Annotated in this window: 114 protein-coding genes, 2 tRNA genes and 2 pseudogenes (2 of these 118 cut by a window edge); 66 read left to right on the top strand and 52 right to left on the bottom strand. The window is 64.0% G+C overall.

Features of this window, described 5'->3' with window-relative positions; translation table 11 throughout:
- Together EN874_RS05070 and EN874_RS05065 are read right to left on the bottom strand one after the other, a co-directional pair.
- A pseudogene (locus EN874_RS05070) lies at positions 1-288 on the bottom strand (GlxA family transcriptional regulator); it reaches 681 nt to the left of the window's first position.
- Entirely contained in the window at positions 285-713 is a 429-nt protein-coding gene (locus tag EN874_RS05065; protein WP_348631713.1) for an NUDIX domain-containing protein, read from the bottom strand. The pseudogene EN874_RS05070 and the gene EN874_RS05065 overlap by 4 nt, the downstream one beginning before the upstream one ends.
- Positions 714-804: 91 nt before the next feature.
- Here EN874_RS05065 and EN874_RS05060 point away from each other — a divergent pair, with 91 nt between their 5' ends.
- Positions 805-1302 carry a GAF domain-containing protein gene (locus tag EN874_RS05060; RefSeq protein ID WP_127424278.1) on the top strand — a complete coding sequence of 166 codons (498 nt, stop codon included), beginning with the start codon at positions 805-807 and terminating at the stop codon, positions 1300-1302.
- Here the strand turns inward: EN874_RS05060 and EN874_RS05055 are convergent.
- The 5 genes from EN874_RS05055 to EN874_RS05035 all read right to left on the bottom strand — a co-directional run bounded on the left by EN874_RS05055 (position 1299) and on the right by EN874_RS05035 (position 6485).
- The gene (locus tag EN874_RS05055) at positions 1299-2273 is read right to left on the bottom strand and encodes a YeiH family protein (RefSeq protein WP_168247388.1); all 975 of its coding nucleotides are present in this window, start codon (positions 2271-2273) and stop codon (positions 1299-1301) included. The two genes, EN874_RS05060 and EN874_RS05055, sit on opposite strands and share 4 nt — an antisense overlap.
- Positions 2274-2870: 597 nt before the next feature.
- Positions 2871-4118, bottom strand: coding sequence for an NAD(P)/FAD-dependent oxidoreductase (locus tag EN874_RS05045; protein ID WP_127424277.1), 1248 nt, complete (start codon positions 4116-4118; stop codon positions 2871-2873).
- Between the two features lie 265 nt (positions 4119-4383).
- On the bottom strand, positions 4384-4617 hold the full coding sequence (locus EN874_RS05040) for a hypothetical protein (protein WP_126084340.1): 234 nt from the start codon (positions 4615-4617) through the stop codon (positions 4384-4386).
- Between the two features lie 1250 nt (positions 4618-5867).
- Entirely contained in the window at positions 5868-6026 is a 159-nt protein-coding gene (locus EN874_RS33595; RefSeq protein WP_168247357.1) for a hypothetical protein, read from the bottom strand.
- Between the two features lie 72 nt (positions 6027-6098).
- A complete protein-coding gene (locus EN874_RS05035; RefSeq protein ID WP_348631712.1) occupies positions 6099-6485 on the bottom strand; it encodes a hypothetical protein in 387 nt (128 codons plus the stop codon).
- Positions 6486-6569: 84 nt separating this feature from the next.
- Between EN874_RS05035 and EN874_RS05030 the strand changes: the two genes are divergently transcribed.
- Positions 6570-6875 (top strand): hypothetical protein, encoded by a 306-nt coding sequence (locus EN874_RS05030; RefSeq protein WP_127424276.1) that lies wholly within the window; start codon positions 6570-6572, stop codon positions 6873-6875.
- Between the two features lie 323 nt (positions 6876-7198).
- Here EN874_RS05030 and EN874_RS05025 read toward each other — a convergent pair.
- Positions 7199-7272, bottom strand: a tRNA-Gln gene (locus EN874_RS05025).
- 143 nt (positions 7273-7415) lie between these two features.
- Positions 7416-8348, bottom strand: coding sequence for a YbhN family protein (locus EN874_RS05020; protein ID WP_127424275.1), 933 nt, complete (start codon positions 8346-8348; stop codon positions 7416-7418).
- Between the two features lie 249 nt (positions 8349-8597).
- Between EN874_RS05020 and EN874_RS05015 the strand changes: the two genes are divergently transcribed.
- Both EN874_RS05015 and EN874_RS05010 read left to right on the top strand, forming a co-directional pair.
- On the top strand, positions 8598-9929 hold the full coding sequence (locus EN874_RS05015; protein ID WP_127424274.1) for a Ppx/GppA phosphatase family protein: 1332 nt from the start codon (positions 8598-8600) through the stop codon (positions 9927-9929).
- Positions 9930-9984: 55 nt separating this feature from the next.
- Positions 9985-10680: an RlmE family RNA methyltransferase gene (locus EN874_RS05010; protein WP_126084287.1), complete on the top strand. Its 696-nt coding sequence runs from the start codon at positions 9985-9987 to the stop codon at positions 10678-10680.
- Positions 10681-10748: 68 nt separating this feature from the next.
- Here the strand turns inward: EN874_RS05010 and EN874_RS05005 are convergent, their stop codons facing one another.
- Together EN874_RS05005 and EN874_RS33590 are read right to left on the bottom strand one after the other, a co-directional pair.
- Positions 10749-12170: an MFS transporter gene (locus EN874_RS05005; protein ID WP_127424273.1), complete on the bottom strand. Its 1422-nt coding sequence runs from the start codon at positions 12168-12170 to the stop codon at positions 10749-10751.
- 103 nt (positions 12171-12273) lie between these two features.
- Positions 12274-12426: a hypothetical protein gene (locus EN874_RS33590; protein ID WP_168247356.1), complete on the bottom strand. Its 153-nt coding sequence runs from the start codon at positions 12424-12426 to the stop codon at positions 12274-12276.
- 39 nt (positions 12427-12465) lie between these two features.
- Between EN874_RS33590 and guaB the strand changes: the two genes are divergently transcribed.
- Genes guaB through EN874_RS04990 form a run of 3 tightly spaced genes read left to right on the top strand, consistent with a single transcriptional unit; the run spans position 12466 to position 14994 of the window.
- The gene (guaB, locus tag EN874_RS05000; RefSeq protein ID WP_127424272.1) at positions 12466-13968 is read left to right on the top strand and encodes an IMP dehydrogenase; all 1503 of its coding nucleotides are present in this window, start codon (positions 12466-12468) and stop codon (positions 13966-13968) included.
- A 52-nt stretch (positions 13969-14020) separates the two neighbouring features.
- Complete coding sequence (locus EN874_RS04995; RefSeq protein ID WP_168247355.1) at positions 14021-14557, top strand: hypothetical protein; 537 nt, start codon at positions 14021-14023, stop codon at positions 14555-14557.
- A 17-nt stretch (positions 14558-14574) separates the two neighbouring features.
- Complete coding sequence (locus EN874_RS04990) at positions 14575-14994, top strand: MAPEG family protein (protein WP_127424271.1); 420 nt, start codon at positions 14575-14577, stop codon at positions 14992-14994.
- 44 nt (positions 14995-15038) lie between these two features.
- Here the strand turns inward: EN874_RS04990 and rnd are convergent, their stop codons facing one another.
- From rnd to EN874_RS04975, 3 genes are all read right to left on the bottom strand, one after another.
- On the bottom strand, positions 15039-16190 hold the full coding sequence (gene rnd, locus EN874_RS04985) for a ribonuclease D (protein WP_127424270.1): 1152 nt from the start codon (positions 16188-16190) through the stop codon (positions 15039-15041).
- A gap of 178 nt (positions 16191-16368) precedes the next feature.
- On the bottom strand, positions 16369-17607 hold the full coding sequence (locus EN874_RS04980; protein ID WP_126084281.1) for an MFS transporter: 1239 nt from the start codon (positions 17605-17607) through the stop codon (positions 16369-16371).
- A 126-nt stretch (positions 17608-17733) separates the two neighbouring features.
- Complete coding sequence (locus EN874_RS04975) at positions 17734-18966, bottom strand: MFS transporter (RefSeq protein ID WP_127424269.1); 1233 nt, start codon at positions 18964-18966, stop codon at positions 17734-17736.
- Between the two features lie 110 nt (positions 18967-19076).
- Between EN874_RS04975 and EN874_RS04970 the strand changes: the two genes are divergently transcribed.
- Together EN874_RS04970 and aspS are read left to right on the top strand one after the other, a co-directional pair.
- On the top strand, positions 19077-19835 hold the full coding sequence (locus EN874_RS04970) for a DeoR/GlpR family DNA-binding transcription regulator (RefSeq protein ID WP_127424268.1): 759 nt from the start codon (positions 19077-19079) through the stop codon (positions 19833-19835).
- Positions 19836-19971: 136 nt separating this feature from the next.
- On the top strand, positions 19972-21762 hold the full coding sequence (gene aspS / locus EN874_RS04965) for an aspartate--tRNA ligase (protein WP_168247387.1): 1791 nt from the start codon (positions 19972-19974) through the stop codon (positions 21760-21762).
- 96 nt (positions 21763-21858) lie between these two features.
- Here the strand turns inward: aspS and EN874_RS04960 are convergent, their stop codons facing one another.
- Entirely contained in the window at positions 21859-23049 is a 1191-nt protein-coding gene (locus EN874_RS04960; RefSeq protein ID WP_127424266.1) for a hypothetical protein, read from the bottom strand.
- Positions 23050-23466: 417 nt separating this feature from the next.
- On the opposite strand from EN874_RS04960, the gene parC reads away from it, so the two are divergent.
- The 3 genes from parC (at position 23467) to EN874_RS04945 (ending at position 29581) form a co-directional block, all read left to right on the top strand.
- Complete coding sequence (gene parC / locus EN874_RS04955) at positions 23467-25722, top strand: DNA topoisomerase IV subunit A (RefSeq protein WP_127424265.1); 2256 nt, start codon at positions 23467-23469, stop codon at positions 25720-25722.
- Positions 25723-25756: 34 nt separating this feature from the next.
- The gene (locus EN874_RS04950; protein ID WP_127424264.1) at positions 25757-28159 is read left to right on the top strand and encodes an adenylate/guanylate cyclase domain-containing protein; all 2403 of its coding nucleotides are present in this window, start codon (positions 25757-25759) and stop codon (positions 28157-28159) included.
- 222 nt (positions 28160-28381) lie between these two features.
- Positions 28382-29581, top strand: a complete 1200-nt coding sequence (locus EN874_RS04945) for an AI-2E family transporter (RefSeq protein ID WP_127424263.1) — start codon at positions 28382-28384, stop codon at positions 29579-29581.
- Here EN874_RS04945 and EN874_RS04940 read toward each other — a convergent pair.
- The 3 genes from EN874_RS04940 to EN874_RS04930 all read right to left on the bottom strand — a co-directional run bounded on the left by EN874_RS04940 (position 29569) and on the right by EN874_RS04930 (position 31967).
- A complete protein-coding gene (locus EN874_RS04940) occupies positions 29569-30465 on the bottom strand; it encodes a DMT family transporter (protein ID WP_127424262.1) in 897 nt (298 codons plus the stop codon). The genes EN874_RS04945 and EN874_RS04940 overlap by 13 nt on opposite strands.
- A gap of 126 nt (positions 30466-30591) precedes the next feature.
- Complete coding sequence (locus EN874_RS04935; protein ID WP_127424261.1) at positions 30592-31356, bottom strand: arginyltransferase; 765 nt, start codon at positions 31354-31356, stop codon at positions 30592-30594.
- A 140-nt stretch (positions 31357-31496) separates the two neighbouring features.
- The gene (locus EN874_RS04930) at positions 31497-31967 is read right to left on the bottom strand and encodes an RDD family protein (RefSeq protein WP_127424260.1); all 471 of its coding nucleotides are present in this window, start codon (positions 31965-31967) and stop codon (positions 31497-31499) included.
- 198 nt (positions 31968-32165) lie between these two features.
- On the opposite strand from EN874_RS04930, the gene sthA reads away from it, so the two are divergent.
- Positions 32166-33554 carry a Si-specific NAD(P)(+) transhydrogenase gene (gene sthA / locus EN874_RS04925; protein ID WP_127424259.1) on the top strand — a complete coding sequence of 463 codons (1389 nt, stop codon included), beginning with the start codon at positions 32166-32168 and terminating at the stop codon, positions 33552-33554.
- Positions 33555-33599: 45 nt separating this feature from the next.
- On the opposite strand, the gene EN874_RS04920 is transcribed toward sthA, so the two are convergent.
- The 5 genes from EN874_RS04920 to EN874_RS04900 form a co-directional block, all read right to left on the bottom strand.
- A complete protein-coding gene (locus EN874_RS04920; protein WP_127424258.1) occupies positions 33600-34703 on the bottom strand; it encodes a substrate-binding domain-containing protein in 1104 nt (367 codons plus the stop codon).
- Entirely contained in the window at positions 34703-35320 is a 618-nt protein-coding gene (locus EN874_RS04915) for a 5-bromo-4-chloroindolyl phosphate hydrolysis family protein (protein ID WP_127424257.1), read from the bottom strand. The genes EN874_RS04920 and EN874_RS04915 overlap by 1 nt, the downstream gene beginning before the upstream one ends.
- An 8-nt stretch (positions 35321-35328) precedes the next feature.
- On the bottom strand, positions 35329-36900 hold the full coding sequence (locus EN874_RS04910) for a substrate-binding domain-containing protein (protein ID WP_127424256.1): 1572 nt from the start codon (positions 36898-36900) through the stop codon (positions 35329-35331).
- Between the two features lie 10 nt (positions 36901-36910).
- Entirely contained in the window at positions 36911-37990 is a 1080-nt protein-coding gene (locus tag EN874_RS04905) for a toxic anion resistance protein (RefSeq protein ID WP_127424255.1), read from the bottom strand.
- Positions 37991-38084: 94 nt separating this feature from the next.
- Positions 38085-38777 (bottom strand): alpha/beta hydrolase, encoded by a 693-nt coding sequence (locus EN874_RS04900; RefSeq protein WP_127424254.1) that lies wholly within the window; start codon positions 38775-38777, stop codon positions 38085-38087.
- Between the two features lie 229 nt (positions 38778-39006).
- On the opposite strand from EN874_RS04900, the gene opgC reads away from it, so the two are divergent.
- Positions 39007-40215, top strand: coding sequence for an OpgC domain-containing protein (opgC, locus tag EN874_RS04895; protein WP_245513454.1), 1209 nt, complete (start codon positions 39007-39009; stop codon positions 40213-40215).
- A gap of 6 nt (positions 40216-40221) precedes the next feature.
- Here the strand turns inward: opgC and EN874_RS04890 are convergent, their stop codons facing one another.
- Positions 40222-41301 (bottom strand): substrate-binding domain-containing protein, encoded by a 1080-nt coding sequence (locus EN874_RS04890; RefSeq protein ID WP_127424252.1) that lies wholly within the window; start codon positions 41299-41301, stop codon positions 40222-40224.
- A gap of 175 nt (positions 41302-41476) precedes the next feature.
- Here EN874_RS04890 and EN874_RS33585 point away from each other — a divergent pair, with 175 nt between their 5' ends.
- Both EN874_RS33585 and EN874_RS33580 read left to right on the top strand, forming a co-directional pair.
- Complete coding sequence (locus tag EN874_RS33585) at positions 41477-41620, top strand: hypothetical protein (RefSeq protein ID WP_168247354.1); 144 nt, start codon at positions 41477-41479, stop codon at positions 41618-41620.
- 66 nt (positions 41621-41686) lie between these two features.
- Positions 41687-41824, top strand: coding sequence for a hypothetical protein (locus EN874_RS33580; protein ID WP_168247353.1), 138 nt, complete (start codon positions 41687-41689; stop codon positions 41822-41824).
- Between the two features lie 32 nt (positions 41825-41856).
- Here the strand turns inward: EN874_RS33580 and EN874_RS04885 are convergent, their stop codons facing one another.
- Both EN874_RS04885 and EN874_RS04880 read right to left on the bottom strand, forming a co-directional pair.
- A complete protein-coding gene (locus tag EN874_RS04885) occupies positions 41857-42243 on the bottom strand; it encodes a DUF423 domain-containing protein (RefSeq protein ID WP_127424251.1) in 387 nt (128 codons plus the stop codon).
- Between the two features lie 30 nt (positions 42244-42273).
- A complete protein-coding gene (locus tag EN874_RS04880) occupies positions 42274-43521 on the bottom strand; it encodes an MFS transporter (protein WP_127424250.1) in 1248 nt (415 codons plus the stop codon).
- A gap of 118 nt (positions 43522-43639) precedes the next feature.
- Between EN874_RS04880 and EN874_RS04875 the strand changes: the two genes are divergently transcribed.
- Entirely contained in the window at positions 43640-44305 is a 666-nt protein-coding gene (locus EN874_RS04875; protein WP_127424249.1) for a GntR family transcriptional regulator, read from the top strand.
- Positions 44306-44425: 120 nt separating this feature from the next.
- The gene (locus EN874_RS04870) at positions 44426-45397 is read left to right on the top strand and encodes a glycosyl transferase family 90 (protein WP_127424248.1); all 972 of its coding nucleotides are present in this window, start codon (positions 44426-44428) and stop codon (positions 45395-45397) included.
- Positions 45398-45530: 133 nt separating this feature from the next.
- On the opposite strand, the gene EN874_RS04865 is transcribed toward EN874_RS04870, so the two are convergent.
- A complete protein-coding gene (locus EN874_RS04865) occupies positions 45531-46574 on the bottom strand; it encodes an aldo/keto reductase (RefSeq protein WP_127424247.1) in 1044 nt (347 codons plus the stop codon).
- Between the two features lie 257 nt (positions 46575-46831).
- Between EN874_RS04865 and ppk2 the strand changes: the two genes are divergently transcribed.
- Positions 46832-47752, top strand: coding sequence for a polyphosphate kinase 2 (gene ppk2 / locus EN874_RS04860; RefSeq protein ID WP_127424246.1), 921 nt, complete (start codon positions 46832-46834; stop codon positions 47750-47752).
- Between the two features lie 46 nt (positions 47753-47798).
- Here the strand turns inward: ppk2 and EN874_RS04855 are convergent, their stop codons facing one another.
- From EN874_RS04855 to EN874_RS04845, 3 genes are all read right to left on the bottom strand, one after another.
- The gene (locus tag EN874_RS04855; protein ID WP_127424245.1) at positions 47799-48446 is read right to left on the bottom strand and encodes a dihydrofolate reductase family protein; all 648 of its coding nucleotides are present in this window, start codon (positions 48444-48446) and stop codon (positions 47799-47801) included.
- A gap of 146 nt (positions 48447-48592) precedes the next feature.
- Entirely contained in the window at positions 48593-49624 is a 1032-nt protein-coding gene (gene hemB, locus EN874_RS04850; protein ID WP_127424244.1) for a porphobilinogen synthase, read from the bottom strand.
- Positions 49625-49772: 148 nt separating this feature from the next.
- A complete protein-coding gene (locus EN874_RS04845) occupies positions 49773-50594 on the bottom strand; it encodes a DUF2066 domain-containing protein (RefSeq protein WP_127424243.1) in 822 nt (273 codons plus the stop codon).
- 88 nt (positions 50595-50682) lie between these two features.
- On the opposite strand from EN874_RS04845, the gene EN874_RS04840 reads away from it, so the two are divergent.
- From EN874_RS04840 to EN874_RS04735, 21 genes are all read left to right on the top strand, one after another.
- A complete protein-coding gene (locus EN874_RS04840) occupies positions 50683-51231 on the top strand; it encodes an isoprenylcysteine carboxylmethyltransferase family protein (RefSeq protein ID WP_127424242.1) in 549 nt (182 codons plus the stop codon).
- 97 nt (positions 51232-51328) lie between these two features.
- Positions 51329-52372, top strand: coding sequence for an enoyl-CoA hydratase/isomerase family protein (locus EN874_RS04835; protein ID WP_127424241.1), 1044 nt, complete (start codon positions 51329-51331; stop codon positions 52370-52372).
- The gene (locus tag EN874_RS04830; RefSeq protein WP_126084252.1) at positions 52369-52791 is read left to right on the top strand and encodes a DUF6163 family protein; all 423 of its coding nucleotides are present in this window, start codon (positions 52369-52371) and stop codon (positions 52789-52791) included. Before EN874_RS04835 ends, EN874_RS04830 begins: the two co-directional genes overlap by 4 nt.
- A 345-nt stretch (positions 52792-53136) precedes the next feature.
- The gene (locus EN874_RS04825) at positions 53137-53652 is read left to right on the top strand and encodes a MarR family winged helix-turn-helix transcriptional regulator (protein ID WP_040983294.1); all 516 of its coding nucleotides are present in this window, start codon (positions 53137-53139) and stop codon (positions 53650-53652) included.
- Between the two features lie 141 nt (positions 53653-53793).
- A complete protein-coding gene (locus EN874_RS04820; protein WP_245513453.1) occupies positions 53794-54297 on the top strand; it encodes a hypothetical protein in 504 nt (167 codons plus the stop codon).
- Between the two features lie 306 nt (positions 54298-54603).
- Complete coding sequence (locus EN874_RS04815; protein ID WP_127424240.1) at positions 54604-55857, top strand: L,D-transpeptidase family protein; 1254 nt, start codon at positions 54604-54606, stop codon at positions 55855-55857.
- 108 nt (positions 55858-55965) lie between these two features.
- Complete coding sequence (locus EN874_RS04810) at positions 55966-57606, top strand: Na+/H+ antiporter (protein ID WP_127424239.1); 1641 nt, start codon at positions 55966-55968, stop codon at positions 57604-57606.
- Between the two features lie 125 nt (positions 57607-57731).
- Positions 57732-59045: a serine hydroxymethyltransferase gene (gene glyA / locus EN874_RS04805; protein WP_127424238.1), complete on the top strand. Its 1314-nt coding sequence runs from the start codon at positions 57732-57734 to the stop codon at positions 59043-59045.
- 76 nt (positions 59046-59121) lie between these two features.
- A complete protein-coding gene (locus EN874_RS04800) occupies positions 59122-59715 on the top strand; it encodes a hypothetical protein (RefSeq protein WP_245513452.1) in 594 nt (197 codons plus the stop codon).
- A gap of 25 nt (positions 59716-59740) precedes the next feature.
- Positions 59741-60070, top strand: coding sequence for a GlpM family protein (locus tag EN874_RS04795; protein WP_127424237.1), 330 nt, complete (start codon positions 59741-59743; stop codon positions 60068-60070).
- Positions 60071-60127: 57 nt separating this feature from the next.
- A complete protein-coding gene (nrdR, locus tag EN874_RS04790; RefSeq protein ID WP_059184872.1) occupies positions 60128-60607 on the top strand; it encodes a transcriptional regulator NrdR in 480 nt (159 codons plus the stop codon).
- 2 nt (positions 60608-60609) lie between these two features.
- The gene (gene ribD, locus EN874_RS04785; protein WP_127424236.1) at positions 60610-61737 is read left to right on the top strand and encodes a bifunctional diaminohydroxyphosphoribosylaminopyrimidine deaminase/5-amino-6-(5-phosphoribosylamino)uracil reductase RibD; all 1128 of its coding nucleotides are present in this window, start codon (positions 60610-60612) and stop codon (positions 61735-61737) included.
- A 61-nt stretch (positions 61738-61798) separates the two neighbouring features.
- The gene (locus EN874_RS04780) at positions 61799-62416 is read left to right on the top strand and encodes a riboflavin synthase (protein ID WP_127424235.1); all 618 of its coding nucleotides are present in this window, start codon (positions 61799-61801) and stop codon (positions 62414-62416) included.
- Between the two features lie 244 nt (positions 62417-62660).
- Positions 62661-63155 carry a 6,7-dimethyl-8-ribityllumazine synthase gene (gene ribH, locus EN874_RS04770; RefSeq protein WP_127424234.1) on the top strand — a complete coding sequence of 165 codons (495 nt, stop codon included), beginning with the start codon at positions 62661-62663 and terminating at the stop codon, positions 63153-63155.
- Positions 63152-63646, top strand: coding sequence for a transcription antitermination factor NusB (gene nusB, locus EN874_RS04765; RefSeq protein ID WP_281061388.1), 495 nt, complete (start codon positions 63152-63154; stop codon positions 63644-63646). Before ribH ends, nusB begins: the two co-directional genes overlap by 4 nt.
- Positions 63643-64863 carry an MFS transporter gene (locus tag EN874_RS04760; protein ID WP_127424232.1) on the top strand — a complete coding sequence of 407 codons (1221 nt, stop codon included), beginning with the start codon at positions 63643-63645 and terminating at the stop codon, positions 64861-64863. Before nusB ends, EN874_RS04760 begins: the two co-directional genes overlap by 4 nt.
- A gap of 256 nt (positions 64864-65119) precedes the next feature.
- Entirely contained in the window at positions 65120-66031 is a 912-nt protein-coding gene (locus EN874_RS04755; protein WP_127424231.1) for an ABC transporter substrate-binding protein, read from the top strand.
- Positions 66032-66183: 152 nt separating this feature from the next.
- Entirely contained in the window at positions 66184-67347 is a 1164-nt protein-coding gene (locus EN874_RS04750) for an ABC transporter permease (protein ID WP_127424230.1), read from the top strand.
- Positions 67344-68279, top strand: coding sequence for an ABC transporter ATP-binding protein (locus tag EN874_RS04745; protein WP_127424229.1), 936 nt, complete (start codon positions 67344-67346; stop codon positions 68277-68279). Before EN874_RS04750 ends, EN874_RS04745 begins: the two co-directional genes overlap by 4 nt.
- The gene (locus EN874_RS04740; RefSeq protein WP_127424228.1) at positions 68276-69025 is read left to right on the top strand and encodes an ABC transporter permease; all 750 of its coding nucleotides are present in this window, start codon (positions 68276-68278) and stop codon (positions 69023-69025) included. The genes EN874_RS04745 and EN874_RS04740 overlap by 4 nt, the downstream gene beginning before the upstream one ends.
- Before the next feature lie 263 nt (positions 69026-69288).
- Entirely contained in the window at positions 69289-71430 is a 2142-nt protein-coding gene (locus tag EN874_RS04735; protein WP_126084237.1) for a sodium-translocating pyrophosphatase, read from the top strand.
- 139 nt (positions 71431-71569) lie between these two features.
- Here the strand turns inward: EN874_RS04735 and EN874_RS04730 are convergent, their stop codons facing one another.
- Positions 71570-72085, bottom strand: coding sequence for an outer membrane protein assembly factor BamE (locus tag EN874_RS04730; RefSeq protein ID WP_126084236.1), 516 nt, complete (start codon positions 72083-72085; stop codon positions 71570-71572).
- 117 nt (positions 72086-72202) lie between these two features.
- Between EN874_RS04730 and EN874_RS04725 the strand changes: the two genes are divergently transcribed.
- From EN874_RS04725 to EN874_RS04695, 7 genes are all read left to right on the top strand, one after another.
- Positions 72203-72745 (top strand): ubiquinol-cytochrome C chaperone family protein, encoded by a 543-nt coding sequence (locus EN874_RS04725; protein ID WP_127424227.1) that lies wholly within the window; start codon positions 72203-72205, stop codon positions 72743-72745.
- Between the two features lie 11 nt (positions 72746-72756).
- Positions 72757-73305 (top strand): DUF177 domain-containing protein, encoded by a 549-nt coding sequence (locus EN874_RS04720; RefSeq protein ID WP_127424226.1) that lies wholly within the window; start codon positions 72757-72759, stop codon positions 73303-73305.
- A 130-nt stretch (positions 73306-73435) separates the two neighbouring features.
- On the top strand, positions 73436-74506 hold the full coding sequence (gene plsX, locus EN874_RS04715) for a phosphate acyltransferase PlsX (RefSeq protein ID WP_127424225.1): 1071 nt from the start codon (positions 73436-73438) through the stop codon (positions 74504-74506).
- 9 nt (positions 74507-74515) lie between these two features.
- On the top strand, positions 74516-75487 hold the full coding sequence (locus EN874_RS04710) for a beta-ketoacyl-ACP synthase III (protein WP_127424224.1): 972 nt from the start codon (positions 74516-74518) through the stop codon (positions 75485-75487).
- A gap of 104 nt (positions 75488-75591) precedes the next feature.
- Positions 75592-75915 (top strand): integration host factor subunit alpha, encoded by a 324-nt coding sequence (locus EN874_RS04705; protein WP_010915609.1) that lies wholly within the window; start codon positions 75592-75594, stop codon positions 75913-75915.
- A 126-nt stretch (positions 75916-76041) separates the two neighbouring features.
- Entirely contained in the window at positions 76042-76581 is a 540-nt protein-coding gene (locus EN874_RS04700; RefSeq protein ID WP_127424223.1) for a MerR family transcriptional regulator, read from the top strand.
- A 105-nt stretch (positions 76582-76686) separates the two neighbouring features.
- The gene (locus EN874_RS04695; protein ID WP_127424222.1) at positions 76687-76983 is read left to right on the top strand and encodes a DUF883 family protein; all 297 of its coding nucleotides are present in this window, start codon (positions 76687-76689) and stop codon (positions 76981-76983) included.
- A 69-nt stretch (positions 76984-77052) separates the two neighbouring features.
- On the opposite strand, the gene EN874_RS04690 is transcribed toward EN874_RS04695, so the two are convergent.
- From EN874_RS04690 to EN874_RS04680, 3 genes are all read right to left on the bottom strand, one after another.
- The gene (locus EN874_RS04690; protein WP_127424221.1) at positions 77053-77313 is read right to left on the bottom strand and encodes a hypothetical protein; all 261 of its coding nucleotides are present in this window, start codon (positions 77311-77313) and stop codon (positions 77053-77055) included.
- Positions 77314-77515: 202 nt separating this feature from the next.
- The gene (locus EN874_RS04685; RefSeq protein WP_127424220.1) at positions 77516-77710 is read right to left on the bottom strand and encodes a hypothetical protein; all 195 of its coding nucleotides are present in this window, start codon (positions 77708-77710) and stop codon (positions 77516-77518) included.
- Between the two features lie 240 nt (positions 77711-77950).
- Positions 77951-78550 (bottom strand): hypothetical protein, encoded by a 600-nt coding sequence (locus EN874_RS04680; RefSeq protein ID WP_127424219.1) that lies wholly within the window; start codon positions 78548-78550, stop codon positions 77951-77953.
- A 308-nt stretch (positions 78551-78858) separates the two neighbouring features.
- Between EN874_RS04680 and EN874_RS04675 the strand changes: the two genes are divergently transcribed.
- Both EN874_RS04675 and EN874_RS04670 read left to right on the top strand, forming a co-directional pair.
- The gene (locus EN874_RS04675) at positions 78859-79125 is read left to right on the top strand and encodes a helix-turn-helix transcriptional regulator (protein WP_126084228.1); all 267 of its coding nucleotides are present in this window, start codon (positions 78859-78861) and stop codon (positions 79123-79125) included.
- A 170-nt stretch (positions 79126-79295) separates the two neighbouring features.
- Positions 79296-79754, top strand: coding sequence for a YbaK/EbsC family protein (locus EN874_RS04670; protein ID WP_127424218.1), 459 nt, complete (start codon positions 79296-79298; stop codon positions 79752-79754).
- A gap of 46 nt (positions 79755-79800) precedes the next feature.
- Here EN874_RS04670 and EN874_RS04665 read toward each other — a convergent pair.
- Both EN874_RS04665 and EN874_RS04660 read right to left on the bottom strand, forming a co-directional pair.
- A tRNA-Pro gene (locus EN874_RS04665) sits at positions 79801-79877 on the bottom strand.
- Between the two features lie 245 nt (positions 79878-80122).
- The gene (locus tag EN874_RS04660; protein WP_127424217.1) at positions 80123-81136 is read right to left on the bottom strand and encodes a putative sugar O-methyltransferase; all 1014 of its coding nucleotides are present in this window, start codon (positions 81134-81136) and stop codon (positions 80123-80125) included.
- Between the two features lie 119 nt (positions 81137-81255).
- Between EN874_RS04660 and EN874_RS04655 the strand changes: the two genes are divergently transcribed.
- Complete coding sequence (locus EN874_RS04655; protein ID WP_348631711.1) at positions 81256-81405, top strand: glycosyl hydrolase 108 family protein; 150 nt, start codon at positions 81256-81258, stop codon at positions 81403-81405.
- 30 nt (positions 81406-81435) lie between these two features.
- Here the strand turns inward: EN874_RS04655 and EN874_RS04650 are convergent, their stop codons facing one another.
- The 4 genes from EN874_RS04650 to EN874_RS04635 all read right to left on the bottom strand — a co-directional run bounded on the left by EN874_RS04650 (position 81436) and on the right by EN874_RS04635 (position 86123).
- Complete coding sequence (locus tag EN874_RS04650) at positions 81436-82683, bottom strand: O-antigen ligase family protein (RefSeq protein ID WP_127424522.1); 1248 nt, start codon at positions 82681-82683, stop codon at positions 81436-81438.
- A 65-nt stretch (positions 82684-82748) separates the two neighbouring features.
- Complete coding sequence (locus EN874_RS04645; protein WP_126084224.1) at positions 82749-84281, bottom strand: undecaprenyl-phosphate glucose phosphotransferase; 1533 nt, start codon at positions 84279-84281, stop codon at positions 82749-82751.
- Between the two features lie 138 nt (positions 84282-84419).
- Positions 84420-85550: a glycosyltransferase gene (locus tag EN874_RS04640; RefSeq protein ID WP_127424216.1), complete on the bottom strand. Its 1131-nt coding sequence runs from the start codon at positions 85548-85550 to the stop codon at positions 84420-84422.
- Between the two features lie 9 nt (positions 85551-85559).
- Entirely contained in the window at positions 85560-86123 is a 564-nt protein-coding gene (locus EN874_RS04635) for a polysaccharide biosynthesis/export family protein (RefSeq protein WP_127424215.1), read from the bottom strand.
- A gap of 264 nt (positions 86124-86387) precedes the next feature.
- On the opposite strand from EN874_RS04635, the gene EN874_RS04630 reads away from it, so the two are divergent.
- Both EN874_RS04630 and EN874_RS04625 read left to right on the top strand, forming a co-directional pair.
- On the top strand, positions 86388-88583 hold the full coding sequence (locus tag EN874_RS04630) for an exopolysaccharide transport family protein (RefSeq protein WP_127424214.1): 2196 nt from the start codon (positions 86388-86390) through the stop codon (positions 88581-88583).
- Positions 88584-88873: 290 nt separating this feature from the next.
- Positions 88874-89308 (top strand): peptidylprolyl isomerase, encoded by a 435-nt coding sequence (locus tag EN874_RS04625; RefSeq protein WP_126084218.1) that lies wholly within the window; start codon positions 88874-88876, stop codon positions 89306-89308.
- A 95-nt stretch (positions 89309-89403) separates the two neighbouring features.
- Here the strand turns inward: EN874_RS04625 and EN874_RS04620 are convergent, their stop codons facing one another.
- Positions 89404-89640 carry a hypothetical protein gene (locus EN874_RS04620; RefSeq protein ID WP_127424213.1) on the bottom strand — a complete coding sequence of 79 codons (237 nt, stop codon included), beginning with the start codon at positions 89638-89640 and terminating at the stop codon, positions 89404-89406.
- Positions 89641-89761: 121 nt separating this feature from the next.
- A complete protein-coding gene (locus EN874_RS04615) occupies positions 89762-90994 on the bottom strand; it encodes a GNAT family N-acetyltransferase (RefSeq protein ID WP_127424212.1) in 1233 nt (410 codons plus the stop codon).
- Between the two features lie 89 nt (positions 90995-91083).
- Here EN874_RS04615 and EN874_RS04610 point away from each other — a divergent pair, with 89 nt between their 5' ends.
- The gene (locus EN874_RS04610; protein ID WP_127424211.1) at positions 91084-92142 is read left to right on the top strand and encodes a polysaccharide deacetylase family protein; all 1059 of its coding nucleotides are present in this window, start codon (positions 91084-91086) and stop codon (positions 92140-92142) included.
- A 67-nt stretch (positions 92143-92209) separates the two neighbouring features.
- Here EN874_RS04610 and EN874_RS04605 read toward each other — a convergent pair whose 3' ends face one another.
- Positions 92210-92425 (bottom strand): DUF2842 domain-containing protein, encoded by a 216-nt coding sequence (locus tag EN874_RS04605; RefSeq protein ID WP_126084214.1) that lies wholly within the window; start codon positions 92423-92425, stop codon positions 92210-92212.
- Between the two features lie 153 nt (positions 92426-92578).
- On the opposite strand from EN874_RS04605, the gene EN874_RS04600 reads away from it, so the two are divergent.
- Positions 92579-93670 carry a COX15/CtaA family protein gene (locus EN874_RS04600; protein WP_127424210.1) on the top strand — a complete coding sequence of 364 codons (1092 nt, stop codon included), beginning with the start codon at positions 92579-92581 and terminating at the stop codon, positions 93668-93670.
- Positions 93671-93782: 112 nt separating this feature from the next.
- Here EN874_RS04600 and argC read toward each other — a convergent pair whose 3' ends face one another.
- Entirely contained in the window at positions 93783-94715 is a 933-nt protein-coding gene (gene argC, locus EN874_RS04595; protein WP_127424209.1) for an N-acetyl-gamma-glutamyl-phosphate reductase, read from the bottom strand.
- Positions 94716-94744: 29 nt separating this feature from the next.
- Positions 94745-95746: an agmatinase gene (gene speB / locus EN874_RS04590; RefSeq protein ID WP_127424208.1), complete on the bottom strand. Its 1002-nt coding sequence runs from the start codon at positions 95744-95746 to the stop codon at positions 94745-94747.
- Positions 95747-95871: 125 nt separating this feature from the next.
- On the opposite strand from speB, the gene EN874_RS04585 reads away from it, so the two are divergent.
- The 3 genes from EN874_RS04585 (at position 95872) to EN874_RS04575 (ending at position 100444) form a co-directional block, all read left to right on the top strand.
- Positions 95872-97086, top strand: a complete 1215-nt coding sequence (locus EN874_RS04585; RefSeq protein ID WP_127424207.1) for an acyltransferase — start codon at positions 95872-95874, stop codon at positions 97084-97086.
- Between the two features lie 95 nt (positions 97087-97181).
- Complete coding sequence (locus tag EN874_RS04580; protein ID WP_127424206.1) at positions 97182-98240, top strand: glycerophosphodiester phosphodiesterase family protein; 1059 nt, start codon at positions 97182-97184, stop codon at positions 98238-98240.
- Positions 98241-98422: 182 nt separating this feature from the next.
- Positions 98423-100444 carry an amidase gene (locus EN874_RS04575; protein ID WP_127424205.1) on the top strand — a complete coding sequence of 674 codons (2022 nt, stop codon included), beginning with the start codon at positions 98423-98425 and terminating at the stop codon, positions 100442-100444.
- A 10-nt stretch (positions 100445-100454) separates the two neighbouring features.
- Here EN874_RS04575 and EN874_RS04570 read toward each other — a convergent pair whose 3' ends face one another.
- On the bottom strand, positions 100455-101204 hold the full coding sequence (locus EN874_RS04570) for an MFS transporter (RefSeq protein ID WP_127424204.1): 750 nt from the start codon (positions 101202-101204) through the stop codon (positions 100455-100457).
- On the opposite strand from EN874_RS04570, the gene EN874_RS04565 reads away from it, so the two are divergent.
- The gene (locus tag EN874_RS04565; protein ID WP_127424203.1) at positions 101167-102060 is read left to right on the top strand and encodes a LysR family transcriptional regulator; all 894 of its coding nucleotides are present in this window, start codon (positions 101167-101169) and stop codon (positions 102058-102060) included. The genes EN874_RS04570 and EN874_RS04565 overlap by 38 nt on opposite strands.
- A gap of 7 nt (positions 102061-102067) precedes the next feature.
- Here the strand turns inward: EN874_RS04565 and EN874_RS04560 are convergent, their stop codons facing one another.
- Positions 102068-102676, bottom strand: coding sequence for a hypothetical protein (locus tag EN874_RS04560; RefSeq protein ID WP_189394073.1), 609 nt, complete (start codon positions 102674-102676; stop codon positions 102068-102070).
- Positions 102677-102749: 73 nt separating this feature from the next.
- Between EN874_RS04560 and EN874_RS04555 the strand changes: the two genes are divergently transcribed.
- The 5 genes from EN874_RS04555 to EN874_RS04525 all read left to right on the top strand — a co-directional run bounded on the left by EN874_RS04555 (position 102750) and on the right by EN874_RS04525 (position 107043).
- Positions 102750-103304, top strand: coding sequence for an isochorismatase family protein (locus EN874_RS04555; RefSeq protein ID WP_127424202.1), 555 nt, complete (start codon positions 102750-102752; stop codon positions 103302-103304).
- A 237-nt stretch (positions 103305-103541) separates the two neighbouring features.
- Entirely contained in the window at positions 103542-103997 is a 456-nt protein-coding gene (locus EN874_RS04545) for a GFA family protein (RefSeq protein ID WP_127424201.1), read from the top strand.
- A 606-nt stretch (positions 103998-104603) separates the two neighbouring features.
- On the top strand, positions 104604-104780 hold the full coding sequence (locus tag EN874_RS04540) for a DUF2934 domain-containing protein (protein ID WP_127424200.1): 177 nt from the start codon (positions 104604-104606) through the stop codon (positions 104778-104780).
- A gap of 90 nt (positions 104781-104870) precedes the next feature.
- Positions 104871-106184 carry a mechanosensitive ion channel domain-containing protein gene (locus tag EN874_RS04535; protein WP_127424521.1) on the top strand — a complete coding sequence of 438 codons (1314 nt, stop codon included), beginning with the start codon at positions 104871-104873 and terminating at the stop codon, positions 106182-106184.
- Positions 106185-106887: 703 nt separating this feature from the next.
- A complete protein-coding gene (locus tag EN874_RS04525) occupies positions 106888-107043 on the top strand; it encodes a DUF1127 domain-containing protein (RefSeq protein ID WP_127424199.1) in 156 nt (51 codons plus the stop codon).
- A gap of 65 nt (positions 107044-107108) precedes the next feature.
- Here the strand turns inward: EN874_RS04525 and EN874_RS04520 are convergent, their stop codons facing one another.
- The 3 genes and pseudogenes from EN874_RS04520 to EN874_RS34790 form a co-directional block, all read right to left on the bottom strand.
- Positions 107109-107423, bottom strand: coding sequence for a GYD domain-containing protein (locus tag EN874_RS04520; RefSeq protein WP_127424198.1), 315 nt, complete (start codon positions 107421-107423; stop codon positions 107109-107111).
- Positions 107424-107646: 223 nt separating this feature from the next.
- Positions 107647-108135 (bottom strand): sulfotransferase family protein, encoded by a 489-nt coding sequence (locus tag EN874_RS04515; protein WP_281061387.1) that lies wholly within the window; start codon positions 108133-108135, stop codon positions 107647-107649.
- A gap of 176 nt (positions 108136-108311) precedes the next feature.
- A pseudogene (locus EN874_RS34790) lies at positions 108312-108385 on the bottom strand (hypothetical protein); the annotation flags it as partial.
- A gap of 277 nt (positions 108386-108662) precedes the next feature.
- On the opposite strand from EN874_RS34790, the gene EN874_RS04510 reads away from it, so the two are divergent.
- Both EN874_RS04510 and EN874_RS04505 read left to right on the top strand, forming a co-directional pair.
- On the top strand, positions 108663-109832 hold the full coding sequence (locus EN874_RS04510; RefSeq protein WP_127424520.1) for a PLP-dependent aminotransferase family protein: 1170 nt from the start codon (positions 108663-108665) through the stop codon (positions 109830-109832).
- Between the two features lie 294 nt (positions 109833-110126).
- Positions 110127-110672 (top strand): YbhB/YbcL family Raf kinase inhibitor-like protein, encoded by a 546-nt coding sequence (locus tag EN874_RS04505; RefSeq protein WP_127424197.1) that lies wholly within the window; start codon positions 110127-110129, stop codon positions 110670-110672.
- 44 nt (positions 110673-110716) lie between these two features.
- On the opposite strand, the gene EN874_RS04500 is transcribed toward EN874_RS04505, so the two are convergent.
- Positions 110717-111586, bottom strand: coding sequence for an aldo/keto reductase family oxidoreductase (locus EN874_RS04500; protein ID WP_127424196.1), 870 nt, complete (start codon positions 111584-111586; stop codon positions 110717-110719).
- A 95-nt stretch (positions 111587-111681) separates the two neighbouring features.
- On the opposite strand from EN874_RS04500, the gene EN874_RS04495 reads away from it, so the two are divergent.
- Positions 111682-112590 (top strand): LysR family transcriptional regulator, encoded by a 909-nt coding sequence (locus EN874_RS04495; RefSeq protein ID WP_127424195.1) that lies wholly within the window; start codon positions 111682-111684, stop codon positions 112588-112590.
- A 53-nt stretch (positions 112591-112643) separates the two neighbouring features.
- Here EN874_RS04495 and rpsI read toward each other — a convergent pair whose 3' ends face one another.
- Positions 112644-113047, bottom strand: partial view of a 30S ribosomal protein S9 gene (gene rpsI / locus EN874_RS04490; RefSeq protein ID WP_040969232.1) — the 3' portion only. Its footprint extends 73 nt past the window's final position; the window shows 404 of its 477 coding nt (coding positions 74-477); its start codon lies off the right edge, out of view — the gene reads right to left on this strand; its stop codon occupies positions 112644-112646.

The raw sequence follows: 113047 nt of genomic DNA, 5'->3' as shown, positions 1-113047 counted from the left end.
GTCGGCGACGACATGGTCGGCATCGCCGCCGGAACAGACGACGATGCGGTCGACCTTCGGCGCGTCCGCCGCTGAAAAGCCGGGCTGGATCACGACGCCGTTGGAGGCCTCGACTGTGCCCTCATTGGCACCGACGATCATCCAGCGGTAGCAGTCGCGCTTGGCAAGAATGTTGGCGGCGCGCAATGGCTCGATGACGGAGGAAAACGCCATCATCGGAAAGCCGGGGAACACCAGCACCGCGAAGGTGAGGGGCGCCTCGCCTGGCGATGGCTTTGCTTGGCTCATGGCTGGCGGGCGTAGCGCGGCAGCACGATGTCGGCGGTGAGCGGCGCGAGTTCCATGCCGCTTGCCAGCTCCGGGCTCAGCCAGATCATCTCCTCGATCTCGGCCGCCGGGATCGGTTCGCCGGCGATCGACAGTTCGAAGAGCTCGGCCTCGACGCGGGCATCCGGCTCATTGGCGGCGGGCGCCGAGAACGAGCCGAGATGCGAGGCCGTCGCCGGATCGACGACGATGCCCAATTCCTCCCGCAATTCGCGCGCAAGAGCGGCGGCCGGCGCCTCGCCTGGCTCGATCTTGCCGCCGGCCTGCATGAATGTGCTGGTGCCGCGCTTGCGCACCAAGAGCAGCTTGCCGCTGTCATCGCGGATCACGGCGGCGGCGATCCGTATCGTTCTGGCCCTTATTGTCCTAGGATGGCTGGAAGTCACGATAGGCTGTTTCCCGACGGCGGCTTTGGTGGCAGAGAGGGCGGGACTGTAGCGGGCGGGTCAACGCCCTTGCAACGGAGAAACGACCAGGATGTTTGCGGCAACCGCCATCGACACGGGCAACAAGCCGGCCTTCTACAATGAGTTGGCCACGCAATTGAAAGCACTGCTGGAGGGCGAGGGCGACCCGATCGCCAACGCCGCCAACACCTCGGCGCTGATCTACCAGATGGTGCCCGATCTCAACTGGGCGGGCTTCTATTTTCTGCAATCGGACGAAGAGATGGTGCTCGGCCCCTTCCAGGGCAAGCCGGCCTGCGTGCGGATCGCGGTGGGCAAGGGTGTCTGCGGCACGGCGGTCGATCTCGGCATGTCGATGCTGATCAAGGACGTGCACGATTTTCCCGGCCACATCGCCTGCGATGCCGACTCGCGTTCGGAGCTGGTCGTGCTGTTGCGCGACGCCGACGGCGTGTTCGGCGTGCTCGACCTCGACAGCCCGCTGCCTGGCCGCTTCGACAAGGAGGACCAGGCCGGGATCGAGAAGCTGGCCGCGATTTATGTCGCGGCGAGTTCGTTCGAAGACTAGACGAATTTCACCAACGTCAGGCTGAACGCCGCGATAAACAGGAAGGCCGAGAAGGCCAGCATCAGCGGGCGCAGGCCTCGCGAGCGCAGCTGCGAAATGTCGGCTTGAAGGCCCATGGCGGCGAGCCCCATGGTCAGCATGACCTGCGCGGCCAAGGCGATCGCCGAATGGACCTGCGCCGGGATCGCCACCAGGCTGTTCAGCGCCACCATCGCGACGAAGGCGACGACGAACCACGGCATCGGCGGCTTGGCGGCGGAAGCATCGGTGCTGCCTCGGCGCGCCATCAGGCCGAGCGCGATCACCATCGGCGCCAGCATGGCGACGCGCGTCAGCTTGGCGACGGTCGCCGTCTCGCCGGCCTGGGCGCCGTTCTGGAAGCCGGCGCCGATCACCTGCGCCACCTCGTGGATCGAGGCGCCGGCCCACAGGCCGAACGCATGCTGGTCGAGGCCGAACAGGGGCGCCAGCAGCGGGAAGCCGAGCATGGCGATGGTGCCGAACAGGGTGATCGCGGCGACGGCGTAGGTGACGTCTTCGTCGCGCGCGTCGGTGATGATATTGGTCGCCGCGATGGCCGAGGCGCCGCAGATCGAGGTGCCCGCCGCGATCAGTTGCGCCAGCTTGGCGTCGACGCCGATCAGCCGGCCGAGCGTGACGGTGAAGAGGAAGGTAGCGCCAAGCGTCGCCGCAACGATGCCGACGCCGCCAAAGCCGATGCCGGCCACCTGGCCGAGCGTGAGCTGGAAGCCGAGCAGAACAATGGCGAAACGCAACAGCCGGCGCTGCGCAAACGCAATGCCGGCCTTGGCATGGGCGGGCGTGCCGAGCGCGTTGGAGTAGACCATGCCAGCGAAGACGGCGAGGATCATCGGGCTGAACAGCGTAAGGCCGGAGAGATTGCGCGCCGAATAGGCGACGCTGGTGATCATCGTCACGAGCACGATCCCCGGGACGACGCCGGCCCAGATCGGGGCAGGGCTCTCGCTTCCGGCCGCATTCAGGCCGTTTGGAAGATCGTTCGCGGTGGCGGGCAGGAATGACAATGCAATTCTCCAGGCGTGCTCACCGGCGAAATGCCATTCCGAAACCAATCTTTCCAACGAATTATTCGAGTTATAATGATCGATTTTTACGAACGATTTGAACCGCGCGACCGGACAGGATGCGCCAGTCGTGTCGGTGCCGGCCGGCTTGACGGCGTCTTGGTTCCCGGTCCAGCGTCGCGCGCCATGTTCTCTCGGCCCGCCCGATCTGGCGCGCGTAGTCCTGGTTGAGCGGATCACTCCAGATGATGTGCCAGCCGCCGATCCCAGGGTCGAAGACGCGCAAAGTCGTGCCATACATGCGGAGGCGCAGGGCGCTTGGGTCTGATCCAGATGTCCTGTATAGCGCGGCCTTCAAGCACCCAGCCAAAATGGCATTCGCCAGGCCATTTCTGAATGCCGCCGTTATCGAGATGGTGGACCGTGTCATTTCCCAACTTCCGATCAGCCAACCATAAAATCCGTGTCTTCCGCTCGGTCTGCGGGGATTACAGATCAGGAATGTGTCTATTCTATTCCGTACTAAGCCGTGGCTCGATCAGCCCGAGCTGATATCCGGGCAACAAATCGACGCGCCTCATCGTCGATCGCCATGACAGTGCCTGACCGACGCGTGGACGCAAAGTCGAGCCCTGCGAAATAGACTCCGGGAACCGGGGCGATGCCATCTTCGTGGACTGGTTGGCGCTGTGCGTCGAGAACCCCGGGTATATCGATCCAGCTGAAGTCGCCCTGAAAGCCCGTACACCAGACAATCGTTGAAATATTCTGCTCTATGAGGTCGAGCGACAGAATGGGGCGGCCAGGTAGGCGCGGAGCGACCGACTCCGCCTCATCCTCAATGGGCGCAGGTGCATCAAGACCGTTGCGTTTGATAAATTCATCAATACGATTTTTGAATTGAGCGGAAGTCTCGTCACCGAACCGAATGTTTTCGATAAGGTCGTCAGCAAAGATGAGACGACCGTTATCCGCTCCAACAAATCGCCCCACCAGTACAACGCCCTGCGCGCTGAGAGACTGCAGGCTTATCGTGTGCAACGCGCCAAGCATGGGCCGAGCCGCAACGCGGCCTGACGGATCGACAAAATCCTTGCGGGGCACGTCAAACAATCCAGTCTTCACCATCCACACGACAATGTCGTGTCCGCGATAGCGTCTCGGCAGGCGGCCAATATGGCTTGCGGCAAGATAAGTCTCCCTTCCTGCAAGGATCAGATCCTCGGCAATTTGGCAGCCAGATTGTGCGCTGCCGACGACAAGGACGGCCCCGGCGGGAAGGTCGCCGGCATTTCGGTAGTCGGAGGCATCGAGCTGCGCCGGGCCGTTCGTCAGCGTGGAGGCGGAGGTCGGTCGACGTGGGCGGTTCAGGCTGCCGCTGGCGACTACCACGCTTTTTGTCTGCCACGTCTGCTCCGGCGTCACAACGCGAAACAGCCCGTTACTTGACTCCAGTTTTGTGACCGAGACGCCGGTGTGGACCGGAAGCCGGTTACGCCGCGCATAGTCTTCCAGAAGAGCAACGAACTCCGCCTGGGACATAAATCCCTCGGGCTCCGGGCCGTCGTAACGGTCGCCGGGCATCACGCTGTATAGGTTGGGAAGATTGAAGTGGAATGAGTCCCAACGCTGGGTCCGCCACGTTTCACCAATTCGCCCGCGTTCAAGGACGCAATGCTGCATATCGGATTGGGCAAGTATATGACTGACACCGAGGCCCGCCCATCCGGCGCCCACAACCAGGGCATCCATAACGCCCGTTTCGTCCATGATTTCCCCCTTCCTTGTCGCTGAACATTATCACAAGAGCGGGAGCATGTTATGCGGACCAAGCAACGCGCCGTCGAACGCTGCATGATCTTTAGGCTGCGCATCGATTCCGGCGTCGCAGGTGCGTGGAAGCTCCGGTCCTGGTCAGCTGCCCAGATTGGAAGACACCATTCGCTCAGGCGACTCCTCGCACCGCCCACGCAGTTGCTGTGAACGAGACGTCATCGAACGCTTCGGGCTTGTAAATCGGCGTGTTCCCCGCGCCTTACCCGCGCCTTGCTTCGATGATCCCGACCATTGCCCGCGTAAATTCGACCATGCTGTTGGCCGTGATAGCCGCATTGTCGGGCGACTGACCGATATGCTCGGCTGCTCCGCAGCAGGAGCGGCGGATGCGGTCGTAGTGCGGATCTCTCTCATCGTCCGGCAGGCTTGCCAGATTCAAGGCTCGACGGTGAAGCATGCGCAACAGCTGCGCCAGCGCTGTTTCGACACTCATGCGTTTTTCTCCGCATCGGTCGAACGTCTCGGCACATGAAGCGCCGGATCGTCGATCAGGGGCGGTTCTCGTCCCCGATCCGGAAAGGCTGCGCCTCAGCCGTTAATATATCGTTGATTGCTAATATGAGTGATGAACCCTCCTACGAAGTTCACTGGTGTCGTGGGAGGCGGAAATAAATCGTGGCCGAGCGCGGCAAACCAGACCGGATGACGATTTCACCGGCGTTGCCAATATTGCTCTGTTCGTCGGTACTTCGAAATCTAGCAATCGACGGAATGCACCATTAACGGTGCTTGGTAAGGGTTGATTCAACCTTTACTGGTATGTACAAAGTGGCGGCTCCGACTAGGGGTAGGGCGCCTGGGAGCCGGAGCCGCCTGCGCGGCCGATGGGTAGTGTCCGCGCTGTCCCAGAATAGGACAGCGCGGTCTACGATTCGTTAATTCGCTAATATATGATCGCATAGGCGAAGCCAGCCGACACAATCCGGCAAACGTCATATTCTATGCAACTGAATTCACGTGATAATTTTCTGGACGCTGGAATGCCCCTTGCGCGCCCGCACCGTTTTCGGTGACAATTCCAGACCACCCTCGGCCTTGCTATTGATTCACCGTGTCGCGAACCAGTGCCTATGGGCATGAAGGCCCGTATAACTTCGCTACCAGCGCGATCACGACCAAGGGCCATCGCACAGGAACCTCCCTCAAAGCTCATCGCGAGGCAATTAAGTTCCTACCTCGTTCCAGGCAGGCGCTGATGTAATGGCAAACCCGCCGGGCGAGGCCCCCAACAACGACCTTCAAGCCCGGCGAGCTGCCGGCCCCAGGAGAGTACCGGCGACATCTTCGGTGCAAGCTGGATGCCAGCATTCCCGTTCCAAGATGAAACAAGGGAGCATCGTGCCGAGAGCGATGGCGTGCTGACTGCAAAACCCAGCCGGTAATGGCTAATCACCCAGAAAGCACTTTACCGAATATGTTTCGTTGCAGAGTGGCGCTGTAGATCCCGTCGTTCGCAAATCGATCCCAGAGAGCGAAACAGGTTGTGAGTGCGGCCAGAGCCAGAATTGTGCGCACTGCAAACTCCTCCCCACGCGCCTGAAAAACGCCTGATGATACGTCCGTCTCTGTATGTAAGGCTATTGCTAATATAGGAGGTAGCTCAGCGCGATACCTACACCAATGGCAAGACCAAAAGCGGTAGGTTCTAGCAAGCGGACAGTTGAGGTAGGCCTCCCCGAGGAGCTAACCGGCGATCGCCAGCCCAATGCCGATGCCAACGCCAATAGCAATGCCCAGGAAGAGCTTGCTGGCGAGATCTAGGGCATAAGCGCGGGCAGTAGCAGATACATCTATACGGGGCTCTTTGAGGGCCGCCGTGAGGTCATCGAACATCGCTTCCATGGTTGCCACCTGCGATTTCTTCGAGTGGCAAGACTAGATCAGTTCTGGTGAGATGTGAATCCCTCCGATCCATCAAAGTCTAACGATCAGGAAAGCGTGTCGGTAGGCACGTGTGGTAAAGCTAACTGACTGTTCCTGGACGGGCCTGCCCTTTAAGTCGGCTTGTCGACGAGGGTCGTCTTCCTCGAAGGCGGCCTGCAGGCTGTTACCAGTCTCAGCGTATCCACGTTCAGCATAACCGGGACACCCAGGTTTCACCGTGACCCAGTCGCCCTCGACATGGGTGACGTCGCCGACAAGCTCTATCTGCTGGCCTTTTTCTACCTTGGACGTTCGATCGACGATCGAGTGCGGGAAGCCATAGCTTGGTATCGATACGCTGACGCGGTCTTCGGTCACTCGACGCCTCACGGTCGCGGTGACAGCGACCTCATCGCCAATGTTGATGCCCGCGGCCATGCCATGAGTCTGGAGCGGCCGGCGTCTTCGTCAAGCGATAGCTAATGTATGGTATAGCCCGCTGGTCGGCCGCCATGTTAAATTATGCAGGCGATGAAGCTTCTCCTGATCGCATTCGCTGTCGCTCACAGCTGGTACACCGGCTACCATGATCCGGTCACCGGCTATGAATGTTGCGACGATAAGAAGGATTGTGGGGTCATCAACCCGCGCTTTGTTGAGCCGCTGCCGGGCGGCAATTTCAATGTCCGCACGGGGTCCAAGACGCGATATTTCATTCCCAGGAACCGCGTCATAGAGAGCGAAGACAACCAGTACCACATCTGCTTGTCCGCTCCGTTTTCATATATCCGCTGCTTCTTTGCGCCACGTACCGAGGCGAGCCGATGAGCCCGTCCCTCGCGAGCGGGCTCGTGCTGCGCTACCGGCGGCGGTGGACGCCCTGTCCCTGACACGGGAGCGGCCCGGCGCTCCGGCGGGGTAGGCCAGTGCAAGCCGGGCCTAACCGGCGGGGGCTCGGAATCGAAACACGGCACCGGCTGAGGACAAATATAGGCTTCTGCTAATATGCTTCGAATGCATTCATTGGTTGGCGAGGCCCATCCATAAGGACGATGGGCGGTGGATACAGCCGGGCTGCTTTGCCTGGTCACGGGCCAGCGGCCGATGCAACACGATTCGCCGGCGTCCTTGTTCCTGCTTGATTATTTGAGTGGCTGGGGAACCTGGATTCGAACCAGGACTAACGGAGTCAGAGTCCGTGGGTCTACCGTTAACCTATTCCCCAGCAGGCGCGACTGGTATCGCGCGAAGCGGGCGGCTGTGTGCCGCGAGCGCTGCCTTGTAGCCGCCGCCGGAAAATAGTCAACCCCGCGCCGCGTTTCAATCGCAGCTTTTGATCGCTTTGGCTCGGCGCGGCGGGGAAGGGGCTCAGCCTTCGCCGCGGCTGTATTGCGAGTGCTCGAAAAACAGCACCACGCCGAGGCCGATGAGCAGCGGGACAATCAGGTAGAACAGGCGGAAGACCAACAGCGCGGCAAGCACACCGACCGGGTCCATGTGCGACAAACCGGCCAGGAAGACGATCTCGAAAACGCCGAGGGCGCCCGGCGCATGCGACAGCAATCCCACCGAGAAGGACACCATGAACACGCCCAGTATGACGAAATAGCCAGGATTGCCGGCGGCCGGCAGGACAAAGTAGATGATCGCCGCGGCTGCCAGCAGTTCGACCGGGCCGATCAGCAATTGCCGCGCCACGATCGGCAGCGCCGGGTAATGCAGCTGGAAGCTGCCGATCTTGAGCGGCCTCAGATGGAGCCAGCTGCAGAACACATATGTCGCGACCAGGATCAGCATGAGAAGGCCGGCCGCGGCAGCCAGTTCGTGGTGCGGGGTCGTGGTGAAACGATCGACGATCTGCGGCTCCAGCACCAGCACCATGCCCCCGACAAGCAGGCTGGAGAGCACGAAGGTGATCCAGCAGATCGCCACCAGAATGCCGACATCCTGGCCGGTCAGCCCCCTCGTGCCATAGGCGCGGTAGCGGATCACCGCGCCGGACAGCACCGAGCCGCCGATATTGTGCGACAGCGCATAGGTGGTGAAGGAGCAAAGGGTGACGAAGAGCCAGGACACTCTTTTGCCGATATGGAGCAAAGCGATGTGGTCGTAGCCGGCGAGCGACGCATAGGCGACGACGGAACTTAGCGCCGCCAGCATCCAGCCACGCGCGGGGATGGCGACGATACCGGCCCAGACGTCGTCGAGCGAAACGCCGCGCAGCTCGTGGATGAGCAGCCAGAGGGAGAACACCACGGCTGCTATGCCGATGACCGGCCAGAAATAGCGCCTCCAGTTCATGGCGTCGTCGTCATGCTGTTAAGCTCATGGATATGATGCTGCCCAAACCCTCTCGAACCCTCGTTTGAGACATGCCTGATTGAAGCCGGCTATTCAACCGGCAAGAGATTGCCCCTGCGTGACGCCGCCAAAAATCAAGTCACCCGGTCTTGGTGATTGCGGATCGCGCTGCTAGTCTGTCCTCAACTTGAAACAAATCTAGGTAGCTGCTGCGTCCTTCCGGTTCGCGCGGCGCCGAAAGGAATTGCAGTGGAAGACCACGATACCGGCGCTGGCGCGTCGGCAGTGGGCGTGTCCGGGGCATCGCCGACGGAATCGGCGCGGTTTAGCCGCCATGCGGGTGCGCATGCCAGACATGCCGGCCAACGACATGCCGACCAAAGACATGCCGACAATCAAGGCGAGAACCAGAAGGGCAAGACGCGCAAGCGCCGCAAGCGCCGGCGCGGCCGCAAGGTGTTCGCACGCGACGAGAACGGCATCATACCGCTGTCGGTGCCCGCCGCCGCACCTGCCGGCCGTGCGCCAGATCCGGCGCCGCCATCGCCGCAACCGCGACCGGTGCAGAACGGCCCGCGGCCGCCGCATCTGGAACTGCCCGTCTTCGCCGCGCTCGATCTCGGCACCAACAATTGCCGGCTGCTGGTCGCCGTGCCCGGCCGTCATGGCCAGTTCCGCGTCATCGATGCCTTTTCGCGCATCGTCAGGCTGGGTGAGGGGCTGTCCGCCAGCGGGCGGCTCGGCCAGGCCGCCATGGATCGCGCCGTCGAGGCGCTCAAGGTCTGCGGCGAGAAGCTGCGCAATCGCAAGATCAGGAAGGCAAGGCTGATCGCCACCGAGGCCTGTCGCTCCGCCGAAAACGGCGTCGAGTTCCTTGAGCGCGTCGAGCGCGAGGCAGGGCTGAAGCTGGAAATCATCGACCGCCAGACCGAGGCCCGCCTGGCGGTCTCCGGCTGCGGCTCGCTGGTCGAGCGCGATACGCGCGGCGTGGTGCTGTTCGATATCGGCGGCGGCTCGTCCGAGATCGCGCTGATCGACCTCACCCGGGGCCAGCGCTCGCCGCGGCTCGCCAACCACATCGTCTCCTGGACTTCGCTTCCGGTCGGCGTCGTCTCGCTCGCCGAGCGTTTTGGTGGCCGCACGGTGACGCGCGAGACCTTCGCAGCCATGGTCGAGGATGTCGCGGTGAGGCTGAAGGCCTTCGACGGGCGCGACCGGCTTGCGCATGTGCTGGCCAGCCCCCAGTTCCATCTGCTCGGCACCTCCGGCACGGTGACGACGCTGGCCGGCGTCCATCTCGATCTCGAGCGCTACGACCGTCGCCGCGTCGACGGGCTGTGGATGGACCGCCAGAGCGTCGACCGCATGGTGGAAAAACTGATCGGCTGGGATTTCCAGCAGCGCGTCGCCAATCCCTGCATCGGCGCCGATCGCGCCGACCTGGTGCTTGCCGGCTGCGCCATCCTGGAAGCGATCCGCGGCGTGTGGCCGTCCGAGCGGCTGCGCGTTGCCGACCGCGGCTTGCGCGAGGGGATTTTGAGCGAGCTGATGGCCGATGACGGCGCCTGGCGTCGGGCATGATCCCCCAAAGTGGCGTCCGGTTTCTGAAAAAGATCATGCTCAAAAGAGAACGGCCATGACGAAAAAGCCGGAGAAGCCGGGCTCGGCCGGCATGCGCGTGCTGAAAACGAGGATCAAGAAGAAGAGCGGGCTCAAGGAATCCTCGCGCCGCTGGCTCGAGCGTCACATGAACGATCCTTACGTGCAGCGCTCCAAGGCCGATGGCTACCGCTCACGTGCTGCCTACAAGCTGACCGAGATCGACGACAAGCACCATCTCCTGAAACCCGGCATGAAGGTGATCGACCTCGGTGCCGCTCCCGGCGGCTGGTGCCAGGTGGCGGCGGCGCGCACCAAATCGAGCGCCGAGAACCCGCATGTCGTCGGCATCGATTATCTCGAGATGGACGCGGTGCCGGGGGCAGTCATCCTGGAGATGGATTTCCTCGATCCGGAAGCGCCGCAAAAGCTGTCCGAGGCGCTCGGCGGCCAGCCCGACGTGGTGCTGTCGGACATGGCGGCGCCCACCACCGGGCACCGCCGCACCGACCATCTGCGCACTATGCACCTATGCGAGGTGGCGGCCGATTTCGCGCTGCAGGTTTTGAAGCCTGGCGGGCATTTCCTCGCCAAGACGTTCCAGGGCGGCGCCGAGAACGAGCTCTTGTCGCGGCTGAAGCAGAATTTCCGCTCGGTCCACCACGTCAAGCCGCCGGCTTCGCGCGACGAGTCGGTGGAGCTTTATCTGCTGGCCAAGGATTTCAAAGGGTAGCTCATCCCTCTCGGCGCTGCGCGCCGATCCACCTTCTCCCACAACAAGGGGAGAAGGAGAGGCCGCGCCTACTTCCCCGCCCCACCCACCGCCTCCAGCGTCTTCGGCGTCGTCAATTTGCCATGTCCCGACACCGCGTTGCCGGCGTCGGGCGCTAGCCGCATGAAGGTCACCGATGCCGCCGCCGAGACGGCGGCGACGATAAAGAAGGCGATGTGGAAGTCGCTGAGCGTCAGCGGCCCGCCATGGATCGAGGTCGACACTTCAAGGATGCCGCCGGCCAGCGCCACGCCGAGCGCGATCGAAAGCTGCTGGAAGACGGCGGTGATCGGCGTCGCCTTGCTGGTGTCGGCGGCGGAAATCTCGGCATAGGAGAGCGCGTTGACGCCGGTGAAGAACATCGAACGGATGAAGCCACCGACCAGCAGGATCGCGAGCATCAGCGCATAGGGGGTCTCAGGCGTGAAAAGCCCATAGATGGCGATCGAGCCGGCGGCGATCAGCGAGCCCCAGATCAGCACCCGGCGGAATCCGGCGAGGCGGAAAAGCAGTGCAGTGACGAACTTCATGCCGATGGCGCCGATCGCCGAGACGAAGGTGATCATGCCGGACTGAAACGGAGTCAGCCCGAAGCCGATCTGGAACATCAGCGGCAACAGGAACGGCACAGCGCCGATGCCGATGCGAAACAGCGAGCCGCCGAGCACGGAGGAGCGGAACACCTGGTTACGGAACAGCTCCAGCGCCAGCAGCGGGTTTTCGGCGCGCCGTGCGTGCAGGAGATAGAGCACGCCCGAAACCAGGCCGACGGCGACCGTGATGAAGCCGGCGATCGGCGGCAGCGCGGGCAGGCTGACCACCGAGAGGCCGAAGACGATGCCGGACGCGGCAAGGCCGCTCAGCACGAAACCGGGAAAATCCAGCGGCGGCGTCTCGGCGGGCTCGGTCTCCGGCAGGTAGCGGGTGGCCAGCCAGATGCCCAGCAGCCCGATCGGCACGTTGATGAGAAAAATCCAGTGCCAGGTGAGATAGGTGGTGATGAAGCCGCCGATCGGCGGACCGACAAGCGGACCGACCAGCGCCGGCACCGTCAGCCACGACATCGCAGCGACCAGCTCGCTCTTCGGCGTGGCGCGCACCAGCACCAGGCGCCCGACGGGCGTCATCATGGCGCCGCCGATGCCTTGCAGGAAGCGCGACACCACGAAGGCCGGCAGCGAGTTGGAGAAGGCGCAGGCGACCGATCCGGCGATGAAGACGGCGATCGCGGCGCGAAACACGTTCTTGGCCCCGAACCGGTCCGCCATCCAGCCGCTGATCGGAATGAAGATCGCCAGCGACACCAGATAGGCCGTCAGCGCCAGCTTCAGCGCGATCGGGCTGGTGTGGATATCGATGGCGATCGCCGGCAGCGAGGTGGCGATCACGGTCGAATCCATGTTCTCCATGAAAAGTGCGACCGCCAGGATGAGCGGGATGATGCGGTTCAAGGGAACGCCCTGATTTGACTTCGCGATTCTGGGCCTGGCCGGGGGCGAGCCGGCACGACCGGGCGGTACCACCAATTGGCCCGGATGTCGCATTAAATTGCTGTCACTTTTGTGCGACCGCAACCACTGGTGGCTTCAAAATGGTCACGCGCAACACTTTGCGACGGAACGCAACGATCGGCTTTTCAACCGCAGCAGGACGTGTTACCAGCCAGCGCCAATCCTGAAAGGGAAGATGAGAGTCGGCGCTGGCCATTTCGGCCCGGCGCCTTTTCCGCATTCAAAAGGACTGGCCATGGCAAAAATCATCGAGACGTCCACCGGCGCGCTGGCGCTGACCTTCGACGACGTGCTGCTGCAGCCCGGCCATTCCGAGGTGATGCCCGGCCAGACCGACATCCGCACCCGCATCGCCGGCGACATAGATCTCAACACGCCGATCCTCTCGGCCGCCATGGACACCGTCACCGAGGCCAGGCTGGCGATCGCCATGGCGCAGGCCGGCGGCATCGGCGTCATCCACCGCAATTTCTCGCCGGCCGAGCAGGCCGAGCAGGTCCGGCAGGTGAAGAAATTCGAGTCGGGCATGGTGGTCAATCCCGTTACCATCGGCCCGGACGCGACGCTGGCCGACGCGCTGGCGCTGATGCGCTCGCACGGCATCTCTGGCATTCCGGTGGTGGAAAACGGCGGCACCGGCGGTCACACGGTCGGCCGGCTGGTCGGCATCCTCACCAACCGCGACGTGCGCTTCGCCTCCGATCCGTCGCAGAAGGTTTACGAATTGATGACCCGTGAGAACCTGATCACGGTGAAGGAGAACGTCGACCAGGACGAGGCCAAGCGCCTGCTGCATAAGCACCGCATCGAGAAGCTGGTGGTGGTCGACCGGAAGGGCAATTGCGTCGGCCTGATCACCGTCAAGGACATCGAGAAGTCGCAGCTCAACCCGCACGCCACCAAGGACGCGCAGGGGCGGCTGCGCGCCGCCGCCGCCACCAGCGTCGGCGACGACGGCTTCGAGCGCGCCGAACGCCTGATCGACGCCGGCGTCGACTTGCTCGTCATCGACACCGCGCATGGCCATTCGCAGCGCGTGCTGGATGCGGTGACGCGGGCCAAGAAGCTCTCCAATTCTGTGCGCATCCTGGCCGGCAATGTCGCCACCGCCGAAGGCACGCAGGCGCTGATCGATGCCGGTGCCGACGCCGTCAAGGTCGGCATTGGCCCGGGCTCGATCTGCACCACCCGCATCGTCGCCGGCGTCGGTGTGCCCCAGCTGTCCGCGATCATGTCGGCGGTCGAGGTGGCTGAGAAGTCTGGCGTGACGGTGATTGCCGACGGCGGCATCAAATATTCGGGCGATCTCGCAAAGGCGCTCGCCGCCGGCGCGGGCGCCGCCATGATCGGTTCGCTGCTTGCCGGCACCGACGAAAGCCCGGGCGAGGTCTACCTGCACCAGGGCCGCTCCTTCAAGGCCTATCGCGGCATGGGCTCGGTCGGCGCGATGGCGCGCGGCTCGGCCGACCGATACTTCCAGGCCGAGGTCCGCGACACCCTGAAACTGGTTCCGGAAGGCATTGAAGGGCAGGTTCCCTACAAAGGACCTGTGGCTGGCGTGCTGCACCAGCTTGCAGGCGGCCTGAAAGCCGCTATGGGTTATGTCGGTGGGCGCGACCTTGCCGAGTTCCGCGAACGCGCCACCTTTGTGCGCATATCGAACGCCGGACTTCGTGAAAGCCACGCCCATGACGTCACGATCACCCGCGAAAGCCCGAACTATCCGGGCGGACTATGATCAGGCCGGCGAACGGCCGGATCGCCCGGGCCTGTGGCGTGGCTTGATCGTAATGGTGCTGCGCCTGTCGCGTCATGTGGCGGCGCTCTCCGTCGCCTCCGCCGCGATCTTCATCGCCATGACGGCGCTGGAGTTCTTCTATTTCCGCCGGCTGAGCGGCGGGCTCCCTTCGCTCGACATGCGCGTCACCGGTTTCACGCCCGATGAAGGCATGGCATGGTTGACTGCGCTCGGCCGGCGCGGCGGCGAGATCATCATCGTTTGGCACTTTCTGACCTTCGACTTGCTGTTCCCGGCGCTGCTGTCGCTCACCCTGGTCAGCCTGATCGTGGCCTTCGGCCGGCGGCTCGGCAGTTTTCGCGCCATGCCTGCGCAGTTGCAGGCGCTGGCCGCGCTGGTGCTGGTCCTGCCCTACACGATCGCCGACTACGCGCAGAATTTTGCCGTGGCGCGGCTTTTGTCGGATTTCCAGTCGGCCAATCCCGATTCGCTGTCGTTCGCCTCGTCGCTGACCGTCACCAAGTTCGCGCTTCTGGCTATTCCCGTCGCGGTGGTTGCGGTGTTCGCGTTGGCGCTGCAGCGGCGCTGAGCGGACAGGGGGCGGGGATGAACCAGACTGCCATCTTCTGGCCGATGCTGGCACATGTCCTCCTGGTCTACATCGTCTATCTGGTGATGCTGAAGCGGCGCTATCTTGCCGTGAAGTCCGGCGAGGCCAAGATCAGCCAGTACAAGGTCCGCTCGACCGAGCCGGTCTTGAGCGTCACCGTCGCCAACAATCTGATCAACCAGTTCGAGCTGCCGGTCCTGTTTCACGTGCTTTGCCTGGCGCTCTTCGTCACCAACGGCGTCAACTACCTGACGCTGGCGCTGATGTGGCTCTTCGTCGTCACGCGCTATGTCCACGCCTGGGTCCATGTCACCAGAAACTACATGCTGCACCGCAGCCGAGCCTTCTACTTCGCCGCGGGCGTGCTTCTCATCGCCTGGATCTGGTTTGCCCTACACTTGGCCGGCGCGGTTTGAGTCGCGCCAGTTCCCTTCTCCCCCTTGGGAGCGAAGGAAAGGCGCTAAAGATCGAACACCGCGATCCTGCGCTTGTCGAACTTGATGCCGATCTCGCCGCGCACCAGTCTGAGCGCCTGCTCGCCGAACACGGCGCGCCGCCAGCCTTGCAGCGCCTGCACGTCGGCGGCGTCGCCCTCCGCGGCGATGCGGTCGATATCGTCGCTGGAGGCGAGCACCTTGGAGGCGACGCCCTCCTTCTCGGCGACGATCCTGAGCAGCACCTTCAGCAGTTCCGCCGCCGCGCTCGAGCCTTCCGGTGGCTGGAACGTCTTCGGCAGCTTCGGCATCGCTTCCTTCGGCAGGGCAAGCGCCGTGTTGACCGCGCCGAGCAGCGCGGTCGCGGTCGCCGACCGTTCCCAGCCCTTCGGCGTCGTGCGCAGCCGGCCGAGAGCCGTTGCATCGCGCGGCGCCTGTTGCGCGATCTCGTAGATCGCGTCGTCCTTGAGCACGCGGCCACGCGGCACGTCGCGCTCGCGCGCCTCGCGTTCACGCCATGCGGCTACCGCCTGCACGATCGCCAGTTCCTGCGGCTTGCGCAGCCGCATCTTCAGGCGCTTCCAGGCATCTTCGGGATGCGGATCGTAGGTCTCGCGCGAGGTGAGAACGTCCATCTCTTCGTTCAGCCAATGGGCGCGGTCCTCCCGCTTCAACTCGGCGCTGAGGTGCTGGTAGACCTTGATCAGATGGGTGACGTCTGCGAGCGCGTATTCGAGCTGCTTGTCGGAGAGCGGCCGGTGTCGCCAGTCGGTGAAGCGCGAGGATTTGTCGAGCCGCGCGCCGGTGATGCGCTGTACCAGCTGATCGTAGGACACGCTGTCGCCGAAGCCGCAGACCATCGCCGCCACCTGCGTGTCGAACACCGGATGCGGCACCAGGTTGCCCAGATGGACGATGATTTCGATGTCCTGGCGGGCGGCGTGGAAGACCTTGACCACCGCTTCGTTGGCCATCAGCCGAAAGAACGGTTTCAGGTCGATGTCGGGCGACAGCGGATCGATCAGCGCCGTCACGCCGGGCGCGGCCATCTGGATGAGGCAGAGGATCGGCCAGAAGGTCGTTTCGCGGATGAATTCGGTATCGACGGTGACGAAGTCCGACTTTTCGAACGCCGCGATGACGCTCTCGAGTTCTTGTTGGGTGGTGATGACGTGCATCAATTCGCTTTTGGCATCATATCAGGCCTCTTTCAATTTCAGCCGCAAACGCTTTCGTCAAGCCGCTGTTAGAGCATGATCCCGAGCCGAACGGTCAGCGGGAACCGGTTTTCGGAGAAGATCATGCTCCAACAAAGAGTTGGATCAGCATGGCGGTTCAACGAAACGTCGTGCTGATCTAGTCCTGCTTGTCTGAATCGCCGCTCCGCCGCGCCAGCCGCGCGAACAGCGTCGAGGTGCGCAAAAGCGCGGTGAAACGGCTGCGGCTGCCGGCCGGCACGCCCGACCGCACCTGCATGCGGTAGAGGATCACGATGATGAGAACGGCGTAGACCGAGGCGTTGAAGACGAACAGCGCGCTCGGCCCGAAATGCTGCATCACCGCCGACGCCGCAATCGGACCGCCGATCGCGCCGAAGGAATAGAACAGCATCAGCGCGGCGTTGATCAGCACGAACTCGCCTTTGTCGGCCCGGTCGTTGGCATGCGCGGCCGAAAGTGAATAGAGTGGCATGGCGAAGCTGCCGAAGATGAAGACGATGACGAAGTTGAGGAACGGGTCGGCGCGCGCCACGAAGGCCAGTGCCAGCGCGGCAAGCATGGCGCAGAACGTCGTCGTCAACAGCACCGTGCGCCGGTCGCGCCGGTCGGAGAGATAGCCCAGCGGATACTGGATGAGGGCGCCCCCGAATATGCCGACGCTGACGAAAGTCACCACATCGGCCACCGACATGCCGATCTCCTCGGCATAGACCGGCGACAGCGTGCGGAAGGCGCTGTTGGTGACGCCGACGGCGATGCAGCCGATCGAGCCGAGCGGCGAGATTCGCCAGACGCGCGGCAGGTCGAGCTTGACGTCTTCCGGCGGCGCCGGGTTCGAACGGTCCCCGAGCGAGACCGGCACCAGCGAAAAGGTGATCATCATCGACATGACGGCGAAGATGGCGAAACCGCCGGCGCCGAAGACCGGAATAAGAAATTGCGCGCCGGTCACCGAGCCGATGTCGACCATGCGGTAGATCGCGAGCACCCGGGCGCGGTCCTTGTTGGTGACGCCAGAATTCAGCCAGGCTTCCATGACGGTGAACAGGCCGGCGAAGCAGAAGCCGCCGGCAAAGCGGACCGCGCACCACATGACAGGGTTGATGACAAGCACCAGAAGCAGCGTGCCGACCGAGGCGATCGCGGCCAGCGCGGCAAAAGCCCTGACATGGCCGACGGCCTTCAAGATACGGGTGACCGCCAGGCAGCCGAGCAGGAAGCCGGCGAAATAGAAGGTGCCCATGAGGCCGATATCGGAAGCGGAAAAGCCTTCCCGCGCGCCCCGCAATGCGATCAGCGTGCCCTGCAGGCCGTTGCCGCCAAGCAGAATGCCAGCGGCAATGAGGAGCGGGATAAGAGGGCGGATGGAAGACATTGAAGAGAGGCAATCACGGATCTGTGACCTCTTCTTGGACCATAGATAGCATCAATGCCAGCGGCAAATGCGACACGAACACGGACCCGTTCTCGCAATCCGGGGCTGCCCATCCGGTAGGGGCCCCTAAGCTCTACCGGCCCGTATTTCCATCTCCTGCACGACCGTCGACGGCGTCTCGCCCGGAATCGCACTGATGCTCTCTGCGGCCGGCCGCCGGCCGAGCGAGCCCGCGGTCAGCAGGCTGAGCGCGATGAAGGGAATGCCGATTCCGTAGGCGGAGCGGATGCCCCAATGGTCCGATACGAAGCCGAGCAGCGGCGGACCGAGCAGGAAGGCGACGAAGGAGATCTGCGAAAGCGCCGCGACGTTGATCGCCGCCGGCCGATCCGTCCGTTGCGCCGCCGCCGAGATCGCCAGCGGGAAGATCGCGCTGCTGCCGATGCCCAGCAGAGCAAAGCCCAGCATCGAGACGAACGGCAGTGGCGAGAAGAACACGATGAGCACGCCGGCCGCCATCGTTGCCAGCAGCACGCGCGCCACGCCGCTTGGCGAATGGCGGTTGACAAAGGCGTCGGCGAAGAAGCGCGTGGTTGCCTGCGAGAAGGCGAACAGCGCCACGGTGAAGCCGGCGACGAACGGACCGGAATCGAACACCGTGCGCATGTAGATCGCCGACCAGTCTATGCTGGCGCCTTCCAGGAGCATCGCCGAAAGCGTCACCGCGACGAGGACGAGGATCGGCAGCGTCGGCCGCGCCAACATCGGCGGCTTGTCGCCGGAGTTGGCGAAGCGGGCGGGCGCCGGCTCGAAGCCGCCGAGAAACAGCGCCATCGAAACCGCCACGATGGGCACCACCAGCGCCAGATGCAGCTGCGGCGACAGGCCGAGATGCGCCATCGCGCCGCCGAACAGCCCGGCGCCGAAGAAGCCCGCGCTCCAGAAGGAGTGCGCCCGGTTCATGATTCGGCGCTTGAGCAGGAACTCTGTCCTGTCGGCCTCGACATTCAGGATGATCTCGACGCTGCCGATCATCAGCCCGACCGGCAGCAGCAGCAGGAACAGCGCGACCGGTCCCCGCGCGTGCACGGCTATGGAATAGACAAGCGCGATCAGCGGCACGAGCCAAAGCAGCGCCCGGCGAAAGCCGACGCGCTCCAAGAGAGGAGTCGCCAGCGTCAGCGCCGTCAAGGTGCCGATCGGTGTCCCGATCAGGCTGAGCCCGAGCGTGCCATCCTCGATCGCCATGGCGCGCTTTATGTCCGGCAGGCGCGGGAAAATGTTGCCCATGGCGAAGGAATAGATCGCGAAACCGGCATAGACGCGGTGCTGAGGGGCGAGTTTCAAGCCAAAGGTCATCGTGGCACTTTCCGTTGGGGAGGGCGGACGGCATCGCCGGCCCGAACGCATCACTTCTTGCACAAACGTGCAAATCATGCAAGAATGAGCACAAAGAAATAGGATCGTGCATGCTGACCGAGGAACGACACCAATTCATCCGCGACCGGCTGGCAGCCGAAGGAAAAGTTTTGGCCGGCGAGCTCGCCAGCCGCTTTGGGGTTTCGGAAGATACGGTTCGCCGTGATCTGCGCGAGCTGGCGAGAGCCGGGCAGTTGCGCCGGGTTTACGGGGGCGCGGTCGCGTCAGCGCCCTTTGCGGCGGCAACCATCAGCGAGCGCAGCGGCCATGCGGTCGAGGAGAAGATGCGCCTGGCGAAAGCCGCGGCTGGCGTGCTGACCTCGGGGCAGACCCTGTTCATCGACGGCGGCACGACCAATGAGGCGATCGCGAGGGCAATCCCGCGTGATATCGAGTTGACCGTGGCCACCAATTCGCTCGGTGTTGCGTCGGCACTCGCCGATCTTCCCCTGGTCGATCTGATCATGCTCGGCGGCCGATACGTCCGCGACCTCGGCACCTGCGTCGGTGGTGACACGCTTGCCGCCGTGGCTCAGCTCGGCGCCGATCTGTTCTTTCTCGGCTCCTGCGGGCTCGATGCCTCGCGCGGCGTCACCGCCTTCGATTCGGCGGAGGCTGAGGTCAAGCGCGCCATGGCCAGGAACAGCGCCGGCATCGTCATCGCCGCCACCATCGACAAGCTCGCCACAGCGGCGCCTTATCGTGTCGCGGCAGCGGATGCGATCCGTCACCTTGTGGTCGAAAAGACAGCGCCGGCCGCCGTCCTCGCCGATTTCCAGAGACAGGGCGCCGAAATCCGCTTCGCGTGAGCGGCCGAAGCCCGAGCCTTTACGACCGCTTCCCCTGTGTGACCGGTTGCCTTGACAAAGCCGGCCTCTCATGCGCTTTTCGCGCCAATTTTCAGGGCCGGGCTTTCGCCCGCAATTCCGGACTTCACCAATGACAATGCATCGTTACCGCAGCCATACCTGTGCCCAGTTGAGAAAGAGCGACGTCGGCAATTCCGTCCGCCTGTCGGGCTGGGTGCATCGCGTGCGCGACCATGGCGGGCTGCTCTTCATCGATTTGCGCGACCACTACGGCCTGACCCAGATCGTCGCCGATCCGGATTCTCCGGCCTTCAAGATCGCCGAGACCGTGCGCGGCGAATGGGTGATCCGCGTCGACGGCGCGGTCAAGGCGCGCCTGCCGGAGACCGTCAACCCCAACCTGCCGACCGGCGAGATCGAGATTTTCGCGCGCGAGATCGAGGTGCTGTCGGCGGCCAAGGAGCTGCCTCTGCCGGTATTCGGCGAGCCTGAATACCCAGAGGACATCCGCCTGAAATACCGCTTCCTCGACTTGCGCCGCGAGACGCTGCACAAGAACATCGTGGCGCGCACCAGGATCATCGCCGAGATGCGCAGGCGCATGGGCGAGGTGGGCTTCACGGAATTCTCGACGCCGATCCTGACCGCATCCTCGCCCGAGGGCGCGCGCGACTTCCTGGTGCCCTCGCGCATCCATCCCGGCACCTTCTACGCGCTGCCGCAGGCGCCGCAGCAATACAAGCAGCTGATCATGGTCTCCGGCTTCGACCGCTATTTCCAGATCGCGCCCTGCTTCCGCGACGAGGACCCGCGTGCCGACCGTCTGCCCGGCGAATTCTACCAGCTCGACCTCGAGATGAGCTTCGTCGAGCAGGACGACGTGCTCTCCGCCATGGAGCCGGTGCTTCGCGGTGTGTTCGAGACCTTCGCCGACGGCAAGCCGGTGACCCAGAAGTTCCGGCGCATTGCCTACGACGAGGCGATGCGCACCTATGGCACCGACAAGCCGGACCTGCGCAACCCGATCGAGATGCAGGCGGTCTCCGACCACTTCCGCGATTCCGGCTTCAAGGTCTTCGCCAACATCCTGGCCAACGACCCCAAGGCCGAAGTCTGGGCCATTCCCGCCAAGACCGGCGGCAGCCGTGCCTTTTGCGACCGCATGAATTCATGGGCGCAGAGCGAGGGCCAGCCGGGCCTCGGCTACATCTTCTGGCGCAAGGAGGGCGACAAGCTCGAAGGCGCCGGTCCGCTGGCCAAGAACATCGGCGAGGAGCGCACCGAAGCCGTCCGCCTTCAGCTCGGCGTTGCCGATGGCGATGCCGCCTTCTTCGTCGCCGGCGACCCGAAGAAGTTCGTCGCCTTCGCGGGTGCCGCACGCACCCGCGCCGGCGAGGAATTGAACCTCGTCGACCGCGACCGCTTCGAACTGTGCTGGATCGTCGACTTCCCCTTCTTCGAGTGGAACGAAGAGGAGAAGAAGATCGACTTCGCCCACAACCCGTTCTCGATGCCGCAGGGCGGCATCGAGGCGCTCGGTGGCGAGGACCTGCTCGGCATCAAGGCGTTCCAGTACGACATGGTCTGCAACGGCTTCGAGATCGCTTCCGGCGGCATCCGCAACCACCTGCCGGAAACAATGGTCAAGGCCTTCGAGACGGTCGGGCTCGATCGCGCGACCGTCGAGGAGCGCTTCGGCGGTCTCTATCGCGCCTTCCAGTACGGCGCGCCGCCGCATGGCGGCATGGCCGCCGGCATCGACCGCATCGTCATGCTGCTGGTCGGCGCCAAGAACCTGCGCGAAGTTACCATGTTCCCGATGAACCAGCAGGCCTATGACCTGTTGATGAACGCCCCGTCGGAAGCCACTCCGCAGCAGCTTCGCGAGCTGTCGCTGCGCGTCGCGGTGGCGAAGAGGGAGGGTTAGAAACCGCGCTCAAGCGGTTCCTGCTGCTCAATGAATCGGTCTTGAACCAAAAAGCCCGGCATCGCTGCCGGGCTTTTGTTTGGGCGTTCCGCCCGATCAGTCCTCGTTCGCCTTGACCTTGACGCCGAGCGTCTTGGGCAGATCGAGCGGGTTGGACATGGCGCCCGCCATGATCAGCGCGAACGGCACCGACGACGGCGGCTCGGCCGAGATCTCGAGGCTCTTCGGATCGTCGAGGAACTTGTTGACCGCGGCCGACACCTCGGCCGTCAGTTCGGGATTGTTGAGCTGCGCCATGCCGAACGGCACGATCGCCTTGGCCTGGTTGGCGACGTCCTTGGCCGACATGCCCTGCTGCTTGCCGACATAGTCGAGCACCTTGCCAGTCAGCGAATCGTCGTCGAAGCGCACCGAAGCGCCGTTGAAGGAAAGCTGCTGCAAGAGGCCGAGCATGGCCATGCCTTGCGCCGAATTGTCGGCGCCCTCGGGCTGCGAGGCGAGCTGCTTCTGCATGGCCTGCATCGACTTGATGAAGTCGACCGTGTAGCCGCCGAGATCGAAGGTCATGCCGAGAGTGCCGGCATTGTCGACCGCGATGTCGTATTTCGACAGCTCCATCTTGCCGTCGCTGGGCTGCCAGGTGCCAGCCATCGAGACGGTGCCGGAGATGGTCTGGTAGCCGAGCGCCTCGATCGCTTCCTTCGACTTCGGGTCCTCGACCAGCGAAAGATCGGCATTGAACTTCTCCGTGTTGGCGGTGAAGTCCATCGCCTTGCCATCGGCCGGCGGGGTGATCTGGAGGGCGAGCCCATCCATCGAGAAGGCCGTCTTGTCGCCGACCTTGACCGTCATGTTGGAGAGCTCGGCCGACTTGTACATCATCAGCGAGCCGAGCGGGTCGGTGCTGCCTTCGGCCGGCACCTTCATGTCGTGGATGACAAAGGGGCTCAGGTTGAGCGTCACGCCGTCCTTGGAGTGCTCGAGGGCCGAAGTCGAGACAGTCGCGATCTCGAAGCCGCCATTGGCCTCGGTGACGCCCTCGAGCTTCACGTCGCCGATCGGCAGCGCTTCCTTCTCGGCGGCAGGCTTGATGGAGACGCCCTGCAAAACGACGTTCGAGTCGTCACCCGACACACCGGTCCAGGAAATATCGACACCCTGGGCGGCAAGCGCTGCCTTGACGCGCTCGGCCACGGCCGGATCGGCGGCGAAGGCGGCGTTGAGCGGCAGGGTCAGCAGAAAGGTCGAAAAAGCCAGTTTCTTGAGCATTGAGCGTTGGATTGTCATTGGCGAGTTCCCTGTCCTGAAAGTGTTTTGAATTTCTGCTCCATCACCATTCCGCGACGAACGGGACGGGAAGAAGGCATTTCCTGGCACCTTTGTCGCAAAGGGCGATGAAAAGCAAACCCGGCCGGCACGCTTTGCAAGGTGCGGTGAATTTGTCATGAAGACCGCGGCTCTCCTGCGCCGGCGCGTTGCATGCCCAGTTAGAGGGCGCATGTAACAGATTGATGTTGGCCGGCGCCCCGCCGGCAGCCGATACCGGTTGCAGATCGGCGGGAAACTGGATTGTTCGCCTTGGCGCTTCCGTGAAATCCTTCACATCATCGGCTGCGGTCTTTCGTGGCGACTGCGCGCGCGACGAATCCGCCGACTTCCAACGCGGCGCTTGCCGCGAATCACCCGCTCGGCTAGTCGAAATCCATGGGAAAAAGGCATTTGCCGCCTGAAGACAATGGCGGCGGCGACAACATCGAACCGGTCGATCTGAAGGAAGCGCTCGAGAAGCGCTATCTCGCCTATGCGCTGTCGACCATCATGCACCGGGCATTGCCGGATGTGCGCGACGGACTGAAGCCCGTCCATCGCCGCATCATGCATGCCATGCGGCTCTTGCGGCTCAACCCCGACCAGGGCTTTGCCAAATGCGCTCGCATCGTCGGCGAGGTGATGGGTAAGTTCCATCCGCATGGCGACCAGTCGATCTATGACGCGCTGGTGCGCCTCGCGCAGGAATTTTCCATGCGCTACCCGCTGGTCGACGGCCAGGGCAATTTCGGCAACATCGACGGCGATAACGCCGCCGCCATGCGCTACACCGAAGCGCGCATGACGGAGGTGGCGACCGAGCTGCTCGCCGGCATCACCGAGGATGCCGTCGACTTCCGGCCGACCTACAACGAGGAGGACGAGGAGCCGTCGGTTCTTCCCGGCGCCTTCCCGAACCTGCTCGCCAACGGCTCGTCCGGCATTGCCGTCGGCATGGCGACCTCGATCCCGCCGCACAACGCCGCCGAGCTTTGCGACGCGGCACTCCATCTGATCGAGCGTCCGGACGCGTCCGTGGCGAAGCTGATGGATTTCGTCCAGGGGCCGGATTTCCCGACCGGCGGCATTATCGTCGACAGCCGCGCCTCGATCCTAGAAGCCTATGAGACGGGCCGCGGCGGTTTCCGCGTGCGCTCCAAATGGGGCCAGGAGGATCAGGGCAGGGGCACCTGGAGCATCGTCGTCACCGAGATCCCCTACGGTGTCCAGAAGGCCAGGCTGATCGAGAAGATCGCCGAGCTCTTGATGGCGCGCAAGCTGCCGCTGCTCGAGGACATCCGCGACGAGAGCGCGGAGGACATCCGCATCGTGCTGGTGCCGAAGAGCCGCACCGTCGATCCCGGCATCCTGATGGAATCGCTGTTCAAGCTCACCGAGCTCGAAAGCCGCTTCCCGCTCAACATGAACGTGCTGTCGCGCGGCAAGGTGCCGAACGTGCTCTCGCTCAAGGGCGTGCTGAAGGAGTGGCTCGACCACCGCCGCGACGTCCTTGTCCGCCGCTCGAAATATCGGCTGGGCGAGATTGAGAAGCGCCTGGAAATCCTCGCTGGCTACCTGATCGCCTATCTCAACATCGACGAGGTGATCAGGATCATCCGCGAGGAGGATGAGCCAAAGCAGGTGATGATGGCCCGCTGGTCGCTCACCGACAACCAGGCCGAAGCCATCCTCAACATGCGGTTGCGCGCCCTGCGCAAGCTCGAGGAAATCGAGATCCGCAAGGAGTTCGATGGCCTCACCGAAGAGAAGAAGCAGATCGAGGCCCTGCTGGCGTCCGACGCCAAGCAGTGGGCAATGATCAAATGGCAAGTCGCCGAAATCCGAAAGAAGTTCGGACCCGAGACCGATCTCGGCAGACGCCGCACCCAGTTCGCCGACGCGCCCGAGCATGACCTGACCGACATCGCGCATGCGATGATCGAGCGCGAGCCGGTCACCGTCGTGGTCTCCGAAAAAGGCTGGCTGCGCGCGATGAAGGGTCATCTGACCGACCATTCGCAGCTTGCCTTCAAGGAAGGCGACAGTCTGAAGCTCGCCTTCCACGCCCAGACCACGGACAAGATCCTGGTCTTCACCACCGGCGGCAAGTTCTACACCATCGGCGCCGACCGGCTGCCGGGCGGGCGCGGCCACGGCGAGCCGATCCGCATCATCGTCGACATGGAGAACGACCAGGACATCGTCACCGCCTTCGTGCACGATCCGAAGCGCAAGCTGCTCCTGGTCTCATACGATGCCAACGGCTTCGTCGTCTCCGAGGAAGACGTCGTGGCCAACACCCGCAAGGGCAAGCAGGTGATGAACGTCAAGGCCCCTGACGAGGCCAAGCGCTGCGTTCCGGTCGCCGGCGACCATCTCGCCATCGTCGGCGAGAACCGCAAGATGCTGATCTTCCCGCTCGCTGAGATCCCCGAGATGGCGCGCGGCAAGGGCGTGCGCCTGCAGAAATACAAGGATGGCGGCGTGCTGGACCTGAAGACGTTCACGCTGGAGACAGGGCTCTCCTGGCAGGATTCGGCCGACCGCACCTTCACCCGATCGCGCGAGGAACTGGCCGAATGGATCGGTGCCCGCGCCGCCGCCGGACGCATGGTGCCGAAGGGTTTCCCGAGGACGGGCAAGTTCGGGTGAAGCGGCCAATCTCCCCCCTTGGGAGATTGCGCAAATGCCAAGTCGACCACCGCCGCGCGCCTTCCTGCTGTTCCGCCGGAAACTGCGGTTCGCCATCGAGATCGCGAGCGTCGCCGCGTGCCGACGATGCGCCCGTACCTGCGAACTGCGCGTTTCATTCGACGGCTTTTTGCTGGGTGATCCCGACACACCGGCGACGGACGCTGAAGGGGGCCGGTCGTTTCATTTCAATGTGACCAGGTCTATAGTCCACGGGGGACAGGCCTCATCGATGGACCGCAAGCTTTCCGCCATTCTCGCTGCCGATGTCGTGGGCTACTCCGCCCAGATGGAACGCGACGAGGCCGGCACGTTCGAGCGCCTTCGTACCCGACGCAAGGAACTGTTCGAGCCTGAGATTGCCCGCCACCACGGTCACATCTTCAAGCTGATGGGCGATGGGCTGCTGGCCGAATTCGGCAGCGTCGTGGATGCGGTCGAATGTGCCGTGTCGTTGCAGCGCGCCCTGGCGGGACGCAACGCCGCCGTTTCCGACGATCATCGAATTCGCGTCAGGATCGGGATCAATCTCGGCGAGGTGATTGTCGAGGGCGACGACCGATATGGCGAGGGCGTCAACGTCGCTGCCAGGCTCCAACAACTCGCGGACGCCGGCGGCATCTGTGTCTCGGCGAAGGTCGCGAAAGAGGTTGAGAAGACGTTGGCTTTCGGCTTTGAGCCGATGGGTCGACAGAAATTGAAGAACATCGCCGAACCGGTGCAGGCGTACCGGGTGCTGCTCGATCCCGCGATGGCGGGAAAGCCCATGGCTATCAATCGACACCCACGCTTCAGGCGCAATCTAGCCGTCGTTATTGGGGTCCTTGTCGTCGCGGTCGGCCTGGCAGCGGCATGGTGGCGACCGTGGGCGCCGCCGCTTCGGCCCACCACTCTGACGGTCAATGCGGAAGCCGACACCCGGCCATCCCTCGTCGTGCTTCCATTCGACAATCTCAGCGACGACAAGGCGCAAGGCTATCTGGCCGACGGCTTCACCGAGGACCTGACCACAGAACTTGCGCGCGTGCCCGGCCTGTTCGTCGTATCGCGAAACGCCGCCTCCACCTACAAGGACAAGGAGACCGAACCCGCCGAGGTCGCCGCGGCGCTTGGTGTCCGGTATATTCTGGTGGGTTCGATCCGCAGGGTCGGCGACGACATGCGCATCAACGCGCAATTGATCGACGGCTCGACCACCGGTCATCTCTGGGCAGAACGTTTCGACGGCCGGTGGACGGATGTGTTTGCGCTGCAGGACAAGGTCGTTGCCAGCATCGCCGGCGCGCTCAAGTTCCGTCTCGTCAGCGAACAGGGCAAAGCAGATGTCGCGGGCGGCACGCGCAACCCTGCAGCCTACGAAGCTTACCTCCAGGGCATGGAAATCTACAATCGTCGCAATACTCCAGACGAGTTTGCGCAGGCGGTGGGGTTTTTCCGGCAGGCGCTGGAACTCGATCCGAATTTCGGCGCGGCGGCAGCCTCGCTCGCATGGGCCTATTGGGACATGGACGGGCCGCGGGGCAAAGCTTTAGTCTCTTCGGACATTGGTGCGCTGTACAACGTTTACAAGTACCTGGGGGAAGCCGCCAAGCATCCTTCGGCGTCCTACTATCAGCTCATTGCCAGTTTGCTGGTTCGCGAGCACCGGTCCGACGAGGCAGTCGCGGTTATGTTCAAGGCGGTGGCGCTCGACCCGAGCGATCCCCTGAACTATGTCGGGCTGGCAGAGGCCCTGAATTTCAATGGCAGGCCGAATGAGGCGAGCGACTATCTCGTCGCGGCCAACCGCGTCGATCCAGGCGGCAATGACCATCGGCACTATCAGGCTGGGCTCGCTGAATTTGGCCAGGGCCGCTTCGCGGAAGCTGTCGACTATCTTGAAAGGATCGATCTCCAATCGCCGGATCCGTGGCCGAAATTCTACGGCCTGCAGGTGTTGGTTTCGGCCTACGCACATCTCGGACGCAGTGACCAGGTCGCGGCCTATAGGGACAGGCTAAGGAACGTCATGTTGGAACGAAAGGACGGAGGGGCAAATCAGTTGGTCACGCAGAGGTATTTTGTGTTCAAGAACCCGGCCGACATCGAGCGTCTGCTTGACGGCCTGGACAAGGCCGGTTTGCCGGAGTTGCCGGAAGAAGTCGATCTGGATGCGAAGGACCGGCTTACCGGTTCGGAAATCAGGTCGCTCATCCTCGGTCGTGAGCTTAACGGGGGAGGCGCATGGATAGATAAAGGAACGAGCTGGGTGCAGCAGAACTTCCTTTGCGACGCCATTCCGAAAGTTCAGACAACCTGCGGCGCGATCTTCCGCAATCCTGCCGGGACGCCGGCGCAACACAACGAGTATACGGCAATCTTCCGTTTTGATCGTTTTGGGTTTTCGGCCGTCAAATAAGACCCTCCGAGCCCGCCGGCGAATATCAGCGGAGGCCGATGCAAAAGTGAGCCTTGGGGCTCCGGTGCGCCGGTCCGCGCCCGAGAGTCCCCAGGCCCCGAGGTTAAGTCCGGCGCGACCTTCTGGCAGCAGAACTTCTCCATCACCATTTGGACTATCGTCACGATTGCTGCACTATGATGGGGCAGAAGCCAAGCCAGAGAGCAGGGGAGAAACGTACGTTTGAAGCGGGCTGAAATCCAGAAGCAGGGGCAGCGCCTGTTCGGCCTATCGACGCCGCTCAGGGCTGCCGTCATTCCGCCGCTGTCGGCGGCGCGCTGGCTCCTGGTGCTGATCGTCGCCGCCGGCGTCTATTTCTTCCACGGCTTCCTCTTCCCGGTGCTGGCGGCGCTCGTCATAGCCTTTGCCAGCTGGCCGCTCTACCGCAGGCTGCTTGTTGCCGTCGGCGGCAATCGCACGATCGGCGCGACGCTGGCCATCCTCTTCATCCTCACCTTCCTGGTGGTACCGATCGCGCTTGCCGGGACCTATGCCATTAACGAGCTTCGCGAATGGGTGGTATGGGCGATCGAGACCAATCGGCATGGCTCAGCCACGCCGCAATGGATTGCCACCATGCCGGTCGTCGGCGAATGGCTGAACCAGCAGTGGACGGCCAATCTCGGCCATCCCGGCGGCATCGGCGAGCTGATCCAGATGGTGAGCGGCTCCAACATCGGCACTATCTACCGCGGCGCGCTGGCCGCTGGCGGCAGCGCCTTCGGCCTGCTGCTCACGCTCTTGTTCATGCTGATCGCGCTGTTCTTCGCCTATCGCGACGGCGAGGCCTTCGCGGCGCAAGTCGACCGCCTTGGCGAGCGCATCCTGCCGACCCGCTGGGAGCGGATCTCGCGCGTCGTGCCGGCCACCATCTCGTCGACCGTCACGGGCATGACCGTCATCGCCATTGGCGAGGGGCTGGTTCTGGGCATTGCCTACTGGCTGGCCGGGGTGCCGTCGCCGGTCACGCTCGGCGCGCTCACCGGCATCATGGCGCTGATCCCCGGCGGTGCGCCTCTCTCCTTCACGCTGGTGTCGATCTATCTCGCCGCCAGCAGCAAGCTGTTTGCCGGCCTGGCGCTGTTCATCTGGGGCGCTGTCGAGCTCTTCATCGTCGACAAGACGCTGCGCCCGAAGCTGGTCGGCGGCCCGATCAAGCTGCCGTTCCTGCCGACCTTTTTCGGCCTGATCGGCGGCGTCAAGACGATGGGTTTCCTGGGCCTGTTCATCGGCCCGGTGCTGATGGCGCTGCTGGTCGCGATCTGGCGCGAATGGCTGCGCGAGGTCGAACTGATGGATGAGCTCGCGCCTGTCGCCGACGAAGAGAACGGGCCGCCGCGGATCGAGGCGACGCCCGAGGCCAGGAAGATTCAGGCCGGGTGAGCCAAGGCGAGGGCCGCGCGGCGCTTGCGGCCTTCACGCAATTGCCAGAGCGAATGGGCAACCAGCGTCACGATCAGGATCGCCCCGCCGATCAGACTGTCGCGCGACGGCGTCTCGGCAAAGATCAGCCAAACCCACACCGGCGCCAGCACAGTCTCCAGCACATAGAACATCGCCACCTCGGGCCCTGAGATATATTTCGGCCCGTTGGCGAGGCAGAAGAATGAGATCGGCATGATCACGGCGCCGTTGAAGATGATCCACCATGGCTGATTGACGTGGAACCCTTCGCCAGAGACCATGAACAGGGCGACCGCCAGCGGCAGGACGACGCCGATGAGCGCGGTAAAGCCCATATCCTTGCCGCTGGCGCGCGAGATGGTGATGGCCAAGGCGACGAAGAAGGCCGAGCAAAGCGCCATGAAATCGCCGAACAGATACCCGGTACCGATCGAGCCGCCGACGATGATCAGCACGCCGAGGATCATCGCCAGCATCGCGATCATCGTCCCGAGCCGTGGCTTTTCCCTGAGGAACAGCCACGACAGCAGCGCCGCGAACACGGTGTTGAATGCGAGGATGAAGACGAGATCGGCGGTCGAGGTGTGGTAGACAGCGGTGACAAAGGTGACGCCAGTGAGGCCGTAGCACAGCGCCACGGCAAGCCCCGACCAGCCTGGGATGAGCTTTGGCGCATCGCTGCGCAGCGCGCGCCAGACCGCCCAGGTCACCAAAGCGGCGACGAGCGTGGTGCCGGTGCGCAGCATCATGATGGTCCAGGGGCTGCCGTCGGCGAGCCGGATCAGCGGAATGTCGACGGTCAGCGTCAGCCCGCCGATGGCGGTGATCAGGAGACCCTTCTGGTGTTCGTGGTGGGAAGACATGCGGAGACTTTCGCAATGAAATGCAGGTGGCAGCCGAGCTGCGCAATGGCGGACTCTCCAGCCAATTGGCCGAAAGACCAGCGTCCCCTGCCTTGAAACAAGTTTAAGCGTGGATCTTGGAAAAACTCAGCGACTGACCGCTTCGTGGTCGTAGCGTTCCCAGCCTTTCGGGCCGAGGTGCTCCTGCGGCATGAAGCGCATCTTATAGTTCATCTTGCGCGAGCCGTTGACCCAGTAGCCGAGATAGACGTGGGGCAGTCCCATCGCCTTGGCGCGGGCGATATGGTCGAGGATCATGAAGGTGCCGAGTGAGCGGTCCTCGAAATCGGGATTGAAGTAGGAATAGACCATCGACAGCCCGTCGGCCATCTTGTCGGTCAGCGCGACCGCAATCAACTCGCCCTGGCCCTTGCCGGTGATGAAGGTGTCCGGGCCGCGGCGCCGGTATTCGATGATCTTGGTGTCGACATGCGTGTCCTCGACCATCATCGCATAGTCGAGCACCGTCATGTCGGACATGCCGCCGCGCCGGTGGCGGGCGTCGAGATAAGCGCGGAACAGCGAATACTGCTCGGTCGACGGCTGCGCGTCATGCATGGCGCCGATCAGGTCGGCATTGCGCTGGATCACGCGGCGCATGTTGCGGCTGGCGGTGAACTCCTGCGCCAGGATCCGCACCGACACGCAGGCGCGGCAGGATTCGCAGGCCGGCCGGTAGGCAATGTTCTGGGAGCGCCGGAAGCCGCCCTGGGTCAACAGGTCGTTCATCTCGGGCGCCTTATCGCCGACAAGGTGCGTGAACACCTTGCGCTCGAACTGGCCCTCCAGATAGGGGCACGGCGACGGCGCGGTCAGAAAGAACTGGGGCGACTGGGTCGGATGCTGCGTCATCTAATCTTGGAAACGCTCCTGCGAATCGCCCTACCTTTGGCCCGGCCGGCGAAAAATTCAACAGGATTGTGCTGCCGTGGCCGGCCCAGGCTGTTCATATTCTAGCACAACCGGCGCGGCGATGGCCGGCGCAGGCGCGGTCAGACATCGGTGCGCGTCACGACCGTGCCGAGAAGCAGGTCGTGCAGCGTGCGTTTGCGATCGGAAAACAGCGTGACCAGCAGCACCAGCGGCGTCAGGATGACGTTTGCGGCCCAGAACAGCACCGAATGCACGACCGCGGTCAGGCCGTCGATGCGGGTGCCGTCGATCCTGTCCAGCCGGATGCCCATGATCTTCATGCCGGTCGTGGCCTGGTCGCGGCTGCCAAGCGTGTTCCAGATGTAGAGGATGGCAACCGCCGGCACCAGGATGGAGAACAGCGCCCAGCCCAGGCCGAAGGTCAAAAGCCCGAGGAGGGCGACCAATATGGCAAAGGGGACGGTGAGCAGCGCAACGATGAAATAGTCGAGGATGAAGGCGAAGACGCGCCTGGTGCGTACGCCGCGATAGGCGCGCGTGTCCTCGAACCTCGTGGTGATGATCTCGCCGTCAAGCACGCGCGTGTTCATGTCATGCCCTCGTAACAGGCCGGACATAGGTCTCGGCCATTCGCCATTGAAATGGTGAAAGCCGATGGCGGAATCAAGATCGAAGGCTCGTGACCCATGTGCCGCAAGCCGCGGCAAGAGTGGTTGCGGCGGTTGAATTCACGGCGCGGATGGCGTTAGCTTGCTGCGGCGCAATAAGACGCCGAGGGGAAGGGGAATATGGACTACGACATGCTTGTCATCGGCAGCGGCCCCTCCGGGCGCCGTGCCGCGGTGCAGTCGGCCAAGCTTGGCAAATCGGTTCTGGTGGTCGATCGAGGCCGGCGCCTCGGCGGCGTCTCCGTGCACACCGGCACCATCCCGTCGAAAACGCTGCGCGAAACGGTGCTCAACCTCTCCGGCTGGCGCGAGCGCGGCTTCTACGGGCGCGGCTACCGCGTAAAGCAGGACATTTCCGTCAGCGACCTCGTCGAGCGCCTGCACAAGACGCTCGACCACGAGGTCGAGGTTCTGCAGCACCAGTTCATGCGCAACGCGGTCAAGAGCGCGCGCGCCACGGCCAAGTTCCTAGGCGCCAACAAGGTCAGCCTGACCACCGACAATGGCGACTATAGCGAGGTCGGTTTCGCCAATGCGCTGATCGCGGTCGGCACCAGGCCGCACCGGCCGCGCGACGTGCCTTTCGACAGGACACGCATCTTCGACAGCGACGAGATGCTCGAACTCGACCGGCTGCCGCGCACTCTGACCGTCATCGGCGCCGGCGTCATCGGCGTCGAATACGCAACCATCTTTTCGGCGCTCGACGTGCCGGTGACGCTGGTCGAGCCGCGCAACACCATCCTCGATTTCGTCGACCGCGAAATCGTCGACGACTTCATCCACCAGATGCGGGACCGCGGCATGACCATCCGCCTCGGCAGCACGGTCAAGGAGATCGCCTCCAAGCCGGACTATGCCGAGGTGACGCTTGCCGATGGCCGCACCATCCGCTCCGAGATCGTGCTTTACGCGGCCGGCCGCAGCGGCAATCTCGGCAGCCTTGGCCTCGACGTGGTCGGCATCGAGGCCGACAGTCGCGGCCGCGTCAAGGTCGACCCGCAGACATTCCAGACCAGCGTGCCCAACATCTATGCCACCGGCGACGTCATCGGCTTCCCGAGCCTGGCCTCGACCTCGATGGAGCAGGGCAGGGTGGCCGCCTGCCACGCCTTTGGCGTAGCGCTGCCGCCGCCGCCGGAAACCTTTCCATACGGAATCTATGCCGTGCCGGAAATCTCCACCGTCGGCCAGTCGGAAGAGCAGGTGCGCGAGAGCGGGATTGCCTATGAGGTCGGCGTGGCGCGCTTCCGGGAAACCTCGCGCGGCCACATCATGGGCGTCAACACGGGGTTCCTGAAGTTGCTGTTCTCTGTCGACACGCGCCGCCTGCTCGGCGCCCATATCGTCGGCGAGGGCGCCACCGAGCTCATCCATATCGGCCAGGCCGTGATCAACCTCGGCGGCACGGTCGACTTCTTCGTCAACAACACCTTCAACTACCCGACGCTCGCCGAGGCCTACAAGATCGCTGGCCTGGACGCCTGGAACAGGATGGGGCGGGGATAGGAGCCGGCGAGCGGCGGTGGCCGGGGCGCTTGCGACGCTGGTCGGCTATACTTCCAGCTGCGAAAGCAGCGCCAGCATCACGTCGGCCGCCGGCATCGGCAGCACCGCCTCGATTTCCGCCGGCCGCACGCCGGCGATCGTGTCGCTGCCGGCGGCGACGGTACCGAGCGGCCCGCGAAAGCCATGCTTGGACCAGGCAAGCTCCTGCACCTTCTGGCTGGTCAGGGCCTCCAGCAGCGTGTCGACCCCCGGATCGATGACGATCAGCGGATGCGCCGAATAGACGGTCGGGCGCGGATAGAGGATTTCCGGCTTGGCGCCGGAACCGGCCTGCACACGCTGCCAGCGCGCCGGGTCGGCGAGCGCCCATTCCACCAGCTGGTTCTCGTAGCCCACCACCATCGGCTCGGCGCCGAGACCACCGGCGATATACTGGTCGAACAGCTTTCCCGATGAGGACGACTTCAGGCCCATGCCGCGGAAGATCGACTTCGCCTCTTCGCCGTGCCGGGCCAGTTCCTGCGTCGCCACGTCGCCGCTCATCAGGCTGAGCACCAGCCCCGAGAACATGAAGCCGGAGTTGGACCGGTTGGGATCGGTCGAGACGATGCGCGCCCGGCCGTAAAGCTCGGAAATGCCGAGATCCGACCAGTTCTTGCCGGCCAGGATGGCGTCAAGCAGGGCCTTGAGGTCGAGCTGGTTGTAGCCGCCCTTGGCGGCGACGGTGACCAACCCGCTCTTCTTCAGTCCTTCGACCACCGGCCCCCAGGTATAGACCACGATCGGCGAGTTGAGCACCACCTGGTCGTTGCGGATCGCCACCCCGTTCTTGCGTGCGAGATCGACCATGATCGAGGAGGACGGCCACAGGAATTGCGGCTTCTGGGTGAGCAAGGCCGGCTCGCGCACCATCTCGACCGAGCCGGCGACGCGCGCATCGAGTTCCAGTCCGTAGCCGCCGAGTGCGTGGACGACATCGGGGTCGGCAAGGAAGGATTGCTTCTCGCCGCCGATGAAGCCGAACAGATGCGCCCGGTTGCCGAGATAGCCGCGAAACTCCGGCCGATCCTTCAAAGTCAGGTAGCCGCCCGTGCCCGCCGCGGCGGCACCCAGCAATCCCAGTCCGAAAGCGCGGCGTGAAAGGGCCATCAGCGACCGATATCCTCTTTCAGCGACTCCTGAATGAGTCGCAAATCGACGTCGAGCGTGCCGAGCTCGGAGTCCGCCAGGCTGTCGGCATAATGCACGAAGGCGTCCTGCAGCTTGGCGATCACAGCGCCGACCTTGGCGAGCCGTTCCTTGCTCGGCGCTCGCCGGTCGGCAAGCGTCGCATAGCCTTCCGCGACCTCCGCCGCCTGCGGCAGGTAATAAGTGAGGAAGCGCCGCACCGACGGCGCGCTTGCCGGCTTTGCCTCGACCCTGGAGATCACGTCGGCGGCGATGTCGGAAAGGTTCTTCACCTTGGCCTTCATGTCCTTGTCGGCGATTGAGCCAGCCGCAGCGGCAAGCCGGTCGGCCGCGGGTTGCGCCTGTGCCAGCAGTTCGCGCGCGAACGCCACCTGGCCGCCGCCGATCGAGCCGAGATCGAGACCTTCGAACAGCTGGCGCGGAGCCAGCACGAAGACCAGACCGGCAAAGACCAGAACCGAAATCACGGCTGAGACCAGGAACGGGAAGTGAGTGAGCGTGCTCATTCCGATCAGCAGCGCGGCCGATACGAGGCCCGCCACGACCCAGTTCCAGTCATTGCCGAACAAGCCGCGCATCGTTAGCCCTAATTGTAGCCGCGCGCCGCGCGGAAGGCACCGGCGAGGTCGGCGCCGCCGTCGAAGACGCGCGCCGAGGTCGCCTTGGCCAGGCTGTCGAGTTGGCTCTTGTCGGCGTCGCCGAAGGTGATGCCGAACACCGGCACGCGCACCGGCGCCTGGCGCCATTGGGCAAGGAAAGGTTCTGCGCTGCCGTCGGTGCGCCCGTCCGTCATGATGACGATGGCCGGCAGATATTTCGACAGGTCGGCCGTCGCCAGAATCTTCTGCAGCGCCTGGCCGGCGCAGGCATACATGTCGGTGCCGCCGCCGGCATGCTGTTCAGCCACCGCGCCGCGCAATTGGCTTTGGCCCGCCGGATCGCCGGTCGCATCGAAGATGTTGCGCACGGTGCTGTCGAAGGGCAGCACGAAGATGTGGTCCGACGGCGTCCATTGCACCAGCACCTCACTTGCCTTTTCAGGCGTGAACAGGAACTGCGCCGCCCGCTGCAGTTGCGTCTCGCCCTCGTTCTCCATCGAACCCGAGAAGTCGAAGCAGAGCGCCGTCAGCGAGGGTTTGCGCAGGGCCTCCTGATAGAGATTGAGCGCCGTGCGAATCACCGCCGGCTCCGGCATGCGGATCGACGTCACCAGTTTGCCCGGATCGAAATTCCAGTCCGGCTCGGCCGTTGCCTGGACGGCCGCGCCGGCGAGCGGCAGCCGCCTTCCGGTTTCCGCGATGCGCTTGCGCACCGCGTCCGACTGGAGATAGGCGAGCAGGTCGGTGAAGAATTTTTCGACGTCCGGGCCGCGCCCGTGGTCGATGAAGCCGAGCGGGGAATCGCCGACGGCGACGCCATCGGCCGGATAGATCGCATAGAGCGGCTCGCCGCCTATCTGCTTGAGCTTGTCGTTGGTTTCCTTCAGCGTCGCTTCATAGTTCCACATTGCGTCGTAGAGCGTGCCCTTGCGCGCGGAATCGACATAGAGGTCCGCCAGCCATCCCGACGAGCCGGACGAGCGCTCGACGCCTTGCAGAAGAGCGCTGACCGTGTCGTGTACGCCAGGATTGTCGAGGTCGCCGGGTTCGATCACCTGCTTGCCGCCGAGCGCGCTGGAGAGCATGGCCAGATACGCGCTGGCCCCGGAATTGGACTGCGTCGCCGAGGTCATCAGGAATTTGAGCTTGCCGTCCTTCACCGCGGCAAGAATGTCTTTCATGAACACATCCTTGCCGATCCAGCCGAGCTCGGCCGCCTTTGATTTGCGCACGCCGAGAATGACCGGCATCTGCGCGACGGACGTCAGGTTGCGCACCTTGCGGCCGGAATCGAACAGGTCGACCCAGACGCTCGACGCCGGCCAGACCGCGTCCTGGTCGAGCCCGCCAGGCTTCTGCAGGCCGAGCCCGATGTCGAGCGAGCCTTGGTAGGAGATTGTGCAGGTCGCGCCCTGCTTGGCGCAGAATTCCTGCACGATCGGCTCCAGCACAGTGTTTTCGGAGCCTGAGACGATCGAAAACTTGACCTCGCTCGAATTGCAGGCGGCGAGCAGCAAGGAGACCGCCAGGACCAGAACGGACGTCAGCGATTTCGACATCGGGTTTTCGTCAGCCCTGGGTGAGCGCTTTCTTGAGGTCGGCGGTCATCTGGTCCATCTGCTTCTCCGCCTCCGCCCGCTTCTGGCGGCCTTCCTGCTGGACCTTGAGCACGCCCTGCACCGTGTCGATGAGATCGCGGTTGGCCTCGGCCAGCGTCTCGATGTCGACGATGCCGCGCTGCGCCTGCTTCTCGATCGAGATGGCCTGATCCTTCATCATCTTCGAGGTCTGGCGGATCATCTCGTTGGTGGCGTCGGTCACTGTCTTCTGCAGTTCGAGCGCCGACTTCTGGTTGGTGAGGCCGAGCAGGATGACCATCTTCTGCTTCCAGGCCGGCACGGTCAGCGCGGATGTCGCCTGCAGGTTCTCGATCAAGGTCTCGTCGCCCGCTTGGACGATGCGGATCTGCGGCAGCTGCTGGATGCCGAGCTGGCGCGCCTGCACCAGATAGAAGACGCGTTTTTCCAGCCGGTCGAGCGCCTGCACCGCGTCCTGATAGAACTGCGCTTCGAGCGTGCCGCCAGCATCGCCGGCCTTGGCGTCGGCCTCGGCTTTGAGCTTCGGCAGTTGGTTGGCGCGGTAGTCGTCGACGAATTTCTTGCCGGCCTGGACATAGGCATCGAGCTTGAGGATCGAATCCTTGGTCTGCTCATGCAGGTCGTCGAGGACGGCGATGTCGCGTCGCAGCGTGTCCTTGTGGCGGTCGAGCTCCAGGCCGATGCGGTCGATCTGGCCGGCGACGTCCTCGTATTTTTCCTTGAAGCGCTCGAGCCGTGCCTTGAACGAGGAGAACAGATTGCTCAGGAACCCTTCCTCCTTCAGCGAGGCAGGGTCGAGGTTCTTCGCCTTCATGATGATATCGGTGAGCAGCGTGCCGGTATCGCCGAGATCGCGGTTGCGGATCTGCGAGAGAATCTTGTCGGCGTAGTCGCTGACCGACTGCTGGGCGCGATCGCCGAAGACGGAAATCGCGGCGCGGTCGCCGATGTCGATGCCGCCTTCGATCCTGGCGACCTCAGTCGGGTTTGCGGCGATGGCAGGCAATTTCGAAGTGTCGTCGAGCAGAGTGATGCTGTTCTCGTCGGCCATTGGTACCTCCCCCTGAGCGAACAGTATCTCGATAGACAGTGTATGACAGAGATATGACAATGGAGCGGCACGCCCTGCCGATCTGTGAGATGCGCTACCCTTCAGCACCGGGCGATGGAAGCGCGCTGCGGCCAGCCGGCGCAGACCCGGCAAGCCACTGCCGTGCGATCGCGGCGTCGGCATGACCGAATTCATGGCCCGACGCGACGATGCGCGCATCGACCTCGGAGCCGCGCTCGCTCAGCAGCGTCACCAGGGCCGGCGCGAAGGGCCCATAGGTCTGGTCTGCCGCGCCGGCGATGATCAGCACCCGCGTTCCGGCGAGATCGGTCGCCGGCGCGTCGTCGAGCACCGGCATCGCTCTCAGCAATGCAGCCTGCCGCACCAGCCCGGGATGAAGCAGCATGAGCGTGGAAACCAGATTGGCGCCGTTCGAATAACCGAGGAAAGTCGAGCGTGAGAGATCGAGCCCGTGGCGTTGCGCGGCTTCAGTTGCGAATTGGGCGAAGGCAGCCGTCTCGGCGCAGATGCTCGACTGCTCGAAACTGGTCGGCGTGATTCGCTCGAACCAGCGGAAACCGTCCTCCTGGCGGATGCGGCCGCGTGCCGCGACAAGCACCGCGCGCGGCGCGATCTGCCTTGCCAGCGGCGCCAGCGTCGTTTCGTCCACCCCCGATCCGTGCAGAACGAAAAGGCATTCGCCGCTGTCATTTGCCGGTTTCATCAAGCGGTAGGAAAAAGGCAGATCATCGTGCAGCACGCTGTTTTTGTTGACATGTTCGGACATGATCACATCCTGTTGATTTCATGGTGATTTCGCTGATTTGCCGGCTTCAAAACGGAATGTTTTCAAGCTCCGCGAAAGTTGATTGAACCGGGCGCATTTCAGACCGTTTCTGCGCCGATAGACTCCCGACGGGAGGAATCGAAGCGGTGCGTCGGGGGTCGCATTGCTGGAGATGAAACACCAGCTCTGAGGCCTTTTGTCGATGACCATCCCCGTTTCTGAGCGCGACATGCGTATCAATGATCGCGACGCGCATATCCATGATCGCGATGCGCGTATCAAAGATCGCGACACGCGTATCGACGTGCTGCGCGCGCTCGCGCTGCTCACCATTTTCGTCGACCATGTGCCGGGCACCGTCTTCGAGAACCTGACCTACAAGAACCTCGGCTTTTCCGATGCGGCCGAGGCTTTCGTTTTGATCTCCGGCATCTCGGTGGCGCTTGCCTATGGCACCAAGTTCAAGCCCGGCGGCAGGCTGCTGGCGACCCTGAAGATGTGGCGGCGCGCCGGCGTGCTCTATGTCACCCATATCGTCATCACCATGGCTGTGATCGCCCTGTTCTGCGCCGCGGCGATGTTTGCCCATCGGCCGGAGCTGTTGAAAATGATCAACATCGAGCCGCTGATGAAGAACACGCCGGAAGTGCTGCTCGGCATCGTCACGCTCGGCCATCAGCTCGGCTACAACAACATCCTGCCGGTCTATGCCGCGCTGCTGCTGGCGGCGCCGGCCTTCGTTCTGTTCGTCAGCTACCGACCGGTGGCTGCGCTGATTGTGTCCGGTCTGCTGTGGCTGGTTGCCGGGGTCTGGCAGATCGCGCCGCCGAACTATCCGGAGCCGGGTCTCTGGTTCCTCAACCCGCTGTCCTGGCAGTTCCTGTTCAACATCGGCCTCGCCGCCATGCTCCACGTCAGGCGCGGCGGGGAGATTCCGCTCAACCGCTGGCTGGTGGGCTTTGCCTTGGTCTATGTGATCGGCGCCGCGATCTGGGTGCACAGCCCGCTCTGGGGGCAGATCACCTGGTTCAACCTGCCGGTGGTGATCGGCGGCTTCGATAAGACCTTCCTGTCGCTGCCGCGGCTGCTGCACATCCTGGCGGTCAGCTACCTGATCGTCGCCCTGCCGGCCGTGTCGAATCTCTTCCGCGTCAGGCCCGACAATCCGCTGGCGATCCTCGGCAAGCGTTCGCTGCCGGTGTTCATAGCCGGCACGGTGATCGCCATGGCGGCCCAGGTGCTGAAACTCATCAATCCGGGCGGCCTGGCCTATGACACGCTGTTGATCGCCGCCGGCATCGCCATGCAGTTCGCGCTGGCGCTCTATCTCGAATGGCTCGCCGGTCTCGGCCCGGCCCGCGCCAAGCCGGCGCGCGAGGAAGCCGCGCGCGCCGCGTTCGGCCCACAGCCGGTGCCGGCGAGGGCAGGCGGGTATTGATTCCGCTCAGGCGTTCGGCGCGGGGCCGGTCGAGGCCCTGACGATGAGCTCGACGCCCATCGTCTCGCGCCGCACCGTGCCGTCGAAGTCGAGGATCATGCGCGCCGCCCGCCGGCCGATCTCGGTGATCGGCTGGGCGATGGTGGTCAGCGGCGGTTCGCAGAGAGCGGCGTCCGGCACGCCGTCGAAGCCGACGATGGAGACGTCCTCCGGCACTTTGAGGCCTCGCGCGGTCAGCCATTCGATGGCGATCAGGGCCATCCTGTCCGACATCGCCAGGATGGCGGTCGGCTGCTCGCCGCCGAAAAAGATCGCTTCGAGGCCCGCCCTGGTGCTCTTTTCCTCGTTCTCGGTTTCGAAGATCGGGATCTTTGTCGTGTCGACGCCGAAGCGGGACAGCTCCTCGAAATAGCCGGCGAGGCGATCGCGTGTTCCCGTATAGACCGCTGAGCGGACCATTTCCGGCGTCACGAAGCCGGTGCGGTCCTCGCCGAGGGTCAGCGACAGAACCGCGAAGCGACGATGGCCGAGCTCGGCGAGATGGCGCGCGGCGAGCCGCCCGCCGGCGACGTTGTCGACGCCGATCGCCGAAATGGTCTCATCATGAAAGCCGAGCTCCAGCGCCACGAAGGGCAGCCTGCGCTCGCGCGTCAGGTCGACCAGGCGCGAGCCGCCTTCGATACAGAACAGGATGAAGCCATCGACGAGCGCGCTCTGGATGTTCCAGGCGAGCTTTTCCTGGTTGGCGGCCGAGACCAGGGCGATGCCGGCGCCGGTGGCGTCGCAGGCTTCGGAGATGCCGGCCATCATGACGCGGGCGAAGGGATCCTCGAAGAAATAGGAGAGAGGCTCGGTCGTGCCGACGCCGATGGCGTTGACCTTGCCAGCGCGGAGCAGGCGCCCCTTGGGATCGGGGCCGGCATAACCCATCGCCTCCGCCACCGCCTTGACCCTTTCGCGCACCTCGGCGCGCACGATCTCCGGGCGGCTGAAGACATTGGAGGCCGTGCCGTGCGAGACGCCGGCGGCCTTGGCGATGTCGGCCAGCCGGATGGGTCGTGCCTGGCCTTCGACGGGTGATGTCATGTCGTTCCTCCGAATCCGGTCACGGGACGAACATGACCGCGTAATGGTTGCCGGTCATCTAACATTTTTCTTGGATCGATTCAAATTTTGCTTGACTTCGATGACGTGATGCATATGATTGAATCGATCCAATCTATTTGAATAGTTGGAGCAAAAATTGCGGAAGGAGGGTGTCATGCATCCGATCAACTATCTGTTCGAGGACGTCTATCGCAACGATTGGGGCATTGCCTCGGGCGCGCTGAGTGAACGGCGCCGTGGCAAGGCAAGCGCGTGGAAGCGTGAGGCGCGCTTCGTCGTGGAGCGCAAGCGCGCCTGAGCAGCCAGTCTTTTTCGCGTCGATCGATTGGATCGATTCAATCGATTCAACAAATGGAGATCCGTCATGCATCCGATCAGCCACCTTTTCCAGGACATCTATCGCAACTATTGGGGCATCTCGCCGGCGATCGACCGGCCGGAGCGGCAGCGCGCGGCGAAGCCGGCGATGCGCAGGCGCAACCTGCTTCGGAAGCACCGGTGACACCGGCGCGCTTCGTTCGCCGGACCTCGTCGCTATGAACCGATCTGAGGGTGCAGGCGCCACAATGCCGAGCCCGCGATCGCCAGCCAGCCGGCGATAAGCAGGGTGCCGCCGATCGGCGCCGACATCGGAAACAGTCGCGAGCCGAGAAAATCCCGGGCCAGAAGATCGCTCGAGAACAGCAACAGGCCGACGAGCAGCAGCAGGCTTGCGATCCTGAGACACCGGTTGCCGCCGATAAGGCCGATGGCGAGGAAGACCGGCGCATGCATCAACAGGAAAGACGCCGCCGTGCCGGTGAAGGCGCCGCCGCGATGCGCGGCGGCGGCCGAAAGCGCCACCCCAGCGGCGCCGACGAGGCCGCCCGCCAGCACGAGGATACGGCTGCCGCCATTTGAGGACTGCCCGGCAAGGCTCATTTCGATGCTCCGTCTTCGGGTGGGCGCCGATCAGGATTCGCCGGCTTCGAGCAGCATATGCCGCGCCCGCCGCGACTGGACAATCCAGTTATAGGCCGCACCCAGCGCCATCAGCACGCAGGTGCCCAGAAACACCGCCCGCATTCCGAAATGACCGCCGACGAAGCCGCCGGCGAGCGGTCCCGCGACCTGGCCGACATATTGCGCGGAGATCGACAGACCGAGCACATTGCCGCCGACGCCGTCCGGGATGTTGTGGCGGATGACGCTGGTGATGCAGGGCAGCAGGCCGCCCAGCGCCAGGCCCATCAGGAAACGCAGACCGATCAGCTGCCGGCCGTCGCTGACGAAAGCCTGCGGGATGAGCAGCAGCGCCGAGACCGCGAGAGCGCCGACGACGACATTCCAATGGCCGACGCGGTCGGCGAGCTTGCCCAGCCACGAGGAGGACAGGATGGTGCCGAGTGCTGCCGCCGACATCACCACGCCCGCGACCATCGTCACCTTGCTCTGGTCCTCGACAAGCTGCTGCACATAGACGGTGATGATCGGCTCGATCGACATTGTGGCGAAGGCGAGCAGCATGCCGGTCGTCAGCATCGCGACCACCGGGCGCTTGTCGGGGATCTGCGACCAGCCGCTCTTCGGCTTTGCCGCCCAGACCGGTTTGGGTGCCGGCGGGTTTTCCTTGATCAGGAAGGTCGTGGCCAGGAAGGCCAGGAAGATGACGCCGCCCGAGAGCAGGAAGGTGGCGCGGATGCCGATCACGGGCGGCAGCAGACCGCCGAGCAGCGGGCCGACCAGAGAGCCCGCCGTGATGCCGGCCGCCAGCACGCCGAGCGCCCACCCGGAGCGGTCCTTGGGCGTCTGCATCGCCACCAATATTGTCGAACCCGAGGAGTAGCCGCCGGCAAAGCCGATCAGCAGGCGAAGCAGCACCAATTGCCACACGCTTTGCACCATGCCGGTCAGCGACATGCAGATCGCCATGCCGAACGAAGCGCGCACCAGCATCAGCTTGCGGCCGTAGCGGTCGCCGAGCCGCCCCCAAAGCGGCGCGACCAGTGCCGCCGCGAAGAAGGTGGCGCCATAGGCAATGCCCGACCACTGCACGATCGCGGCATGCCCCACGGCTCCCAACTGCTCGACATAAAGCGGCAGGAAGGGCAACAGCAGCGTCATGGCAATCAGCGTGCTGAACGAGCCGGCGAAGCAGACGGCGAGATTGCGCCGCCAATGGACGTTGTAGCCGCTCTGTTCCGAAGTGTCGTCCACCATGTCATGCCTGCCCGGCCATCCGGGATTGTTCCGGATACCATTTTGGGATACCAAGTCGGTATCCGTCATGAACCTCAACCCAGCCGCTGTCAATGCGGCGCCGAAAAGCGGAACGGCAATGTCGCAGATGCAGAATGTCGAAAGGCAGCTTCGCGAGATGATCCTCGGCCTCGAGATCGGCCCAGGCGAGCGGCTGACCGAGCGTTGGATCGAAGGTCGCTTCGGCGCCTCGCGCACCCCGGTCAGGGCGGCTCTGCTGCGGCTCGAGACCGAGGGGCTGATCGGCCGCGATGGCCGGGGTTGGACGGTGGCGCCGATCAATCTTGCCGAGCTTGGCCAGATCGCCGTCTATCGCGAGGCGGTCGAAGTGGCGGCGGTGCGGTTGACGGCCTCCCTCGAGGATCGCAGCGGGGTCGAGGTGATCGCAGCGATGCTCGATTCCTGCGACGCCGACACGCCGCGCGAGGAATGGCACCGTGTCGGCATGGATTTTCACATCGAGCTGGCCAGGCTTTCCGGCAATGAATTCCTGTTGCGGGCCGTGCGCGACGCGATGACCAGGCTGTCTCGCGCCCGTTGGCTGGAAGTGCGCGACGAGAAAGCCCTTGGCCGTGCCTGGGCCGAGCACCATGCCATCCTGGCAGCTGTGCGGGCCGGTGATGGCGAGGACGCGGCGCGGTTGCTCTCGGTGCATATCGCGGGCAGCCGCGACCGGCTGGTGACGTCGCTGCATGACGACCGGCGCGGCCTGCGGGCCAGGGGCTTCGCCGTCGTCGCTGCCTGATCTCGTGCCGTATCGCCGAATATTAGGACTCTCACAAGTCCATCGGGCTGCGCGGGCTTGCAAGATGTTCGGCACAATGCTGTAGGAGGCGCGACGGCACATCTTTGAAACGACGGACGCATGGCCTCGCCCTTACGCACCGCAGCGCGGGTATTTTATTTCGTTCGCAACATCACGCGCGATGTGCTGCCGCAGGCTCTCTTTCGCCAGCGCCTGGCCGGCCGGCTGCAGCAGGCGAAGCTCTCCAGCAAAACGGTCCGCGACCGCGTCAACTACTACAACAGGCTTGACCATAGCTTCGTGCCGAGCCCGGCTGCTGTCCCGGCCGGACAAATACCCAAGTTCGGCAGCATGTACTATTATGACCTGAAGGAGTTTGCCCGCTACTTCGATCGCGACCTCCTCATCGATCTCGAATTCGGCGATGTCGTCGACGTGCCCGCGATACCGGCAATCGTCAAGGACCGGCCGATCCGCGACGGCAACGGCAACGCCGTGATCATGAAGCTCGACAAGTTCCGCCATTTCAACATGCCAAGGGACAATCTGTCCTTCGCCGACAAGCGCCCGATGGCGGTCTGGCGCGGCGATTTCAACAATCCGATCCGCAAGCGGTTCGTCGATGCCGTGCGCGACGTGCCATTGTGCGATGCGGGCTCGCCCAAGCCGAGCGCGCCGGAGGACTACCGCAAGCCGTATCTCACGATCCCGCAGCAGCGGCAGTTCCGCTACATCGTCTCGCTCGAAGGCAACGACGTGGCGACGAACCTGAAATGGATCATGAGCTCGAATTCGCTCTGCCTGATGCCGCCTCCGACCTACGAAACCTGGTTTGCCGAAGCCGAGCTCGAAGCCAATGTCCATTACGTGCCGCTGGCGCCGGATTTTTCGGATATCGCCGACAAGATCGCCTATTTCGAGAAGTATCCGGCAGAAGCCCAACGCATTACGACAGCGGCCAACGCCTATTGCCGCCGGTTCAGCAACGAAAGGGACGAACGGGCGGTCTCGTTGCTCGTCCTCTACAAATATTTCGTGCTGAGCGGCCAGATCGAAGCAGACCCGGAAGTCTGGCGTTTTATCGCGGGCTGACCCGCGCCCTTAGGGCAATTCCAGGAAAGTGCGTGGCGGTTTCCGTCCGGAATTGCGAAAACAGACAGCTAGAGCGGACCAGCGATCCTATCAAATGCTGAACCGCCCTGGGGCTGGGAGGTTGCGCAATCGCTCAGATATCGCTGCGGTCGAGCACCAGATCGGCCGGGCCGAAGCGGTCCCTGGCGGTGAACTGCTGGTGCCAGTATGGGTAAAGCACCGGCGGCCGGCTGACGGCGTCGAGGCGAAGGCGCTCGTCAAGGGACAGCGTCAGGCTTGCCGCGGCAAGATTGTCCTTTAGCTGGGCTTCGTTGCGGGCGCCGATCACCAGCGAGGAAACGGCTGGGCGGCCGAGCAGCCAGGCCAACGCCACCTGCGCCGCCGAAACGCCGCGCGCCGTGCCGACCTCGTCCAGCAGGTCGACGATCCGCCACAGCCTGTCCTCGTCGCGGATCGGCGGCTCCGACCAGCCGGCAAGCTGGCGCGCCGTCGGGTTGTCGCGGCGGTATTTGCCGGAAAGCAGGCCGCCCGCCAACGGGCTCCACACCAGCACGCCAAGGCCCTGGTCGACCGAGATCGGCAGCAACTCATACTCGGCCTCGCGCGCTTCCAGCGTGTAGTGGATCTGCTGGGTGACGAAGCGCGGCTGATGGTGGCTGTCGGCGATCGAGAGCGCCTTCATCACCTGCCAGCCCGAATAGTTGGAGCAGCCGACATAGCGGACCTTGCCCTGGCCGACCAAAGTGTCGAGCGCGGAGATCGTCTCCTCCAGTGGCGTGACGCCGTCCCATTCGTGCAGGAAATAGATGTCGATGACATCGGTCCTCAGCCGCTTCAGGCTCCGCTCGCATTCGCGGATCAGATGATGGCGCGACAGGCCTTCGTCGTTGGGACCGCTGCCGATCCGCATGCGCGCCTTGGAGGCGATCAGCACATCGTTCTTACGCTTGCCGCCGAGCGCCTCGCCGACGATCTCCTCCGACAGGCCGTTCGAATAGACGTTTGCGGTGTCGATGAGGTTGATGCCGGCGTCGATGCAGGTATCGATGATGCGCCTGGCCTCCGACAGGTCGGAATTGCCGACGGCTGCGAACGGGCCCGTGCCGCCGAAGGTCATCGTGCCGAGCGTCAATGTCGAAACCTTCAGGCCGGAACGGCCAAGGGTGCGGTATTCCATGTCGGGGTCCTCGCGATTTTGTTTGAAGAGGCGCGCCGTGGCTGTGCGCCGGAAAGAGGCGAGGGCATTTTGTAGGACAATTCGAGCGGCTTGTCGCCCCGCCATCGATACGGGCCGGTCAGATATCGAATAGGCCAGCCCTTGCAATAAAACCGTCATTGCGGGTCTGTATCTCAGTCGGCTTACGGAGTTGCATGCCCGGCCATGCTGGAGCGCACCCGAAGCGAAGGCGGCTAACAGGCAGGCGGAGCAATGTGATGAACGAACTCAAAACAAATTCCGGAGCGAAGGACTGGCTCGAAGCCGAACTCGAGGACACGCTCGACGAAGATTATGAGCTCGAGCTTTCCGAACCTGCGCTCTCGCTCGAGATCGCCAAGATTTATAAGAAGTCGCATCCGCCCTCCATCGAGCGGATGACCTATTTCCGCGAATTGCTCAGGCTGCAGTCGGAACTGATCAAGCTGCAGTCCTGGGTCGCCTACCACAAGAAGAAGCTGGTGGTGATCTTCGAGGGCCGCGACTCCGCCGGCAAGGGTGGCGTCATCAAGCGCATCACCCAGCGGCTCAACCCGCGCATCGCCCGTGTCGTGGCCTTGCCGGCGCCGACCGAGCGCGAGAAGTCGCAATGGTATTTCCAGCGCTACGTGCCGCATCTCCCCGCTGGCGGCGAGATCGTGCTGTTCGACCGCTCCTGGTACAACCGCTCCGGCGTCGAGCGCGTCATGGGCTTCGCCGACCAGCATCAGGTCGAGGAATTCTTCCACGACGTGCCGGAATTCGAGCGCATGCTGGTCCGTTCAGGCATCACCCTGGTGAAATACTGGTTCTCGATCACCGACGAGGAGCAGCAGATGCGCTTCCTGATGCGCATCCACGATCCGATGAAGCAGTGGAAGCTCTCGCCGATGGACCTGCAGTCGCGCGTGCGCTGGGAGCAGTACACCAAGGCCAAGGAGGAGACCTTCGCCCGCACCAACATCAAGGAAGCCCCCTGGTTCATCGTCGAGGGCAACGATAAGAAGCGCGCCCGGCTGAACTGCATCGACCATCTCTTGCAGCAACTGCCTTACGAGGACGTGCCGCACGAGGAGATCACGCTGCCCGAGCGCGTCTTCAACCCGCAATACGAGCGCCAGGTGCTGCCGCGCGAACTCTACGTGCCGGAGAAGTATTGAGGCAGTGAAGTTGCGATCTCCCCCACAAGGGGGGAGATTGCGCTACCTACGCCCGCCCGATCGTCACATGCGTGGCGTCTGCCGTCGCGACCTGGCTGGTGCAGCGGTAGCCGAGCTTCAACATATCGAGGCCTGCGAAAAGATGCTCGCCGGAGCCGAGCAGGATTGGCGAGATCGCGAGATGCATCTCGTCGATCAGCTTCTCCTGGAGATATTGCCGGATGGTGGAAACGCCGCCGCCGACGCGCACATCCTTTCCGTTTGCCGCCGCTTTCGCCTGTTCGAGCGCCGAATGGATGCCGTCGGTGACGAAATAGAACGTCGTGCCGCCATCCATGACTATTGGATCGCGCTCGTAATGGGTCAGCACGAAGGTCGGGACGTGGTAGGGCGGGTTGTCGCCCCACCAGCCTTTCCAGTTCTCGTCGGGCCATTCGCCGCGGATTGGCCCGAACATGTTGCGGCCGAGGATCCAGGCGCCGACATTCTCGAAGCTGCGCGCGGCGAAGCTGTCATCGATGTCGGTGGTGCCGCCGTCCACGCCGATCACCATCTCGCGAAAGGTGCGGGTGTCGATCAGCCACTTATGCAGACCTTCGCCGCCGACGCCGAGCGGGTTTTCGAGAGTTTGATCGGGACCGGCGCCGTAGCCGTCGAGCGCCAAGGTGAAAGCGTTGACACACAGCCTGGACATCATCGCCTCCTGAACCGGTTGTAATTTGCAAGTGGTTATGGGATAGCTGAACCGATTGCGGATTGCAAGCAGTAATTTCTGGGCGAGCAAAACCAACTCGCCGCCGAACCGGCGCCCGGTTATGCAGCAAGGTATTGGAGGAGGGCCTACCCCCTCAGCATCTCCGCCGCGGTCGGCGCGAAATAGGTGAGAATGCCGTCGCAGCCGGCGCGTTTTAAGGCGAGAAGCGATTCCAGCATCGCCTTCTCGCCGTCGATCCAGCCATTGGCGGCCGCTGCCTTGATCATCGAATATTCGCCCGACACCTGGTAAGCGAAGGTGGGCATCTGCAGTTCGTCCTTCAGCCGGCGGATGATGTCGAGATAGGGCAGACCCGGCTTCACCATCAGCATGTCGGCGCCTTCGGCGAGGTCCTGCTCGGCTTCGCGTACGGCTTCGTCGGAATTGGCGTGGTCGATATAGTAGGTCTTCTTGTCGCCCTTGAGGAGGCCGGCGGTGCCCACCGCCTCGCGATAGGGACCGTAGAAGGCAGAGGCGAATTTCGTCGCGTAGGACATGATCGCCACGTCCTGAAAACCGTTGGCGTCGAGCGCGTCGCGGATTGCGCCGATGCGGCCGTCCATCATGTCGGACGGCGCGATGATGTCGGCGCCCGCCGCTGCCTGGATGACGGCCGCCGCCGCCACCTGCTCCACCGTCTGGTCGTTGACGATGATGCCGTCGCGCAAGATACCGTCATGGCCGTGGCTGGTGAACGGATCGAGCGCGGCGTCGGTGATGATGCCGATCTCCGGCACCGCGTCCTTGATGGCGCGCGTGGCGCGGTTGATGATGTTTTCCGGGTCGAGGATGTGCGACCCGGTCTCGTCGCGCAGCGAAAGCTCGACATTTGGGAAAGTGGCGATAGCGGGGATGCCGAGCTTGGCGGCTCGCTCCGCCTCCTTGACCGCGAGATCGACGGAGAGGCGATAGACGGCCGGCATGGCGGCGATCGGTTCGCGCACATTTTTGCCGTCGACGACGAAGATCGGCCAGATCAGGTCGTTCACCGAGAGCTGGTTCTCCTGCACCAGCCGGCGCGACCAGTCGGCCTTGCGCATGCGCCTGAGCCGCCGGCTGCCGGTGATCTCGTCGACGCTGCGCGTGCCTGCGGGTTTCGCGGGGGTGAATCTGTTCATCGCCAAAACTCTCTTTTGGTTCCGGCTTCTACCACGCGGCCCTGCCGCTGACCAATGCGACACGATTGTGCCAAGGTCGAAGCTGCCGATCGCCCCCTTGTGGTCCGGCAGGGCAAGGGGGCGCTGTCCCGCCATACGTTTCCGATAGTTACGGCTGACCATTCCCCGATAGAATTTGCGCCGCACCCCTCACGGCCACGCGAAAGGCCTCGTCGAAGCTGACGCCGCGGACTTGCCATTGATAGGTCTTGCCGCGATCGGCCAGCCGCCAGTCGGCGATCCAGCCGAGGTCCTTGTCGCTCCACACGATGCTGCCGGCTAGCGTCTTGCTGGCGCCAGTTCCCTTTGCAAGCCGGTCGAGCTTTGCCATCTCGGCGGCCCGCAACCCTTTTTCATTGAGCCCGGCAAGCTGAGCGGCCTTTGGAAAGGTGACGCGCATCAGCATCGGCGCGGTGGCATTGCCGAAGGACTCGCGCATCGTCTTGCCGCGATCCTCGTCGGCCGTCAGCACGAAATGCCTCACGCCTTGCTCGGCCGTGAGCAGGACGGCGAGCGTCGGCCGCTCGCCGTGCCAAGGCTTGCTGCCGAGCTGCGCCAGGAGCTTGTCGATCACGGCGGGCTTGTAGAGGCAGGTGAGGTCGTGCGGCCTGTCATGCGTGCCTTGCTCGTCATGGACCGGAATGCCTTCCAGCCGGTCGTGGTAGCGGAAGGATTGGACGAAGTCGGCCGCCTTGCCGCGCAGCGCCAGCATCTCCGGCTTCTGCGTCAGCCGCTGGTCGCCGGAGACCTTGACCAGCACCTTGTCCAGGCAATCCTTGAAGCCGATCTGCCGGTTCGGCTCGCCGGTGCCGGTGACGATGGTCTGCGCCTGGTAGAGCTCGGCGGTCGTCGCGGCCATGGCGACGCGAGAGACGAGGCAGATGGCGATCAGGCCGATAAAACTGGCTGCGAGACGAGAAAATCCTGACATGTCTTGCCGGTTGGTTCGAAGAGGCCATTTCTAGCACCGGGCGCGGATGGCGGCCATAACTGGTTGCCGGCTAACTTGGGGCAAAGGCATGGCCTTCATCTGGTTCATCTACGCCGCCTGGCTGCTGCTGATTGTCTATCTGACTGTTCAGGCGATTGGTGTGAAACGCGATACGGAACCGCATCTGCTGCAGAGTTTCGGACTGATGTTTGCAATGATCGCGGCTTTCCTGCTGCCGCGCCTGCCATTGTTTGCCTTCGTCAATTTCGCACCCGTCAACCCCGTCCTGAGCAGCATCAGCGCCGTTCTGGCGGTTGCCGGCATGGCGCTGCTGGTCTGGGCGCGGCAGACTCTCGGCCGCAACTGGAGCCAGACCGTTTCCGCCAAGCAGGACCATGAGCTGGTGACGTCCGGCCCATACCGCTTGCTGCGCCATCCCATGTATACGGGCGGCCTGCTCGCATGCATCGGCTCGGCGATCGTGGTGGGCGGGCCATTCGTCTTTCTCCTCGTCCTGCTGGGGGCGATCTTCATCTGGCGCGTCGGCGCCGAGGATCGGCTTCTGGCGCGTCAGTTTCCCGATGAATTCCCGGACTATGCGCGTCGAACCAACGCGCTCATCCCCTTCGTCTGGTAGTGCCCGCCGCAAAAGGGCACTCGACAATTGACGTTCGCCCGGTCGCCGCTTAGCACTTCAGTCCCCCTGGAAGGGCGGGGAGAAGGATTCTGCGGTGATGGATTTTGGCGGAGGCGACGAGATTCGCTTCGAGCGGTTGGGCAAGGCGGGCGTCGTCACGCTGACGCGGCCGCAGGCGCTCAATGCCGTCACCCATCGCATGGTCGGGGCGCTCGGCAAGGCGCTCGATGCCTGGGAGGGCGATGCCGGCGTCGCCGTTGTCGTCGTCAAGGCCGAGGGCAGGGCGTTTTCCGCCGGCGGCGACATCCTGCACATCTACGAGGCCGGCCGCGCCGGCAAGCCGCCGGTCGACTTCTTCGCCGACGAGTACCGCCTCAACGCCCGCATCGCGCGCTTCAGGAAACCCTATGTCGCCTTGATCGACGGCATCGTGATGGGCGGCGGCGTCGGCATCTCCTTCCACGGCTCGCATCGCGTGCTGACGGAGAACGCTCAGTTCGCCATGCCTGAAGTCGGCATTGGCTTCTTCCCGGATGTCGGCGCCAGCCATTTGCTGCCCGATCTCGGCGGCAGCTTCGGCATGTATCTGGCGCTGACGGGAAACCGCATACGCCATGGCGATGCGCTGTGGTCGGGCCTCGCCACGCACACCATCAAGGCCGAGGACCAGGCCGGCCTGCTTGACGAGTTGGCGGCATCGGGAGATCCGGGTGAGGAACTGCGCGGCTTTTTCACGCCGGCAAAGCGCGAGACGGAGCGGCAGGATCTGGAAGCGATTGCCCGCCATTTTTCGAAAACCTCGCTGGCCGGCATCGTCGCCAGCCTCGAGGACGCTGCCGCCACCGACGTCTTCGCCGCCAAGACGCTGGCGACGATGAGGACGCGTTCGCCGACCAGCCTCAACGTCGCCTGGCGCGAGATCAGTGCCGGACTGACGCTGTCGATGGACGAGTGCATGAAGATGGAGTTCCGCATCCTCAACCGGATGCTTGCCGGCCACGACTTCTACGAAGGCATCCGCGCTGCCATCATCGACAAGGGCTCGAAGCCGGAGTGGCGCCCGGCAAGCCTCGAAGCGGTGAGCGCCGCCGATGTCGACGCCTATTTCGCGCCGCTCGGGGCAGGGGAGCTCGATCTGTGAGCGAGGTGACCTCCAGGCGCGTGGTGCTGCAGCCCTCGACCACCGAGGTCATCTTTGCCTGGTTCCAGCGCGTGATTGCCGGCTATTGCCTGCTCTTCGGCATCCTCTACTGGATCCGGCTGATCGGCATCTATCCGGGCGAGCTCTGGCGCTTCGACCTGATGCCGGTGCACTGGCAGGTCGCCGCGGCCACGCTTGCCGTCTTCTTTCCCTTCGCCGCTGCGGGCCTCTGGATGCTCGCCTCCTGGGGGCCGGTGATCTGGTTCATCTGCGCAGCGACCGAGACGGTCATGTATGCCGGCTTTCCCAACCTCTTCGGCCACCGGCTGCTGATCGTCATCTCGCATGCCTGCGTGGCGCTGCTCTACATCATCTTCCGGGTGGTCATCTGGCTGCAGAAGCGCCGGCTCAGGCAGTAATGCATGTCGCCCGAAAGTGGGCAGCGGTTTCGGGAGAACGACATGCATCAGATCAAACACCCAAAGCGCATCGCCTGAGGCTGCCTTCAGGGCGACTCGCTTTGGGTTGCCAGATGGCTCCGGGGACCTAGATTCGAGAGCAGCGATTTGCCCCAAAACCGTTGGCTAAATCTTTAGGTTAATTGTTCTTGCTCGCGTGACCGTTCGTTAAGCCTCTTTCGAAACCTCTTACCGGTAAGCTCTTGTTAGCCCTGGCGTTTAAGTCGAATTTTATGAGTATTCGATAGTGTCGCGATCAAGGTGAAGAACAAAAAATCACCGGGCGACAAACGAGAGGCAAAGACAATGATCAATTCGCGTCCGGCGGCGAAGACCGCCAACGTATCCGACGACCGCCGCGAGGCGATCCGTTCGCTGTACATGGAATCGCTGCAGCTGGTGGAGCGTCTGCATCGCCGTCTGCTTGACGTGATCAAGGACGAGTTCGACCGCAACGGCCGCTCCGACATCAACGCCATCCAGGCGCTGCTGCTGTTCAACATCGGCAATTCGGAGCTGACCGCCGGCGAGCTGCGCTCGCGTGGTTATTATCTCGGCTCGAATGTTTCCTATAACCTGAAGAAGCTGGTCGACCTCGGCTTCATCAACCACCAGCGCTCGCGCATCGATCGCCGCTCGGTCCGCGTCTCGCTGACGCCGAAGGGCAACGAGGTGGCCGACGTCGTCGCCGGCCTCTACGAGCGCCATGTCGGCTCGATCGAGGCGGTCGGCGGCATCAACACCGACGAGTTCAAGCAGATGAATCGGGCCCTGCAGCGCCTCGACCGCTTCTGGAACGATACCATCGCCTACCGGATGTGAGCGCATTCGAAATCTGAGATATCGAGCGCGCCGAAGAAGCGTGACCCGGGGCAAAGAGCAGGGGCTGGTGCCGAAAGGTGCCGGCCCTTTTCTTTTGCGGATGCGGGGCTGCAGCTGCGAATGCGGGCTACAGTGGGGCGCTTGACCGCCGGGCAGAGCGCGTGGAAGCTCTCCGGCCAAAGGGGAGAGCTTCATGCGCTACGTCCTGCTTGCGATTTCGTTTTCATCCTCGCTTCGCCGGCCGGCGCCAAGACGCTCTACTATGGCAGCAGGGCGGGCATGGAGGTCACGATCGTCAAAAAGTCCGGCATCGGCACAGCGCATGCCAGCATATTGACCAACCACACCAGGCAGAACGCAATTGGCTTTTGCCGCGACTATGTCGGCAGGGTGACCGAGGATTGCATTGCCGGGGAAATGAACACGCCGTTGCATCTGGAAATCACCGCGGACTGCAAGGCCGGCAAGTTCACGAACTTTTACGGCGCCAACATGCTCTTCCAGGGACGCAGCCCCGCCGGCAGTGCAACCGACTTTCTGATCACTGATACGGACGAGAACGTGGTTCTCGATGGCTCGGGCGCCTCCGGCTACGACTATACAATCGATCAATTCAAAGCCCTGTGCCCGAACCGGGTGAAGTAAGGGTAAGCGGACCTGCCGAAACGGCTGCGATGCCAAAATGCATCGGTCCCTTTTCTTTGATGGCATCGCCGCAAGCAAATCGCGGGCCAAGGCCACGTTGCCGCCATAATCGCGGGCAATGCGAAATGTGGGTGATGCTGCGGGCCGATGCCCTGCGCTCCTTGGAACCTGCGTTGCGGCAGCGCGTTTCTGGCAGCCGGTGAAGCGGGTCATGGTTGGCGAATTGTTAAGTTGCCACCCCTAGAGTGAGGACAATGCTGCCCGGCATGCGATTGAGCGAGAGCGATTAAGCAAAGAATGTCTGCCATGAGAACCAGCCGCCGTTTCTTCCTTACCGGAGCCTCCGCGCTCGCCGCCGCCATCGTCGCCGGCCATGCCAGCGCGCAGGATGTGGTCGGAGATATCCTGAAGTCCTCGACCCGCGGCAATTGGGACGATCAGTTCGATGCCCGTGCCAACAACACCAGCAAGGTCGCTTCGACGCTGCCGATCTTCAGCCAGCAGACAGTCGCCTTCACCGAGCAGGCGGTGGCGCAGTACCAGAACATCGTCGGCCAGGGCGGCTGGGAACAGGTTCCGGCGACCAAGAAATTGCAGCTCGGCGTCGACGATCCGGACGTCGTGCCGCTGCGCAAGCGGCTGATGATTTCGGGTGACCTGCCGCAGAGCGCCGGCATTTCGACGGCCTTCGATTCCTATGTCGACTCGGCGGTCAAGCGCTTCCAACTCCGCCACGGCCTGCCGGCCGACGGCGCCATGGGCAAATACACCTATGCGGCGATGAACGTCTCGGCGCAGATCCGGCTTGGCCAGTTGCAGACCAATCTGCAGCGTCTGAAGGAAAAGGCCGGCACGCTGGGCAGTCGCTATGTGCTGGTCGATATCCCGGCAGCGCAGATCGAAGCGGTCGAGAACGACCGCGTCGTGCTTCGCCACACCGCGATCGTCGGCAAGATCGACCGCCAGACGCCGATCGTGAATTCCAAGATCAACGAGATCATCGTCAATCCGTACTGGAACGCGCCGGTCTCGATCGTGCGCAAGGACATCATCCCGCTGATGCGGAAGGACCCCAACTACCTCAAGGACAGCCATATCCGCCTGTTCGCGCCGGATGGCAGCGAGGTCGACCCGATGACCGTCGACTGGTCGACGGACGATGCCGAGAAATACCGGTTCCGCCAGGATCCGGGCGCCGGCAACGCCATGGCCTCGGTCAAGATCAACTTCCCCAGCCCCGATGGCGTCTACATGCACGACACGCCGCAGCAGAGCCTGTTCGGCAAGCTGATGCGCTTCGACTCTTCCGGCTGCGTGCGCGTCCAGAACGTGCGCGATCTCGTCACCTGGATCCTGCGCGACACGCCCGGCTGGGACCGCCAGCATTTCGAGGCGACGATCAAGACCGGCGAGAACACGCCGGTGCAGGTCGTCAATCCGGTGCCGGTCCACTTCCTCTATCTGTCGGCGTGGTCGACGGGACCCGGCGTCGTGCAGTTCCGCGACGACATCTACGGCCTCGACGGCAACAGCGAGCTGCAGATCACGTCCGCGCTGTAAGCGAATGATATTAAACATAAAAAGCCGCTCTTGGAGCGGCTTTTTTGTTTGCATGTCGGTGCGCAGCGGGTTTGAGAGACTCAAAGCGCGAGTAGCCGGAATCGCACCATGGACGTCGCCGTCTTCATTCTCGTCGTGCTCGCTTTCGTGGCGCTGTCCGGCGCGCTGGTGCGGCTGGTGCGGGTGCCTCTGCCGGTGCTGCAGATCGCGATGGGCGCAGCGCTCGCATGGCCGGCGCGCGGCCTGCACGTCGAGATCGATCCGGAACTCTTCCTTCTGGTGTTCATCCCGCCGCTTCTGTTCGGCGATGCCTTCGCGGCGCCGAAGCGGGAGCTGATCGAGCTGCGCGGGCCGATCCTCGATCTCGCGATCGGACTGGTCTTCTTCACCATCGTCGGCTTCGGCTATGCATTGCACTGGCTGGTGCCCAGCATCCCGCTGGTGGTCGCCTTCGCTTTGGCCGCAGTCCTGTCGCCGACCGATGCGGTCGCTGTGTCCTCGATCGTCGACCGCAACGTCGTTCCGGCGCGGCTGATGCACATACTGGAAGGCGAATCCCTGCTCAACGACGCCTCCGGCCTGGTCATGTTCCGCTTCGCGACGGCGGCGGCGCTGACTGGCAGCTTCTCCTTCGCCGCCGCTTCATTGACCTTCCTCTATGCCGTAGCCGCCGGCATTCTTGCCGGCGTGGCGGCGCTGTTCATCGCCGCCAAGGCATTGCAGATCCTCGGCCGCATCGGCGGCACGCCGGCGGAGGCGCAGGTGCTGGTCATGATCCTGCTGCCCTTCGTCGCCTACCTCATCGCCGAGCATGTCGGCGCCTCCGGCATCCTGGCGGCGGTCACGGCCGGCCTGCTCTCCGGGACCTCTGGCATTTTCCGCTTTTTGTCGGTCTCGGCACGCATTCAGGCGATGTCGTTGTGGTCGACGCTGGCCTTCATCTTCAACGGTGCGCTCTTTATCCTGCTCGGCCTGCAGTTGCCCGACATCATCCGCAAGGTTCCGCCGGAGCTCACTAGCCGCCACTGGCTGTTCGAGCCGGCGCTGACCGTGTTGCTCCTGACGCTCTGCCTGGTCGGCCTGCGCTTCCTCTGGATCTGGATCGGCGACATGGCGGCGGGGATGGCCGCCCGGTTGGGCCAGCGCAAGGCCGAACCGTTTGGTTTCCGCGTCAGGCTTGCCGGATCGGTGGCAGGCGTGCGCGGCGCGATCACGCTCGCCGGCATCCTGTCGCTGCCGCTCGCCCTACAGGACGGCTCGCCCTTTCCGGCGCGAGACGTGGTGATCTTCCTCGCCGCCGGCGTCATCATCTGTTCGCTCGTCATCGCCAGCCTTGCTTTGCCGAGGATCGCGCGCGGGCTGGTCGAGCCGGGCGCGGATCCGGCCGCGGCCGAGGAGCGGCGGGCGCGTGTCGGGGCCGCCAACGCGGCGATCACCAGGATAGAAAGTCTCGCCAATGAAGGCGGCGAGGGGGAACTGGCCGAAGCCCGGCTTGCCGTCGCAGACAGCATCGTTGCCGGCTATCGCCGCCGGATCGCGGCCTCCGACGAAGCCGATGAAGCGCGCGCCGAGGCGCGCGAAGCAGGACGGCTGGAGCTGGAGTTGAGACACGCCGGCATCGAGGCGGAGCGCGCCGCGGTGCGCGCCATGTTCCGCAGCCGCGAAATCAATGACCACACGATGCGGGCACTGCTCTCCGAGATCACGCTGACCGAAGCCCTGCTCAAAAGCCGGCAGGACAGGAAATAACGGTTCAGCCGATTTGCTTGGCGCAATCCGGCCAGCAAATTTCGCGCCGTAAACGTGGCGGGTTCCAAACAACTGTGTTAATGGCCCGGCACCTCGCAGACCTCCGGCCCAAGGGAAAGCAAGCCATGTCAGATGCAGCGGTAGCCTCCAGCAAATTCGAATCCTTTTTCGAGACCACGCTTGCCGACGCCGATCCGGAAATTTTCGGCGCCATCCGCAACGAGCTTGGCCGCCAGCGCCATGAGATCGAGCTGATCGCCTCGGAAAACATCGTGTCCCGCGCCGTGCTCGAGGCGCAGGGGTCGATCATGACCAACAAATATGCCGAGGGTTATCCGGGCAAGCGCTACTATGGCGGCTGCCAGTTCGTCGACGTGGCCGAGGAACTGGCCATCGAGCGCGCCAAGAAGCTCTTCGGCTGCAACTTCGCCAACGTCCAGCCGAACTCCGGCAGCCAGATGAACCAGGCCGTGTTCCTGGCGCTCTTGCAGCCCGGCGACACCTTCATGGGCCTCGACTTGAATTCCGGCGGCCATCTCACCCACGGCTCGCCGGTCAACATGAGCGGCAAGTGGTTTAAGGTCGTCTCCTACGGCGTGCGCAAGGACGACCACCTGCTCGACTTGGACGCGATCGAGAAGACGGCGCGTGAGACCAAGCCGAAGCTGATCCTGGCCGGCGGCACCGCTTATTCGCGCATCTGGGACTGGAAGCGTTTCCGCGAGATCGCCGATTCGATCGGCGCCTATCTGATGGTCGACATGGCCCACATCGCCGGTCTCGTCGCCGGCGGCATGCACCCGTCGCCGCTGCCCCACGCCCATGTCGTGACCACGACCACGCACAAGTCGCTGCGCGGCCCGCGCGGCGGCATGATCCTGTGCAACGACGAGGAGATCGCCAAGAAGATGAACTCGGCGGTCTTCCCGGGACTTCAGGGCGGCCCGCTGATGCATGTCATCGCCGCCAAGGCGGTGGCGCTCGGCGAGGCGCTGAAGCCGAGCTTCAAGGCCTACGCCGAAAGCATCGTCGCCAACGCCAAGGCGCTGGCCTCCAGCCTGCAGGAAACCGGCCTCGACATCGTCTCGGGCGGCACCGACAACCATCTGATGCTGGTCGACCTGCGTCCGAAGAATGCCACCGGCAAGCGCGCCGAGGCGGCGCTCGGCCGCGCCAACATCACCTGCAACAAGAACGGCATCCCCTTCGATCCGGAAAAGCCCTTCGTCACCTCCGGTGTCCGCCTCGGCACGCCCGCCGGCACCACGCGCGGCTTCGGCCAGGCCGAGTTCCGCGAGATCGGCAAGCTGATCGCCGAGGTGCTGGACGGGTTGAAGGTGGCGAATTCCGACGAAGGCAATGCCGCCGTCGAGGCCGCGGTCAAGGCCAAGGTCACGGCGCTGACCGATCGCTTCCCGCTCTACCCCTATCTCGGTTGACCGCGCGCCGCGCGTCATCTTTTATCCGCCGGCGGAGCGCCGTCCTGATTGAACGGCGCTTCGAACTGGAGACTTGATGATGCGCATTTTCCGTCTCGCCGCCCTTGCTCTTTTCGGCCTGCTGGCAGCTTTCGCCATGCCCGGCGCGGTCGCCCAGGAGCAGGCACAGCCGGATTCGGGTGTGCCGGCCACCAGCACCTTCGGCAGGTGGACCACCCTCATTGACACGCTCGATACCGGGCAGGACGCGCACAAGACCTGCGCCGCCTCCGCGGCTTTCGTCGACGGCATCGGCAATGCCGGCACCCTCACGCTGTCGATCTCGACCGGCGATGCCCTGCCGCCCGATGCCTATCCCGCCATCATGATCACCGTCGACAACAAGGACCTGCCGACCGGCAAGAACATCGCCGCGACCTTCGGCGATCCCGGCGTCAAGGTTTCCGCGAAAGTCTATTCTAACGCCGCCGTCAACGGCCGTCCCAGCTGGGCGGTCGACAACCAGGCCAAGACCAGCCTTGCCTTGCTGCGCGCCATGCGCAAAGTCACCTCGCTCGATGTCGTTTTCGGCAAGCAGACCGTCGCCAGCATTCCGATGGACGGTTTCACCAAGGCCTATCGCAATCTCGGCGCGTCCTGCGGCTTCCCGGCCAAGGACGTCGCGCCGTAACGCGAACGGCCGGGCAGGGCAGCTCATGGATATTGTCTGGAAGGGCGTGGTCGGCGGTTTGGTCACGGCGTTGATCGTCTGGGCTTCCAAACGCGGCAACGTGCTGCCGGGCATCCTGCCGCTGGCGCCGACCTTTGCGGTGATCGCGCTGCTCGCCGTTGGCTCCAAAGGCAACATGCCTGGTTTTCGCGAGGCCTGCCTTGCCGGCGTCAAGACGATCCCGGCCTATCTCGCCTTCCTCGGTGCCTGCTGGCTGTTCGTCGACAGGGTCGACTACCGGCTGGCCGTGTTGGGCGGCATCGTCGTGTGGCTGCTGGCGGCGCTGGCAATCTTCCTCGCGCCTCGCTATCTCTGAGGCACAAAAGGCTCTAAGCCTTTCCGCCACCCGAGAATCGCGAAACGAAGGCTCTCCATGCGCTGCCCCTATTGCCAGTCCGAAGATACGCAGGTGAAGGATTCGCGTCCCGCAGAGGATGGCGCGGCGATCCGCCGGCGCCGCGTCTGTCCGGACTGCGGCGGCCGCTTCACCACCTTCGAACGTGTTCAGCTTCGCGACCTCGTCGTCATCAAGAAGTCGGGCCGCAAGGTGCCGTTCGATCGCGACAAGCTTTTGCGCTCGGTCGAGATCGCTGTGCGCAAGCGCAATGTCGATCCCGAACGCATCGACCGCGCGGTGACCGGCATCGTGCGGCAGCTCGAAAGCTCCGGCGAGACGGAAGTGGCCTCGGGCGAGGTCGGCCGCCTGGTCATGGAGGCGCTGAAATCGCTCGACGACGTCGCCTATGTCCGCTTCGCCTCGGTCTATCGCAATTTCCGCGAGGCCAAGGATTTCCATGAGTTGCTGGGCGAGCTGAAGGGCGACGAGGAAAAGACCGAAGAGGACGCCGGCTGATCATGGCCAAACCTCAACCGAGCGAGGCCGATCAAGCGGTCCTTGACCGCCGTTTCATGGCGGCGGCCATCAGGCTGTCGCGCCGCAACGCCGGCCGCACCTCGACCAATCCTTCCGTCGGCACCATCATCGTGCGCGACGACGGCGCCGGCCCGATGATCATCGGTACCGGTGTGACTGCCGTCGGCGGCCGGCCGCATGCCGAGACCGAGGCGCTGGCCGAGGCGGGCGAGCTTGCACGCGGCGCCACCGCCTACGTCACGCTGGAGCCTTGCGCCCATCACGGCCGCACGCCGCCCTGCGCCAGCGCGCTGGTCAATGCGGGCATCGCGCGCGTCGTGGGCGCGGCGAGCGACCCGGATCCGCGCGTCTCCGGCAAGGGCTATGCCATCCTGCGCGCCGCCGGCATCGAGGTGGTGGACAAAGTGCTCGCCGCCGAAGCTGCCGAGCAGATGGCCGGCTATTTGATTCGATCGTTGAAAAAACGCCCGGAAGTCATCCTGAAGCTTGCGCTTTCGAGCGACGGCAAGATCGGCAGGAAAGGCGCCGGGCAGGTCGCCATCACCGGCGAGATCGCCAGGCGCGAAGTCTATATGATGCGCGCCGAGGCCGATGCCATCCTGGTCGGCATCGGCACCGCGCTGGAGGACGACCCGGCTCTGACCGTGCGCCTGCCTGGGCTGGAGAACCGCTCGCCGGCGCGCATCATTCTCGATCGCCAGATCCGGCTGCCGGAGACCTCGAAGCTGGTATCCGGCGTCGACCGCGTTCCGCTCTATGTCGCGGCTTGCCTCGAGGCCGATCCGCATCGGCGGGCAACTCTTGAACGCGCCGGCGTGCGCTTCATCGGCACCGAGACATATGGGGGCGTTGTCGCTTTGCCGGAATTGCTGGAGGATCTGGCAGCGCTAGGCATGGCAAGCGTACTGGTCGAAGGTGGCGCCCAGGTCGGCAAAGCCTTCCTGGATGAGGAGCTGGTCGACCGCATCGTCCTGTTCCAGGGCCCGGATGCGATCGGCGAGGGCGGCATTGCATCGCCCATCGATGCCGACCATATCCCGGCCGGGTTCCGCAAACTGCGCGAGATGCGCTTCGGCGAAGACAGCTACGCCGAGTGGGTACGACCATGATCCCAAGAAGCGGTAGCCGGTTTTTGGATAAGATCATGCTCAGGCTGGAAGATACGATCTGATGTTCACTGGAATTGTCACGGATGTTGGCACTGTCGCCAATGTGAAGCCGCTCAGCGAAGGCGTGGGTCTGCGCATCGACACCGCCTACGATCCCGAAACCATCGCCATCGGCGCCTCGATCTCCTGCGGCGGCGTCTGCCTGACGGTGACGGCGTTGCCCGAGCAGGGCTCGAACGCCCGCTGGTTCGAGGTTGAAGCCTGGGAAGAAGCGCTGAGGCTCACCACCGCGTCGAGCTGGAAGTCGGGCACCCGGATAAACCTCGAACGGGCGCTGAAGATCGGCGACGAGCTCGGCGGCCACATCGTCTCCGGTCACGTCGACGGCACCGCCGAGATCGTCGAGCGCAAGGAAGAGGGCGATGCCGTGCGCTTCACGCTTGAAGCGCCGCGGCATCTGGCGAAATTCATAGCGCCGAAAGGCTCGGTCGCGCTCGACGGCACTTCGCTCACCGTCAACAAGGTCGAAGGCACGCGCTTCGACGTGCTTTTGATCCAGCATTCGCTGAGCGTCACCGCTTGGGGTGAGCGCAAGGCCGGCGACCGCGTCAATATCGAGATCGACACCATGGCCCGTTACGCCGCGCGCCTGGCGGAGGCGGCGAAGGAAGGACTGTGATGGTCCGACCAGTACCGGAAAGGCGGCCGGTCGCCGACGGAAGACTCTTAAGGCGCTGGCGGATGTCGATGTTGGCCGAGTGGTTGACCGCCAGGAGGTCGAGGCTTGTGTCAAAAGTCTCGGGGATTGCCACGAGAGCGTGACGTCTCGGCCGGATTGGTCACAGAACGTTGCGCCACAGCATCTTCCGCTTGCGATCAACCCGGCTTCGGCCTAAGTCACCGGCAACCGCCCGGAGACTTTTATGGCAGGCACATCCCAACACGGCAAAGCGTTCATTCGTCCGAAGGCGAAGGCGCATCTGCTTATTGTCGAGGCGCGTTTCCACGACGACCTCGCCGACGCGCTGCTCGAAGGCGCGACCGGCGCGCTGGACGAAGCTGGCGCCACCTATGACGTCGTCACCGTTCCAGGCTCGCTCGAAATACCGGCCGTCATCACCTTCGCGCTGGACGGCGCCGCTGAAGGCGGCACGCATTATGACGGCTTCGTCGCGCTCGGCACCATCGTCCGCGGCGACACCTATCATTTCGACATCGTCGCCAATGAATCGAGCCGCGCGCTGATGGACCTTTCCGTGCAGGAAGCGATCGCGATCGGCAACGGCATCCTGACCACCGAGAACGACGCGCAGGCATGGACGCGTGCCCGTCGGACTGAAGGCGACAAGGGCGGTTTCGCAGCGCGCGCGGCGCTGACCATGGTCGCGCTCAAAGAGAAATTCGGAGCCCAATCGTGAGCGGGCCTGCCCAGACCGGTACGGTGCGCCACGCCAACAAGCGCGGTGCCGCCCGTCTTGCTGCCGTCCAGGCGCTCTACCAGATGGATGTGGCCGGCAGCGGCGTCTTCGAGACGACCGCCGAATACGAAGCCTTCCGCCTTGGCAAGGAAGTCGATGGCGCGCTCTATCGCGAAGCGGATGCGCAGTGGTTCCGCGCCATCCTGACTGGCGTCGTCGAGAACCAGAAGACCATCGATCCTGTCATTCGCCAGACGCTCACCGACGACTGGCCGCTGTCGCGGCTGGATTCGACGCTGCGCGCCATCCTGCGCGCCGGCGTCTATGAATTGATGAAGCGCGAGGACGTGCCGGTGGCCGTCATCGTCTCGGAATATGTCGATATTGCCAAGGCTTTCTACGAGGAGGATGAGCCGAAGCTGGTGAACGCAGTGCTCGATCGCGTGTCTCGCCGTGTGCGCGGCGAAGGTCGCGGCAAGGACGCATCGTGACCGCTGCGGCAATCGTTACTGGCGCCGGCACGGAGGCGCGCCGCACGGCAGTGCTGCTCGCCGCGGCGCAGGCGATTGTCGGCTCCGCGGCGCCGATCGCGATTTCACTCGGCGCGCTTGCCGGACAGTATCTGCTCGGGCCCGACAAATCCCTGGCGACAGCGCCGGTCACCGGCTTCAATCTCGGAGTGGCCCTCGGCGCGCTGCCGGCCGCCGCCATCATCCGCCGGCTCGGGCACCGCGGCGGCTTCATGACCGGCACCGTCATCACCGCGCTCGGCGGCCTGATCGCGACGCTGGCGCTGTTTCAGGCGAGCTTCTGGCTGTTCGCCTTCGGCCTCTGCGTGATCGGCGTCGGCGGCGCCTTCGTCCAGCAGTTCCGCTTCGCCGCCGCCGACAACGCCCCGCCGGAATTCAAGGCGCGCGCCATTTCCTTCGTGCTGGCGGGCGGCATCGTCACCGCCATCCTCGGGCCTCAGATCGTCATCTACACCCGCGAGCTTCTGGCGCCGGTGATGTTTGCCGGGTCCTTCGCCTCGATCCTCGTTCTGGCCGCAGTCGGCGCCGTCGTCCTGTCCTTCTTGCATATGTCTGTGCAGGCGAGCAGGGTCGCGACGACCGAGCAAAGCGACGCTCGGCCGCTGGTCGAGATCGTCACCCAGCCGCGCTTCGTCGCGGCGCTGTTCTGCGCCGTCGGCAGCTACGCGCTGATGAGCTTCGTCATGACCGGCGCGCCGCTTGCCATGGTCGGCTGCGGGCTCTCGACCGACGATGCGACGCTCGGCATTTCCTGGCACGTCGTGGCGATGTTCGGGCCGAGCTTCTTCACCGGTAGGCTGATCCACCGCTTCGGTGCCGAGCGCATCGTCGCCATTGGGCTGGTCCTGCTCATCGGCTGCGCCGCGGTGGCGCTTTCAGGCCTCGCGCTATGGCAGTTCTGGACCGCGCTGATCCTGCTCGGTCTCGGTTGGAATTTCAGCTTCATCGGCGCCACCGCCATGGTCGCCGCGAGCTACCATCCATCCGAAAAAGGCAAGGTGCAGGGCTTCCACGACTTCGCTCTGTTCGGCTCCGTTGCCTTTGCCTCCCTCATGTCGGGCGCGATCTACAACGCCTGGGGTTGGACGATGCTGAACTGGGTCGTGTTCCCGGTCGTCGCGCTCTGCTTCCTGGCGCTCGGCGCCTTGAAGCTGCCTGGCTTGCGCAGCGCCACCTGACATTGCGCTGTCGGGACCTGGGGCAATTCCAGGAAGTGTGAGCGGTTTTCCGTCCGGAATTGCGTAAAAACAAGGAGATAGGGCGTTTCGCCGGTTCCGTGAAACGGTGAAACGACTAGCGCGGCGCGCCTTGCGCGCCGGGAATAAAATTATTGCGTGCATCCCCGCAGTTATGAAACCGTGTACCCCGACGGCGCGTTAACGCCATGCTCTTATGCGGTCACCGAATTCTCGGCTCACAGCAAAGGATTTCACAATGTTTTCAATCGGAAAGCTCGCCGTAGCAGCGATCGCGCTCGGCATCACCGCAGCCTCGGCGAATGCGCAGGTCGTTGTCTCTTCGAAGATCGACACCGAAGGCGGCGTGCTCGGCAACATCATCCAGCTGGTCCTGAACGCCCACAACATCAAGACCACCGACCGCATCCAGCTCGGCGCGACGCCCGTGGTGCGCAAGGCGATTGCCGCCGGCGAGATCGACATCTATCCCGAATATACGGGCAATGCCGCCTTCTTCTTCCAGAAGGCGGACGATCCGGTCTGGAAGGATGCCGCCAAGGCCTACGAGACCGCCAAGAAGCTCGACTATGATGCCAACAAGATCGTCTGGCTGTCGCCGTCGCCGGCCAACAACACCTGGGCGATCGCTCTGCGCAAGGAAGTGGCTGACGAGAACAAGCTCGCTACCCTGTCGGACTTCGGCAAATACGTTTCGGGCGGCGGCAAGGTGGTGCTTGCCGCGTCGGCCGAGTTCGTCAATTCGGCGGCGGCGCTGCCTGCCTTCAAGACCACTTACGGCTTCAAGCTGAAGCCGGACCAGTTGATCACGCTTTCCGGCGGCGATACGGCCGCGACCATCGCCGCCGCCGCCAACCAGACCAACGGCGCCAACGCCGCCATGGTCTACGGCACCGACGGCGGCATTCAGCCCTCCGGACTCGTCGTGCTCGAGGACGACAAGGCCGTGCAGCCCGTCTACCAGCCGGCGCCCATCATCCGCGAGCAGGTGCTCAAGGAACATCCTGAGATCGAGACGCTGCTGAAGCCGGTCTTCGCCAAGCTCGACCTCGTCACGCTGCAGCAGCTCAACGGCCGCGTGCAGCTCGGCGGTGAGCCTGCGAAGGCAGTCGCGGAGGACTTTTTGAAGAAGGACGGGTTTTTGAAGTAGATCGCGGCATAACAAGTGCGAGCTGGAAAGATGCGGTTGGCGGAACTGCTGATCTCCCCCCTTGCGGGGGAGATGTCCGGCAGGACAGAGGGGGGCGCGAAGGAGCGGCGCCTTCCTAATCCTGCCCTTCCAAATCGCCGCCGGGGCAGTCGATGACTTTCCGCTTCGACAAGCTTGGCGTGGTCATTGCCGCGATCGTCGCCTATGCCGCGTTCCTCGCCCCGTTCGCCACCTTCCGCGCCAACCGCATCGTGCCAGGAGAGGCGCGGTCGATTCTTGAAGCGCTGCCGTCCGCGCTTGGTGCATTGTTGCTCGCTGTCGTCTTTGTTGGCGGCATAATTGCCTTGCTGCGGACGCCGCTCATGCTACGACTTGCCGCAAGCGTGGTCGCGCTCGCCGCCCTTGCCATTGCGATCGGCACTGCCGGCGGCTTTCTCGCGCCCGCCGGCAACACGTTCGCCCGCGTCGCGCCGGCTTCGGGCTTCTGGCTGTTGATCTTCGCCTTCACGCTGCTTCTGGCCGATGTGCTCACCAGGCTGGACCTGACGCCATGGGGGCGCGTCGGCGTTCTTGCCGTCGCCGCGGTCGCCGTCGGCGCGCTGCTCTTTTCGGGAAGCTGGGATACGTTGTCCATCCTCAAGGAATATTCCAGCCACGCCGACAGCTTTTGGGCGGAGGGCTCCAAGCACATCACCTTGGCGCTGGGCTCGCTGGCGGCTGCGGTGGTGGTCGGGCTGCCGCTCGGCATCCTCTGCCACCGCGTCGAGCCGCTGCGGGCAGGGGTGCTGAATGTGCTCAACATCATACAGACCATTCCGTCGATCGCGCTGTTCGGCCTGCTGATCGCGCCGCTCGGCTGGGTGGCCGCGCATGTGCCGGGCGCGGCGGCGACCGGCATCAGGGGCATCGGCACCGCGCCCGCCTTTGTCGCGCTGTTTCTATACTCGCTGCTGCCGGTTGTCGCGAACACCGTGGTCGGCCTTGCCGGTGTGCCGCGCGCCGCCAACGATGCCGCCCGCGGCATGGGCATGACCGACCGCCAGCGCCTGCTCGATGTCGAGTTCCCGCTCGCCTTTCCGGTGATCCTGACCGGCATCCGCATCGTTCTGGTGCAGAACATCGGGCTTGCCACCATCGCGGCGCTGATCGGCGGCGGCGGTTTTGGCGTCTTCGTCTTCCAGGGCGTCGGCCAGACGGCGATGGACCTTGTGCTGCTCGGTGCCGTGCCCACGGTGGCGCTGGCTTTTGCGGCCGCGATCATCCTCGACGCGGTTATCGAAATGACCTCCACCAAGCGCAGGGCAGACTCCGAATGATCGAGATCGAAGGCATCACCAAGCGCTACAACGGAACGACTGTCGTCGACGATGTCTCGATGGTCATCGAGCCACGCACCATCGCCGTCATCGTCGGCACGTCAGGCTCCGGCAAGACGACACTGCTCAGGATGATCAACCGGCTCGTCGAGGCGACCGCCGGCGTGATCAGGCTCGACGGCGTCGACAACCGATCCGTGCCAGGCTACCAGCTGCGCCGCAGCATCGGCTACGCCATCCAGGGCCACGGCCTGTTCCCGCACCGTACAGTGGCGCAGAACGTCGGCACCGTGCCGCTTCTGCTCGGCTGGGACAAGGATCGCATCAAGGCCCGCGTCGAAGAATTGATGACGCTCTACCAGCTCGATCCGCAGGCCTATGGTCCGCGCTATCCGCACGAGCTTTCCGGTGGCCAACAGCAGCGTGTCGGCGTTGCGCGCGCTTTGGCCGCCGAGCCCAACGTGCTTCTGATGGACGAGCCGTTCGGCGCGCTCGACCCGATCATACGCACCAAGGCGCAGGAGGATTTGCTCGCCATCCAGAAGCGCTTCGGCACCACAATCGTCCTTGTCACCCACGACATGGAGGAGGCGGTGCATTTGGGCGACAAAATCGCCGTCATGGACGCCGGGAAGGTGCTGCAATACGCCAGGCCGGCGGAGATCCTGGCAAGGCCCGCAAATGGCTTCGTCGAAACCCTGGTCGGCTCCAGCGAGCGGCCGTTCCGGCTCCTGTCGCTCGGCCGTGTGCGTGATGCCGTCGAGCCCGGCGGTGCCGAGGGCGAGGCGATCCCCGGCGACGCCAGCCAGCGCGACGCATTGGCCGAGCTTCTGTGGACAGGGCGCCCGGCGCTGCCTGTGAAGGATGCCGACGGCAAGCCGCTCGGGCGCGTCACCGTTGAAGGGCTGGTGAAACGCGCGAGGCCCGCATGAGGGCCTGGCTGCCCGCGCTGTTGAGGCTGGCGCTGCTGGTGCTGCTGGTGGCCTTCATCGCCAGCCCGAGCTGGTTCGAGCCGTTGCTGAAGCCCCTGACCGAGAACGGCGCGCCTGCAATCTACAACCAGGGCAGCCTGCTGACGCTGACATTGCAGCATCTGAGGACAGTGCTCGTCGCGACGATCGCCGCGACGATCGTCGCCGTCGCGCTCTCCATCCTTGTCACCCGGCCCGCCGGCGCCGAGTTCCTGCCGCTGTCGCGCAGCCTGGTCAACATCGGCCAGACCTTCCCGCCGGTCGCGGTGCTGGCGCTTGCCGTGCCGGCGGTCGGCTTCGGCGAGAAGCCGACGTTGATCGCGCTCTTCCTCTATGGGCTGCTGCCGATTTTCGAGAACGCGCTGACCGCGCTCACCACGCTGCCCGGCAACGTGATGGAGGCCGCGCGCGGCGCCGGCATGACCGGCTGGCAAAGGCTGGTGAAGGTCGAATTGCCGCTCAGCGCCCCGGTGATCCTTGGCGGCATCCGGCTTTCCGTGGTTATCAGCCTCGCCACAGCCACCATCGGCTCCACGGTGGCGGCCAAGACGCTTGGCGAGGTGATCATCGCCGGCCTGATTTCGAACAACCTCGCCTTCGTGCTGCAGGGCGGCCTGATCGTCGCGGCGCTTGCGGTGCTGATCTATGACGGCCTGTCGGCGATAGAGCGCTACGCCGCGCGGCGCATGGGGCGGGAGGCGCAATAGGGTTGCCGTAGGGGCAAATCTCGGCCCGCAATCCTTCCGCGGCGTCATTTCAATCGATCTAATTCGGAGCTCGTGCCGACTCAGTCGCCGCCGTCTTCGTCTTTTGGGCGAAAGCCGGGCAAAAACCGAACAATATCTTGACGTTCCGGGCCCTGTTTCGCATACACCGCAGCCAAGGGGTGGATTCCGTGCGCGGCATTCATCCCCGTTCCAACGGCCCAGGGAGGGGTTCTTTTGGGCCATCAATCGAGGAAAATCCGGCAATGACCATCATTACCGCCGTCATCGCCTGCGGCTTGCTGTCAGTTCTGTACGCCATCTGGGCGACACGTTCGGTCCTTGCGTCCGATCAGGGCAACCAGCGCATGCAGGAAATCTCCGCCGCCATTCGCGAAGGCGCCCAGGCCTATCTGGCGCGCCAGTACACGACCATCGCCGTCGTCGGCATCGTCGTGCTTCTGCTCGCCTGGTGGCTGCTCTCTATCACGTCCGCAATCGGCTTCCTGATCGGCGCGGTGCTCTCGGGTGCTGCCGGCTTCATCGGCATGCACGTCTCGGTGCGCGCCAATGTGCGCACCGCGCAGGCCGCCTCCAACAGCCTCGCCGCCGGCCTCGACATCGCCTTCAAGTCCGGCGCCATCACCGGCCTGCTGGTGGCGGGCCTGGCGCTGCTCGGCGTCTCCATCTACTACGCCATCCTGACCGGCCCCCTGGGCCTGCAGCCGAACGACCGCGTCGTCATCGACTCGCTGGTCTCGCTCGGCTTCGGCGCCTCTCTGATCTCGATCTTCGCCCGTCTCGGCGGCGGCATCTTCACCAAAGGCGCCGATGTCGGCGGCGACCTCGTCGGCAAGGTGGAAGCTGGCATTCCGGAAGACGATCCGCGCAATCCAGCCACCATCGCCGACAATGTCGGCGACAATGTCGGCGACTGTGCCGGCATGGCCGCCGACCTGTTCGAGACCTATGCGGTGACGGTCGTCGCCACCATGGTGCTCGCCGCCATCTTCTTTGGCGGCACCGCCGTGCTGGGTGCGGCGATGCTCTATCCGCTCGCCATCTGCGGCGCTTGCATCCTGACCTCGATCGTCGGCACCTTCTTCGTCAAGCTGGGCTCCAACGGCTCGATCATGGGCGCGCTTTACAAGGGCCTGATCGTCACCGGCCTGCTGTCGATCGTTGGCCTCGCCATCGCCACCTCGGCGGTGCTGGGTTGGGGCGAGATCGGCACCGTCGCCGGCCTTGCCATCACCGGCAAGAACCTGTTCATCTGCGGCCTGATCGGTCTGCTGGTGACCGGGCTCATCGTGGTGATTACCGAATACTACACCGGCACCAACAAGCGTCCGGTGAATTCGATCGCTCAGGCGTCGGTGACCGGCCACGGCACCAACGTCATCCAGGGCCTGGCGGTCTCGCTGGAATCGACCGCGTTGCCGGCGATCGTCATCGTCGGCGGCATCATCGCCACCTACCAGCTCGCCGGCCTCTTCGGCACAGCGATCGCCGTCACCACCATGCTCGGCCTCGCCGGTATGATCGTGGCGCTCGACGCCTTCGGTCCGGTCACCGACAATGCCGGCGGCATCGCCGAAATGTCGGGCCTGCCCAAGGAAGTGCGCCAGTCCACCGACGCGCTCGACGCGGTCGGCAACACCACCAAGGCGGTGACCAAGGGCTACGCCATCGGCTCCGCCGGCCTCGGCGCGCTGGTGCTCTTCGCCGCCTATTCGAACGACATCAGGTTCTTTGCCGCCAATGGCGACAAGTACCCGTACTTCCAGGGCATGGGCGACATCTCCTTCGACCTCTCCAATCCGTATGTCGTTGCCGGCCTGATCTTCGGCGGCCTGATCCCGTACCTGTTCGGCGGCATTGCCATGACCGCCGTCGGCCGCGCGGCGGGCTCGATCGTCGAGGAAGTGCGCAAGCAGTTCCGTGAGGACAAGGGCATCATGGCCGGCACCTCGAAGCCGAACTATGCGCGCGCTGTCGACCTGCTGACCAGGGCGGCAATCCGGGAAATGATCATCCCGTCGCTGCTGCCGGTGCTGGCCCCGCTCGTCGTCTATTTCGGCGTGCTCTTGATCTCGGGCTCGAAGGCCTCGGCATTCGCCGCGCTCGGCGCCTCGCTGCTCGGCGTCATCGTCAACGGCCTCTTCGTCGCCATCTCGATGACCTCCGGCGGCGGCGCCTGGGACAACGCCAAGAAGTCGTTCGAGGACGGTTTCACCGACAAGAACGGCGCCAAGCACCTCAAGGGCTCCGAGGCGCACAAGGCCTCGGTCACCGGCGACACCGTCGGCGATCCCTACAAGGACACCGCCGGCCCGGCGGTCAATCCGGCCATCAAGATCACCAACATCGTGGCGCTGCTGCTGTTGGCCGTGCTCGCGCACGGCTGATCAAGCCGCTTATTTCAAGACAGAGAACCCGCGGGAGCGATTCCGCGGGTTTTGTTTTTGGTCAACGGTTCCGTCGAAACAAAAGACCCGCCGGAGCATGCGGCGGGTCTTGCTTGTCTGAATTCCAGGCAGCCGGCCCTCAGGGCGTGCCGCCGCCCGGGATGCCGGGCGCCAGCTTGCTGGCGCCGTTGATGATCTGGCTGAGGAAGTTCTGGTCCTTGCCGCCGGTCGGCGTCGTCCTCGAGATGAAGTCGAAGATTTTGCCGTCCTTCATGCCGTAATTGGCGATCTGGGTGACGCGGCTGTCGGCGCCGAAATAGACCGCCAGCACATGCTGATCGACCAGACGCGGCTTGTCGAAGGCGACGTAGCGCTTGCGCGTCTGCGAGATGTAGTAGAAGGCCTCGTTGTCGAAGGTCGCCGTCGTCGACGGCGTGCCAAGCGCCAGCAGCACCTGCTCGCGGCTCGAGCCGACCGGCACCGAGTCGATCGCGGCCTGATCGATGACATAGCCCTGCGTCAGCGTCTCGCTCGGGCTGAGGTCGCCGATCATCTTGGACGAATTGCAGCCTGAAAGCGCGGATATCGCCACCAGCAGAGAGGCCACGCCCGCCGGCACAGGCGTAAGAAACGACTTGAATTTCAGCGCACCCAACAACAATTCTCCATCACATCCCCGCAACTTGCGCTGGGCCGCAAAACCGGTAAACCAGCTTGCATGCCGATGCAACAAGGCCAAATCAAACAACAGGTCCCCGGGAGACCGCCCTCAATGTTCCAGCGCCTTTTTGGTCGCGAACGTCACGCCAACCGCGCCATCACCGAGGCGCTCTACGCACAAATCGTGGCGGCGGCGCGGCAGACATTGTTTTATTCCGACTGGAATGTGCCGGATACGCCGCTCGGCCGCTTCGAGATGCTGTCGCTGCACATGTACCTGGTCCAGCGCCGGCTGCGCGGGCAAGGCGGAGCCGCGGCCGAGGTCGCGCAGGTGCTGATCGACGAGTTCTTCCTCGATGTCGACCATTCGCTGAGGGAACTCGGCATCAGCGATGTCGGCGTGCCGAAGCGCATGAAGAAGCTGGCAAAGATGTTCTATGGCCGCACCGCGGCCTATGACGACGCCTTGCGGGACGACGACCGCGCGGCCCTTGCCGCGGCGCTCGCCCGCAACGTGAGGCCCGATGCTGGCGAGTGGCCCGAGGCGCCGCTGCTGGCGAGCTATGCCTCCGCGGCGTCCGGGCAGCTTGCCGCGCAGCCGACCGAATCGATCGTGTCCGGCACCGTGGTGTTCCCCGTGGCTGGAACTGCCTGAGGGAGGCGAGGATGAAACACGCCGAACAGCGAAGCCCTGTATCCTTCGTCGCCAACGTCGCCCGCCTGCCGCAAAAGGGCCTGCCGGTTGTGATCGAGGCCGACGAGCGGCAGCGCGCCGCACTTGCCGCCGAATACGAGCTGCTCTCGGTCGAGAGCTACCGCGCAGAGCTGCTGGTGACGTCCTGGAAGCGCAACGGCGTCAGGGTCAGCGGTCGCGTCGAGGCCGATATCACCCAGGCCTGCATCGTCACTCTCGATCCGGTCACAGCCCATATCGACGAGCCGGTCGAGGCGCTGTTCCTGCCGGAGCAGTCGAAGCTCGGACGCGAGGGCTTCGAGGGCGGGGGCGAGATCGTCCTCGACGCCGACGGGCCGGACAGCCCGGAAACATTTTCCGGCGACACCATCGATGTCGGCGCGCTTGCCGAGCAGTTTTTCGGCCTGGCGATCGATCCTTATCCGCGCAAGCCCGGCGCTTCGCTCGACGCCGCGGGCGACGATCCTCAGGAAGAAAGCGAATTCCAGAAAAAGCTGCGGTCGCTGCTCGGAAAATCCTGAAGGCGGCATGGATTTTGGAAAAGTTGGTTGTGCGGCAGCCCAAAACCGCTATTTTCGCCGAACCTTCGCGAGCCCCCTTACCTCGGCAGGCGCCCGCCGCTAGCCAGGCAAACCGTGAGAAACATACCGCGTGATCAGGATTTCCATCGATGCCATGGGCGGCGACCACGGACCAGGCGTCGTGATCCCGGCGCTGATGACGGTCGCCATCCGCCGCCCTGACATCCGCTTCGTCATCTATGGCCGCGAGGACGCCGTGCGTCCCGAACTGGCCAAGTTTCCTAAGCTCGCCGAGGTCAGCGAGTTCGTCCATTGCGAGGTCGCGGTGAGGATGGACGACAAGCCCAGCCAGGCGCTGCGCCACGGCCGCTGGAAATCCTCTATGTGGAAGGCGGTCGAGGCGGTGAAAAACGGCGCCGCGCAAGCCTGCATCTCGGCCGGCAACACCGGCGCGCTGATGGCGATGTCGAAATTCTGCCTGCGCACCATGGCCACCATAGACCGCCCGGCGATCGCGGCGCTTTGGCCGACGACGCGCGGCGAGAGCGTGGTGCTCGATGTCGGCGCCACCATCGGCGCGGACGCGCATCAGCTCGTCGACTTCGCTATCCTTGGCACCGGCATGGCGCGTTCGGTATTCGGCATCGAGCGGCCGAGCGTCGGCCTGCTCAATGTCGGCGTCGAGGAGATCAAGGGCCAGGAAGAGGTCAAGGAGGCCGGGCGCATGCTGCGCGAGGCGAACATGGCCTCGATGAACTATCGCGGCTTCGTCGAGGGCGACGATATCGGCAAGGGCACGGTCGACGTGGTCGTCACCGAAGGCTTTGCCGGCAACATCGCGCTCAAGACCGCCGAGGGCACGGCAAGGCAGATCGCCGGCTATTTGCGCGCCGCCATGAGCCGCACGCTGATGGCCAAGATCGGCTATGTCTTCGCCAAGGCCGCCTTCGACCGGCTGCGCGAGAAGATGGATGTCGGCCGCTCCAATGGCGGCGTCTTCCTGGGCTTGAACGGCATCGTCGTGAAGAGCCACGGCGGCGCCGACTCGGACGGCTTCGCAGCGGCGATCGAGCTCGGCTACGACATGGTGCGCAACAATCTGCTTGACCGGATCGAGGCCGATCTCGATCTGTTCCATGCGCGCAATCCGAATGCCCAGGCAAACAGGAAATCCGGCGTCGCCGTCGAGGCCGAGGAATAGGAACGAACCTTGATCAGATCAGTCGTGCGCGGCAACGGTGCCGCGCTGCCCCGCCGCATCATGAAGAATGCCGACTTCGAAGGCATGGTCGAGACCTCCGACGAGTGGATCGTCCAGCGCACCGGCATTCGCCAGCGCCACGTCGCGGCCGATGACGAGACGACCGCCTCGCTGGGCGAAGCCGCCGCGCGTGCCGCGCTCGAAAGTGCCGGCCTGACGCCTGCCGACATCGACCTGATCGTGCTGGCCACGTCGACGCCCAACAACACTTTTCCCGCGACCGCGGTGGAGATCCAGAACCGGCTCGGCATGCATCACGGCTTCGCCTTCGACATGCAGGCCGTATGCTCCGGCTTCGTCTATGCGGTCGCCACCGCCGATCTCTACATCCGCGGCGGGCTGGCAAGGCGCGTGCTGGTCATCGGCTCCGAAACGTTCTCGCGCATCCTCGACTGGAGCGATCGCTCGACCTGCGTGCTCTTCGGCGACGGCGCCGGCGCGGTCGTTCTGGAAGCGCAACAGGGGATAGGCGGAATAGCCGATCGCGGTGTGCTGGCGGCCAGCCTGCGCTCGGACGGCGTCCACAAGGACAAGCTCTTCGTCGACGGCGGCCCGTCGACCACGGGGACGGTCGGCCATCTCAGGATGGAAGGCCGCGAGGTGTTCAAGCACGCCGTCGGCATGATCACCGATGTCATCGAGGCGACCTTCGCCCAGGCTGGCATCACCGCCGACGATCTCGATTGGTTCGTGCCGCATCAGGCCAATAAACGGATTATTGACGCTTCCGCCAGGAAGCTCGGGATAGCCGAAGAGAAAGTAGTGGTCACCGTCGATTTGCACGGTAACACCTCGGCAGCCTCCGTGCCGCTCGCCTTGTCGGTGGCCGTCGCCGACGGCCGCATCAAGAAGGGCGACCTTGTTCTGCTCGAGGCGATGGGCGGAGGTTTCACCTGGGGCGCGGTATTGCTCCGCTGGTAAGTGCCGAACGCGTGGGTTCGGTCCTTGACCTTGACGGATCAATTACTTAGGCTCTGCCGTTGCCTGTATCGATTTACGTTTTTTTGAGCTGATGGGACGGTCGCATGGGGGGAAAGACACTTACGCGTGCCGACCTAGCCGAAGCCGTTTACCGCAAGGTTGGTCTGTCGCGAACTGAATCGGCCGAGCTCGTCGAGGCTGTCCTGGATGAGATTTGCGAAGCCATCGTTCGCGGCGAGACTGTGAAGCTGTCTTCTTTTGCGACCTTCCATGTCCGCTCCAAGAATGAGCGCATCGGCCGCAATCCCAAAACCGGTGAGGAAGTGCCGATTTTGCCGCGCCGTGTGATGACCTTCAAATCGTCGAACGTGCTGAAGAACCGCATCCTGCGATCGCACCAGAACAGCAAGGCCAAGGGCGGCAAGTAATCCGCGAATGCCGGTTGACAACCGCGGCCCGCTTTGACGACGGGCTTGAATATCGTTTCATAAACCGCTGAAATAAGCTGCGATTCGGATCAACTCCGGATTGCGGTCCAGCGTGAGGATTCGCCCATGGACAAGAGCCCCGATGCTTTCCGCACCATCAGTGAAGTCGCGGAAGATCTCGACCTGCCGCAGCACGTGCTGCGGTTCTGGGAAACGCGTTTCAACCAGATCAAGCCGATGAAGCGTGGCGGCGGCCGCCGTTACTACCGGCCGCAGGATGTCGAACTGATCAAGGGCATCCGGCACATGCTTTATGACCAGGGCTATACGATCAAGGGCGTGCAGAAGCTCCTGCGCGAGAACGGCAATCATTTCCTGGTTGCCATCGGCAATGGCGACATGGCCGCCGTCGAGGCGATCGCGCAACGCCGACAGGCCGAGCAGGTGCCGCTGACCACGGCTGCCCAGCCGCGCGGCGACGAGGATGCGCTGGTCGGTCAGCCCAAGGTGAAGCCCAGCCGCCGTTTCTTCGGCCTCGGCAAGGGCGACGACGAAGGTCCCGTGCAGCCGGACTCCTCGAAATTGTCGCGCGACAATCGCGCCTTGCTGCAGGAGGCGCTCTTCGACCTCTTGGAGTGCAAGCGCCTGCTGGACCAAGTGCGTTGAACTTCGGCTGCCGCTCCCGCGGCTTGAACGGCCAGCGTCTCTGAGACCCGGAACTGCCGTTGCGTCCATGCGTTAGGCCTTCTCTCCAAGAGAAGGATGCTTGGCATGGCTTTGTTCGCGACCGATCATGATCTGGACAGGCAGTTTGCGGCGCTCTCGCGGCAACTCGACGATCTCAGGAAAGCCTTGGCCAGACGCGGCGACGCCCATTACGAAGACGGCCGCGAGGCGGCGTCCGACTATTATTCGCAGCTTGCCGACCGCCTCCACGAGGCATTGCCGGCAATCACGCGCAGGGGCAGGGCGATCGAGCGCACCGCGCGCGACCATCCGGCCACGGCGGCTGCGGTAGGGCTGGTCGTGGTCGGGCTGCTGGCCGGCCTTCTCATCAGCCGGCGCTGACTTTCGATGGGATTACAGAACAGAAATGGCGGCCGCTCGTTGCGGCCGCCATTTGCACGCTGCAAATGATCAGTTCGCGAGCTTGAGCCGGGTCTTCGGATCGACCTTCATGACTTGGCTGCACTTGCCGTAGACGGTGCCGTTCTTGTCGGTGGCATCGGTGTAGGTGCCCTTGCAGTCGAGCTGCAGCACCAGACAGGAGCCCGACCCCTTGCAGACGGCGCCGCCGTCGCCGGTCGGATGCGTGCCGGCAAAGGCCGGCGCCGAAACCGAGCCGAAAGCCGAGACGACGAGGGCAGCGGCGAGCGAGATGCGCCTGAAGTTGGTCATTTGAGCATTTCCTTCCATTGGTTGCCGGGATCGCGCTTCCGGCGTCCCGGTCGGGTCGAGGAGCGCCTTCGCGGCGCCCATGACCGCTTGGTGCGGGGTCCAATGGAAAGGTTCCTTGCCCTCGCGAAGCAAAATTCCGATGGGAAGACATGTGCGGTCATTACAATGAAGACCTGTCTTCCCATCGGCGGGCGGGAAGAGATCAGGCCTTCTTCGCGACCATCTTGCTGTGGTGATGATGATGGTGGTGATGGTGCCGGTGATGATGCTTGCGGCAGTGATGATGATGGTGATGCTTCTTCATCGGAGCCGCGTCGGCGCTGGTCGCGCCGAGGATCGGCATCGTGAACGCCAGGGCCAGAGCCAGCCCGAGCGCGGAGAGGAGGGACTTCTTCATGACTTCGTTTCCTTTTTACGCGGGCGTTCCGGAATTCACCGGACCAAATCGGCGACCTCAAGCCTCGCGATCGGCACTATCCTCCTGGATTTTTTCGACAATTTTTCCGGACTGTAGATTTTTGTTTCCGGATCGTTTCCGTCTAAATCACGATGGCCCTGGGCGCCCGCCGGATGCGCAGGCACGCGGCGGCATCATGATCTTTTGAAACGCGCGTGGCCGATGCGCCGGCCTCGCCCCTCACATCGGCGGAGCGACGCCATGATTGCCGACCACCACCCGGCGTGAAACGAGCTTGCCGTCGCTGCCCCGCTCGGCGCTGACGAACACGCTCATGCCTGGCTTGAGATCCGCCGGCTTGGCGGTCGCGAATTTCACGATCGGCGTCGATTGCGGAATGGCGATCTCCTTCTTCGGGCCACTGCTATAGGTGAGCGTCACTGTCCTTCCGTTGACTTCGGTGACGTCGGCGACCGTGCCGTTGGTCATCCGGCTGTTGGGCTGCAAATCCCAATCGCGGTCGCCTTCTCCGGTGCCTCTCAGCGCTGCGGGGAAGATCACGACTTCCAGCGCGCCGCTGCCGCCATCGGCCTTGGAGACCGACGCGACGCCGAGGAAATCGCCCTGCTTGATATCGGCGGCCGACGCCTTGGCGACGCCCGAGATCATCCAGTCGGGAGAAAGCGTGACGGTGTCGGTCCTACCGTCGCGGGCTTTCACCGTCAGCGCGGTTCCGGCGAGGTCGACCACCGTGCCGCGCATGCGCACGGTGTCCGCATGCGCCGCGCCCGCGAGACTTGAGACCATGCCGAGCACGATCGCGAACAACTTCAGTTTCATGGCATCCGATCCTTCCAAAGGGGTTTTGACGCCCGCCCGCCGTCGACCAGCGACAGAACCCTAACGAATTGGGGCGGGCAAAATGCCGGCGGCGCCGGCTTGCTGCGCTTCAAAAGAACTTGATTGGGCGTTGCGCGACCTTACATATCGGTGGCCTGCGGCCTCGGCCTCCGGTCGACAGGACCGGTTCACGATGGCGTGACGGCCGCGACGGTCCCTCTTGGCAAATCATCCGTTAACGGCCATTCTCCCGCCCGTCTCAGGCAACGCCACATTTCATCTGTCTTGTTTCATCCCAAGGAGTTGCCATGCCCAACACCGCAAGAAACGCTGTTTCTAACGACATCATTGCCGCGTCCGGCATCAATCCGCTGAAAGCCGTGCGCGAAACGAGGGGATATACGATCGAGGAGCTCTCCTTGACCTGCGGCCTCGCCGTGGGCGAGATCGTCGACATCGAGGACGGCAAGGACGCCGACCCCGCCAAGTTGAGGCGAATCGCTTCCGCCCTGCAGGTGCCGGAAGAGGAATTGATAAGAGTGCCGACCGAAGAGAATCGGCCCACGCAGCAATAGAGACGCAGAAGCGTCCGCTTGAAAAGCCCGCCGCGGTAGCGCCATGGCGGGCTTTTTTGCGGCTTCGACCCATTATTCCTGGCTCTTGCCAACAGCCGAGCCGTCATGTGCCAATCCCGACCGGCGCCGCGATTCGGGCGTCGGCCACCATGCATGACGAGGGTCCGCTCATGAGCCTGGAATCGGTCCGCGCCTTCTTCGCCGAACATGCGCCCGACATCGAGGTCCTGGTCACCGCGGCCAGCTCGGCGACCGTGGCGCTGGCGGCGGAGGCGCATGGCGTGATGCCGGCGCAGATCGCCAAGACCATCTGCCTGCGCATCGGCGACGAGACCATGCTGGTCGTGACCAGCGGCACAGCCAGGCTCGACAACCGCAAGTGCAAGCACATCCTTGGCGGCAAGCCGCGCATGCTCGACGGCGAACAGGTGCTTGCGGCGACCAGCCATCCGCCGGGCGGTGTCTGCCCGTTCGGCCTGCCCGCGCCGCTGCCGGTCTTTTGCGACGTGACGCTAAGGGCCTTCGACGAGGTCGTCCCCGCCGCGGGCGCTACCAACGCGGCCGTGCGGATCGCGCCGCAAAGGATGGCCGATCTTGTCGGCGCTGTATGGGTCGACGTGTGTCAGTAGGGGGTTGGTGAAGAACGACTTTGGGGGGCAAGTCTCAGGCTAAAAATGGTCGGAGTGGCCGGATTCGAACCGACGACCCCTTGACCCCCAGTCAAGTGCGCTACCGGGCTGCGCTACACTCCGGACCGCCGAAAGCCCTATATTCTCAAAGGTTGGAGTGCAAGCGCTAAATCGAAGCCCGAGAACACAAGGGAGCCGAAGCGCCGGGAACGCGGCGATGGGCGCACAGATCTCCACGGATGTTTCGCGAACCGTTCTGTGGGTAATCTATCGAACCATCCAGAATGCCGGTCACGCGCACCATGTCGCCGTCGATGGCGGTCGCCGTCTTCGGTGGTCTTCCTTCTCCGGACGGGAGTTATGACGCGTCAAGTTTTGGGTTTCCGAAGCAAGGTCTCAAAGAAGCTCGACTGGATCTTTGGGGGCCGGCGATAAACTCGCTCCCAGCGTTCCAACGGATAGTCGCTCTCCCGTATCACGATTCCTTCGAATGGTATCTTCGAGACTTTCCAGGCTTTGAGGTAAAAGTGTCCTTCCGGACGAACAAGCCGGTAGATTTCCGACAGATAACATTCGATTTGGTCGAGCCGCATTTCATGCAGGGATGAGATGTTGATGAACAGATCGACGGTGGAATCGGGCAGAAGTGCAAGTTGATGAGGCAGCAGGAAGGCAAGTGCGGATGCCTCGAATTCCTCTCGAACTGTTTCAAAATTGTCGAACGGGCGAAAGCGGAAGTGCTTTCTGTCCGGAAACAGTTGGCAGAGATACTCCTGAGCGACCCCGAGAGCAGGCGGGATATCAACCATGATGTACCTGACGGTCGGATGCAGCGAAGCAATGACGAACGCTGTTCGACCGTAGCCGCCGCCAAGCTCGCAAACGGTCCCGGTCACGGCCGACTCGATCGATTTGTATTCCAGGATTGAATTGGCGAGGTCCTGAGAAACGAGTCCTCCGCCGATGCGGATTGCCGGTGGATTGCCGACCGACGGTTCCGACAGGGCCGCAATTTCTTTCGGAAATTCCTGCCGGGCATATTGCCAGACGAGTCGGGTGAGAAAGTTCAGGGCGAAGCCCTCGGGCAACGGAATATGGCGATGCTTGAAGGGAGATATGATCCCAAGCGCCGCCCGGATCGAAGCCCCGAGGGGAAGGTGGCCGACCAAGAAGCGGATTTGCGGATCCCAAGGCAGAACCCGCATCCATGTGAAATAGTCCTTGGCCAACGTACGTTTGAAATTCGCGATCCCGGCCGACGCGATGCGCTCAGCATGACGCCGGTTCAAGTCCTGCCAGAATTTCGAAGGCTGCATCGCTTCGGGCGCCGCCTTCATCTCCTCGACCATCGAATGAAGCGTCGCACGGAAGCTGTCAGTCATTCCCCACCCCGCGCAATCTCCCACGCAGGCAGACAATGCTTCAACAGAACAGAAAGCACAACTTCCGCGGATCACTGAAAGGACGATCCATGGCGGCTTTCTAGTCTAGCAAAGAGGAAGTGCCTGACCGCGCGCTGGTGAACGAGGGCGCCTGCAGCCACCACCCGGCCGATCCTGGCGGCGCCACCGTGAAGGGCATCACCCAGCGCACTGCGATGCCCACCTGTGCTGCCCACCGGCGCTGCAAGAGCCTCGGCGCGCAGTCGTGACAGCCTGGTGCGGGCCAACCGAATCGGCAGTTATCTAGCCGATGATATCGCGGGCGCGAGAACAGCCCGCGCCAGCCGCAATTGCTTCTGATGCCGGTACTCCAGCGCGATCGCGCCCCAGATCAGCCCGAGCAGCAGATAGAGATGGCGCCAGTGGTCGATGTCGATGAAGGTGCCGAGCCCGATATTGCCGAGATAGGCGACATAGGCGCAAAGCAGATAGCGCTGCCAGGGCCGGTCGCGCAGAAGGATGCGGAAGCCGGCGCAAATCGTCCACAAGGTCAGCGTCAGGAACGAGACGAAGCCCAGCCAGCCATAGTCCATCAGCGCCTTCAGCCAGATGTCGTGCGTGTCCTCGCCGTAGATCGTGCCGAACACCAGCGGTCCGATGCCGAACGGATGCTCCAGCGCCATCTGGAAGCCGATCGCGTAGCGGGCGAAGCGGCCGAGGCGCGCGGTGTCATAGCTTTGCTCGAGTTGCGCGCGCTGGGTGAACATGTCCGACACGCCGGGCAGTTGCAGGATGACGAGGACGGCGATCACCAAGAGCGCGACCGCGGCAATCGTCATCACCACGACCCTCAGCCGGAACATGCCGCTGGCGCTCTGCAGGAACAGGCAAGCGGTGAGCAGCACCGCCGACACCGCGAACATGCCCCAGGCACCGCGCGAGAAGGAGAAGAAGATGCCGGCGGTTACGATCAGCAGCGGCACCGCAAGCAGCGGCATGCGCGAGACCGGACCGGTGAGCAGCAGGTAGAGCAGATAGGTACCCGGCAGCACCAGGAACGGCCCGAACACGTTCGGGTCCTGGAAGGCGCCGGCGGCGCGATCGTATTTGGTGAACATCTCGGCGCCCGGGAAGGCATGGAAATAGCCGGCGATGCCGAGCAGCGACGTCGCCACCGCCGATACAACATAGGCGATGAAGATCAGCCGGTAGAGCCTGGGCTGCGTCGACGTCACCGAGGCGAAGAAGACCGCGCTGAAGGCGAGGAACAGCGAGACCGCGAGATAGAGCGGCGTGTTGGCGAGGTCGGCCATCTGCGTCATCGCAATCATGCCGCCGATGTTCATTGCCACCAGGAGCAGAAGCAGCGGCAGTACCGCCCGCGATATTTTCAGCCCGAACAGCGCCCAGACGGCGATCAGCCCGGCCATGTAGAGCTCGTAGGGCGCTGGCTCGCTGATGACGAAGCCGGAAAGCAGGATGCCGACCACGATCGCCACCGACGAGATCAACGCGATCAGCTTGGCGTTGACCGCGGAAGCCGGCAACTGGTTGACCGCCTGAGGCGGCAACTGGCTGACCGCGGCCGCCGGCAGGTCATGCGTGACGGCGCTCAATAGGCGTTTTCCGTATTGAGCAGGCGGACCGGCGTCAGGAACAGGATGCGCAGGTCGAACAGCATCGACCAGTTCTCGATGTAGTAGAGATCGTATTCGGTGCGCATGCGGATCTTTTCATTGGTGTCCATCTCGCCGCGCCAGCCGTTGATCTGCGCCCAGCCGGTGACGCCGGGCTTCACCTTGTGACGCGCGAAATAACCGTCGACCACCTCGTTGTAGAGCAGATTGTGCGACTGGGCGGCGATCGCGTGCGGACGCGGCCCGACCAGCGACAGCGAGCCGAGCAGCGAGTTGAAGAACTGCGGCAGCTCGTCGATCGAGGTCTTGCGGATGAAGCGGCCGACGCGGGTGACGCGCGGATCGTTCTTGGTCACCGTCTGCCTGGCGGTCGGGTCCGACCTGTCGGCATACATCGAGCGGAACTTGTAGACCTCGATGATCTCGTTGTTAAAGCCGTGCCGCTTCTGCTTGAACAGCACCGGCCCCTTGCTGTCGAGCTTGATGGCGATGGCGGTGGCCAGCATCACCGGCGAGAAGAGGATGATGCCGACAAGCGAGAAGATGATGTCGAAGCTGCGCTTGGCGACCGAGTCCCAGTCGTTGATCGGCTTGTCGAAGATGTCGAGCATCGGCACCGAGCCGATGTAGGAATAGGCGCGCGGCCGGAACTGCAGCGCGTTGGAATGTGCCGAGAGACGGATGTCGACCGGCAGCACCCAGAGCTTCTTCAAAAGCTGCAGCACGCGCGATTCGGCGGTCAGCGGCAGCGACACGATCAGCATGTCGATGCGGGCGATGCGGGCGAACTCGATCAGCTCGGAGATGGTGCCGAGCTTGGGATAGCCAGCGACGATCGGCGGCGAGCGCTTGTCGCCGCGGTCGTCGAAGATGCCGCAGATGCGGATGTCGTTGTAGGGCTGCTTCTCGACCGAACGGATCAGCATCTCCGCCGACTTGCCGCCGCCGACAATGACGGCGCGCCGCTCCATGCGGCCGTCGCGGGCCCAGCGCCTGATCAGCCTGGAGATCACCAGCCTCAGGCCGAAGATCAGCATGAAGCCGACCACGAACCAGGTGCCGAACAGGAGGCGCGAATAGTCTTCCGACGCCTTCATGGCGAAGGCTGTAAGCGCCATCAGCGCGAAGGTGCCGGCCCAGACGACCAGCACGCGGCCGAAACTGGCGACAGGGCGCATAAGCGCCGCGATCTGGTAGCTGTCGCTGACGTCGAGCAGCACAACCGCCAGGAACGAGGCCGCCGCGATCGACAGCGGATATTGCCAGGCGAGGTAGGTGAAGAAGCCGACAAAGTAGAGATAGAGGCCGAGTCCCGAAAGGAACAGCAGCGCGAATTCGACCATGCGCAGCACGCCGCTGACCATGATCGGCGACATCGTATCGCGCCGGTACTGCGAAGCGACCTGGCGCGCCACATCATTGATGCCGCTGGCCTGGCCCTCCGCCGGGCCGTCGAATTTGCGCACCGCATCCATGGAAAAGCGATGCACCGGATCGATCTCGTTCATGGGATTGTCCGCGAGCTACGCGTAAATCGATAGCAAAAGAGAGCTAAGAAAGCCTTGAGACAACCGGTGGTTTTGAACGCGTATTAATGCTTGTGACGACTGACGGTCTTCTCACCCGGCATAGTCAATCAGAAAATTCTAAATCTTCAGCGCCGCGAAATAAGCCTTCTCGATTTCGGCCGCCATGACGTCAGCGCCGAATCGCGCCTTCAACTCGGCGCCCTGCGGCATCAGCTTCCGGTAGGCGCCGGGATCGTCAAGAGCCGTTCTGACCCTGTCGGCAAGCTGGCCGGCATCCGGCCGGATCAGGGCGGGGGAGTCTTCGCCGAAGATCTCGGGAATGCCGCCGACAGCGGTCGCGATCATCGGCATGCCGGCGGCAAGCGCCTCCAGCACGATGTAAGGCATCGCTTCCGCGCGCGAGGGGACGACGATCAGCGCGGACAGCGCGAAAGCTTCCCTGGCCGGCATCGGCGGCAGGAAACGGACATGGCCCTTCAGCCCGAGTCGCTCCACCCGGGCGTGGTAGCGTGGCAGGTCGTCGCCGTTGCCCACCATCACCGCGCTCAACGGGCGGCCGAGCTCGCTGCCGGCCTGCGCCAGCGCATCGATGAAGATGTCCGGACCTTTGAGGTCGCGCATCATGCCGATGTATAAGATATCGGCGGCATTGGCCGCGGTCGCCACCGGCTCGAACTCGACGGCGCGCAGGCCGTTATAGACCAGCCTGTTGGGGATGGGCGGCTCGCCGACCTTCCGGCGATAGGTTTTCCGCTCATAGTCGGAAACGAACAGCAGGCAGTCGGTAAAGCGAGCCATAAAACGCTCCAGCGCGAAGAACAGCTTTCCGGTGGCCGTCGTTTCGTCATAGTGGAGCGAGCCGCCATGCGGCGAATAAAGGCGGGCCACGCGAGACCTTGAAACCCGCAACAGTGAGCCGAACAGACGAGCATAGGCGCCGCCCTTGGCGCCGTGCCCGTGCAGCACGTCCGGCCGCAATTCCTTGATGATTCCATATGTGCGCCAGGCCGCCGCGATGTCGCCCGGCCCGATATGACGCTGCATCGGCGTGCGATGTATGCCGAGCGCCAGGCTCTCCTCCATCGCGTCGAACAGCCGTTCCTCATAGTCGCCGCCCGTTGTTGAGTCGCAGACGATGCCCACCGAATGGCCGGCGGCGACCTGCGCCTCGGTCAGGTCGCGCACATGCCGGAAGATTCCCCCGACAGGTGAGCGGAAGCAGTGGACGATGCGGAGATGAGCCGCCACGTTGATTTTTCAGAACAAGCGTTCGCGGACGTAGACGGTGTCGCCGGGCAGGAGCGGGTCGGACGTCTGCACCCTGCCGGTCATGACCTTGCCGTTGATATCGCGGGTGATGTCGACGCTCTCCTGGTTGGCGCGCGGCGTGAACCCGCCGGCGATCGCGATCGCCTTCTGCACGGTCAGGCCCGGCACATAGGAATACTGCCCCGCGGCGCCGACTTCGCCCATGACGAAGATCGGCCGGTAGCGGTCGATCTCGACCGAAACGTCGGGATCGCGCAGATATCCCTGGCGCAGCTTGTCGGCGATTTCCTTTTCGAGCTGCTGGGCGGTATGGCCGCGCGCCGGCACGGCGCCGACAAGCGGGACGGAGATGTAGCCGGACTGGTCGACGCTGTAGGTGTTGGTCAGCCCGTCCTGCTCGAACACGGTAACGCGGATGCGGTCTCCGGCGCCGAGTCTGTATGGCTGATCGAGCACTTCATGAAAGGCGGCGGGCGTCGGGCGATAGCTGGAACAGCCGGCAAGCAGCGACAGGGCAAGCATGGCGCGAAAGAGATGAGCAGTGCTTTTCATGATCGGACACGAACCTTCGTCGCTCTCGCCGCAAGTGTTGCGGCCAACCCCAGGAAGTGCGTCCGTTATCATCCTGTTAGGGTTAATGGCCGGTAAAGGACCGGGTGCTGAGGAGGCGACGGACGGCAAAAAACCCAATTGTTCTATTGCTTTCGGCGGGCGTTCTTTGAGTGTCTACTAATAACTATGCATTCTGATCTTAACGGCTGAGTTACCATAGTTGTTTACGGTCCATCCTCGACTCAAAGTTCCGGAGCAGGATGCATGTCCGTTCAGTCCGCGGCCGCAGATGTCGATGTCGACCTGAGACAGCTCTTCGCTAGCCTGGCGAGGAACTGGCCGCGCATCGTTCTCGTCACGCTCGTGGTCACCGGGCTGGCGTTTGCCTTCGCCTGGCTGGCCACACCGCAATATAAAGCGGTGGCCAAGCTGGAGATCGGGCCGCGCGAATCGGTCTTCACGCGGCCGGCCGGCACAACCATCGACGACAAGCCGGCGACCGACGAGGAGGCGGTGGCCACCGAAGTCCAGATCATATCGTCCCCCGATATCCTCAAGAAGGTCGCGGCGGATCTCAAGCTGGAGAAACTGCCCGAATTCGACGAGGCGCTGAAGATGTCGGCGCTCAGTCGTGCCCTGGTTCTTGTCGGCTTGAAGAGCGATCCCATCGACATTCCGCCGGAAGAGCGCGTGCTCAACGCAATGCACGATAAGCTCAACGTCTACGGCGTTGAAAAATCTCGTGTTATCGCCGTCGAGTTCTCCTCGAAGGATCCAAAGCTTGCCGCGCAGGTCGCGGACGCCATCGCGCAGGCCTACCTTGCCTCCAAGGGCAACGCAAAGAAGGAATCGAACACCGCCGCCACCGGCTTTCTCGGTCCGGAAATCACCGACCTGCAGAATCGGGTGAAGGAGGCCGAAGCCAAGGTTGCCGCCTACCGCGCGCAATCCGACCTGCTGATGGGCGGCAACAATTCGGTGCTCGCGACTCAGCAGCTCTCCGAACTGTCGACCGAGCTTTCGCGGGTGCGCGCCAATCGCGCCGCCGCCGAGGCGACCGCCGACAGCGTGCGCAAGGCGCTGCAGAACGGCGGCACGCTGGACAGTGTCCCGGAAGTCTTGTCCTCCGAACTGATCCAGCGCCTGCTCGAGCGGCAGGTGGAATTGCGGACCAACATTGCCGACCTGTCGACGACCCTGCTGGACAACCATCCGCGCATCCGGGCGCTGAAGTCGCAGCTTGCCGATCTCAACGGCCAGATCCGCAACGAGGCGCAAAAGATCCTGAAGGGATTGGCGACTCAGGCGCAGACGGCCAACGCCCGCGAGGACCAGCTCGTCGCGGAGGTCAACACGCTGAAGGCCGCCTCGGCCCGCGCCGGCGAACAGCAGGTGGAGCTCGACGCGCTGCAGCGTGATGCCAATGCTCAGCGCCAGCAGCTCGAATCCTATATGGCGAGTTATCGCGAGGCCGCCTCGCGCGCGGACCGCAACTATCTGCCGGTCGACGCCCGCCTGCTTTCGAAAGTGCAGGTGCCCACGGAACCGTATTTCCCGAAGATCGGTCCGATCACAGGAGCCGCGGCTGTCGCGTCGCTGCTGCTGATGGCGATCGGCACGCTTCTGAAGGAACTGTTTTCCGGCCGTGCCATGCGGCCGGCCGCCGGCGCGCGCTTCGAGCCGATCGAGCAGGTGGCGATGCCAGTGACGCGCACCGAGCCGGCGGTCGCTGAAACCGAGGACGAAGAGAGCCACGATTGGGTCGCCGACCATAGGATCGGGCAGGGCGCGGCCACGGCGGCAGTGGTGGCCGAGCCAGCAGAGCCGGCAGAGGTGGAAGCACCCCGGTCATGGCAGTCCAGGCTGGGCGAGATCGATGTCGACAAGGCGGCCGAAAAGCTGATCGCCTCGGGCGCCGCGCGTGCCATCTTCGTCTCCCCGGAAGGCGACGAGGCCGCCGCTACCGCCGTGCTGGTGGCGCGCGAGGTGTCGGATGCGGGCTTGCGCGTGCTGCTGCTCGACCTCACCGCCTCGGGCGCCGCCTCGCGGCCGATGCTGGACAGCGGGCTGTTCCCCGGCATCACCAATCTGCTCGCCTCCGAAGCCCAGTTCAGCGACGTCATCCACCCCGATCTCTATTCGGACGCCCACGTCATTCCGGTCGGCACCGCCGATCCGGTTCGCGCCATGCGTGCGGCCGACCGGCTGCCGATCATCATGCAGTCGCTGACCACGGCTTACGACCTTGTCGTCGTCGAATGCGGTCCGGCCGATGCGCAGGGCATCAGCCGCCTTGCCGGCGATGGCACGGAAGTCTTCCTGTCGATGCTCGAAGCCGATGACGAGGTGACGCAGGCGGCGGTGAAGCTGATCGAGAACGGCTATCCTGATGTCACGCTGGTGACCCCGGTCGGCCATGAGCCGGGAAATCCATTGCCAGGACGTCGCTCGGCTGCATAGCCTGAACGCCGACAAGGCTGCTCTGGGCTGCGTTGCAACGATTGCTCCAAGGTATCAGGGAGACACCGAGACCGCTACGAATAGAGCACGGTTCAGTCGATGCCGGGCCTGACAGTGGTTAGGTGCAAGGACCGAACCAGCGCATTTCCCGGCAGGTCCAGCACTTTACATCGGCAGCAGCGCACCTAGTTTTAGAGTTTCGCACCGCGCATTTTCATGCGTGGATGATCGAGAGCGGGGCCGTGAACTCCAGGCCGGTCCCCTAAAACCCCCCAAAAAGGATGGTTGCTATGACACAGGCCAAGAATGGCGACACTGTACGCATCAACTATACCGGACGTCTGACCGACGGCACGCAATTCGATTCTTCCGGCGGCGAACCGCTGCAGTTCACCCTGGGCGAGGGCCAGGTCATTCCCGGCCTCGAAAGCCATGTCGAGGGCATGGAAGTCGGCGCGAAAAGCACCGTCACCGTTCCCGCCGACGCCGCCTATGGACCGCATCGTCCCGAAGCGGTCGTAACCATCGCCCGCGCCAGCGTGCCGGAAAACATCAACGTCGACGTCGGCACCCAATTGCAGGCCCGCACCGCCGAAGGGCGCCCCATGCAAGTAACGGTCATCGGTGTCGACGACGCCAGCGTGAAGCTCGACGGCAATCATCCGTTGGCCGGAAAGGATCTGGTGTTCGACGTTGAACTGGTCGAGATCGTCCAGGCGGCGTAGCATGACTTGAACGACCGCTCAGGGTCGTGCTCGGAGCGCTCCTTGGAAAGCGCTCCCGCATGGCCCTCCGGAAGAAGGGCAAGAGGTCGCGAATGTCAGGGCGCTCTATCGGTCAGAGCGCCGGCCCCTTCCTGCCCGGCGCAGTGCGCGCAGCAATAGATGATGTCGCCCTGCTCGACGCCATGCCCAATGATCCGCACACTGCAATGAGGGCACGTCGGCGCAAGCTTCTGGATCGCGCACTCGAAGCTGTCAAACGTGTAGGTCTGCTCGCCCAGGCTAACTTGGAATGCCTTGTCGTAGTCATTGCCGCACTGGTCGCACTTAGCCATGGCCGTTCTCCTTCTGAGTGCGAAAACCTGTCGGCACGCGATAGGTTCCACCCAAGGGCCTCAAGGCCGCTTGCCGGATCAACCGGGGAGTTCGACGGCGATAATGCAACGCTTTCCAAGGTTAACTGTCGTCCTCGGTGGCGGCAGGCGCTGCCGTCTGGCCGGCCGCTTTCCGGCGCAGCATCTTGGTCAGTTTCCAGACCGTCGGATTGTTCTTGATGAAGGCCTTTGCCCGGGCGCCTTGGCGCAGTCCCGCGGCCAGCGCCCGGCCCTTCAGCGTCAGCGGCGCGAGCACCTCGAAATGCTGGACCTCGATGTCGCACCAGAGCCGCTTGTAAGGCTCGTCGCCGACAGAGAAGTCGTAGACATCGAAGCCTTGCTCGCAAGCCTCCTGGATATTGTCGAAGAACAGGAAGTCGCCGGGGCTGGTGAAGGCGAGATCATCCTCGGCGATGGCGCCGAACTCGCAGATCAGGCGCTTGCCAGAGCGGCTGGAGCCGGTAACGGCGCGAAGTTTCCCCGCTACTTCCAGCCCATGCAGCAGGAAGGACGGCTTTTGCTCGGCAAGCGCGTCGGCAAACAAAGCCCTGAAGAAGGCGCGCACGTCTTCATCGCCGAAGACGTTGGCTATGCCCATCTTGGCGAAGCGCGACTCTTTCATCTCGAAGAAGGCGTCGAGCAGCCTGTCGACGTCCTTGCGGCTTCGCGCCTCGATGCGGCAGAAGCTGCCGACGGCCTCGAACTTGCGTGTCTGCGAGCGGTGCTTCTTGCGCTTGCGCTTGCCGCTGGCGCGGGTAAGCAGCGCATCGAACCCGCCGTCGAGATCGACCGCCAGTGCAAGGTTCGGGCTCGGGAAATTGGGCAGCGTGGTGAGCGGATTGGCGACGCCGTCGAGATCGGTCAGCAGCCGCTCCAGCGAAACGAGGTCGACGTCCGGCCGCGCCCTGGAGATTGCCGGGAACAACGAGCGGATCGCCAAGTCGTCGAAGGCGGGCAGAAGCCGCGGATCGGCTGCAGGGAAGTTGCCGTTGGCGTGGCGCCCGCCGGCGAAACGGGCGATACCGAAAGGACCGCTTCGCACGACCTCCAGCGCCAGCGAAAGCGCCGGTCTGCTTTCGAGGTTCAGCGTGGCGATCACTATGTCGGCCTTGGTCTCGGCCCTCCAGTTGCGCAGCCAGGACGCGCTCTGTGCCGGGGCAAACAGCGCTGAAGCGCAGAACTCCGCGTAGCCGGCAAGACCGGCGCTGTCGATCACCGCTGCCGTCAGCCCGCCCTGGCTCGAGGCAGGGGCACGCGCCGTAGCCTCGTTGGCAGCGACCCGATTGCCGTCAAATGACGCGGCGGCGTCAACCATCCCTCAATCCTTAAGACGTATTGGTTGCAACCTGGGGTTCGCATAGGCGCAAGTTGGCTTGAATGAGCCTAGGCGCAAAAGGTGAAGGAATGATCGACGGGGGCGAGGCGATCCGCAAACTGGCCTTGAACGTTGCCCGCTACACCGGCCTCGCTCCGCTGGCGAGGCCGTTTGTCGGCGGCATCGGCGCCATCCTGATGCTGCATCGCGTGACCGCGACCCCGGAGAAGCCAAACAGCGTCAATCGCCATCTCAACATCGCCCCTGCCTTCCTCGACAGGCTGATCGCCGACATGAAGGGAAGGGGCTATGCGTTTGTTACGCTTGATGAAGCGATCGAGCGCATCAAGATTGGCGACAAGGGCGCACAGTTCGCCACGATCACCGCCGACGATGCCTATCGCGACAACATGACGGAAGCGCTTCCGGTGCTGGAAAAACACGGCGCGCCCATCACCATCTATGTCGCGCCTGGTTTGATCGACGGCGCGGCCGACCTCTGGTGGGACGTGGTCGAGGATATCGTCGACACGAGCTCGCGGCTTACGCTGAAGACGGCGAGCGGATCCACGCTGGTCGATTGCTCTACCCCCGGCCGGAAGATTCAGGCTGTTGCCCGGCTGAATGCCTGGCTGACCCTCGAAGTCCGCGAGGAAGAGCAGGGCATAGCGCTGCGCGAACTGGCGCGCTCCAACGGGATCGATGTCGGCGCCGGCCGTCCGGGCATTCTGATGAGCTGGGACGAGATCCGCAGGATGGCCGCGCATCCGCTGGTGACGATCGGCGCGCATACCATCAATCACCGTAACCTCAAGCGGCTTTCCGAGGCAGATGCTCGCCGCGAAATCGGCGACGTCCGGCGCATCCTCGAGGAAAAGCTTGGGCTGGAGCCGCGCCACTTCGCTTACCCATACGGCTATGCCAGCGCGGTCGGCTGCCGCGAGGTCGGCTTTGTCCGGGACGCCGGCTATGTCTCGGCGGTGACGACCCGGCACGGCGTGCTGAGAGCCGAGCACGCTGGCTTCCTGCATGCGCTGCCGCGCATCTCCGTCAACGGCCGCTACCAGAGCCTCGCCCACATTCGCACGATGCTGTCGGGCGTGACCACGCCGCTCGCCAATGCCGGCAAGATGGTCGTTACGATCTAGAGAAATTCCAGGAAAAGTGCGGAGCGTTCATCCGTCCGGAATTGCGTGAGAACAATGAGATAGCGCCTCAGCCTTTCTGAGGCGGCTCGATGATCAGCCATTTGATGATGCCCATTGCCGGCAGCACCCAGAGCAGGCCACTGAGCAGGAAGAACAGGAAATGCGCCAGGGAGCCGTATTCGGCCAGCCTGGTTACCGCGATCGCCGAAGCGATCAGCGCGTAGATGATCACCAGCGCCACCAGCAGGATGGTTCCGATCAGCTTTTTCAGGCGAATGGGCATGTCGCGGTCCCGTTGACCGGTCTCGCTTAGGCCGAACGGAAGGCTCGTGCAACCGTCTCCAGCCAGCGCGACGGCGTGCCGCGCTGTCCGGCCTTGCCAGCGCGGCGGTCATGGTCCACCAATCCCGCGAGTTCAACTGCCGGGAAGTGTCCCATGGCTGCCATCACCGCCACGGCTCCGTTTGCCGCCCGCGACCGCGACCTGCAGAACCGCACGCTGGTGCGCGCCTGGCTGTATGTCGTGCTGGTCGTGCTGTCCGCGCTGGTGCTGGTCGGCGGCGCCACCAGGCTTACCGGTTCCGGCCTGTCGATCACCGAGTGGCGGCCGATCCACGGTGTCATCCCGCCGCTCAATGATGCCGAGTGGCAGGAAGAATTCCAGCGCTACCAGCAGATCCCGCAATACGCCGAGCTCAACAAGGGCATGAGCATCGAGGCGTTCAAGTCGATCTTCTGGTGGGAATGGGTGCACCGCATTCTTGCGCGCAGCGTCGGCGTGGTCTTTGCCTTGCCGCTCTTGTTCTTCTGGGCGACACGCCGCATCGAACGCGGCCTCGGGCCGAAACTGGCCGGCATCCTGCTGCTCGGCGGCCTTCAGGGCGCCATCGGCTGGTGGATGGTGGCCTCCGGCCTGGTCGAGCGTGTCTCGGTCAGCCAGTACCGGCTGGCTACGCATCTGACGCTGGCCGCGCTGATCTTCACCGCCACAATGGTGGTCGCGCGGGGCCTTGCGCCGCATTCGGAGCCGGCTGCCGACCGCTCGACGCAGCGGTTTGCCGGCATGATCGTGCTTCTGGCGTTGATCCAGATCTATCTCGGCGGGCTAGTTGCCGGCCTCCATGCTGGCCTGAGCTACAACACTTGGCCGCTGATGGACGGGCAACTGGTCCCGGTCGATCTCCTGCTTCTAAAACCCGCCTGGCTGAATTTCTTCGAGAATCCGAAGACGGTGCAGTTCGTGCACCGGCTCGGCGCCTACACGCTCTTTTTGGCCGCGTTCTGGCACATGATCGCAACGTGGCGGCGCCAGCCGGGCACCACCCATGCCCGCCGCGCCACGCTTTTGTTCCTACTGGTGCTGGTGCAGGCCTCGATCGGCATCGGCACGTTGCTGATGCAGGTGCCGCTGCATATGGCGCTCACCCATCAGGGCTTCGCGCTGATCGTGCTTGGCTTCGCGGTGGCGCATTGGCGCGGCACCAAGGGCGCCTATCCGCTGCCGACCGAGATCGCTGTCAGAAGCTGAAGCTTACCTTCCGGATCGCCTCGACCACCGAAAGCTCGCGGCTCTCATCGGCGGCGTTACGGTGCCAAGGAAGCGGACAGGCAGCCACAGGCGACCGCGCGGCTGCCGTCGCTCAGTGCTTGATGCCGAGCATCAGGTCCAGGTTCTGCACGGCCGCGCCTGACGCGCCCTTGCCGAGATTGTCGTAGACCGCCAAGAGCAGCGCCTGCGCCCGCTCGTCATTGGCGAACACGTAGACCTTCATGCGATTGGTGCCGTTATAGACCTCAGGGTCGATCTCCGGCACGCGCTCCATATGGGTGTAGGGCGCCACCTCGACGACGCCGCCGTCGATCGACGCGTAATGGTCGGCGATCGCGGCATGGAGTTCGGCGCCAGTCGGCACGCGGTCGAGGCCGCCGAGCTGCAGCGGCACCACCGTGATCATGCCTTGCGCGAAATTGCCGACAGCCGGCTGCATGATCGGATCGTGCGACAGCTTCGCATAGGTCCTGAGTTCCGGCACATGCTTGTGCTGCAGCGTCAGGCCATAGGGCAGGAACTCCGGCGCGTCCTCGCCCTTGCCGACATAGTCCTCGATCATCGGCCGGCCGCCGCCCGAATAGCCGGAAATGCCGTTGACGGTGATCGGGAAATCGGCGGGCAAGTGGCCGGCGGAAACCAGCGGCCGCAGCGTCGCGATCGGGCCCTGCGGCCAGCAGCCGGGATTGGCGATGCGTTTTGCGCTGGCGATCCTCCTCGCCTGGTCCTTGTCCATTTCGGCAAAGCCGTATTCCCAGCCTTCGGCCACGCGGTGCGCGGTCGAGGCGTCGATGACCTTTGTCTTGTCGTTCTCGATCAGCGACACGCTTTCCTTGGCCGCGGCATCTGGCAGGCAGAGGATCGCGACGTCGGCGGCATTGAGGAATTCGGCCCTGGCCGCGGCTTCCTTGCGGCGGTCGCCGGGGATGGAGATGATCTCCAGGTCGCCGCGGTCGGCCAGCAGCGCCCTGATCTGCAGGCCCGTCGTGCCATGTTCGCCGTCAATGAAGATTTTCGGTTTCATCGGTTACCAAATTCCCTGCGATTCCAAGATTATATGCCGTTGGCATGATGTGTCACGGCATGAGTGCCGTTGTTCAGGTCCTCGAGCCGCGCCTTCCGCTCGGCCACCAGGCCAAGATAATGCATGGCAATGATCGATCCGGCGATCGCCGTAATATCGGCATGATCATAGGCCGGCGCAACCTCGACGACGTCGGCGCCGACGATATCGACCTGGCCGAGCTGCCGCAGCGTCGAGAGCATCTTGGCCGAGGACGGGCCGCCGGCCACCGGCGTGCCGGTGCCGGGCGCGAAGGCCGGGTCGAGGCAGTCGATGTCGAAGGTGAGATAGGTCTTCCTGCCGCCGGTGCGTTCAACGATAGCGTAGGCGATATGGGAGGCGCGCATTTCCTCGACCTCGTGGCCGTAGAGAATCCTGATGCCGAAGGTGTCTGGCGCATGGGTGCGGATGCCGATCTGGATCGAGCGGTCGGGATCGATGATGCCTTCATGCACGGCTCGGGCGACGAAGGAGCCGTGGTCGATGCGCTTGCCGTCGTCCGGCCAGGTGTCCTGATGCGCGTCGAACTGCACCAGCGCCAGCGGCCCGTGGATGGCGGCATGCGCCTTGAGCAGCGGCCAGGTGACGAAATGATCGCCGCCGAGCGTCAAGAGGAAGGCGCCCGATTTCAGGATCTTGGCCGCCTCGCGCTCGATCGTGGCCGGGGTCTTCTGATGGTTGCCGCTGTCGAGCAGGCAGTCGCCATAGTCGACCACCGCGAGCTGCTCGAACAGGTCGCGCGAGAACGGATATTGCGGATCGTTGTCGAGGATCGCCGAGGCTCGGCGGATCGCCTGCGGCCCGAAGCGCGCGCCGGGACGGTTGGTGACCGCGGCATCGAAGGGAATGCCCCACACGACGGCGTCCGCGCCCTTCACGTCCTTCGTGTATTTACGCCGCATGAACGACAGCGCGCCGGCATAGGTCGGCTCGAACGACGCGCCCGTCTTGGAACGGGCCGTGAAGGCGTGGTCGATCTCTTTATTCGCCATTATGGGTCCTCGGTTGTCATCGGGGCAGCCACAACTACAGAACCGGCACGCAACATGCCAGTCACAGCTTGCGGAGACGGAATGGCGCTCGGCGAATGCCACGGCAACACAGGATTTGTATCATTATGGCTGAGGCCGCCTTGCTCAACCTCGCGCCCCCGCCTGCGGCGACCCGAACCGGAACGGCTGCCGGCGAGCGCTTCCTGGTGCTCGATTCCTGGCGCGGCATTTGCGCGCTCTTGGTGGCGCTGTTCCATTTCCCGACCACCTCGATGATCTCGCAGAGCGCCTTTGTCGGCGGCTCCTATCTGTTCGTCGACTTCTTCTTCGTGCTTTCCGGCTTCGTCATCGCCAACTCCTACGGCGGCCGGCTGAGCGGGCCGGATGGGCTTGCCCGCTTCGCGCTGGTGCGCTTCGGCCGCATCTACCCGCTGCATCTTTTGATGCTTGTCGCTTTCGTCGCTTTCGAGTTTGTGCGGCTGGCGCTGCCGGCCCTGCACGGAACCGGTGCCGCCCCCTTCACCGGCGGTTTCGATCTCAAGAGCCTGGTCGCCAATCTCATGCTGCTGCAGGGCATGGGTGTCGAGGACCATCTGAGCTGGAACGCGCCGAGCTGGAGCATTTCGGCCGAGTTCTTCACCTATCTGCTGTTTGCCGGCGTGGTGTTCGCCACCGGCCGGCGCGCCTGGATATGGTTCGTCGCCGCCGCCGTAACGGCGCCTTTCTTCCTGCTTGCCTTTTCGACCCGTCATATGGACGTGTCCTTCGATTTCGGCTTCATCCGCTGCCTTTACGGCTTCTCGCTCGGCGCGTTGCTCGCCTGGTTTCAGCACGATTCCATTGCAGACGCGCGACAGGCACTTGCCGGCGGGGAAGGGCGCGTGGCCTGGACGCTGGCCGAGCTCGCCATGATCGCGGTGATCGCCATGTTCGTTTCGGTCGCCGGAACGAACGACGCCGGCATTGCGGCGCCGCTTGTCTTTGCGCTGGCGCTCTACCTCTTCGCGCACGAGGGCGGCCTGATCAGCTTGTTGCTGCGCAGCCGGCCGATGCTGCTGCTCGGCTCGCTCTCCTATTCGATCTACATGGTCCACATCTTCGTCCAGGCGCGCATGATCAACGTCGGCGGCCTGATCGAGCGCAGGCTCGGGCATGGCGTTGTCGGCGACATGACGCTGCGCGGCGATCAGGTGACCGGCTTCGGCGTCGGCTCGCCATGGATCGGCTTCGCGGCTCTGCTGGCGATGACGATCGCCGTCACTATCGCTTCTTGGGTTTCCTGGCGCTTTATCGAAATGCCGGCGCTGGCCTGGTTCCGTCGCCTTTCGAAACGGATTTGACGGACCTTGATATCAAACACCTAGCCGGCTTCGTTCACCGCCCTGTCATGGGCATCGCCTAACCGGTTCCCGACCCGGAACGGAGCGATTCCCTGATGCGAACACTCTGGCTGAGCCTTCTTCTTTCCGCCACGCTTGCGGCCTTATCTGGCCAAAGCTTAGCCGGCGAGACGCGCGCTGCGCAAATCCTCGACCGCTTCGAGCACGCCAACAAGTGGCGCGACCATGTGATGATCGCCGCGCATCGCGCCGGCAGCATGCAGGCCGGCAAGACGTTCTATGCCGAGAATTCGCTCGCCGCCGTCGAGGGCTCGATCGCGATGGGCGCCGAGATCGTCGAGGTCGACGTCAGGCGCTCGAAGGACGGCGAGTTCGTCATCATGCATGACAGCTGGCTCGATCGCACCACCATTTGCAGGGGCGAGGTGGTGAAATATACGCTGGCCGAGCTGAAGAACTGCCGGCTGGTGATCGAGGGCACGGGCGCCGTCACCAATGAGGCTGTGTCGACGCTGCGCGAGATGCTGCTGACCACCAAGGACAGGATCCTCATCAACCTCGACAACAAGCTGGAGGTGACCGACCTGCCGGCCATGATCGCGGTCGCCCGCGAACTCGGCATGGCAGACCAAGTGATCGTCAAGGAGAACCTGTGGAACCGTCAGCGCATCGATGCCGCCAAGGCAGCACTCGCCCAGGCTGGCGGTGGCTTCCAGTTCATGCCGATCCTCGCCGACGATGCCGTGCATGATGCAAGCTTTGCCGGTGAGGTCGACAAGGCGTTCGCGCCGCGCGCCATCGAGCTGATCAACTGGCGCGCTGGCGCCGAGACGCTGACCGCAAATGGCGGACCGCTGTTCGGCACCCGCATGCGGGCGACGGCGATCCGAGGTGACTGGCACCTCTGGGCCGACACCTACGCCATCGTCAACAAGCCAGGCGGCTTCCTCGCCGGCGGCCGTGGCGACGAGCTGGCGGTGGCCGCCAGCCTGCCGCACGAAGCCTGGGGTTTCTGGGTCGACCGCGGCGCCACCATCATCCAGACAGACGAGCCGAAGGCGGCGATCCAATGGCTGACGGCGAACGGCTTTAGGGTGCCCTACACTGACGAGACGAGGCCGGCGGAGCCGGCACACACGGCAAGCATCAATTGAGCCGGCGCCGAGGCGACCAATCTCCCCTTTGAAGATCCACTTAAGGGGAGATCGGCAGCTTCGGCCTTGCCGCCAGCCTTCAGACGCCGGAGATTGGCGACCATCCGCGTGATTCAATCTTTCTCTTGCGGGGGAGATGCCCGGCAGGCAGAGGGAGGGAACGCCAACGGAGCCACCTCGCCATGCCCAACCTCCATCTCGTCGAAGCCTCTATCGCCGACCTGCGCGATGCGCTGGAGGAGGGCGTCGTCACCAGCGTCGAGCTGGTCGGCGCTTACCTGAGGCGCATCGCTCACTACGACCGCCACGGCATTGCGCTCAACGCCATACCCATCCTCAACCCGAAAATGTTCGAGGAGGCTGCCGCTTCCGACCGCCGGCGCCGCGACGGCAAAAGCCTCGGGCCGCTCGACGGCATACCTTATACGGCCAAGGACAGCTACAAGGCGAAAGGCCTGACGGTCGCCGCCGGCTCGCCGGCCTTCGAGCATCTCACAGCAAACGAGGACGCCTTCACCATCGCCAGGCTGCGCGCCGCGGGCGCTGTGTTGCTCGGCCTCACGAACATGCCGCCGATGGCCAATGGCGGCATGCAGCGCGGCGTCTATGGCCGCGCCGAGAGTCCTTACAACGCGGACTATCTGACCTCCGCCTTCGCCTCCGGCTCGTCCAACGGCTCAGGCACGGCGACCGCGGCGAGCTTCGCCGCCTTCGGGCTCGGCGAGGAGACCTGGTCGTCCGGCCGCGCGCCGGCCTCCAACAATGCGCTGGTCGCCTACACGCCTTCGCGCGGCGTGATCTCGGTGCGCGGCAACTGGCCGCTGGTGCCGACAATGGATGTGGTGGTGCCGCACACGCGCAGCATCCCCGACGTGCTGGAGTTGCTCGACGTGATCGTCGCCGACGATACCGAGACGCGTGGCGACTTCTGGCGCGTGCAGCCCTGGGTTTCGATCCCGAAGGCTTCGGCGCTCAGGCCGGCAAGCTACACGGGGCTTCCGCTGCAAGGCGCGCTCAAGGGCAAGCGGCTCGGCGTGCCGAAAATGTATATCGGCAAGGATAGCGAAGCCGAGCGGCCGATCGAGACCCGCGCCTCGGTGCTCGGTCTCTGGCGGCAGGCGGCGCGTGATCTCGAGGCGCTCGGCGCCGAGGTGGTCGAGGTCGATTTCCCTGTCGTCTCGAATTACGAGCGCGATCGTCCGGGCGCGCTCTCGATGGTCGATCGCGGGCTGGTGCCGCATGACTTCGCCGAGCGTGAGATCTGGGACCACTGCATCTGGTCCTGGGATGATTTCCTGCGCGCCAATGGCGATCCGGCAATCCCCGATCTGGCTTCTGTCGATGGCCCGAAAATCTTTCCGCAGCCGCCGGGCACGCTGCCCGACCGCTATGGCGACGACGGTTTCGATCTTGCCGAATATGTCGAGCGCGCCAGAAAGGGCGTGGCGCCGCTGGAAGACATTCCTGCCATCGAGGATGGGCTGAGGGGGCTGGAGGCCGCGCGGCGGATCGACTTCGAAGAGTGGCTGCAGGCGAACTCCCTCGATGCCGTGGTGCTGCCTGCCGCCGCCGATGTCGGCCCGGCCGATGCCGACGTCAACGAAGCCTCCGCCGATCTTGCCTGGCGCAACGGCACCTGGGTCGCCAACGGCAATCTGGTGTGGCGCCATCTCGGCATCCCGACGGTGACGGTGCCGATGGGCGTCATGGCCGACATCGGCATGCCTGTCGGCCTGACCTTCGCCGGCAAGGCCTATGAGGACACGGCGCTGCTGACGATGGCCGGCGACTACGAGCGCGCCACCCGGCGCCGCACCGCCCCGCCGCGCACGCCGGCGCTGGCGGAGGATGTGTTTGCGGAAGGCAAGGGGGCGGGCCAACCTGGCGATGCGCCGCTCACGCTTTCGCTGAGTGCCGAGACGACTCGAGCTGGTGACCAGGACGAGATCGCGGTGGCGCTGGAGGTTGAGGTGGGTGACACCAGGCTGGCAGCGGCAGCCGTGAAAGTCCACGTCAACGGCGAGCCGGTCACCATGCAGGTGAGCGGCAACCGCTACACCGGCCGGGCCGTCGTGCCGGCCGCGACGCATCAGGGCTTCCACAGCGTCTGGCGCGGCTCCTACGGATCGATCGTCACGGCAATCGTGCGGCTGGCGGATGGGCGCACTGCCGGTGCGTATGTGGTCACGGGCGGGATTGGCTGAGGCGCTCCCGCTACTCCACCCAATCCACCACCAGCGCCGCCATCCCGAACACCGCACCCGCCGCGCACACCGCATTCCATCCGCCCCACGCCCAGGCCATCCCCGCCAGGAGCGACCCAACCGCGCCGCCGATGAAGAAGATCCCGACGAAGAGTCCATTGAGGCGCCCGCGCGCCTTCGGCTGCAAGAGGTTGACGGCGCGGCGGCCGAGCGTCTGGTCGCCGGTGACGCCGATGTCGAGCAGCACGGCGCTGACACCCATCAGCACCAGCGGCCACCATAAGCCGCTGGTGGCGGTACCCGCCCAGGTGGCGAGGCCGAGCGCGGCGACCACCCCGAGATGGCAGAAAATCGTCGCTGGCCGTGTCCAGCCGCGGTCACCGGCGCGGCCGAAGAGCGGCGTCACCGCCGCGCCGCCGGCACCGGCCAGGGCGAACAGCGCGATGCCCTTCTGGCCAAGATCGAAGGGCGGCGCGGCAAGCCGGAGCGCCACCGCCGTCCAGAACACGCTGAAGGCCGCCATCACCAGGCTCGCCGTGAAGGCGCGGCGGCGCAGCACCGGCTCCTGCCGCAACAGCTCGAACAGCGAAGCGATGAGCGCCGCGTAGCTCGCATGCGCCAGCGGCCGCCGCCTCGTCAGCGTCAGGCCGAGCAGGATGGCGAGCAGCGCGAGGGCCGTGGCGCTCAATGCGTAGAAGGCGCGCCAGCCGAAGGCGTCGGCGATGAGGCTGGCGAGCGCCGTCGTCGAGACCGGCTCCATCGTTGGCGCCTCGGCCAGGCTCAACCTCACCCAGCCCGGCGTGACACGCCGTATCCAGAACCTCGAGGAGCGGCTGGCGACGCCCTTGCTCGACCGCCAGTCGAAGCCGCTGAGGCCGACCGCTTCCGGCCGCGAGGCCTACGAACATGGCCGCCGCGTGCTGCGCTCGCTTGAGGATCTGAAGGCCGGCGTCTCGCCGGCCGGAGAGGTGAGGGGCGAGTTCCGCCTCGGCATCATGCCCTACCTCTCGACCAGCGCTTTGTCGGAGCCGCTCGACAGCTTGCGCGCCGCCTTCCCGCAACTGACGCTGAAGATCACTTCCAGCCTGTCGCCGCGCCTGGTGGAGCAGGTGCTGCACAGCGAGATCGACGCGGTCGCCGTCTGCCTCGCCGAGGGCGTCTCGCCGCCGACAGAATTGGTCGGCGACGATCTCGGCGTGCAGGAGGTTTTGCTGGTGGCGTCGCCCAGCCTCGGCGTGCCGAAACCGGCCGAACTCGACGCGCTGTCACGCTACCCTTGGGTGCTGAACGAAACCGGCTGCGGTTTCCGCGCCTTCATCCGCCACCGCTTCGAGGTGGCGCGGCTGCCTTTCCATGTCGGCGTCGAGGCGCAAGGGGCCGACTTGCGCATGTCGCTGGTGGCGCGCGGCCATGGCATTGGCGTCGTGACACCTGGCGCGCTATCGGGCAGCCAGTGGCGCGACGCGGTCGAGGTAGTGGATTGCCCCGGGTTCAAGCCGCAAGTGCGCTGCTGGCTGCTCCATCGCCCTCCGGCGGGCCGGCTTGCGCAGCCGATCGCGGTGTTCCGCGGCGCGCTGGCGGAAGCGCTGAAAGGCCCGATGCCGCTGATGTCGTAGGGTGGTGCTATCTCCCCCTGGGTGAAGAAAGCGATTTCAACAATTTAGCGAAGCCAAGTGTTAGTGATCGCAAGAGCGAGGGCGCAACGCCGACCTTTGTGGTCGTCTTCTCTAAGTCTTGCGGTTCTGCGTCTTGCGATCGAGGCAGGGAGGCGAGCCATGAATCCCAAAACTTCTGCTGCATGCGGACGAACACGGGCACGACGTCATAGCCTTCGTCAAATATATTGACTAAGTCGCTCTTCTTAGGATGTTCCCCCGTTTTCACCTTGCAGACGACCAGTCCACGACTCATCTCTGTCACAGTCCCTTCAGGGAAAATATTGTAACTCGCGCCGTAACAAAAGGGCAGTATTCCTTCCCCTTCGAGCTGCTTGCGGATTTGGCACAGGGCTTCGAAATAGTCGTCTTCTTCTGCCTCGATGACCTTGTTCCGATAGCTGCAGGTGAGCCCGCATCTGGTCCCCACGTCGTTCAGCGTGAATACCGCTTGCTCGTCGCCGCCCGTGCCTCCTCCGATCAGGAATACGGTGTAGTGTTCATTCATTGCCATCCCCCCAAACCCTTGATCGACCATAGTTGTGATGTTTTCAGATTTCAACTGTGGATTGTTCATGCCGACTCGAGGGTAGCGCTCGCGAGCCCTTATCCGCCTTGACCCATCCCCCACCTCCGCTATCTTCGCCGCCATGCCAGACACCGCCCCTTCCGCCGCCGCTCCGCTCATCGTCATCGACCTCCAGACCGGCATGTTCGACGGCCGGTTCGATCCGCCGATCCATGACGCGGACGCAATCGCCGAGCGCGCCCGCGCGCTGATCGACTGGGCGCGGAAAACCGGGCGCAAGGTGGCCTTCGTCCGCCATGACGGACCGGCGGGCGATCCGCTGGCGCCGGGCGCTTCCGGCTGGCCGGTATGGCCGCAACTCGGCCAGGCCGCCGGCGAGCCGACCTTCGGCAAGACGATCGGCAACGCTTTTTCCAACGCAGCGCTTGCCGAATGGGTCGCGGGGCAGGGCGCGAGCGACGTCGTGTTGATCGGCGCCCAGACCGATTTCTGCGTCGCCGCCACGGTGAAGGGCGCCTTTGCCGAGGGACTCGGCATCACCGTGGTTTCCGACGCGCATTCGACGCTGGATAGCGACAAGGAAAAGGCACCCGACATCATCGCTCGTTACAACGCGGCCTTCGCCGAGCAAGGCGTACGGATGACGACGACCGCGGCGTTGACTGGCAAGAACTGAAAGGTCGCGTTCCTTCGCGCCCCCCTCTGTCCTGCCGGACATCTCCCCCACAACAAGGGGGGAGATTGGCTGTCTCGGCGCCTTGTTTTATCCTGCAGCGTTGGAGGTTGGCGAAAGCCAACGCGGCGTCTGATCTCTCCCCAAGCGGGGGAGATGGCCGGCAGGCCAGAGGGGGGCGCTGTCCCACCGGCGTTAGGAGTCTGGAACGCACTGATCAACCAACCCGAGGAGCCCACCGTGCCCAGTCTTTCCCTGCCCGTCGAAGGCGGCTGCCGCTGCGGCCGCGTGCGCCTGAGGATATCGGCAAAGCCCTTGCTCGCAATGGCGTGCCACTGCACCGGCTGCCAGAAGATGTCGTCCAGTGCCTATTCGCTGAGCGCGGCGATCCCCTCGGACGGCTTCGAGATCACCAAAGGCGAGCCGGTGATCGGCGGCCTGCACGGCGCCTCGAAACACTATTTCTGCGGCTACTGCATGACCTGGATGTTCACCCGGCCGGAGGGGCTGGACTGGTTCGTCAACCTGCGCCCGACCATGCTGGAAGACCCTGCCTGGTTCACGCCCTTTGTCGAGACCTGGACCAGCGAGAAATTGCCCTGGGCGACGACGCCCGCGGTGCACAGCTATGCGGCTCTGCCGGCCTTCGAGGAATATGAGGGACTGGTCGCGGAATACGCCGGGTCGCGGGCCTGATCGGTCCAGAACAGAAACGGCGACCCGGGTCAGATCGCCGTTCAGTACATGGTCGACGCGGCCGTTGGGGGCGACATTGTTGGGGATGTGCTTGGGCGTCCGCGTCGACCACGGCGGCCTCGTACCGCAGATCGTACTATCGCATATTTTTTGCACGCGAAAACTTCCGCGATAGCGGAATAGGCGGGTGCGAGTGACTTGATCACCGGTGCGTGGGATTATGGTTAACAATTGCAGATCGACAGAGCGCAATCGGGACAGACCGGCAGCTTAGGCGAAAGACTTTCTACCCCCCGCTGCATTGATCTTGCTCACCTGAGCGGCGCCAACTCACGATGCTGAACCGCGCCAACATGATTCGGCTACCGCTCCGGCTTTACGAGGACCGGGAACTCGAATGCGGCTTGCGATGTGGTAAGCCATGCCGGCGCCAGCGCGCTGGGGCTGGAAGGCTACGGCATCGCCGTCGGCGCCAAGGCCGATTTCGTCGCGAAATAGTTGTGCGGCGCGGCGCTGAGAAAATCGGCCGCCGCCGGGCCTTGGCATGGATCGTTTCGCTGGCGCCTGCGTTCCCTCTGGTGAAAAAAAGAGAGCCGGGAGGTTTCCATGGCTGACCAGAGCAGGGAAGACCGCATCCGCCAGCGTGCCTATGAGCTTTGGGAGAAGGACGGAAAGCCCGAGGGCGCCGACTTGCGCTTTTGGGAACAGGCGATGAGCGAGATCGACGAAGAGGATCAAAGGCAGGATAGGTCGGGAAAGAGCGTCGGCCGGACTGGCGCATAGCCGCCGGAGCGCCGTGAATACGCGGCCCTGAAATAGGCCCCGCAACGGCGGGTTGCGGTTTGCAAGCCCGTCTATGATGGTCGTGTGGCAATGGATGTTCGCGACACCATCGGTCGAGCACTGGCCTGGGCCAGCGGATGGTTAGACTATGCCGCGAATCCGTGGTTTCTCTATCAGGCCGCCATCATCGTCACACTGTTCCTCGCGGCCAAGCTCGCGGCGACGCGCGTCGAGCCGCTCGCGGAGAACCAGGCGCGCCGGATCAAGGGCCATCCCGGACTGCTGAGGGTCGTGATAGCCCTGTTGCGGCGCACCGATTGGATCCTCTTCGCGTTCTTCCTGTTTGCAGCACTCAGCGTCTTGCGTGCCTTCACCTGGCCAAGCCGTACCCATCTCCTCCATATCGTGCTTTCGCTGTCGCTTGCGTGGCTGGTGGCGTCGGTGCTGTCCCGCATCGTCCACAACCGCCTCGTCGCCCGGCTTCTCGGCTGGCTGATCTGGATCTATGCGGCGCTTGTCATCTTGGGCATCAGTGAGGAGACTGGAAGCTTCCTCGACAGCCTCGCCATCTCGTTGGGTGCGATCCGTTTGTCGGCCCTCCTGCTGCTCAAGGCGCTGCTGTTGCTGGCCGCCACGGTCTGGTTTGCCGTGGTCGTCGGCAACTATGTCGATGAGCGCGTCCGCATCTCGGAGGAACTGACGCCCTCGATCCGCGTCCTCGTCGGCAAGGTGGCGAAGATCGGTCTTGTTCTGTTCGCCGGCGCCTTCGCCCTTTCGGCCGTCGGCGTCGACCTGACGGCACTGACGGTCTTCTCCGGAGCGATCGGCGTCGGTCTCGCCTTCGGGCTGCAGAAGGTCGTATCGAACTTCGTCTCCGGCATCATCATCCTGCTCGACAAGTCGATCAAACCGGGCGACACCATCTCGCTCGAAGGCACATTCGGCTGGATACGCGAATTGCGGGCGCGTTTCGTCTCGGTGGTCACGCGCGACGGCCGCGAGTATCTCATCCCGAACGAGGACTTCATAACCCAAAGGGTCATCAACTGGTCGTTCAGCGACAATCTCGTGCGGCTCGACGTGGATTTTGGCGTCTCTTACGACGCCGACCCCCATAAGGTCAGCGAACTGGCGATAGAGGCAGCGATCAGCGTCGGCAGGGTCGAAGCCGACCGCCGGCCGGTGTGCTGGCTGACGGGGTTCGGCGACTCCTCGCTCAACTTCGTCCTGCGTTTCTGGATTCACGATCCGCAGCAGGGGCTGACCAATGTCCGCGGCAAGGTGCTGCTGGCCCTGTGGGACACTTTCAAAAAGAACGGCATAGATATCCCCTATCCGCACCGCGAGGTCATCGTGAGGGAGGCTGGGTCGACCGGGTTGAAAGGCAATTGGGCGGCACGTTGAAACCGGCGGCCGAACGACTGAATGTCGGGCTACCGTGCCGCCGCTTGACAGCACGGCCTGTCCTACAGCACTTTTCGGTCAGGCAGGGGAGACTTCGCTATGAAGAAAGAATATTCGAAGCCGACATTCGTCCGCAAAGGCCGGCTCTCGGCTCAGACCGCGCAGCAGGTTCCTTCGGACTGACGAGCCTCCCAGGACCGGCGAGATGCTCGCCGCCTCCAGCGTTCCATCGTGCCTCGCGCGCCCGGCAACCATTCTTTGCCAGCGGTTGCGGTGATGCGTAAGGCGGCGCGGCGGGTGTCACACACAAGCACTGCAGGTAGGTGAAAGGAAGGAGGCGAGCAAACCCGCCTCCTCGCCCATGAACCCGACGTGTTACTTGTTCTTGCCGGGCTCATCGGTCGTGGTCGTGGTCGTGCAGTTGTTGCACGACATATCGCCCGCTTTCGACTGACGGTGGGCCCCGACGTCGTTGTGGTTGTGGTCGTTTGGCCGTTGTTATCCGGATTGGCGGCGATCGTGATCTCGGACAAGCCGGAGATGCTTCCACGTCAATAAATTAATTTGCATGCATATGTTTCAGGCAGATCCGGCTTCGTGAAGCATTTCACCGTTTTCGCGCAATCGGCTGGTTACAGACGCACCGCAAAAGCGGCGCCGGGCGAGCGGCCGCTTCTTCTGCCGCTGCTTTGTGGAGGTCCCGATGTTTAAAAGCCTTAACCGCATCCGCGCCGCCTTTGCGCAGGCGAGCAAGCGCCGCAGGACGACACGCGAACTGAACGAGCTGCCGCCTGAGATCCGCAACGATATCGGCTGGCCGCAGACCGCTCAGGACAATGAGATTCGGCTGCCGTTCTAGCGCTTTGCAGTGTGATGCGACGCCAGGCAGCAAGGTTCAATCGTCCGTGCTGTCTGGCCAGATGGTCAGCCGGCGGGCTTGTAGGCGCCGGCGGCCTTGTTGGCGGCCGCGAGCACCGCCTTCATGTCGAGTTCCTCGAGGACGACCATGTCGCTCACCGAACCGCTGGCGCGCACCGCAAGCGCCATGCCCATCCCCGCAACCTGGTCCGGCACCTCGCCATTGACGACGACGTCGTACATGCCGCGCGTGAACATCAGGCTGCTCATCTTGCCGCCGACGCTTTCAAAAAGCGCCTGGATCGCAACTTCCCGGTTCGATCCCTGCATCAGCCCTTTGGCGGCATGGGGTTCGTAGTTGGCCAATATGGTAACCTTCATGGCAATCTCCTCCAAATATCATTGTCTCGGGCTGCCCGTGAGCAGCACGGACTTGCCTTCTTTCCCTGACATCTGACTTGGTCTGTGGACCGCTTGGGCAAGCATGGCCAATGGCGGTTCGACCGGAGCAACGCTTCGGCTCGGGATAATATGCGCTTATTCTAATATGGCGACAATCCCGTCATGCGCCGCAAGCCGGGGCGCGGGCACCTTTTCCCACTCTCTACCCCAGCCACCACCACAGCCCGCCGATCACCAGCGCGATCAGCGCCGCCACGCCGGCGAGCATCACATAGGATCCTATGATCATGCCGTTGATGATCTTCTTGATGCTGGCGCGGTCGTTGAGGTTGGGGAAGGGCTCGTTCGGCAGCGGGACGCCGAGGAAATCGCAGAGCGGCCCCCAGCCGTCGGTGACCTTGAAGACCAGCAGCCTTTCCGGCGACACCGCCGCCTTCACCTCCTCGATATAGGCGTTGTAGCGCGTCACCGCCTTGTCGCGGTCGTCCATGACGCCTTTCAGCGTGCGACCCCAGACCAGCTTTCGCGACATGTCGCCGAACTTGCGGCCGAACGGCGTCAGCCATTCCAGCACCCTGAACTGCCAGACATTCTCGGTGAAGTAGATCGTGTCGATGGCGCTGTCGTACCAGGCTTCGGCGCCGCGCGGATGCAGCGTCAACAGCACCTTGGCGTTGGGGTAGGCGGCCATCAGTTCCCGCCACACGCAGCAGCCCGGATGTCGACGGTCGCCCGGTAGTTGGCGAAGACGCGGCTCCAGTCGTGCTGGCTGCCCGGCGGGCTGTTCGCCACCTTGCGCCAGAAATCGAGATGGCCCTGTTGGCCTTGTTGATGATGACTTCCTGCATGTGGTAGCTCGGAAAGCCGAGCCTGTTCAGCGCGGTGAAAGTGGACCACGTGCCGGTGCGGCCGAATCCGGCCCCGATAAGCTCGAGCGTCATGCCATCCCCTCGGCCGGATTGATTTTTTGTCGTTACGGCCGGCCCCGGATTTCATGTTGTGCTGAACGCGCTCCGCTCGCAACATTTTCTATTAGCATTCGCGAAAATATCTGGGCCAAAATGTCGCCTGAACGCTGCGCCATGACCGTTTTGGCTATTCACGCGGGCGGTAGAGACTGGTAATAGGTCAGCTACATTGACCTAAATAAAAAACTCGCCCCGTGGGAGGTGCGCCTTGACCACCCTGTTGAACCTTCTGGCCTCGCGCTCCTCGCGCATGAAGGCCTCGGAAATCCGCGAGCTGTTGAAGCTGCTCGACCAGCCCGACATCATCTCCTTTGCCGGCGGCATTCCGGACCCTTCGCTGTTTCCGGCCGAGGCCATCGCCGACGCCTACCAGGCCGTGCTTGGCGGCGCGGAGGCCGGCGCCGCCCTGCAATACCAGGTCAGCGAAGGTTTTCTGCCGCTGCGCAAATGGCTGGCCGCCCATATGGGCAAGCTCGGCGTCGCCTGTGACGAGGGCAACATCTTCATCACCTCCGGCTCGCAGCAGGCGCTCGACTATCTCGGCAAGCTCTTCTTGTCTCCCGGCGACACCGCGCTGGTCACCTGGCCGACGTATCTCGGCGCGCTGCAGGCCTTCAACGCCTATGAGCCGCGCTACGACCGGCTCAACACGGCCGGCGGCAACATGACGCCGGAGGCCTACCGCGCCGCAGCCGCGGCGAATGGCGGCAAGGTGAAATTCGCTTATCTGGTTCCGGACTTCGCCAACCCGACCGGCAACACGCTGGATGCCAGGCAGCGCGAGGCGGTGCTTGACCTCGCCGGCGAGCTCGATATCGCCGTGATCGAGGACGCCGCCTACCGCGCGCTGCGCTATGGCGGGGAGGGCGTGACGCCGATCCTGGCCCTCGACTGCGCGCGCTCTGGCGGCATCGACAAGGCGCGCACGCTCTATTGCGGCTCCTTCTCCAAGATCCTGTCGCCCGGCATGCGCGTCGGCTGGGTCTGCGCGCCGCGCCATGTGGTGGAGAAGCTGGTGCTGATGAAGCAGGCCTCCGACCTGCACAGCCCTTCGATCAACCAGATGGTCATGCATCGCGTCGCCGAGACCATCTTCGACGGCCAGGTGGAAAAACTGATCGGCGCCTACCGCCGGCGCCGCGACGCGCTGCTCGGCGCGCTCGAAGCCAGCATGCCGAAGGGCATCTCGTGGAGCCGGCCGGATGGCGGCATGTTCGTCTGGCTGACGCTGCCGGAAGACGCCGACGCCACCGATCTCCTGGCGCGTTCGGTCAAGGAGGCGCGCGTCGCCTTCGTGCCGGGCAACGCCTTCTACGCCGACGGCACCGGCCGCAACACGCTGCGCATGTCGTTTACGCTGGCCGATGACCGCGCGGTGAACGAGGGTGTACCGAGGCTGGCGAAGCTGCTGCAAGCGTAGTCTCCCCCTCTTGGGCCCTCTTGGGGAGATTCCATCACCTTCTTCTCGCGCAGGCGTGATTGGTGGTGCTCAGCCGTGATTTCCGACAAGGCCGGTTGTTCGGCTAGGGTCGCGGCCGATCCAACACCCCCTGGATCGACCGGCCGCGAGTTCCCACCTTCACGGCCGAACGAAAGAGCCCCGACGGCCTCCACCGGCGGGGCTTTTTTTCGTGCTTGCGAGGGTTCGCTGGCGCTGCCCTTTTTGGGGCCGCTCCGCTAAACTCTCACACCTTGGCCAGAAGGGGAGGAAAGCATGACCCTACGCCTCGGCTTCACCTTGCTTGCGCTCGCTGCCTTCGCCACCCAGGCATCGGCTTTCGAAATCTCCAGCCCGTCGGTCTCCAACGGCAAATGGGGTGCAAAATATCTCGGCGACAAGGCCGGCTGCGGCGGCAAGAGCGTCTCGATCGCGCTTGCCTGGAAGGACCCGCCGGCCGGCACCAAGAGCTACGCGCTCACCATGTTCGATCCCGATGCCAATGGCGGCAAGGGCTTCTGGCATTGGCTGGTCTGGAACATCCCGGCCAGCGCCAAGGGCCTGGCCGAGGGCGCCGGCTCGAAAAGCGGCAAGCACATGCCCAAGGGCGCGGTGTCCGGCGAAGGCGGTGTCGGCCGCTCCGGCTATTTCGGCCCATGTCCGCCGCCCGGCAGCGGCACTCATCACTATCTCTTCACGCTCTATGCGCTCGGCGAGCCGAAGCTGCGCACGCCGGAAAATCCGTCGCCGGAGATGGTGTCGGTCGCGGCGAAAAGTCAGGCGCTGGCCGAGGCGAGTGTGACCTATACGTATGGGAGGTAGCTGATCTCCCTCTCGAGGCCCCCAAGTAAGGGAGATCTGCTAAATCACGCCGCCTTCGCGACCTCATCCAGTTCCCGGAGAACCTCAGCCGGCAACTCGAGCTCCGCCGCCGCGAGATTCTCGCGCAGATGCCCGGCGGACGACGTGCCCGGGATCAGCAGGATGTTGGGCGCACGGCGCAGCAGCCAGGCAAGCGCCACCTGCATAGGCGTCGCGCCGAGCCGTTCAGCGACACCCGACAAGGTCGAGGACTGTAGCGGGCTGAAGCCGCCGAGCGGGAAGAACGGCACATAGGCGATGCCGTCGCGGGCAAGCTCATCGATCAGCGAGTCGTCGTCCCGATGCGCCAGATTGTACTGGTTCTGAACGCAGGCGATCTTGCAGATCTTGCGGCCTTCCTCGATCTGCCTGCGGGTCACATTGCTCAAGCCGATATGGCGCACCAAGCCCTTGCGCTGCAATTCGGCCAGAGCGGCCAACTGCGCCTCGATCGAGCCTTCGGCCGGGCCGTGAATGCCGAACATGATGCGCAGATTGACCACCTCGAGGACGTCGAGCCCGAGATTGCCGAGGTTGTCGTGCACGGCCTGGGTGAGTTCTTCGGGCGAATAGGCCGGCAGCCAGGAGGCATCGCTGCCCCGACGGGCGCCGATCTTGGTCACGATCACCAGATCGTCCGGATAGGGCGCCAGCGCCTTCCTGATCAGCCTGTTGGTGACATGAGGCCCATAGTAGTCACTGGTGTCGATGTGGTTCACGCCTTGCGCCACGGCCTCGCGCAGCACGGCGATCGCCGCGTCAGGATCTTTCGGTGGACCGAACACGCCCTTGCCGGCTAGCTGCATGGCTCCGTAGCCGAGCCGGCGGACGATGCGGTCGCCGAGTTTGTAGGTGCCGGATTTGTCACTGGACATCGTTGTTCTCCTTCGCTGTCGGCGACGGAGATAGGGCATGGTCTCTGTCCCGATAACAGGGTATAACCGGCACAACTTGTGCGGAATTGAGAACAATGGCAGCTGACCTCAACGATCTCCAGGGATTTCTGGCGGTGGCGCGCGCCGGTGGCTTTCGCGAAGCGGCCCGGGTGACGGCGGGCAGTGCGTCTGTGCTCAGTGAAGCCATCCGCCGTTTGGAGAGCCAGCTTGGCGTGCGGCTCTTCAATCGCACCACGCGCAGTGTCGCTTTGACCGAGGCGGGCGCCAGCTTGCTTGCCCGGCTCGCCCCGGCGCTGGGCGAGGTCGAAGCAGCGCTTGATGTCGTCAACGGCTTTCGCGACCGGCCCGCCGGCACCTTGCGCCTCAACGTCCCGATCAGCGCGTCTCGGCTGGTGCTGCCAAAAATCGTTCCGGGATTTCTCGCCGCCTATCCCGCCATTCGCCTGGAAGTGATCGCGGAGGAGAATTTCGTCGACCTGCTGGTGGCAGGCTGCGATGCCGGCATCCGCTACGACGAGCGGCTGGAGCAGGACATGATCGCGGTGCCGATCGGGCCGCGCGCGCAGCGCTTCACCACTTCCGCCTCGCCGGCCTACCTCGCCCGGCACGCTCGGCCGCAACACCCGCGTGACCTGCTTGGTCATGCGTGCCTGCGCGGCCGCTTTCCCAGCGGGGTCATGACGCCTTGGGAATTCGAGCGCGACGGCGAGGTGGTGCGGGTCGATCCCACCGGGCCATTGGTCGTCAGCATCGGTGGTGGCGTCGATCTCGCCATCGATGCGGCGATCGCCGGCGTCGGCATTCTGTGGCTGTTCGAGGACTGGGTACGTCCGCATTTCGAGAGCGGCGTGCTGGAGCCTGTGCTGGAGCCATGGTGGCAGGAGTTTTCCGGGCCGTTCCTCTATTACCCCGGGCGCCGCCTGGTGCCCGCGCCGCTGCGCGCCTTCATTGATTACATCAAGACACCGGCGGGCCGGTGGTGACAAAAGCAAAAGGCCGCCCGGAGGCGGCCTTTCGAAAACATGTGAGCGTACGATCAGCGCTTCGAGAACTGGAAGCTGCGGCGGGCCTTTGCCTTGCCGTACTTCTTGCGCTCGACGACGCGGCTGTCGCGGGTGAGGAAGCCGCCCTTCTTGAGCACCGAGCGCAGCGCCGGCTCGTAGTAGGTCAGCGCCTTGGAGATGCCGTGACGCACGGCGCCCGCCTGGCCGGAGAGGCCGCCGCCGATGACGGTGGCGACGATGTCGTACTGGCCGGCGCGGTTGGCGGCGACGATCGGCTGGTTGAGGATCATCTGCAGCACCGGACGCGCGAAATAGGTCGCGAATTCCTTGTCGTTGACAGTGATCTTGCCGGAGCCCGGCTTCACCCAGACGCGCGCGATGGCGTTCTTGCGCTTGCCGGTGGCATAGGCGCGGCCCGACTTGTCGAGCTTCTGGA

This window comes from Mesorhizobium sp. M1D.F.Ca.ET.231.01.1.1 (assembly GCF_003999155.2).
Lineage (GTDB): Bacteria > Pseudomonadota > Alphaproteobacteria > Rhizobiales > Rhizobiaceae > Mesorhizobium.
Note: the sequence above shows the minus strand (reverse complement) of the source record. Positions and strands in the feature narration are given on the sequence as shown.

Coding starts and splice junctions, on each gene's coding strand:
- EN874_RS05060 (WP_127424278.1), top strand. CDS start 805: ATGTTTGCGGCAACCGCCATCGACACGGGCAACAAGCCGGCCTTCTAC.
- EN874_RS05045 (WP_127424277.1), bottom strand. CDS start 4,118: ATGGACGAAACGGGCGTTATGGATGCCCTGGTTGTGGGCGCCGGATGG.
- EN874_RS05040 (WP_126084340.1), bottom strand. CDS start 4,617: ATGAGTGTCGAAACAGCGCTGGCGCAGCTGTTGCGCATGCTTCACCGT.
- EN874_RS33595 (WP_168247357.1), bottom strand. CDS start 6,026: ATGGAAGCGATGTTCGATGACCTCACGGCGGCCCTCAAAGAGCCCCGT.
- EN874_RS05035 (WP_348631712.1), bottom strand. CDS start 6,485: ATGGCCGCGGGCATCAACATTGGCGATGAGGTCGCTGTCACCGCGACC.
- EN874_RS05030 (WP_127424276.1), top strand. CDS start 6,570: ATGCAGGCGATGAAGCTTCTCCTGATCGCATTCGCTGTCGCTCACAGC.
- EN874_RS05020 (WP_127424275.1), bottom strand. CDS start 8,348: ATGAACTGGAGGCGCTATTTCTGGCCGGTCATCGGCATAGCAGCCGTG.
- EN874_RS05010 (WP_126084287.1), top strand. CDS start 9,985: ATGACGAAAAAGCCGGAGAAGCCGGGCTCGGCCGGCATGCGCGTGCTG.
- EN874_RS33590 (WP_168247356.1), bottom strand. CDS start 12,426: ATGGCCAGCGCCGACTCTCATCTTCCCTTTCAGGATTGGCGCTGGCTG.
- guaB (WP_127424272.1), top strand. CDS start 12,466: ATGGCAAAAATCATCGAGACGTCCACCGGCGCGCTGGCGCTGACCTTC.
- EN874_RS04995 (WP_168247355.1), top strand. CDS start 14,021: ATGGTGCTGCGCCTGTCGCGTCATGTGGCGGCGCTCTCCGTCGCCTCC.
- EN874_RS04990 (WP_127424271.1), top strand. CDS start 14,575: ATGAACCAGACTGCCATCTTCTGGCCGATGCTGGCACATGTCCTCCTG.
- rnd (WP_127424270.1), bottom strand. CDS start 16,190: ATGCACGTCATCACCACCCAACAAGAACTCGAGAGCGTCATCGCGGCG.
- EN874_RS04980 (WP_126084281.1), bottom strand. CDS start 17,607: ATGTCTTCCATCCGCCCTCTTATCCCGCTCCTCATTGCCGCTGGCATT.
- EN874_RS04975 (WP_127424269.1), bottom strand. CDS start 18,966: ATGACCTTTGGCTTGAAACTCGCCCCTCAGCACCGCGTCTATGCCGGT.
- EN874_RS04970 (WP_127424268.1), top strand. CDS start 19,077: ATGCTGACCGAGGAACGACACCAATTCATCCGCGACCGGCTGGCAGCC.
- aspS (WP_168247387.1), top strand. CDS start 19,972: ATGCATCGTTACCGCAGCCATACCTGTGCCCAGTTGAGAAAGAGCGAC.
- EN874_RS04960 (WP_127424266.1), bottom strand. CDS start 23,049: ATGACAATCCAACGCTCAATGCTCAAGAAACTGGCTTTTTCGACCTTT.
- parC (WP_127424265.1), top strand. CDS start 23,467: ATGGGAAAAAGGCATTTGCCGCCTGAAGACAATGGCGGCGGCGACAAC.
- EN874_RS04950 (WP_127424264.1), top strand. CDS start 25,757: ATGCCAAGTCGACCACCGCCGCGCGCCTTCCTGCTGTTCCGCCGGAAA.
- EN874_RS04940 (WP_127424262.1), bottom strand. CDS start 30,465: ATGTCTTCCCACCACGAACACCAGAAGGGTCTCCTGATCACCGCCATC.
- EN874_RS04935 (WP_127424261.1), bottom strand. CDS start 31,356: ATGACGCAGCATCCGACCCAGTCGCCCCAGTTCTTTCTGACCGCGCCG.
- EN874_RS04930 (WP_127424260.1), bottom strand. CDS start 31,967: ATGAACACGCGCGTGCTTGACGGCGAGATCATCACCACGAGGTTCGAG.
- sthA (WP_127424259.1), top strand. CDS start 32,166: ATGGACTACGACATGCTTGTCATCGGCAGCGGCCCCTCCGGGCGCCGT.
- EN874_RS04920 (WP_127424258.1), bottom strand. CDS start 34,703: ATGGCCCTTTCACGCCGCGCTTTCGGACTGGGATTGCTGGGTGCCGCC.
- EN874_RS04915 (WP_127424257.1), bottom strand. CDS start 35,320: ATGCGCGGCTTGTTCGGCAATGACTGGAACTGGGTCGTGGCGGGCCTC.
- EN874_RS04910 (WP_127424256.1), bottom strand. CDS start 36,900: ATGTCGAAATCGCTGACGTCCGTTCTGGTCCTGGCGGTCTCCTTGCTG.
- EN874_RS04905 (WP_127424255.1), bottom strand. CDS start 37,990: ATGGCCGACGAGAACAGCATCACTCTGCTCGACGACACTTCGAAATTG.
- EN874_RS04900 (WP_127424254.1), bottom strand. CDS start 38,777: ATGTCCGAACATGTCAACAAAAACAGCGTGCTGCACGATGATCTGCCT.
- opgC (WP_245513454.1), top strand. CDS start 39,007: ATGCGTATCAATGATCGCGACGCGCATATCCATGATCGCGATGCGCGT.
- EN874_RS04890 (WP_127424252.1), bottom strand. CDS start 41,301: ATGACATCACCCGTCGAAGGCCAGGCACGACCCATCCGGCTGGCCGAC.
- EN874_RS33585 (WP_168247354.1), top strand. CDS start 41,477: ATGCATCCGATCAACTATCTGTTCGAGGACGTCTATCGCAACGATTGG.
- EN874_RS33580 (WP_168247353.1), top strand. CDS start 41,687: ATGCATCCGATCAGCCACCTTTTCCAGGACATCTATCGCAACTATTGG.
- EN874_RS04885 (WP_127424251.1), bottom strand. CDS start 42,243: ATGAGCCTTGCCGGGCAGTCCTCAAATGGCGGCAGCCGTATCCTCGTG.
- EN874_RS04880 (WP_127424250.1), bottom strand. CDS start 43,521: ATGGTGGACGACACTTCGGAACAGAGCGGCTACAACGTCCATTGGCGG.
- EN874_RS04875 (WP_127424249.1), top strand. CDS start 43,640: ATGTCGCAGATGCAGAATGTCGAAAGGCAGCTTCGCGAGATGATCCTC.
- EN874_RS04870 (WP_127424248.1), top strand. CDS start 44,426: ATGGCCTCGCCCTTACGCACCGCAGCGCGGGTATTTTATTTCGTTCGC.
- EN874_RS04865 (WP_127424247.1), bottom strand. CDS start 46,574: ATGGAATACCGCACCCTTGGCCGTTCCGGCCTGAAGGTTTCGACATTG.
- ppk2 (WP_127424246.1), top strand. CDS start 46,832: ATGAACGAACTCAAAACAAATTCCGGAGCGAAGGACTGGCTCGAAGCC.
- EN874_RS04855 (WP_127424245.1), bottom strand. CDS start 48,446: ATGTCCAGGCTGTGTGTCAACGCTTTCACCTTGGCGCTCGACGGCTAC.
- hemB (WP_127424244.1), bottom strand. CDS start 49,624: ATGAACAGATTCACCCCCGCGAAACCCGCAGGCACGCGCAGCGTCGAC.
- EN874_RS04845 (WP_127424243.1), bottom strand. CDS start 50,594: ATGTCAGGATTTTCTCGTCTCGCAGCCAGTTTTATCGGCCTGATCGCC.
- EN874_RS04840 (WP_127424242.1), top strand. CDS start 50,683: ATGGCCTTCATCTGGTTCATCTACGCCGCCTGGCTGCTGCTGATTGTC.
- EN874_RS04835 (WP_127424241.1), top strand. CDS start 51,329: ATGGATTTTGGCGGAGGCGACGAGATTCGCTTCGAGCGGTTGGGCAAG.
- EN874_RS04825 (WP_040983294.1), top strand. CDS start 53,137: ATGATCAATTCGCGTCCGGCGGCGAAGACCGCCAACGTATCCGACGAC.
- EN874_RS04815 (WP_127424240.1), top strand. CDS start 54,604: ATGAGAACCAGCCGCCGTTTCTTCCTTACCGGAGCCTCCGCGCTCGCC.
- EN874_RS04810 (WP_127424239.1), top strand. CDS start 55,966: ATGGACGTCGCCGTCTTCATTCTCGTCGTGCTCGCTTTCGTGGCGCTG.
- glyA (WP_127424238.1), top strand. CDS start 57,732: ATGTCAGATGCAGCGGTAGCCTCCAGCAAATTCGAATCCTTTTTCGAG.
- EN874_RS04800 (WP_245513452.1), top strand. CDS start 59,122: ATGATGCGCATTTTCCGTCTCGCCGCCCTTGCTCTTTTCGGCCTGCTG.
- EN874_RS04795 (WP_127424237.1), top strand. CDS start 59,741: ATGGATATTGTCTGGAAGGGCGTGGTCGGCGGTTTGGTCACGGCGTTG.
- nrdR (WP_059184872.1), top strand. CDS start 60,128: ATGCGCTGCCCCTATTGCCAGTCCGAAGATACGCAGGTGAAGGATTCG.
- ribD (WP_127424236.1), top strand. CDS start 60,610: ATGGCCAAACCTCAACCGAGCGAGGCCGATCAAGCGGTCCTTGACCGC.
- EN874_RS04780 (WP_127424235.1), top strand. CDS start 61,799: ATGTTCACTGGAATTGTCACGGATGTTGGCACTGTCGCCAATGTGAAG.
- ribH (WP_127424234.1), top strand. CDS start 62,661: ATGGCAGGCACATCCCAACACGGCAAAGCGTTCATTCGTCCGAAGGCG.
- EN874_RS04755 (WP_127424231.1), top strand. CDS start 65,120: ATGTTTTCAATCGGAAAGCTCGCCGTAGCAGCGATCGCGCTCGGCATC.
- EN874_RS04750 (WP_127424230.1), top strand. CDS start 66,184: ATGACTTTCCGCTTCGACAAGCTTGGCGTGGTCATTGCCGCGATCGTC.
- EN874_RS04745 (WP_127424229.1), top strand. CDS start 67,344: ATGATCGAGATCGAAGGCATCACCAAGCGCTACAACGGAACGACTGTC.
- EN874_RS04740 (WP_127424228.1), top strand. CDS start 68,276: ATGAGGGCCTGGCTGCCCGCGCTGTTGAGGCTGGCGCTGCTGGTGCTG.
- EN874_RS04735 (WP_126084237.1), top strand. CDS start 69,289: ATGACCATCATTACCGCCGTCATCGCCTGCGGCTTGCTGTCAGTTCTG.
- EN874_RS04725 (WP_127424227.1), top strand. CDS start 72,203: ATGTTCCAGCGCCTTTTTGGTCGCGAACGTCACGCCAACCGCGCCATC.
- EN874_RS04720 (WP_127424226.1), top strand. CDS start 72,757: ATGAAACACGCCGAACAGCGAAGCCCTGTATCCTTCGTCGCCAACGTC.
- EN874_RS04705 (WP_010915609.1), top strand. CDS start 75,592: ATGGGGGGAAAGACACTTACGCGTGCCGACCTAGCCGAAGCCGTTTAC.
- EN874_RS04700 (WP_127424223.1), top strand. CDS start 76,042: ATGGACAAGAGCCCCGATGCTTTCCGCACCATCAGTGAAGTCGCGGAA.
- EN874_RS04695 (WP_127424222.1), top strand. CDS start 76,687: ATGGCTTTGTTCGCGACCGATCATGATCTGGACAGGCAGTTTGCGGCG.
- EN874_RS04690 (WP_127424221.1), bottom strand. CDS start 77,313: ATGACCAACTTCAGGCGCATCTCGCTCGCCGCTGCCCTCGTCGTCTCG.
- EN874_RS04685 (WP_127424220.1), bottom strand. CDS start 77,710: ATGAAGAAGTCCCTCCTCTCCGCGCTCGGGCTGGCTCTGGCCCTGGCG.
- EN874_RS04680 (WP_127424219.1), bottom strand. CDS start 78,550: ATGAAACTGAAGTTGTTCGCGATCGTGCTCGGCATGGTCTCAAGTCTC.
- EN874_RS04675 (WP_126084228.1), top strand. CDS start 78,859: ATGCCCAACACCGCAAGAAACGCTGTTTCTAACGACATCATTGCCGCG.
- EN874_RS04670 (WP_127424218.1), top strand. CDS start 79,296: ATGAGCCTGGAATCGGTCCGCGCCTTCTTCGCCGAACATGCGCCCGAC.
- EN874_RS04660 (WP_127424217.1), bottom strand. CDS start 81,136: ATGACTGACAGCTTCCGTGCGACGCTTCATTCGATGGTCGAGGAGATG.
- EN874_RS04645 (WP_126084224.1), bottom strand. CDS start 84,281: ATGAACGAGATCGATCCGGTGCATCGCTTTTCCATGGATGCGGTGCGC.
- EN874_RS04635 (WP_127424215.1), bottom strand. CDS start 86,123: ATGAAAAGCACTGCTCATCTCTTTCGCGCCATGCTTGCCCTGTCGCTG.
- EN874_RS04630 (WP_127424214.1), top strand. CDS start 86,388: ATGTCCGTTCAGTCCGCGGCCGCAGATGTCGATGTCGACCTGAGACAG.
- EN874_RS04625 (WP_126084218.1), top strand. CDS start 88,874: ATGACACAGGCCAAGAATGGCGACACTGTACGCATCAACTATACCGGA.
- EN874_RS04620 (WP_127424213.1), bottom strand. CDS start 89,640: ATGGCTAAGTGCGACCAGTGCGGCAATGACTACGACAAGGCATTCCAA.
- EN874_RS04615 (WP_127424212.1), bottom strand. CDS start 90,994: ATGGTTGACGCCGCCGCGTCATTTGACGGCAATCGGGTCGCTGCCAAC.
- EN874_RS04610 (WP_127424211.1), top strand. CDS start 91,084: ATGATCGACGGGGGCGAGGCGATCCGCAAACTGGCCTTGAACGTTGCC.
- EN874_RS04605 (WP_126084214.1), bottom strand. CDS start 92,425: ATGCCCATTCGCCTGAAAAAGCTGATCGGAACCATCCTGCTGGTGGCG.
- EN874_RS04600 (WP_127424210.1), top strand. CDS start 92,579: ATGGCTGCCATCACCGCCACGGCTCCGTTTGCCGCCCGCGACCGCGAC.
- argC (WP_127424209.1), bottom strand. CDS start 94,715: ATGAAACCGAAAATCTTCATTGACGGCGAACATGGCACGACGGGCCTG.
- speB (WP_127424208.1), bottom strand. CDS start 95,746: ATGGCGAATAAAGAGATCGACCACGCCTTCACGGCCCGTTCCAAGACG.
- EN874_RS04585 (WP_127424207.1), top strand. CDS start 95,872: ATGGCTGAGGCCGCCTTGCTCAACCTCGCGCCCCCGCCTGCGGCGACC.
- EN874_RS04580 (WP_127424206.1), top strand. CDS start 97,182: ATGCGAACACTCTGGCTGAGCCTTCTTCTTTCCGCCACGCTTGCGGCC.
- EN874_RS04575 (WP_127424205.1), top strand. CDS start 98,423: ATGCCCAACCTCCATCTCGTCGAAGCCTCTATCGCCGACCTGCGCGAT.
- EN874_RS04565 (WP_127424203.1), top strand. CDS start 101,167: ATGAGGCTGGCGAGCGCCGTCGTCGAGACCGGCTCCATCGTTGGCGCC.
- EN874_RS04570 (WP_127424204.1), bottom strand. CDS start 101,204: ATGGAGCCGGTCTCGACGACGGCGCTCGCCAGCCTCATCGCCGACGCC.
- EN874_RS04560 (WP_189394073.1), bottom strand. CDS start 102,676: ATGAACAATCCACAGTTGAAATCTGAAAACATCACAACTATGGTCGAT.
- EN874_RS04555 (WP_127424202.1), top strand. CDS start 102,750: ATGCCAGACACCGCCCCTTCCGCCGCCGCTCCGCTCATCGTCATCGAC.
- EN874_RS04540 (WP_127424200.1), top strand. CDS start 104,604: ATGGCTGACCAGAGCAGGGAAGACCGCATCCGCCAGCGTGCCTATGAG.
- EN874_RS04535 (WP_127424521.1), top strand. CDS start 104,871: ATGGATGTTCGCGACACCATCGGTCGAGCACTGGCCTGGGCCAGCGGA.
- EN874_RS04525 (WP_127424199.1), top strand. CDS start 106,888: ATGTTTAAAAGCCTTAACCGCATCCGCGCCGCCTTTGCGCAGGCGAGC.
- EN874_RS04520 (WP_127424198.1), bottom strand. CDS start 107,423: ATGAAGGTTACCATATTGGCCAACTACGAACCCCATGCCGCCAAAGGG.
- EN874_RS04515 (WP_281061387.1), bottom strand. CDS start 108,135: ATGGCCGCCTACCCCAACGCCAAGGTGCTGTTGACGCTGCATCCGCGC.
- EN874_RS04510 (WP_127424520.1), top strand. CDS start 108,663: ATGAAGGCCTCGGAAATCCGCGAGCTGTTGAAGCTGCTCGACCAGCCC.
- EN874_RS04505 (WP_127424197.1), top strand. CDS start 110,127: ATGACCCTACGCCTCGGCTTCACCTTGCTTGCGCTCGCTGCCTTCGCC.
- EN874_RS04500 (WP_127424196.1), bottom strand. CDS start 111,586: ATGTCCAGTGACAAATCCGGCACCTACAAACTCGGCGACCGCATCGTC.
- EN874_RS04495 (WP_127424195.1), top strand. CDS start 111,682: ATGGCAGCTGACCTCAACGATCTCCAGGGATTTCTGGCGGTGGCGCGC.